This window comes from Silvania sp. (assembly GCF_051656365.1).
Taxonomy (GTDB): Bacteria; Pseudomonadota; Gammaproteobacteria; order Enterobacterales; family Enterobacteriaceae; genus Enterobacter; species Enterobacter hatchlandensis.
Genome location: NZ_JBOGBT010000108.1, coordinates 1 through 92,660 on the forward strand (window position 1 = coordinate 1; position 92,660 = coordinate 92,660).

At 56.8% G+C, this 92,660-nt stretch carries 83 protein-coding genes and 1 pseudogene; 54 read left to right on the plus strand and 30 right to left on the minus strand.

Features of this window, described 5'->3' with window-relative positions; all coding sequences use genetic code 11:
• From ACRDD5_RS21340 to ACRDD5_RS21350, 3 genes are all read left to right on the plus strand, one after another.
• A partial coding sequence (locus tag ACRDD5_RS21340; RefSeq protein WP_438677926.1) for a gluconate:H+ symporter occupies window positions 1–747 on the plus strand: 747 nt, incomplete at its 5' end.
• A gap of 140 nt (window positions 748–887) precedes the next feature.
• A complete protein-coding gene (locus ACRDD5_RS21345) occupies window positions 888–2,987 on the plus strand; it encodes a RecQ family ATP-dependent DNA helicase (RefSeq protein ID WP_438677927.1) in 2,100 nt (699 codons plus the stop codon).
• Entirely contained in the window at window positions 2,984–4,159 is a 1,176-nt protein-coding gene (locus ACRDD5_RS21350) for a DNA-processing protein DprA (protein WP_438677928.1), read from the plus strand. The genes ACRDD5_RS21345 and ACRDD5_RS21350 overlap by 4 nt, the downstream gene beginning before the upstream one ends.
• A 36-nt stretch (window positions 4,160–4,195) precedes the next feature.
• Here ACRDD5_RS21350 and yhgN read toward each other — a convergent pair whose 3' ends face one another.
• Window positions 4,196–4,789, minus strand: coding sequence for an NAAT family transporter YhgN (yhgN, locus tag ACRDD5_RS21355; RefSeq protein WP_271282596.1), 594 nt, complete (start codon window positions 4,787–4,789; stop codon window positions 4,196–4,198).
• Between the two features lie 175 nt (window positions 4,790–4,964).
• Between yhgN and asd the strand changes: the two genes are divergently transcribed.
• From asd to glgP, 6 genes are all read left to right on the plus strand, one after another.
• Entirely contained in the window at window positions 4,965–6,071 is a 1,107-nt protein-coding gene (gene asd / locus ACRDD5_RS21360; RefSeq protein ID WP_271282595.1) for an aspartate-semialdehyde dehydrogenase, read from the plus strand.
• 251 nt (window positions 6,072–6,322) lie between these two features.
• Complete coding sequence (gene glgB, locus ACRDD5_RS21365; RefSeq protein ID WP_438677929.1) at window positions 6,323–8,509, plus strand: 1,4-alpha-glucan branching enzyme; 2,187 nt, start codon at window positions 6,323–6,325, stop codon at window positions 8,507–8,509.
• Complete coding sequence (gene glgX / locus ACRDD5_RS21370; protein WP_438677930.1) at window positions 8,506–10,479, plus strand: glycogen debranching protein GlgX; 1,974 nt, start codon at window positions 8,506–8,508, stop codon at window positions 10,477–10,479. Before glgB ends, glgX begins: the two co-directional genes overlap by 4 nt.
• Before the next feature lie 18 nt (window positions 10,480–10,497).
• The gene (gene glgC / locus ACRDD5_RS21375) at window positions 10,498–11,793 is read left to right on the plus strand and encodes a glucose-1-phosphate adenylyltransferase (protein ID WP_438677931.1); all 1,296 of its coding nucleotides are present in this window, start codon (window positions 10,498–10,500) and stop codon (window positions 11,791–11,793) included.
• Complete coding sequence (gene glgA, locus ACRDD5_RS21380; RefSeq protein WP_271282591.1) at window positions 11,793–13,226, plus strand: glycogen synthase GlgA; 1,434 nt, start codon at window positions 11,793–11,795, stop codon at window positions 13,224–13,226. The genes glgC and glgA overlap by 1 nt, the downstream gene beginning before the upstream one ends.
• A 19-nt stretch (window positions 13,227–13,245) precedes the next feature.
• On the plus strand, window positions 13,246–15,693 hold the full coding sequence (gene glgP / locus ACRDD5_RS21385; protein WP_438677932.1) for a glycogen phosphorylase: 2,448 nt from the start codon (window positions 13,246–13,248) through the stop codon (window positions 15,691–15,693).
• A 144-nt stretch (window positions 15,694–15,837) separates the two neighbouring features.
• Here glgP and glpD read toward each other — a convergent pair whose 3' ends face one another.
• Window positions 15,838–17,346, minus strand: coding sequence for a glycerol-3-phosphate dehydrogenase (gene glpD, locus ACRDD5_RS21390; protein ID WP_438677933.1), 1,509 nt, complete (start codon window positions 17,344–17,346; stop codon window positions 15,838–15,840).
• Window positions 17,347–17,543: 197 nt separating this feature from the next.
• Here glpD and glpE point away from each other — a divergent pair, with 197 nt between their 5' ends.
• From glpE to ACRDD5_RS21405, 3 genes are read left to right on the plus strand one after another with little or no spacing between them, the layout of a single operon-like run.
• Entirely contained in the window at window positions 17,544–17,873 is a 330-nt protein-coding gene (glpE, locus tag ACRDD5_RS21395; protein ID WP_271282588.1) for a thiosulfate sulfurtransferase GlpE, read from the plus strand.
• A 45-nt stretch (window positions 17,874–17,918) separates the two neighbouring features.
• Window positions 17,919–18,749, plus strand: coding sequence for a rhomboid family intramembrane serine protease GlpG (gene glpG / locus ACRDD5_RS21400; protein ID WP_271282587.1), 831 nt, complete (start codon window positions 17,919–17,921; stop codon window positions 18,747–18,749).
• An 18-nt stretch (window positions 18,750–18,767) separates the two neighbouring features.
• Entirely contained in the window at window positions 18,768–19,526 is a 759-nt protein-coding gene (locus ACRDD5_RS21405) for a DeoR/GlpR family transcriptional regulator (RefSeq protein ID WP_271282586.1), read from the plus strand.
• Window positions 19,527–19,554: 28 nt separating this feature from the next.
• Here ACRDD5_RS21405 and malT read toward each other — a convergent pair whose 3' ends face one another.
• The gene (gene malT / locus ACRDD5_RS21410) at window positions 19,555–22,260 is read right to left on the minus strand and encodes an HTH-type transcriptional regulator MalT (RefSeq protein ID WP_438677934.1); all 2,706 of its coding nucleotides are present in this window, start codon (window positions 22,258–22,260) and stop codon (window positions 19,555–19,557) included.
• Window positions 22,261–22,842: 582 nt separating this feature from the next.
• Between malT and malP the strand changes: the two genes are divergently transcribed.
• On the plus strand, window positions 22,843–25,236 hold the full coding sequence (malP, locus tag ACRDD5_RS21415) for a maltodextrin phosphorylase (RefSeq protein WP_438677935.1): 2,394 nt from the start codon (window positions 22,843–22,845) through the stop codon (window positions 25,234–25,236).
• Window positions 25,237–25,245: 9 nt separating this feature from the next.
• Window positions 25,246–27,333 (plus strand): 4-alpha-glucanotransferase, encoded by a 2,088-nt coding sequence (gene malQ, locus ACRDD5_RS21420; RefSeq protein ID WP_438677936.1) that lies wholly within the window; start codon window positions 25,246–25,248, stop codon window positions 27,331–27,333.
• Window positions 27,334–27,387: 54 nt separating this feature from the next.
• Here malQ and gntT read toward each other — a convergent pair whose 3' ends face one another.
• The 3 genes from gntT to gntX all read right to left on the minus strand — a co-directional run bounded on the left by gntT (window position 27,388) and on the right by gntX (window position 30,328).
• Window positions 27,388–28,704, minus strand: coding sequence for a gluconate transporter (gntT, locus tag ACRDD5_RS21425; protein WP_438677937.1), 1,317 nt, complete (start codon window positions 28,702–28,704; stop codon window positions 27,388–27,390).
• Window positions 28,705–29,010: 306 nt separating this feature from the next.
• Window positions 29,011–29,586 (minus strand): Fe-S biogenesis protein NfuA, encoded by a 576-nt coding sequence (gene nfuA, locus ACRDD5_RS21430; RefSeq protein ID WP_271282581.1) that lies wholly within the window; start codon window positions 29,584–29,586, stop codon window positions 29,011–29,013.
• A 58-nt stretch (window positions 29,587–29,644) separates the two neighbouring features.
• Complete coding sequence (gene gntX, locus ACRDD5_RS21435; RefSeq protein ID WP_438677938.1) at window positions 29,645–30,328, minus strand: DNA utilization protein GntX; 684 nt, start codon at window positions 30,326–30,328, stop codon at window positions 29,645–29,647.
• Between the two features lie 37 nt (window positions 30,329–30,365).
• On the opposite strand from gntX, the gene bioH reads away from it, so the two are divergent.
• Both bioH and ACRDD5_RS21445 read left to right on the plus strand, forming a co-directional pair.
• On the plus strand, window positions 30,366–31,139 hold the full coding sequence (gene bioH, locus ACRDD5_RS21440; protein ID WP_438677939.1) for a pimeloyl-ACP methyl ester esterase BioH: 774 nt from the start codon (window positions 30,366–30,368) through the stop codon (window positions 31,137–31,139).
• A gap of 111 nt (window positions 31,140–31,250) precedes the next feature.
• On the plus strand, window positions 31,251–31,520 hold the full coding sequence (locus ACRDD5_RS21445) for a YdgH/BhsA/McbA-like domain containing protein (protein ID WP_271282687.1): 270 nt from the start codon (window positions 31,251–31,253) through the stop codon (window positions 31,518–31,520).
• A 31-nt stretch (window positions 31,521–31,551) separates the two neighbouring features.
• Here ACRDD5_RS21445 and feoC read toward each other — a convergent pair whose 3' ends face one another.
• From feoC to greB, 5 genes are all read right to left on the minus strand, one after another.
• Window positions 31,552–31,788 carry a [Fe-S]-dependent transcriptional repressor FeoC gene (feoC, locus tag ACRDD5_RS21450; RefSeq protein ID WP_438677940.1) on the minus strand — a complete coding sequence of 79 codons (237 nt, stop codon included), beginning with the start codon at window positions 31,786–31,788 and terminating at the stop codon, window positions 31,552–31,554.
• A gap of 8 nt (window positions 31,789–31,796) precedes the next feature.
• Window positions 31,797–34,115 carry a Fe(2+) transporter permease subunit FeoB gene (gene feoB / locus ACRDD5_RS21455; protein WP_438677941.1) on the minus strand — a complete coding sequence of 773 codons (2,319 nt, stop codon included), beginning with the start codon at window positions 34,113–34,115 and terminating at the stop codon, window positions 31,797–31,799.
• A 30-nt stretch (window positions 34,116–34,145) separates the two neighbouring features.
• Window positions 34,146–34,373, minus strand: a complete 228-nt coding sequence (gene feoA, locus ACRDD5_RS21460) for a ferrous iron transporter A (protein WP_271266557.1) — start codon at window positions 34,371–34,373, stop codon at window positions 34,146–34,148.
• A gap of 290 nt (window positions 34,374–34,663) precedes the next feature.
• Window positions 34,664–36,991, minus strand: a complete 2,328-nt coding sequence (locus ACRDD5_RS21465) for a Tex family protein (RefSeq protein ID WP_438677942.1) — start codon at window positions 36,989–36,991, stop codon at window positions 34,664–34,666.
• Window positions 36,992–37,092: 101 nt separating this feature from the next.
• On the minus strand, window positions 37,093–37,566 hold the full coding sequence (greB, locus tag ACRDD5_RS21470; RefSeq protein WP_271282575.1) for a transcription elongation factor GreB: 474 nt from the start codon (window positions 37,564–37,566) through the stop codon (window positions 37,093–37,095).
• Window positions 37,567–37,793: 227 nt separating this feature from the next.
• On the opposite strand from greB, the gene ompR reads away from it, so the two are divergent.
• On the plus strand, window positions 37,794–38,513 hold the full coding sequence (gene ompR / locus ACRDD5_RS21475; RefSeq protein ID WP_001157751.1) for an osmolarity response regulator transcription factor OmpR: 720 nt from the start codon (window positions 37,794–37,796) through the stop codon (window positions 38,511–38,513).
• Entirely contained in the window at window positions 38,510–39,859 is a 1,350-nt protein-coding gene (gene envZ / locus ACRDD5_RS21480) for a two-component system sensor histidine kinase EnvZ (RefSeq protein ID WP_438677943.1), read from the plus strand. The genes ompR and envZ overlap by 4 nt, the downstream gene beginning before the upstream one ends.
• Window positions 39,860–39,959: 100 nt before the next feature.
• On the opposite strand, the gene pckA is transcribed toward envZ, so the two are convergent.
• The 5 genes from pckA to ACRDD5_RS21505 all read right to left on the minus strand — a co-directional run bounded on the left by pckA (window position 39,960) and on the right by ACRDD5_RS21505 (window position 46,134).
• The gene (gene pckA, locus ACRDD5_RS21485) at window positions 39,960–41,576 is read right to left on the minus strand and encodes a phosphoenolpyruvate carboxykinase (ATP) (protein ID WP_271282573.1); all 1,617 of its coding nucleotides are present in this window, start codon (window positions 41,574–41,576) and stop codon (window positions 39,960–39,962) included.
• A 377-nt stretch (window positions 41,577–41,953) separates the two neighbouring features.
• Window positions 41,954–42,832, minus strand: coding sequence for an Hsp33 family molecular chaperone HslO (gene hslO, locus ACRDD5_RS21490; RefSeq protein WP_271282572.1), 879 nt, complete (start codon window positions 42,830–42,832; stop codon window positions 41,954–41,956).
• Window positions 42,833–42,855: 23 nt separating this feature from the next.
• The gene (gene hslR / locus ACRDD5_RS21495) at window positions 42,856–43,257 is read right to left on the minus strand and encodes a ribosome-associated heat shock protein Hsp15 (RefSeq protein WP_271282571.1); all 402 of its coding nucleotides are present in this window, start codon (window positions 43,255–43,257) and stop codon (window positions 42,856–42,858) included.
• Window positions 43,254–43,934: a GMP/IMP nucleotidase gene (gene yrfG, locus ACRDD5_RS21500; RefSeq protein WP_271282686.1), complete on the minus strand. Its 681-nt coding sequence runs from the start codon at window positions 43,932–43,934 to the stop codon at window positions 43,254–43,256. The genes hslR and yrfG overlap by 4 nt, the downstream gene beginning before the upstream one ends.
• Window positions 43,935–43,998: 64 nt before the next feature.
• Window positions 43,999–46,134 carry an intracellular growth attenuator family protein gene (locus ACRDD5_RS21505; protein WP_271282570.1) on the minus strand — a complete coding sequence of 712 codons (2,136 nt, stop codon included), beginning with the start codon at window positions 46,132–46,134 and terminating at the stop codon, window positions 43,999–44,001.
• 322 nt (window positions 46,135–46,456) lie between these two features.
• Between ACRDD5_RS21505 and nudE the strand changes: the two genes are divergently transcribed.
• Window positions 46,457–47,017, plus strand: a complete 561-nt coding sequence (nudE, locus tag ACRDD5_RS21510; RefSeq protein WP_271282569.1) for an ADP compounds hydrolase NudE — start codon at window positions 46,457–46,459, stop codon at window positions 47,015–47,017.
• A 41-nt stretch (window positions 47,018–47,058) separates the two neighbouring features.
• Here nudE and mrcA read toward each other — a convergent pair whose 3' ends face one another.
• On the minus strand, window positions 47,059–49,611 hold the full coding sequence (mrcA, locus tag ACRDD5_RS21515) for a peptidoglycan glycosyltransferase/peptidoglycan DD-transpeptidase MrcA (protein WP_271282568.1): 2,553 nt from the start codon (window positions 49,609–49,611) through the stop codon (window positions 47,059–47,061).
• 120 nt (window positions 49,612–49,731) lie between these two features.
• Here mrcA and ACRDD5_RS21520 point away from each other — a divergent pair, with 120 nt between their 5' ends.
• The 12 genes and pseudogenes from ACRDD5_RS21520 (at window position 49,732) to trpS (ending at window position 59,740) form a co-directional block, all read left to right on the plus strand.
• Window positions 49,732–50,514, plus strand: a complete 783-nt coding sequence (locus tag ACRDD5_RS21520) for a DNA utilization protein HofM (RefSeq protein ID WP_271282567.1) — start codon at window positions 49,732–49,734, stop codon at window positions 50,512–50,514.
• The gene (locus ACRDD5_RS21525; RefSeq protein ID WP_438677944.1) at window positions 50,511–51,050 is read left to right on the plus strand and encodes a PilN domain-containing protein; all 540 of its coding nucleotides are present in this window, start codon (window positions 50,511–50,513) and stop codon (window positions 51,048–51,050) included. The genes ACRDD5_RS21520 and ACRDD5_RS21525 overlap by 4 nt, the downstream gene beginning before the upstream one ends.
• A complete protein-coding gene (locus ACRDD5_RS21530; protein WP_438677945.1) occupies window positions 51,034–51,495 on the plus strand; it encodes a HofO family protein in 462 nt (153 codons plus the stop codon). Before ACRDD5_RS21525 ends, ACRDD5_RS21530 begins: the two co-directional genes overlap by 17 nt.
• On the plus strand, window positions 51,485–51,883 hold the full coding sequence (locus tag ACRDD5_RS21535; protein WP_438677946.1) for a HofP DNA utilization family protein: 399 nt from the start codon (window positions 51,485–51,487) through the stop codon (window positions 51,881–51,883). Before ACRDD5_RS21530 ends, ACRDD5_RS21535 begins: the two co-directional genes overlap by 11 nt.
• A pseudogene (gene hofQ, locus ACRDD5_RS21540) lies at window positions 51,798–53,033 on the plus strand (DNA uptake porin HofQ). Before ACRDD5_RS21535 ends, hofQ begins: the two are co-directional and overlap by 86 nt.
• Before the next feature lie 295 nt (window positions 53,034–53,328).
• A complete protein-coding gene (gene aroK, locus ACRDD5_RS21545) occupies window positions 53,329–53,850 on the plus strand; it encodes a shikimate kinase AroK (RefSeq protein ID WP_006177873.1) in 522 nt (173 codons plus the stop codon).
• A 57-nt stretch (window positions 53,851–53,907) separates the two neighbouring features.
• Window positions 53,908–54,996, plus strand: coding sequence for a 3-dehydroquinate synthase (aroB, locus tag ACRDD5_RS21550; protein WP_271282562.1), 1,089 nt, complete (start codon window positions 53,908–53,910; stop codon window positions 54,994–54,996).
• Between the two features lie 92 nt (window positions 54,997–55,088).
• Window positions 55,089–56,390, plus strand: a complete 1,302-nt coding sequence (gene damX, locus ACRDD5_RS21555; protein ID WP_438677947.1) for a cell division protein DamX — start codon at window positions 55,089–55,091, stop codon at window positions 56,388–56,390.
• A gap of 67 nt (window positions 56,391–56,457) precedes the next feature.
• Entirely contained in the window at window positions 56,458–57,270 is an 813-nt protein-coding gene (gene dam / locus ACRDD5_RS21560) for an adenine-specific DNA-methyltransferase (RefSeq protein ID WP_271282560.1), read from the plus strand.
• Between the two features lie 41 nt (window positions 57,271–57,311).
• Window positions 57,312–57,989, plus strand: a complete 678-nt coding sequence (gene rpe, locus ACRDD5_RS21565) for a ribulose-phosphate 3-epimerase (RefSeq protein WP_271266538.1) — start codon at window positions 57,312–57,314, stop codon at window positions 57,987–57,989.
• Window positions 57,982–58,743: a phosphoglycolate phosphatase gene (gph, locus tag ACRDD5_RS21570; RefSeq protein WP_271282559.1), complete on the plus strand. Its 762-nt coding sequence runs from the start codon at window positions 57,982–57,984 to the stop codon at window positions 58,741–58,743. The genes rpe and gph overlap by 8 nt, the downstream gene beginning before the upstream one ends.
• On the plus strand, window positions 58,736–59,740 hold the full coding sequence (gene trpS / locus ACRDD5_RS21575) for a tryptophan--tRNA ligase (protein WP_271282558.1): 1,005 nt from the start codon (window positions 58,736–58,738) through the stop codon (window positions 59,738–59,740). Before gph ends, trpS begins: the two co-directional genes overlap by 8 nt.
• Window positions 59,741–59,818: 78 nt before the next feature.
• On the opposite strand, the gene cysG is transcribed toward trpS, so the two are convergent.
• From cysG to tsgA, 5 genes are all read right to left on the minus strand, one after another.
• The gene (gene cysG, locus ACRDD5_RS21580) at window positions 59,819–61,192 is read right to left on the minus strand and encodes a siroheme synthase CysG (protein ID WP_271282557.1); all 1,374 of its coding nucleotides are present in this window, start codon (window positions 61,190–61,192) and stop codon (window positions 59,819–59,821) included.
• An 11-nt stretch (window positions 61,193–61,203) separates the two neighbouring features.
• Window positions 61,204–62,013, minus strand: coding sequence for a nitrite transporter NirC (nirC, locus tag ACRDD5_RS21585; RefSeq protein ID WP_271282556.1), 810 nt, complete (start codon window positions 62,011–62,013; stop codon window positions 61,204–61,206).
• Window positions 62,014–62,092: 79 nt separating this feature from the next.
• A complete protein-coding gene (gene nirD, locus ACRDD5_RS21590; RefSeq protein WP_271266532.1) occupies window positions 62,093–62,419 on the minus strand; it encodes a nitrite reductase small subunit NirD in 327 nt (108 codons plus the stop codon).
• A complete protein-coding gene (gene nirB / locus ACRDD5_RS21595) occupies window positions 62,416–64,959 on the minus strand; it encodes a nitrite reductase large subunit NirB (RefSeq protein ID WP_438677948.1) in 2,544 nt (847 codons plus the stop codon). The genes nirD and nirB overlap by 4 nt, the downstream gene beginning before the upstream one ends.
• A 278-nt stretch (window positions 64,960–65,237) precedes the next feature.
• Window positions 65,238–66,422 (minus strand): MFS transporter TsgA, encoded by a 1,185-nt coding sequence (gene tsgA / locus ACRDD5_RS21600; RefSeq protein WP_271282554.1) that lies wholly within the window; start codon window positions 66,420–66,422, stop codon window positions 65,238–65,240.
• Between the two features lie 278 nt (window positions 66,423–66,700).
• Here tsgA and ppiA point away from each other — a divergent pair, with 278 nt between their 5' ends.
• The 5 genes from ppiA (at window position 66,701) to argD (ending at window position 70,043) form a co-directional block, all read left to right on the plus strand.
• A complete protein-coding gene (gene ppiA / locus ACRDD5_RS21605; protein ID WP_271282553.1) occupies window positions 66,701–67,273 on the plus strand; it encodes a peptidylprolyl isomerase A in 573 nt (190 codons plus the stop codon).
• A gap of 108 nt (window positions 67,274–67,381) precedes the next feature.
• Window positions 67,382–67,549 (plus strand): YhfG family protein, encoded by a 168-nt coding sequence (locus ACRDD5_RS21610; RefSeq protein WP_271282552.1) that lies wholly within the window; start codon window positions 67,382–67,384, stop codon window positions 67,547–67,549.
• The gene (locus ACRDD5_RS21615) at window positions 67,539–68,141 is read left to right on the plus strand and encodes a putative adenosine monophosphate-protein transferase Fic (protein WP_438677949.1); all 603 of its coding nucleotides are present in this window, start codon (window positions 67,539–67,541) and stop codon (window positions 68,139–68,141) included. Before ACRDD5_RS21610 ends, ACRDD5_RS21615 begins: the two co-directional genes overlap by 11 nt.
• A 30-nt stretch (window positions 68,142–68,171) precedes the next feature.
• On the plus strand, window positions 68,172–68,735 hold the full coding sequence (gene pabA, locus ACRDD5_RS21620; protein WP_271282550.1) for an aminodeoxychorismate synthase component 2: 564 nt from the start codon (window positions 68,172–68,174) through the stop codon (window positions 68,733–68,735).
• An 87-nt stretch (window positions 68,736–68,822) separates the two neighbouring features.
• Window positions 68,823–70,043 (plus strand): bifunctional acetylornithine/succinyldiaminopimelate transaminase, encoded by a 1,221-nt coding sequence (gene argD / locus ACRDD5_RS21625; protein WP_438677950.1) that lies wholly within the window; start codon window positions 68,823–68,825, stop codon window positions 70,041–70,043.
• 19 nt (window positions 70,044–70,062) lie between these two features.
• Here argD and ACRDD5_RS21630 read toward each other — a convergent pair whose 3' ends face one another.
• Both ACRDD5_RS21630 and crp read right to left on the minus strand, forming a co-directional pair.
• A complete protein-coding gene (locus ACRDD5_RS21630; RefSeq protein ID WP_438677963.1) occupies window positions 70,063–72,150 on the minus strand; it encodes a YccS/YhfK family putative transporter in 2,088 nt (695 codons plus the stop codon).
• A gap of 57 nt (window positions 72,151–72,207) precedes the next feature.
• Window positions 72,208–72,840 (minus strand): cAMP-activated global transcriptional regulator CRP, encoded by a 633-nt coding sequence (gene crp / locus ACRDD5_RS21635; RefSeq protein WP_000242758.1) that lies wholly within the window; start codon window positions 72,838–72,840, stop codon window positions 72,208–72,210.
• 309 nt (window positions 72,841–73,149) lie between these two features.
• Here crp and ACRDD5_RS21640 point away from each other — a divergent pair, with 309 nt between their 5' ends.
• Window positions 73,150–73,554 (plus strand): OsmC family protein, encoded by a 405-nt coding sequence (locus tag ACRDD5_RS21640; protein WP_271266524.1) that lies wholly within the window; start codon window positions 73,150–73,152, stop codon window positions 73,552–73,554.
• 95 nt (window positions 73,555–73,649) lie between these two features.
• Here the strand turns inward: ACRDD5_RS21640 and ACRDD5_RS21645 are convergent, their stop codons facing one another.
• Genes ACRDD5_RS21645 through ACRDD5_RS21655 form a run of 3 tightly spaced genes read right to left on the minus strand, consistent with a single transcriptional unit; the run spans window position 73,650 to window position 75,787 of the window.
• Entirely contained in the window at window positions 73,650–74,519 is an 870-nt protein-coding gene (locus ACRDD5_RS21645; protein ID WP_271282548.1) for a phosphoribulokinase, read from the minus strand.
• Between the two features lie 30 nt (window positions 74,520–74,549).
• Window positions 74,550–74,768, minus strand: coding sequence for a YheU family protein (locus tag ACRDD5_RS21650; protein WP_271282547.1), 219 nt, complete (start codon window positions 74,766–74,768; stop codon window positions 74,550–74,552).
• On the minus strand, window positions 74,765–75,787 hold the full coding sequence (locus ACRDD5_RS21655) for a hydrolase (RefSeq protein ID WP_271282684.1): 1,023 nt from the start codon (window positions 75,785–75,787) through the stop codon (window positions 74,765–74,767). Before ACRDD5_RS21655 ends, ACRDD5_RS21650 begins: the two co-directional genes overlap by 4 nt.
• A gap of 279 nt (window positions 75,788–76,066) precedes the next feature.
• Between ACRDD5_RS21655 and mdcA the strand changes: the two genes are divergently transcribed.
• The 8 genes from mdcA (at window position 76,067) to mdcH (ending at window position 83,118) form a co-directional block, all read left to right on the plus strand.
• Window positions 76,067–77,722, plus strand: a complete 1,656-nt coding sequence (gene mdcA / locus ACRDD5_RS21660; protein WP_438677951.1) for a malonate decarboxylase subunit alpha — start codon at window positions 76,067–76,069, stop codon at window positions 77,720–77,722.
• Window positions 77,722–78,579, plus strand: a complete 858-nt coding sequence (locus ACRDD5_RS21665; RefSeq protein WP_438677952.1) for a triphosphoribosyl-dephospho-CoA synthase — start codon at window positions 77,722–77,724, stop codon at window positions 78,577–78,579. Before mdcA ends, ACRDD5_RS21665 begins: the two co-directional genes overlap by 1 nt.
• Before the next feature lie 9 nt (window positions 78,580–78,588).
• The gene (gene mdcC / locus ACRDD5_RS21670) at window positions 78,589–78,888 is read left to right on the plus strand and encodes a malonate decarboxylase acyl carrier protein (RefSeq protein ID WP_438677953.1); all 300 of its coding nucleotides are present in this window, start codon (window positions 78,589–78,591) and stop codon (window positions 78,886–78,888) included.
• Window positions 78,881–79,714, plus strand: coding sequence for a biotin-independent malonate decarboxylase subunit beta (locus ACRDD5_RS21675; protein WP_438677954.1), 834 nt, complete (start codon window positions 78,881–78,883; stop codon window positions 79,712–79,714). The genes mdcC and ACRDD5_RS21675 overlap by 8 nt, the downstream gene beginning before the upstream one ends.
• Window positions 79,714–80,514 (plus strand): biotin-independent malonate decarboxylase subunit gamma, encoded by an 801-nt coding sequence (gene mdcE, locus ACRDD5_RS21680; RefSeq protein WP_438677964.1) that lies wholly within the window; start codon window positions 79,714–79,716, stop codon window positions 80,512–80,514. Before ACRDD5_RS21675 ends, mdcE begins: the two co-directional genes overlap by 1 nt.
• Window positions 80,515–80,642: 128 nt before the next feature.
• Window positions 80,643–81,602, plus strand: coding sequence for an AEC family transporter (locus ACRDD5_RS21685; RefSeq protein ID WP_438677955.1), 960 nt, complete (start codon window positions 80,643–80,645; stop codon window positions 81,600–81,602).
• Between the two features lie 2 nt (window positions 81,603–81,604).
• Complete coding sequence (locus tag ACRDD5_RS21690; protein ID WP_438677956.1) at window positions 81,605–82,222, plus strand: malonate decarboxylase holo-ACP synthase; 618 nt, start codon at window positions 81,605–81,607, stop codon at window positions 82,220–82,222.
• The gene (gene mdcH / locus ACRDD5_RS21695) at window positions 82,222–83,118 is read left to right on the plus strand and encodes a malonate decarboxylase subunit epsilon (RefSeq protein WP_438677957.1); all 897 of its coding nucleotides are present in this window, start codon (window positions 82,222–82,224) and stop codon (window positions 83,116–83,118) included. Before ACRDD5_RS21690 ends, mdcH begins: the two co-directional genes overlap by 1 nt.
• Here the strand turns inward: mdcH and ACRDD5_RS21700 are convergent.
• Together ACRDD5_RS21700 and ACRDD5_RS21705 are read right to left on the minus strand one after the other, a co-directional pair.
• Window positions 83,108–84,046 carry a LysR family transcriptional regulator gene (locus ACRDD5_RS21700; RefSeq protein ID WP_438677958.1) on the minus strand — a complete coding sequence of 313 codons (939 nt, stop codon included), beginning with the start codon at window positions 84,044–84,046 and terminating at the stop codon, window positions 83,108–83,110. The two genes, mdcH and ACRDD5_RS21700, sit on opposite strands and share 11 nt — an antisense overlap.
• A 15-nt stretch (window positions 84,047–84,061) precedes the next feature.
• Window positions 84,062–85,966 (minus strand): ABC transporter ATP-binding protein, encoded by a 1,905-nt coding sequence (locus ACRDD5_RS21705; protein WP_438677959.1) that lies wholly within the window; start codon window positions 85,964–85,966, stop codon window positions 84,062–84,064.
• A gap of 124 nt (window positions 85,967–86,090) precedes the next feature.
• Between ACRDD5_RS21705 and kefG the strand changes: the two genes are divergently transcribed.
• From kefG to slyD, 4 genes are all read left to right on the plus strand, one after another.
• A complete protein-coding gene (gene kefG, locus ACRDD5_RS21710) occupies window positions 86,091–86,642 on the plus strand; it encodes a glutathione-regulated potassium-efflux system ancillary protein KefG (RefSeq protein ID WP_438677960.1) in 552 nt (183 codons plus the stop codon).
• Window positions 86,642–88,447, plus strand: a complete 1,806-nt coding sequence (gene kefB / locus ACRDD5_RS21715; RefSeq protein ID WP_438677961.1) for a glutathione-regulated potassium-efflux system protein KefB — start codon at window positions 86,642–86,644, stop codon at window positions 88,445–88,447. Before kefG ends, kefB begins: the two co-directional genes overlap by 1 nt.
• 12 nt (window positions 88,448–88,459) lie before the next feature.
• Window positions 88,460–88,660 (plus strand): YheV family putative zinc ribbon protein, encoded by a 201-nt coding sequence (locus ACRDD5_RS21720; RefSeq protein ID WP_271282683.1) that lies wholly within the window; start codon window positions 88,460–88,462, stop codon window positions 88,658–88,660.
• Window positions 88,661–88,754: 94 nt separating this feature from the next.
• Entirely contained in the window at window positions 88,755–89,348 is a 594-nt protein-coding gene (gene slyD, locus ACRDD5_RS21725) for a peptidylprolyl isomerase (RefSeq protein ID WP_271282541.1), read from the plus strand.
• Window positions 89,349–89,395: 47 nt separating this feature from the next.
• Here the strand turns inward: slyD and ACRDD5_RS21730 are convergent, their stop codons facing one another.
• Window positions 89,396–89,617, minus strand: coding sequence for a protein SlyX (locus ACRDD5_RS21730; RefSeq protein WP_271282540.1), 222 nt, complete (start codon window positions 89,615–89,617; stop codon window positions 89,396–89,398).
• A gap of 236 nt (window positions 89,618–89,853) precedes the next feature.
• Here ACRDD5_RS21730 and fkpA point away from each other — a divergent pair, with 236 nt between their 5' ends.
• The 5 genes from fkpA (at window position 89,854) to tusB (ending at window position 92,593) form a co-directional block, all read left to right on the plus strand.
• Window positions 89,854–90,666, plus strand: coding sequence for an FKBP-type peptidyl-prolyl cis-trans isomerase (fkpA, locus tag ACRDD5_RS21735; protein WP_271282539.1), 813 nt, complete (start codon window positions 89,854–89,856; stop codon window positions 90,664–90,666).
• Window positions 90,667–90,830: 164 nt separating this feature from the next.
• Complete coding sequence (locus tag ACRDD5_RS21740; protein ID WP_271282538.1) at window positions 90,831–91,553, plus strand: helix-turn-helix transcriptional regulator; 723 nt, start codon at window positions 90,831–90,833, stop codon at window positions 91,551–91,553.
• Window positions 91,553–91,939, plus strand: coding sequence for a sulfurtransferase complex subunit TusD (gene tusD / locus ACRDD5_RS21745; protein ID WP_271282537.1), 387 nt, complete (start codon window positions 91,553–91,555; stop codon window positions 91,937–91,939). The genes ACRDD5_RS21740 and tusD overlap by 1 nt, the downstream gene beginning before the upstream one ends.
• Window positions 91,939–92,298, plus strand: a complete 360-nt coding sequence (gene tusC, locus ACRDD5_RS21750) for a sulfurtransferase complex subunit TusC (protein ID WP_438677962.1) — start codon at window positions 91,939–91,941, stop codon at window positions 92,296–92,298. The genes tusD and tusC overlap by 1 nt, the downstream gene beginning before the upstream one ends.
• Before the next feature lie 7 nt (window positions 92,299–92,305).
• Window positions 92,306–92,593 carry a sulfurtransferase complex subunit TusB gene (gene tusB, locus ACRDD5_RS21755; protein WP_271282535.1) on the plus strand — a complete coding sequence of 96 codons (288 nt, stop codon included), beginning with the start codon at window positions 92,306–92,308 and terminating at the stop codon, window positions 92,591–92,593.
• Window positions 92,594–92,660: the final 67 nt, after the last annotated feature.

Below are 92,660 nucleotides of genomic sequence, written 5' to 3' on the forward strand. Positions count from 1 at the left end.
AATTTCATCAGCCGTTACGTTGAGCTGCACATTCCTGACGACATCACCGAGCCGCATCTGGGCGAGAGCAAAATGCCGTCGTTCGGCTTTAGCCTGGCGCTGATCCTGCTGCCGCTGGTGCTGGTAGGCCTGAAAACCATCGCTGCACGCTTCGTACCGGTGGGCTCTGAGGCGTATCAGTGGTTTGAGTTTATCGGCCATCCGTTCACCGCGATCCTGGTCGCCTGTCTGGTCGCCATTTATGGCCTGGCGATGCGTCAGGGCATGGCGAAAGACCGGGTGATGGAGATCTGCGGTCATGCGCTGCAGCCTGCAGGTATCATTCTGTTGGTGATCGGTGCGGGCGGGGTGTTCAAGCAGGTGCTGGTGGATTCCGGCGTCGGCCCGGCATTGGGCGAAGCGCTCACCGGGATGGGCCTGCCGATTGCCGTCACCTGCTTCGTGCTGGCGGCAGCGGTGCGCATTATCCAGGGTTCTGCCACCGTCGCCTGTTTAACGGCGGTAGGGCTGGTGATGCCGGTGATTGAACAGCTGAACTACTCCGGCGCTCAGATGGCGGCTCTGTCTATCTGTATCGCAGGCGGTTCGATTGTGGTGTCGCACGTTAACGACGCCGGCTTCTGGTTGTTTGGTAAATTTACCGGCGCCAGTGAAGCGCAAACCCTCAAGACCTGGACGCTGATGGAAACCATCCTCGGCACCACCGGGGCGATTGTTGGGATGATTGCGTTTTCGCTGCTGAGTTAAGTGCGTTGGTCATAAGCTGCGAGTTTACTCGCAGCTTATGACATCTGATCTTTATCGACTCCTCACTATCTGATTCCTGTCACAAACCTCTCTTGCTCTATCCGTCTAAATATCCGCACTGATAATAAAAGGAAAGTGTCATGGATAAGCACGGAGCAGAATCACTTTTACGCCAAATGTTAAATAACGACAGCGCCTGTTTTAGAGAGGGGCAATGGGAAGCAATCGACGCGTTGGTTAATCAGCGGCGCAAATTGCTGGTGGTGCAACGAACGGGGTGGGGTAAAAGCGCCGTCTATTTTATCGGTACCCGCATTTTCCGCGATCGGGGGTTTGGGCCGACGATTATCGTCTCTCCGCTTCTCGCTCTCATGCGTAACCAGGTCGCGGCAGCAGAACGTCTGGGTATACGGGCTGAAACGCTCAACTCTACCAATCGGGATGACTGGCAGAAGATTACCAAAAGGCTGCTGGCGAACCAGCTGGATTGCCTGTTGATTTCACCTGAGCGACTAGCAAATGAAGAATTTGTTCGCACAGTCTTGCAGCCTGTTTCGGATAGTCTGGGTTTGCTGGTGGTCGATGAGGCGCACTGCATTTCCGACTGGGGCCACGATTTTCGGCCTGACTATCGCCGCATTCTGGGGATCTTGCGCCAGCTGCCTGCAAATACACCCGTCCTGGGGACGACGGCGACAGCGAATAATCGGGTGGTGGAAGATATTCGACAACAATTAGGTGATATCACCATCCTGCGGGGTACCCTGGCAAGAGAGAGCCTTGCGCTTGATGCGTTTATGCTTGCCGATCAACCCTCTCGACTGGCCTGGATGGCGCAAACTATTCCTGCGCTTGTTGGCTCAGGCATTGTCTATACGCTCACAACCCGTGATGCCGAACTGGTTGCCGCCTGGCTAAAGCAAAATGGTATTAATGCCTGGCCCTACTACAGCGGGGTGACGTTATCCGGTAGTGCGGATACTCACGCGGTCAGAGAACGCCTTGAGCATGACTTGCTCACTAATCGAATTAAAGTCCTCGTGGCGACCACCGCGTTGGGAATGGGCTATGACAAAGCGGACCTGGGTTTTGTCATCCATTATCAGATGCCAGGTTCGATCGTGGGATACTACCAGCAGGTAGGGCGTGCAGGGCGTGCTATTGAACATGCCGTCGGCTTTTTGTTAGGTGGAACAGAAGATCGGGCGATCCATCAATTCTTTCATGAAAGTGCTTTTCCATCCGAAGAGCAGATTGCAGAGGTTCTGCAATGTCTCGAACGTCAGGACGGCATGACGGTAAGAGACATTGAAACCCAAACCAATCTTCGGCATGGACAAATAGAAAAAGTATTAAAGCTCCTGGTAACGGACATCCCTTCAACCGTCATTTTTGAAGACCGGCACTGGCGCAGAACGGCCATTCCGTTCGTGCTGGACAGGGCGCGAATCGAGCATCTGACTCAACAAAGAACGCAGGAACTTGCAGAAGTTGAGCACTATATTCACTCAAAAGAATGTCGGATGTCTTTTCTTCGGCGTGTGCTTGATGAACCGAATGATGAGCGTTGTGATAAATGCAGTAACTGCCTTAATCGCTCTTCACGTGATGATATCCTGGACGACAGACTCCTTAATGCGGCGGCACGGTTTGTGAAACGTGCTGATTTGCCATTGATACTAAACAAGCAGGTGGCAAAGGACGCATTTGTTCAATATGCGTTTCATGGCAATTTGCCCCGTGAAATACAGGGTCAGGAGGGGCGTATACTTTCCCGCTGGGGAGATACCGGATGGGGGGCGATGGTTGCCGCGGATAAGCGAGCCGGGAAATTCAGGGATGAACTGGTTGAGGCCTGTGCAGAGATGATTCGTGAACGCTGGCAACCTAATCCTGCTCCGGCATGGGTATGCTGTGTGCCTTCGCGACAGCATCCGAATCTTGTTCCCGATTTCGCTCGAAGACTGGCTGAGAAACTTGCGCTTCCTTTTGTTGATGCCATCAACAAGGTCGTGGACAATCAACCTCAGAAAATGCAGCAAAATCGTTTTCATCAATGTAAGAATCTCGATGGTGTCTTCAAGGTGTCACGTCTTCTGCCAAAAGGCCCGGTACTGCTCGTGGATGACGTAGTGGATTCCGGTTGGACGCTGACTGTCATTGCGGCTCTTATGCGCCAGTTAGATAGCGAAGAGGTTTACCCTGTCGCGCTGGCTTCAACTTCGGTAAAAAATGGATGAATTTGACAGCAAGCGCACAAGCCACGCTTTTACTTACCAGCTATTTTTCCAGTGTTAAAACGAATGAGCACAAGCCGCTCACGAATGCCGAATGGGGGAAGTTCGCGCTGTGGCTTAAGCATCAGCGGCTCTCTCCGGGAGGATTATTAGTTCCTGAGCCTCAGGCTCTACTGAGTGGCTGGAGCGATCCCTGTATTTCCACAGAACGCCTTTTAGCACTGCTTGGGCGTGGGCACAGTCTGGCGCTGGCGGTGGAAAAGTGGCAACGAGCGGGGCTGTGGGTCATCACCCGCGCTGATGCTGAATATCCTCAGCGTTTAAAAGATATCCTGCGCAATGATTCACCTGCTGTTCTGTTTGGCTGCGGCAATAAAGCGCTCTTGCAGTCGGGGGGGGCGGCGATTGTGGGGTCCCGCAACGCGGTAGAAGACGATTTACACTTTACTGCAGAGCTGGCGAAAAACCTGGCGGATTATGGCGTCAATGTCGTTTCCGGTGGGGCCCGAGGCATTGATGAATGTGCAATGCTCTCTTCACTTAATGCAGGTGGAACGGCGACAGGAGTGTTGACTGACAGTCTGTTAAAGGCAACGACATCCGTAAAATGGCGCAATGGGCTGGCATCAGGCAACCTTGTGCTGATCTCCCCTTTTTACCCGGAGGCCGGTTTTAGCGTAGCCAATGCGATGGCGCGCAATAAATATGTCTACTGTCTTGCCGAAAGCGCTGTCGTTATCCATGCCGGGAAAAAAGGAGGAACGATTACGGGCGCGCTGGAAGCCGTTAAGCATCAATGGGTGCCTGTATGGGTAAAACCCAACCAGGATGAAAATTCAGCGAATGAGATGCTGGTTCAAAAAGGCGCGGGCTTGCTGGCCGAATCCGTTGATCCTCACCAGCTGAAAAGATTTCGTAATATGGATGCACAGCTTCAGTCTGACCTGTTTTCCTTACAGGAAGCACCCTCTGTTTATCAGGCACCGGCTCGTGTGGACTTTTATCAATTGTTTCTGGAAGAGATCCAGCATCTTGCCATACAGCCTGTTTCGAAAGAGGTTCTGGCTGAGATTCTGTGTTTAGTCCCCGCACAGCTGGATCTGTGGTTGAGCAGGGCGATAAAAGACAATCGGCTACGGCAGCTTTCCGATGCTGGCCTTTACCAGATCCCCTGAATAATCGACGTTGCGCCCGAGTCGGGCGCAGTGCGTTTACCCCTTCATCCACGCCCTGATCCCATCCAGGAACATCTGCGTGGCCATCATCACCAGAATCAATCCCATCAGCCGTTCCAGCGCATTCACCCCTTTCTCGCCGAGCAGGCGTAAAAACAGCGACGATTGCAGCAAAATCACGAAGGTGCCGCCCCAGGCCAGCAGCAGGGCGATCACCAGATGACTCATCTGGTTCGGATACTGATGCGACAGCAGCATCAGGGTTGCCAGAATGGTCGGGCCGGCGACCAGCGGGATCGCCAGCGGCACGATAAACGGCTCTTCACCGGCGGGCAGGCCGCTGCTGCTCCCTTCGGCGCTGGGGAAAATCATCTTAATGGCGATCAAAAACAAAATAATACCGCCCGAGATTGAGACTGTTTCAGCGCGTAAATTCAGGAAGCCGAGGATCTTTTCTCCCGCGAACAGGAAGATAAACATCACCAGCAGCGCGATTAACAGCTCGCGGATCATGATCGCCCGACGCCGCTTCGGCTCAGTATGTTTCAGCACCGACATAAAGATCGGCAGGTTCCCGAGCGGGTCCATAATCAGGATAAGCAGCACCGCTGCAGAAATAATTTCAGTCATGTTATCTGTCCCTCAAACTCCCTGTATTCATTGTGGTAATAAGTGGTATTACTTATAGCGGCGTAATCATTGATTTATTTCACTTGCGACTTTGGCTGCATTTTGTAAGGTGAGAGCAGTGCCAGTAGGATTCTGGCTCGCATATTCAGCACACATCTCTGCAGGAAAACACGCTATGAAAAACGTTGGTTTTATCGGCTGGCGCGGTATGGTCGGCTCTGTACTCATGCAACGCATGGTTGAGGAGCGCGATTTTGACGCCATCCGTCCGGTCTTCTTCTCCACTTCCCAGCTTGGGCAGGCTGCGCCTGCATTTGGCACTGCGTCCACCGGTACGCTTCAGGACGCATTTGATCTGGAAGCGCTGAAGGCGCTGGATATTATCGTTACCTGCCAGGGCGGCGATTATACCAACGAAATTTATCCAAAGCTTCGTGAAAGCGGCTGGCAGGGATACTGGATTGATGCAGCCTCTTCGCTGCGCATGAAAGACGACGCCATCATTATTCTTGACCCGGTTAACCAGGATGTCATCACCGACGGCCTGAACAACGGGGTGAAAACCTTCGTCGGCGGCAACTGCACGGTCAGCCTGATGCTGATGTCGCTCGGCGGCCTGTTTGCTCAGGATCTGGTGGAGTGGGTCTCCGTAGCCACTTACCAGGCAGCCTCCGGCGGCGGCGCGCGCCATATGCGTGAGCTGCTGAGCCAGATGGGTCATCTGCACCAGCACGTTGCCACTGAGCTGGCAAACCCGGCATCGGCCATTCTGGATATCGAACGCAAAGTGACGGCGCTTAGCCGCAGCGGCGACCTGCCGGTGGATAACTTTGGCGTACCGCTGGCCGGTAGCCTGATCCCGTGGATCGACAAGCAGCTGGACAACGGCCAGAGCCGCGAAGAGTGGAAAGGCCAGGCAGAGACCAACAAAATTCTGCGCACCGCCTCGCCGATCCCTGTTGATGGTCTGTGCGTGCGCGTGGGTGCGCTGCGCTGCCACAGCCAGGCATTCACCATTAAAATGAAAAAAGATGTATCCATACAAACAGTGGAAGAATTGCTCGCTTCGCACAATCAGTGGGCAAAAGTCGTCCCGAACGACCGCGACATTACCGTGCGTGAACTGACCCCAGCGGCCGTTACCGGCACGCTGACCACTCCGGTAGGGCGCCTGCGCAAGCTGAACATGGGGCCGGAATACTTGTCCGCCTTTACCGTCGGCGACCAGCTTTTGTGGGGTGCCGCCGAGCCGCTACGCAGGATGCTGCGCCAGCTGGCGTAATAACGTATTAATACTAAGGGGTGATGTGTCACCCCTTTTTTTGCGTAATAAAGGACTAAAACGCATTTGGTTGGTTATTTATCAGGAGTCATACACAGCGTTGGCTATGCTTTATGCGAGATGTCGTGCATCTCGTCTGGAAGTTGGATGGAACAGAGAGGATGCACATAAGTGCTGTTCCGTACAGGTCACATTAAAGCTGTACCCTGCGCGCGAAGGGGGGCGGCGAATAAGATAACAGGATGAACACCATGTCCGTTCGTATTGATAGAGACGTGATTAATGCGCTTATCGCGGGTCATTTTGCCGATCCGTTTTCTGTACTTGGTATGCACCGCACAGAGGCAGGGCTGGAAGTCCGCGCATTGTTACCTGACGCGACGGAAGTCTGGGTGATTGAACCAAAAACCGGCCGCAAGGTGGGTAAGCTTGAATGTATCGACTCACGCGGTTTCTTTGCTGGCGTGATGGCCCGCCGCAAAAACATTTTCCGCTATCAGCTCGCCGTTCTCTGGCATGGGCAACAAAATCTGATCGACGATCCCTACAGCTTTGGTCCGCTGCTGCAGGAGATGGATGCATGGCTGCTGTCCGAAGGCACGCACCTGCGCCCGTATGAAACGCTGGGTGCCCATGCCGACACCATGGACGGCATCACCGGCACCCGCTTTACCGTCTGGGCACCGAACGCCCGACGCGTCTCGGTGGTGGGGCAGTTCAACTACTGGGACGGCCGCCGCCATCCAATGCGCCTGCGCCGTGAAACCGGCATCTGGGAGCTGTTCATCCCCGGTGCGCAAAACGGTCAACTTTATAAATACGAAATGATTGATGCAAACGGCAAGCTGCGTATCAAAGCCGACCCGTATGCTTTCGAAGCGCAAATGCGCCCGGAAACCGCCTCCCTGATCTGCGGCCTGCCCGAGAAAGTCGCCCAGAGCGAGGAGCGCATCCGCGCCAACCAGTTCGACATGCCGATTTCGATTTATGAAGTCCATCTCGGCTCCTGGCGTCGCCATACCGAGAACAATTTCTGGCTCAGCTACCGGGAGCTTGCCGACCAGCTGGTGCCGTACGCCAAGTGGATGGGCTTTACCCATCTTGAGCTGCTGCCGATTAACGAGCACCCTTTTGACGGCAGCTGGGGCTATCAGCCAACCGGCATGTACGCCCCGACCCGCCGCTTCGGCACCCGCGACGACTTCCGCTACTTTATCAACGCCGCGCATGCCGCCGGGCTGAACGTGATCCTCGACTGGGTGCCGGGCCACTTCCCGTCCGATGATTTTGGCTTGTCGGAATTCGACGGCACCAACCTGTATGAGCACAGCGATCCGCGCGAAGGCTTCCATCAGGACTGGAATACCCTGATCTACAACTACGGTCGCCGGGAAGTGACCAACTATCTGGTGGGCAACGCCCTGTACTGGATCGAGCGCTTTGGCATTGATGCCCTGCGCGTGGATGCGGTGGCGTCAATGATTTACCGCGACTACAGCCGCAAAGAGGGAGAGTGGATCCCCAACGAATTCGGCGGGCGTGAAAATCTCGAAGCGATTGAGTTTTTACGCAGCACCAACCGTATTCTTGGCGAGCAGGTGCCGGGCGCAGTGACGATGGCAGAAGAGTCGACCGATTTTCCGGGCGTTTCCCGCCCGCCGTCGATGGGCGGTCTTGGCTTCTGGTTTAAGTGGAACCTCGGGTGGATGCACGACACGCTGGATTACATGAAGCTGGATCCGGTCCACCGCCAATATCACCACAACAAGCTGACCTTCGGCATGCTCTACAACAGCACCGAAAACTTTGTCCTGCCGCTCTCTCACGATGAAGTGGTTCACGGCAAAAAATCGATTCTCGACCGCATGCCGGGCGACGCGTGGCAGCGATTTGCCAACCTGCGCGCCTACTACGGCTGGATGTTCGCCTTCCCGGGCAAAAAGTTGCTGTTCATGGGCAACGAGTTTGCGCAGGGCCGCGAGTGGAACCACGACGCCAGCCTTGACTGGCATCTGCTGGACGGCGGTGACAACTGGCACCATGGCGTCCAGCGCCTGGTCCGCGACCTCAACCGCACCTATCGTCACCACAAAGCGCTGCATGAACTCGATTTTGAAGACTACGGCTTCGAGTGGCTGGTGGTGGATGACAACGAGCGCTCGGTGCTGATCTTTGTCCGCCGCGACAAAGCGGGCAACGAAATCATCGTCGCCAGCAACTTCACCCCGGTGACTCGCCATCACTACCGCTTCGGCATCAATCAGCCGGGTAAATGGCGCGAGGCGCTGAATACCGACTCGATGCACTATCACGGCAGCAATGCGGGCAACGGCGGTCTGGTCCAGAGCGATGAGCAGGAGAGCCACGGACGTGCAAACTCACTGAGTATTACCCTGCCGCCGCTGTCCACCATCTGGCTGGTCCGGGAGGGGGAATGACCCAACTCACGGCCGGTCAACCTGCTCCGCTCGGCGCCAGCTATGACGGCAAAGGGGTGAATTTCACCCTCTTTTCCGCCCATGCGGAGCGGGTTGAACTCTGCGTGTTTGACGACAACGGCAATGAGCATCGGTACGATCTTCCGGGTCGCAGCGGGGATATCTGGCACGGCTACCTGGAGAGCGCCCGCCCCGGCACGCACTACGGCTTTCGGGTTCACGGCCCCTGGGAACCGGGCAACGGGCACCGTTTTAACCCAGCGAAGCTACTGCTCGATCCCTGCGCGCATAGCGTTGAGGGGATGCTGAACGACGACGTGGTCCTGCATGGTGGTAAAGACGCGCCGGATCACCGCGACAGCGCATTGGCGGCGGCCAAAAGCGTGGTGGTGTGTGACCACTATGACTGGGAAGACGACGCACCGCCCAATACCCCCTGGGGCAAGACGGTGATCTATGAAGCGCATGTGAAGGGGCTGACGTATCTGCATCCGGGCCTCCCGGAAGCGATCCGCGGCACCTACAAAGCGCTCTCTCATCCACTGATGATTGCCTATTTCAGGCAACTGGGCATTACCGCCCTGGAGCTGCTGCCGGTGGCCCATTTTTCCAGCGAGCCGCGCCTGCAGCGCCTGGGTCTCAGCAACTACTGGGGCTACAACCCGATGGCGATGTTTGCCCTCGATCCGCGCTATGCCGCCCATCCGGCGCGTGCCCGGGATGAGTTTCGCGATGCGGTTAAAGCCCTGCACGAAGCGGGTATTGAGGTGATCCTCGACGTGGTGCTGAACCACAGCGCCGAGCTTGATCTGGAGGGGCCCACCTTCTCCCTGCGCGGAATCGATAACCGTAGCTATTATTGGTTAAGAGAGGATGGCGATTACCACAACTGGACCGGCTGTGGTAACACGCTCAATCTCAGCCATCCGGCGGTGATGCATTACGCGTATGAATGTCTGAAATACTGGGTTGAAACCTTCCATGTCGACGGTTTTCGTTTCGACCTGGCGTCGGTTATTGGCCGTACGCCGGACTTCAATCCGCAGTCGCCGCTGTTTGAGGCCATTAAAAACTGCCCGCTGCTGTCACGCGTCAAGCTGATTGCTGAGCCGTGGGATGTGGGCCCCGGTGGTTATCAGGTGGGGAATTTCCCGCCGCTGTTTGCGGAGTGGAACGATCACTACCGTGATAGCGCGCGCCGCTTCTGGCTGGCGCACGATCTGTCGCTGGCGGATTTCGCCGGACGCTTTGCGGCATCCAGCGATCTGTTCAGACACAATGGACGGTTGCCCTCTGCGTCGATCAACCTGTTGACGGCGCACGACGGCTTCACCTTGCGTGACTGCGTTTGCTTCAATCAGAAACATAACGAAGCCAATGGTGAAGAAAATCGTGATGGCACCTTCAGTAACCACAGTTACAACCATGGTATTGAAGGATTAAGTGGCAAGCTGGATGTCATTGAGCGACGCCGTGCCAGCGTGCACGCCTTGCTTACCACGCTGCTTTTATCGCAGGGAACGCCGATGCTGCTGGCAGGGGATGAACATGGTCACAGCCAGCACGGCAACAATAACGCCTACTGTCAGGATAACCCCTTAACCTGGCTTGACTGGCAGCAGGCAAACAGTGGATTAGCCGAGTTTACCGCTGCGCTAATCCATCTGCGTCAGCAGATCCCTGCGCTCACCCGGAATCAGTGGTGGGAAGAGGGTGATGGCAACGTGCGCTGGCTGAATAAAGCCGCGCAGCCGTTAGCGACACATGAGTGGCACAACGACGTTCCCTGCCTGCAAATCCTGCTTTCGGATAGCTGGCTCATTACGTTTAACGCCACCCATGAGGTTGCCGACATTGTTTTACCTGAAGGAGAGTGGCGGGCGATCCCCCCATTTGCCGGAGAAGATAATCCGGTCGTGATGACAGTCTGGCATGGACCTGCAAACGGTGTGTGCGTATTCCAGAGATGATAATAAAAGGAGTTGATCATGGTTAGGTTAGAGAAGAACGACCCATTAATGTTAGCGCGTCAGCTTCCATTAAAATCTGTTGCCCTGATTCTTGCTGGCGGCCGCGGTACCCGATTAAAAGATTTAACGATTAAGCGCGCCAAACCCGCCGTCCACTTCGGTGGTAAATTCCGTATCATCGATTTTGCCCTTTCTAACTGTCTTAACTCTGGCATCCGCCGCATCGGCGTGATCACCCAGTACCAGTCCCATACCCTGGTGCAGCACATCCAGCGCGGCTGGTCCTTCTTCAGCGAAGAGATGAATGAGTTTGTCGACCTTCTGCCCGCTCAGCAGCGCATGCACGGTGAAAACTGGTATCGCGGCACGGCGGATGCGGTGACGCAGAACCTCGACATTATTCGTCGCTACGACGCTGAATACGTGGTGATCCTCGCCGGGGACCATATCTACAAGCAAGACTACTCGCGGATGCTGATCGACCACGTCGAAAAAGGTGCACGCTGCACCGTTGCCTGCATGCCGGTGCCCATTGCCGAAGCGACGGCGTTTGGCGTGATGGCGGTGGATGAAAACGACAAGGTGATCGAATTTGTCGAAAAACCGGCAAACCCGCCAGCGATGCCGGGCGACCCGACCCGCTCTCTTGCCAGCATGGGCATCTATATCTTTGATGCTGAATACCTTTATCAGCTGCTGGAAGAGGACGACAAGGAAGAGAATTCCAGTCACGACTTCGGTAAAGATATCATCCCGAAAATCACCAAGGCTGGCATGGCTTATGCACATCCCTTCCCATTGTCCTGCGTGCAGTCCGATCCGAATTCAGAACCGTACTGGCGCGATGTCGGGACGCTGGAAGCGTACTGGAAGGCCAACCTGGATCTCGCCTCAGTAACACCGGAACTGGACATGTACGACCACAACTGGCCGATCCGCACGCACATGGAGTCGCTGCCGCCGGCGAAGTTTGTGCAGGACCGCACCGGTAGCCACGGCATGACGCTGAACTCGCTGGTCTCCGGCGGCTGTATCATTTCGGGCTCGGTGGTGGTGCAGTCGGTGCTGTTCCCGCGCGTGCGGGTGAATTCTTTCTGCAACATTGATTCGACAGTATTGTTGCCAGACGTATGGGTAGGACGCTCATGCCGTTTGCGTCGTTGCGTGATCGACCGGGCCTGTATCATTCCTGAGGGCATGGTGATTGGCGAGAACGCCGAAGAGGATGCGCGTCGCTTCTATCGCTCCGAAGAGGGCATCGTACTGGTTACGCGTGAAATGCTGCGCAAACTGCAGATCAAACAGGAGCGATGATGCAGGTTTTACACGTATGTTCTGAGATGTTCCCGTTGCTGAAAACGGGCGGGCTGGCGGATGTGATTGGGGCGTTACCGGCGGCGCAAATCGCCGGTGGTGTCGATACCCGCGTGCTGTTGCCCGCTTTTCCAGACATTCGTCGCGGCATTCCTGATGCACAGATTGTCAGCCGTCGCGATACCTTTGCCGGGCGCATCACATTACTGTTTGGTCATTACAACGGCGTGGGCATCTACCTGATTGACGCGCCGCATCTGTATGACCGCCCAGGGAGCCCGTACCACGACACTAACTTATTCGCCTATCCCGACAACGTGCTGCGTTTTGCACTGCTCGGCTGGGTGGGGGCGGAAATGGCCACCGGGCTGGATCCGTTCTGGCGTCCGGACGTGGTGCACGCCCACGACTGGCATGCCGGGCTGGCCCCGGCGTATCTGGCGGCGCGTGGTCATCCGGCAAAATCGGTGTTTACGGTGCATAACCTGGCCTACCAGGGCCTGTATTTAGCCAAACACATGAATGACATCGAGTTGCCATCGTCATTCTTTAACATGCACGGGCTGGAGTTTAACGGGCAGATCTCGTTCCTGAAGGCCGGGCTTTACTATGCCGATCATATTACGGCGGTGAGCCCGACCTACGCGCGGGAGATCACCGAGCCGGAGTTTGGCTACGGGATGGAGGGCCTGCTGACGCAGCGTCATCGCGAAGGCCGCCTGTCGGGCATTCTGAACGGCGTGGATGAAAAAATCTGGAGCCCGGAATCCGATCTGCTGCTGACCGCACGCTATAGCCGCGACTCGGTGGAAGATAAGGCCGAGAACAAACGTCAGCTGCAAATCGCCATGGGGCTCAAGGTCAACGAGAAGGTGCCGCTGTTTGCGGTGGTGAGCCGTCTGACCAGCCAGAAAGGCCTCGACCTGGTGCTTGAAGCGCTGCCGGGTCTGCTGGAGCAGGGTGGACAGCTTGCGCTGCTGGGTGCGGGCGATCCGGTTCTGCAGGAAGGCTTCCTGGCGGCGGCGGCCGAACATCCGGGGCAGGTAGGGGTACAGATTGGCTATCACGAGGCGTTCTCACACCGCATCATGGCGGGGGCCGACGTTATCCTGGTGCCGAGTCGTTTTGAGCCGTGCGGCTTAACCCAGCTGTACGGTCTGAAGTACGGCACCCTGCCGCTGGTGCGCCGTACCGGCGGGCTGGCGGATACCGTATCCGACACCTCGCTGGAAAACCTGGCAGACGGTATCGCCAGTGGTTTTGTGTTTGAAGACAGTAATGCGTGGTCGCTGCTGCGCGCGATCCGGCGTGCGTTCGTGTTGTGGTCGCGGCCGTCTTTATGGCGTTTTGTTCAGCGGCAGGCGATGGCCATGGATTTTAGCTGGCAAGTGGCGGCCCAGTCCTACCGCGATCTTTATCAACGCTTGATGTAACAATGTTGGAATCATTGATATGAATGCACCTTTTTCTTATGCGTCTCCCACATTGAGCATTGAGGCGTTAAAGCACTCAATTGCTTATAAGCTGATGTTCACCATCGGCAAAGATCCGGTGATCGCCAACAAGCACGAGTGGCTGAACGCCACGCTGTTTGCCGTGCGCGATCGGCTGGTAGAACGCTGGCTGCGCTCGAACCGCGCCCAGCTCTCACAGGAGACCCGACAGGTTTACTATCTGTCGATGGAGTTTTTGATTGGCCGCACCCTTTCCAATGCGCTGTTGTCGCTGGGGATCTATGACGATGTAAAAAACGCGCTGGAAGAGATGGGGTTAGATTTAGAAGAGCTGATTGATGAAGAGAACGACCCGGGCTTAGGCAACGGCGGCCTCGGGCGTCTGGCGGCCTGCTTCCTCGACTCGCTGGCAACCCTCGCCCTGCCGGGACGCGGCTACGGCATCCGCTACGATTACGGCATGTTCAAACAGAACATTGTTGACGGTCGACAGAAAGAGTCTCCGGACTACTGGCTGGAATATGGCAATCCGTGGGAGTTCAAGCGCCACAATACGCGCTATAAAGTGCGTTTCGGCGGACGTGTGCAGCAGGAAGGCAAGAAAACCCGCTGGGTCGAAACCGAAGAGATCCTGGCCGTGGCATACGACCAGATCATTCCGGGCTACGACACCGATGCCACCAACACGCTGCGCCTGTGGAATGCCCAGGCCAGTAGCGAGATTAACCTTGGTAAATTTAACCAGGGTGATTACTTCGCGGCAGTGGAAGATAAAAACCACTCCGAGAACGTCTCCCGCGTGCTGTACCCGGATGACTCGACCTATTCCGGGCGTGAGCTGCGTCTGCGTCAGGAATACTTCCTGGTCTCCTCGACCATCCAGGATATTCTCAGCCGCCACTTCCAGCTGCACAAAACCTACAAGAACCTGGCGGAGAAAACCGCCATCCACCTGAACGACACCCACCCGGTGCTGTCGATCCCGGAACTGATGCGCCTGCTGATCGACGAGCATAAGTTCAGCTGGGATGAAGCCTTTAATGTGACGTGCCAGGTGTTCTCCTACACCAACCACACGTTGATGAGCGAAGCGCTGGAAACCTGGCCGGTGGACATGCTCGGCAAAATCCTGCCGCGCCATCTGCAGATCATCTTTGAGATCAACGATTACTTCCTGAAAACCGTTCAGGAGCAGTATCCGCACGACACCGGTCTGCTGAGCCGCACGTCGATTATCGACGAGTCTAACGGCCGTCGGGTGCGCATGGCGTGGCTGGCAGTGGTGATCAGCCACAAGGTCAACGGCGTCTCCGAGCTGCACTCCAACCTGATGGTGCAGTCGCTGTTTGCCGATTTTGCCAAAATCTTCCCGATGCGTTTCTGCAACGTGACCAACGGGGTCACGCCGCGTCGCTGGCTGGCGCTGGCGAACAAGCCGCTCTCCGAGGTGCTGGATGAGAACATCGGCCGCACCTGGCGTACCGATTTAAGCCAGCTGAGCGAGCTGGAACAGCACGCGGATTTCCCGACAGTGAATAAAGCGGTGCGTGACGCCAAGCTGCTGAACAAAAAGCGGCTGTCGGTGTGGATGGCGCTGCACTTAAACGTGGTCGCCAATCCGAAAGCACTGTTCGACGTGCAGATCAAACGTATCCACGAGTACAAACGTCAGTTGATGAACGTGCTGCACGTCATCGTCCGCTACAACCGCATCAAGGAAGACCCAACGGCTGATTGGGTACCGCGCGTGAACATCTTTGCCGGTAAGGCCGCCTCGGCCTACTACATGGCGAAGCATATTATCCACCTGATCAACGACGTGGCGAAGGTTATCAACAACGATCCGCTGATTGGCGACAAGCTGAAGATTGTCTTTATCCCGAACTACAGCGTAAGCCTGGCGCAGATGATCATTCCGGCGGCGGATCTGTCTGAGCAGATCTCGCTGGCAGGTACCGAAGCCTCAGGCACCAGTAACATGAAGTTTGCCCTGAACGGCGCGCTGACCATCGGCACGCTGGACGGTGCCAACGTCGAAATGCTGGAGCACGTGGGTGAAGAGAACATCTTCATCTTCGGCAATACGGCGGAAGAGGTGGAATCGCTGCGTAAGCAGGGCTACAAGCCGCGGGAATTCTACGAGCAGGATGAAGAGCTGCGTCAGGTGCTGACCCAGATCGCTACCGGCTTGTTTAATCCGGAGGAGCCTGGCCGTTACCGCGATCTGGTGGATTCGCTGATTAACTTTGGCGATCACTATCAGGTGCTGGCGGACTTCCGCAGCTATGTGGATTGTCAGGACAAGGTCGACGAGCTGTATCGTCAGCCGGAAGAGTGGACCACCAAAGCGATGCACAACATCGCCAACATGGGCTACTTCTCGTCTGACCGCACCATCAAAGAGTATGCCGAGACTATCTGGCATATTGATCCGGTACGGTTATAAACGCAAAAAGGCAACGAAAGTTGCCTTTTTTAATGTTTGCTCCCTCTCCCTGTGGGAGAGGGGCGGGGTGAGGGCATCAGGCCGCACCCCGCCATTTTCGCCGGGTGGCGGCTTCGCCTTACCCGGCCTACGTATCTGCATCCTTCACGACGCTAACGATAACTCTCGCTTTTGCGCGTTCTGCTCAAGCCACTGCGCCACGCGGGACTGCTGCTCCGCATTCAGCCACATGCCCTCTTTGGTGCGACGCCACAGCGCATCGTCTGCGCGGCGTACCCACTCGTGCTCAACCAGATAGCGCAGCTCGGCTTCATAAAACTCATGGCCAAAATGTTCGCCCAAATCGCTGAGGTTTGTCACCGCGTTCAGCAGCAGTTCACTGTTGCTGCCGTAAGTGCGGGCGTAATGGCGGGCCATGGATTCGCTGATAAACGGATGGCGACGGCGCAGTTTTGCCGCGTAGTCATCGCGGTTGCCGTCGATATCACCGCCAGGCAGCACCGCGCCTTTGGTCCAGGCAGAGCCAATACCCTGATAGTACGGGGACAGTTTCTCCAGCGCGTGTTCCGCCAGCTTACGATAGGTGGTGAGCTTGCCGCCAAACACCGAAAGCAGCGGCGCTTTGCCTTGGTCATCGTGGATATCCAGCGTGTAGTCGCGGGTGATCGCCTGCGGAGAATCGGATTCATCATCGCACAATGGACGCACCCCGGAGTAGGTCCAGACCACGTCGTCGCGCGCCAGCGACTTTTTAAAGTGCGCGTTATAGACCTGCAGCAGGTAGTTGATTTCGCTTTCGTCGATGCCGACGTTTTTCGGATCGCCTTTGTACTCTACGTCGGTGGTGCCGACGATGGAGAACTCATCCATCCACGGGATCACAAACACGATGCGCTTGTCTTCGTTCTGCAGAATGTAGGCCTGCTTCTGGGTGTGTACGCGCGGAACCACAATATGGCTGCCTTTGATCAGGCGGATGCCATACGGCGACGGCAGTTTCATCCCGTCGTCAAAGAACTGTTTCACCCACGGGCCGGTGGCATTCACCAGACCGCGTGCCTGCCAGCTGAAGCGCTCGCCGGTATCGATATCTTCGGCTTCGACGATCCACAGGCCCTTTTCACGGCGAGCGGAGAGGGCGCGGGTGCGGGTTTTCACTTCTCCGCCTTTGCGTTCAACCATTTGCGCGTTGGCGAGCACCAGTCGGGCGTCGTCCACCCAGCAGTCAGAATATTCGAATCCGCGCACGATTTCTGGCTTCAGGACCGAGTCTGCGCCAAAACGCACACCGGCGGAGGCGGGCAGGCTGGTGCGTTTACCCAGATGATCGTACATAAACAGACCGATGCGGATCATCCACGCCGGACGCAGATGCGGGCGGTGCGGCAGGCGAAAGCGCATCGGTGTGGCAATATGCGGGGCCATTTTCAGCAGCACTTCGCGCTCGGCCAGCGCCTCGCTGACCAGACGGAATTCGTAGTGTTCCAGGTAGCGCAGGCCGCCGTGGATAAGCTTGGAGCTCGCGGAGGAGGTGGCACAGGCGAGATCCTGTGCTTCCAGCATCAGGACGGATAAACCGCGTCCGGCGGCATCTGCCGCAATACCTGCCCCGTTGATACCGCCACCTATTACAATCAGATCTTTGGTTTCCATTGTATCCTCACGCACTTTCGTAAAAGCTCAAAAATGTTCGATATCGCTCATATTAGCAAAGGAATGCGCTTTTAGTAACATCAAAAAAACAATTTTGAGTGATACAGCTAACATAATGGCGTTTACCCGCCGCCAGGACGTACACTAGACGGTAAAATGCCCCACTGAACGAATAACAGAGAGCAGCAGAGAGCACCATGGAACAGTTTGAATGTATTAACGTCGAAGAAGCGCACCAGAAAATGCACCAGGGAACGGCCGTGCTGGTGGACATCCGCGATCCGCAAAGTTTTGCCATAGGCCATACGCCGGGTGCCTTTCACCTGACGAATGCCTCACTGAGCACCTTTATGCAGGATAACGATTTTGATACCCCGGTGATGGTGATGTGCTATCACGGTAACAGCAGCAAGGGTGCGGCGCAGTATCTGCTGCAACAGGGCTACGATGCGGTCTACAGCGTGGACGGCGGTTTCGACGCCTGGCATCGCCATTTCCCGGCAGAAGTCGAGCACGTCGACGTTTAGGGTATATACTGTCCCCTTTTGTGTGGAAATAAGCGACTGCCGCCGATGCTGATGATTACCTCTTTTACTAACCCGCGCGTGGCCCAGGCGTTTGTCGACTACATGGCGACGCAGGGCATTATCCTCACTCTTCAACAACATACCCAGATTGACGTCTGGCTGGCGGATGAAAGCCAGGCCGACCGGGTGCACGCTGAACTGGCGCGTTTTCTGGAAAACCCCGCCGACCCGCGCTATCTGGCGGCGAGCTGGCAGTCGGGCCAGACCGATAGCGGCCTGCGCTATCAGCGCTTTCCTTTCCTGGCGACGTTGCGCGAGCGCGCGGGGCCATTCACCCTGGTCTTAATCGCGGCCTGCATTCTGGTGTTCATCATCATGAACGTGGTGGGCGATCAGACCGTGATGATCCTGCTGGCCTGGCCGTTTGACCCGTCCCTGAAATTCGAATTCTGGCGCTACTTCACCCACGCGCTGATGCACTTCTCCGTGCTGCATATCCTCTTTAACCTGCTGTGGTGGTGGTATCTCGGCGGCGCGGTGGAGAAACGGCTCGGCAGCGGCAAGCTGGTGGTGATTACGCTGATCAGCGCCCTGCTCAGCGGCTTTATCCAGCATCAGTTTAACGGGCCGTGGTTTGGCGGGCTTTCCGGCGTAGTGTATGCGCTGATGGGCTACGTCTGGCTGCGCGGCGAGCGCGATCCGGACAGCGGGATCTATCTTGAGCGCGGGTTAATGGCCTTCGCATTAGTCTGGATTATTGCCGGCTGGTTTGATCTGTTTGGCATGGCGATTGCCAATGGCGCACACGTGGCCGGGCTGGCGGTTGGGCTGGCGATGGCGCTTGCCGATACGCTACATGCGCGAAAACGAACATAATTCTGCCAGGGAACTCTGATGAAACAAACACAACGTCATGACGCCATTATCGAGCTGGTGAAGAAGCAGGGATACGTCAGCACCGAGGAGCTGGTGGAGCAGTTTGCCGTCAGCCCGCAGACCATTCGCCGTGACCTGAACGATCTGGCCGATCAGAACCGCATTCTCCGCCACCACGGCGGGGCGGCGCTGCCGTCCAGCTCGGTGAACACCTCCTGGCACGACCGCAAGGCGACCCAGACCTCAGAGAAAGAGCGGATTGCCCGCAAAGTCGCCAGCCAGATCCCCAACGGTGCGACGCTGTTTATCGACATCGGCACCACCCCGGAAGCGGTCGCCCACGCCCTGCTGAACCATGAAAATCTCCGCGTGGTGACCAACAATCTGAACGTCGCGACCACGCTGATGCAGAAAGAGGACTTTCGCATCATCCTCGCCGGGGGGGAGTTGCGCAGTCGCGACGGCGGGATTATTGGCGAAGCGACCCTCGATTTTATCTCCCAGTTCCGCCTCGACTTCGGCATCCTCGGCATCAGCGGCATCGATACCGACGGCTCACTGCTGGAGTTTGACTATCACGAAGTGCGTACCAAGCGGGCAATCATCGACAACTCACGTCACGTGATGCTGGTGGTGGATCACTCGAAGTTTGGCCGTAACGCGATGGTGAACATGGGCAGCATCAGCATGGTGGATGCGGTCTATACCGACGTGATGCCGCCTGAAGGGGTGTTGCAGGTGATTCGCGAGCATAAGTTGCAGTTAGAACTGTGCTGATATTAGCTCCTCTCCCGGTGGGAGAGGGCTAGACCCCATACCCCATCATTTTCAACAGCTGCTGGGCATGCTGCACCGCATCCTGGCGGTGAGCAACGCCGAGCTTCTGATACAGATTGCGGATATGGGTTTTGATGGTGGTCGCGGCCACCGCCAGCTCTCCGGCAATCTGGTCGTTACTGTATCCGGAATAGATCAGCCCCAGAACCTGCCACTCACGCTGAGTCAGCGGGCTGGTGCGGATCAGTTCCGGCACTTCCGGATGGGTCAGCAGGCGCTCGACAAAGGTTTCGTCGAAGTGGGCGAACTTGTGGCGGTGATGCTGATTAATCTCCCGCAGAATGCGCTGGGCGCGGTGCTGATCCAGCTCCGGCAGGGTATTCAGCTGAATAAGCTGGCGCAGCTGCTGCGCCATCGTCTCGCCTTCAATCACAAAGTGACTGATAAACCCGGTGCGGTTCGCCAGCTGCAGCGCTTCCAGCAGCACGCGCTGGGCGTCATTTTTGCGACCCGCCTGCCAGTAAAGCTGGTTCTGCAGCAGCAGGTTGCGGTTCAGATCGCTCATCAGACGCAGACTGCGGGCATTTTCATTCAGCTCTTCCAGCACGATTTCTGCCGGTTCAAACTCCCCTAACAGGATCTGCGCCCGGGCAATGTTGCGCCACTGGCTTTGCAGGAAGTGGTTGTTGGCGAACTCCGGCTTCGGCGTCTGGCGCAGCCAGTTGGCCGCCGATTTTTTATCTCCGGTCATCTGCCAGTAAATCACCCGTACTTTATCGGCGTTCGATACCCAGTCGCTGTGATACTGACCGTTGCCGAGCAGGTTCTCCAGACGGTTGAGGTGGTTACGGGCGTTATCCAGATCGCCGCGTGCCAGCGAGCACTGAACCAGCAGGCCCAGACACTGCAACTGCTGCTGAGGCTGGAAGGCGGAGAGCACGTCGACCCCATGACGGGCAGTGCTTTCGGCTTCGTCCAGTCGGGCCCAGGCCCACAGCAGCTGGGCACGGATGCGCAGCAGGAACTCGTGCATCGGGAGCTGTTCCAGATGCTGATCGCGGATCAGGTTGAAGGCTTTTTCCTGAGTTTCCCAGGCGGCCTGCAGGAAGCCCTGGGCAAACAGAATTTCGCTTTGTTGGATCATGCTCCACAGGGCGTAATGCCAGACGTCATGGCGGCGTGCCATCTGTTCTGTCTGCTGCATCAGCGACAGGGAGCGGGTGAGATCGCCTTTACAGTGCAGAACCTCGCCATGCACGGAGGTTGCCACGATGCGGCTGTAGAAGTGCGCCAGCGGCAGCTCTTCCAGCGCACCCATCGCCAGGCGCTCGGCCTCGTCCGGGTTACCGTCGTTGATGGCGACCTGCGCCCGCAGGGCATTGAATTCGCCATGCAGCGCCGCATCCATCTCGCTTTTCATCTCCTGCTCGGCGCGGGCCAGCAGGGTATTCACTTCGCTGTAGCGGTGCTGGCTCTGCATCAGCCAGGCCTGCAGCAGCACCAGACGCGGGTTCTCCAGCAGGCTTTCCCACGGCAGGGCGCGCAGCGACTCTTCAAGCAGCGCCAGCTCGCTGTGGTTAAACAGGCTCCAGGCGTGGTTGAGCAAAATATCGCGCAGCATATGGGCATCCCCCGCCGCCAGCGCGTGGTGAATGGCCTCGCTCGGGAAGCCTTGCGCCATCCAGCTTTCTGCTGCGGCGCGGTGAATGTCAGGCAGTTCGGTGGCCAGTTCCCATTGACAGCGCTGGCGCAGGAAGCTGCCAAACAGCGGGTGGTAACTGAACCATTCTCCGGAGTCGTCCATACGCTGCAGGAACAATCCCTGACGTTCGATCTCTTCCAGCCGCATCTGGCCGTTATCTTCCCCGGTCACGCGCACAATCAGCGCGTCGTTCATCGAGCGCAGCAGCGAGCTTTTCAGCAGGAACTGGCGGGTCGACTGATCGACGCTGTCGAGGACTTCATCGACCAGATAATCGGAAAGGTGGCTGGCATTGATCCCGGCCAGGCGGCGCGCGGACTGCTGCGCCGGGCTGTTGTTGTGTCGGGCTGAAAGCGCAATCAGCTGCAGGGCGGTGGCCCAGCCAGCGACGTCATCACACAGACGGCTGCTTTCGGCGACTTCAATCGGGGAGGTGAGACGGCAATCAAAGAACTGCTTCGCTTCCTGATGGGTAAAGGAGAGCTGTTGGCTGCCCACTTCCAGCAGCTGATCGCGCACGCGCAGGTTGGCAATGCCCAGCTGCGGCAGGTTGCGCGACAGGATCACTAAGGTCAGGTTTTCCGGCTGATGGCGCAGGAAAAAGCGCATCGACTCGTGGATCACCGGATTGGTGATCAGATGATAATCATCAATCACCAGATAGAGCGGGCGATGCCATTCGGCCAGCTCGATAAACAGTTGGGAAAACAGGGAAGAGAGGCTGGCGTACTGGCGCTTTTGTACCATCACTTCGCTGGTGACGCAGTGCCCGTTGGTGGCCTGCTGAATGGCGGCGATCAAATAGCTGGCAAAACGCTCCTGCTGATTATCGCCCTCATCGAGAGAGTACCAGCCGAGATCGCTTTTGCCCGATGCCCATTGAGAGATGAGCGTCGTTTTGCCGTAGCCTGCAGGGCTCGTTACCAGCGCCAGTCGAAAATTGTTCGCGCCGGAAAGTTTCGCCAGCAGGCGTTCGCGAACCACAGTATGGTCAAGACGAACCGGGCGACTTAATTTGGACGGAATCAACATATTTTTCACTTCACTGTGTGGAAATCGAGATTTGATTTTTTTTGCGCTTCGTAATTAATCTCTATAAGGTCGGTCAGAAACCTTTTTATTGCAAGTTATGTCCGGGTTTTCTGTCCCTTAATTTGCACTCTGTCACAAAAATATATCGCAGACTGAGGGAACTTTTCGGATGGGCTTCTAAAGCGCATGGATACTGGAAAGAGGGGGTAAAAGCACGTATTGCACAAAAAGGTTCGGAGAAGCGTAAAGGCTGTTAAAAGTTAATAAAATCTCTGCTGGGTTAACGATGTAAAATAACGCACTGAGATAGAGCTTATTATGAGAAATATTATTTCAGGTAAGTAATTATTACCTTGTTTATATATTTCTTATGAAATGACACAGCTTTTTTGTCCCTTCTGGCGCTTGTTTAATCGCCGTTTCTCGCGCAACCTGACGGCATAAAGTGGCCACGATCACAGTTTACTGCTCATCCCCGCTACTCCTCCCCGCCTAATCCCCCGCAGGAGGAGGAAGTGCCCCGAGGAGCCAGGCACACTAGCACCAACGTGTTAATTTCTTTCTACAGGATGCCGATCCCTTATGTCACAGCCTACCTTCAACAAAGCTCAATTTCAGGCTGCCCTGACGCGTCAGTGGCAACGATTTGGATTACATGCCGCTGAGGAGATGACCTCCCGCCAGTGGTGGCAGGCCGTCAGCGGTGCGCTCGCAGAGCTGCTGAGCGCCCAACCCGCGGTGAAGCCAGCGAAAGGCCAGCGCCACGTCAACTACATCTCGATGGAGTTCCTGATTGGCCGCCTGACCGGCAACAACCTGCTGAATCTCGGCTGGTATCAGGAGGTCAGCGATGTGCTGAGCACCCACAATATCCACCTGACCGACCTGCTGGAAGAAGAGACCGATCCGGCGCTGGGCAACGGTGGCCTGGGGCGTCTGGCAGCCTGCTTCCTTGATTCGATGGCGACGGTGGGGCAATCGGCGACCGGCTACGGCCTGAACTATCAGTACGGCCTGTTCCGTCAGTCCTTTGCCGACGGCCATCAGATGGAAGCCCCGGATGACTGGCATCGCGGCAGCTACCCGTGGTTCCGCCACAATGAGGCGCTGGACGTGCAGGTCGGGATTGGCGGCAAAGTGACGAAAGCGGGGCAATGGGAACCTGGCTTTACGATCACCGGCCAGGCGTGGGATCTGCCGGTACTGGGTTACCGTAACGGCGTGGCGCAGCCGCTGCGCCTGTGGCAGGCGACACACGCGCATCCGTTTGACCTGACCAAATTTAACGACGGCGATTTCCTGCGTGCTGAGCAGCAGGGCATCGACGCGGAAAAACTGACCAAAGTTCTCTACCCGAACGACAACCATCTGGCGGGCAAAAAGCTGCGTCTGATGCAGCAGTACTTCCAGTGCGCCTGTTCGGTGGCCGATATTCTGCGTCGCCATCACCTGGCGGGCCGCAAGCTGAACGAGCTGGCAGATTACGAAGTGATCCAGCTCAATGACACCCACCCGACGATCGCCATTCCTGAACTGCTGCGCGTATTGATCGACGAGCATCAGATGAGCTGGGACGACGCCTGGGCCATCACCAGCAAAACCTTCGCTTACACCAACCACACTCTGATGCCAGAAGCGCTGGAGTGCTGGGACGAGAAGCTGATTAAAACCCTGCTGCCGCGCCATATGCAGCTGATCAACGAAATTAATACCCGCTTTAAAACGCTGGTGAAGAAAACCTGGCCGGGCAACGAAGCCGTCTGGGCAAAGCTGGCGGTGGTCTATGATAAGCAGGTCCGCATGGCCAACATGTGCGTGGTGAGCGGCTTTGCGGTTAACGGCGTCGCTGCGCTGCACTCCGACCTGGTGGTGAAAGATCTGTTCCCGGAATATCACCAGCTGTGGCCGAACAAGTTCCACAATGTCACCAACGGCATCACGCCGCGCCGCTGGATCAAACAGTGCAACCCGGCCCTGGCCGCGCTGCTGGATAACACCCTTGAGCACGAGTGGGCCAACGATCTCGACCAGCTGATCAATCTGGAAAAACAGGCTGATGATGCGGCCTTCCGTGAGACTTACCGCACCATCAAACTGGACAACAAGGTGCGCCTGGCGGCCTTCGTTAAAACCCGCACCGGGATTGAAATTAACCCGAACGCGATTTTTGATATCCAGATCAAACGTCTGCACGAGTACAAACGTCAGCACCTGAACCTGCTGCACATTCTGGCGCTGTACAAAGAGATCCGCGAGAACCCGCAGGCTGACCGCGTGCCGCGCGTGTTCCTGTTCGGTGCGAAAGCGGCACCGGGCTACTACCTGGCAAAAAACATCATCCTCGCGATCAACAAAGTGGCTGCGGCGGTGAACAACGATCCGAAAGTTGGCGACAAGCTGAAAGTGGTGTTCCTGCCGGATTACTGCGTCTCGGCAGCCGAGCTGCTGATCCCGGCGGCGGACGTCTCCGAGCAGATCTCCACTGCCGGTAAAGAGGCCTCCGGCACCGGCAACATGAAGCTGGCCCTCAACGGCGCGCTGACGGTCGGTACGCTGGACGGCGCCAACGTCGAGATCGCCGAGCAGGTGGGCGACGAGAACATCTTTATCTTCGGCCATACCGTCGAAGAGGTGAAAGCGCTGAAGGCCAAAGGCTATAACCCGGTGAAATGGCGTAAGAAAGACAAGGTGCTCGATGCAGTGCTGAAAGAGCTGGAAAGCGGCAAATACAGCGACGGCGACAAGCACGCGTTTGACCAGATGCTGCACAGCATCGGCAAAGAGGGTGGCGATCCGTATCTGCTGATGGCGGACTTTGCCTCTTATGTCGAGGCCCAGAAGCAGATCGACGTTCTGTATCGTGACCAGGAAGCCTGGACCCGGGCGTGCATTCTGAACACTGCGCGCTGCGGTATGTTCAGCTCTGACCGCTCAATCCGTGACTATCAGGCTCGTATCTGGCAGGCAAAACGCTAAGGAAGCGCGATGGAAAGTAAACGTCTCGATAATGCCGCGCTGGCGGCGGGGATCAGCCCCAGCTACATCAATGCTCATGGTAAACCGCAGTCGATTGGTGCTGAAACCAAGAGGCGTTTGCTGGATGCCATGCATAAAGCCAAACCCGTCGCGAAAGCGGCGGTGACCGCCGTACCGAACGTGATGGTCTACACCGCTGGTAAAAAAATGCCGCTGATGATTGAAGGCAGCGGCGAATTTAGCTGGTTACTGACTACCGAAGAGGGGCATCAGCATAAAGGCCACGCCACGGGCGGCAAAAATCTGAACCTTCCGGCCAAACTGCCGGAGGGTTATCACACCCTTACGTTGACCCAGGACGACAGTCGCTGGCACTGCCGGGTGATTGTGGCACCAAAACGCTGCTACGAGCCGCAGGCGCTGAAAGAGGGCAAAAAGCTGTGGGGCGCCTGTGTGCAGCTCTACACCCTGCGCTCTGAGGCGAACTGGGGTATCGGCGATTTCGGCGATCTGAAAAAGATGCTGGCGGGCGTGGGCGATCGCGGCGGCGCGTTTATCGGCCTCAACCCGATCCATGCCCTCTATCCGGCCAACCCGGAGAGCGCCAGCCCGTATAGCCCGTCATCCCGTCGCTGGCTGAACGTGATTTACATCGACGTGAACGCGCTGGACGATTTCCGTAACAGCAAAGAGGCGCAGGCCTGGTGGGCGATGAGCACCACTCAGCAGACGCTGAAGCGCGCGCGCGACGCCGAGTGGGTGGATTATGCCACCGTCACCGCGTTGAAGATGGCGGCCCTGCGCATGGCGTGGAAAGGTTTTGCCCAGCGTGACGACGAGCAGATGACTGCGTTTCGCCAGTTTGTAACCCAGGAGGGCGAAAGCCTGTACTGGCAGGCGGCGTACGACGCACTGCATGCATATCAGGTGAAAGAGGATGAAATGCGCTGGGGCTGGCCGGTGTGGCCACAAGCCTATCAGTCCGTTAACTCGCCTGAGGTAAAAGCGTTTTGCGACCAGCATGCCGACGAAGTTGATTTTTACCTTTGGCTGCAGTGGCTGGCGTACAGCCAGTTTGCCGCCTGCTGGCAGGTCAGCCAGGGTTATAACATGCCAATTGGCCTCTATCGCGACCTGGCGGTTGGCGTGGCAGAAGGGGGGGCAGAGACGTGGTGCGATCGCGAGCTGTACTGCCTGAAAGCCTCGGTTGGTGCGCCACCGGATATTCTGGGCCCGCTCGGCCAGAACTGGGGCCTGCCGCCAATGGATCCGCACGTGATTACGGCCCGTGCCTACGAGCCGTTTATCGAGCTGTTGCGCGCTAACATGCAAAACTGCGGGGCGCTGCGTATTGACCACGTGATGTCGGTGCTGCGCCTGTGGTGGATCCCGTACGGCGAAACTGCCGATCACGGGGCCTATGTTCACTATCCGGTTGACGATCTGCTCTCAATCCTTGCGCTGGAGAGTAAGCGGCATAACTGTATGGTGATTGGCGAAGATCTCGGCACCGTCCCGGTCGAAATCGTCAGCAAGCTGCGTGACAGCGGCGTTTACTCGTATAAGGTGCTCTACTTTGAAAACGACCTTGAGAAGAACTTCCGCGCGCCGCAAGCGTATCCTGAGCAATCAATGGCAGTCGCGACGACGCATGACCTTCCTACGCTTCGTGGCTGGTGGGACAGCGGCGACCTGACGCTCGGCAAAACCCTGGGGCTCTACCCTGACGAGGTGATGTTGCGCGGTCTGTATCAGGATCGCGAGCTGTCGAAGCAAGGGCTGCTGGATGCGCTGCACGCCCACGGCTGTCTGCCGAAACGCGCCGGGCATAAGGCCTCCCTGATGTCGATGACCCCAACGCTCAACCGCGCGATGCAGCGTTACATCGCCGACAGCCACAGCGCCCTGTTAGGGCTGCAGCCGGAAGACTGGCTGGATATGCCGGAGCCGGTCAATATTCCCGGTACCAGCTACCAGTACAAGAACTGGCGCCGCAAGTTGTCCACCTCCCTTGAGGCGATGTTCGCCGATGACAGAGTGAACAGGCTGATTAAAGATCTGGATAAGCGGCGAAAAGCCGCAGCGAAGAAGAGATAAAAACAAAGAACCCGCCAGATGGCGGGTTCTTTTTTGCCTTACGGCAAGGTCACATCAGACAACCATTCCCAGCAGCAGACACCCAATCAGGCCGCAGACAGAGATAATGGTTTCCAGCATCGACCAGGACTTGATGGTCTCACCGATGGTCAGGTTGAAGTACTCCTTGAACAGCCAGAAGCCCGGATCGTTGACGTGAGAGAAAATCACGCTACCGGAACCCACCGCAATAACCATCAGCTCAGGGCTGACGCCGGAAGTCGCAATCAGCGGGGCAACAATACCGCCCGCGGTAATGGCTGCAACCGTTGCTGAACCCAGCGCGATACGCAGAACGGCAGCAATAGACCACGCCATCAGGATAGGGGAGATGTTGGTGTCATGCATCATAGAGGCGATGTATTTGTCGACGCCGCTATCCACCAGAACCTGCTTGAACGCACCGCCGCCGCCGATGATCAGCAGCATCATGGCGATGATTTTGATCGAAGAGCTCAGGGTATCGTTAATCTGGTCCATCGAGCGACCACGGTTCAGACCGAAGGTAAAGAGCGCAATCAGCACCGCAATCAGCGTTGCCATGACCGGGTCACCCAGGAATTCTGCTACGCCAAGGAACGGGTGGCCTTTCGGCAGGACCATTTCAGCGACCGCACGCAGCGCCATCAGTACAACCGGTACCAGAGAGGTCCAGACGCTGACTGCAAAGCTTGGCATTTCGGCTTCGGTGAAGGTTTTGGCGCTGTACAGACCTTCCGGGATCGGTTTGTCGATCCCTTTCAGGGTACGGGCAAATACCGGACCGGCCAGGATAACGGTCGGGATCGCCAGAATCGTACCGAACAGCAGGGTTTTACCCATATCGGCGTGGAAGATGGTGGCGATAGCGGTCGGACCCGGGTGCGGTGGCAGGAAGCCGTGGGTTACAGACAGCGCAGCGGCCATCGGGACACCCACATACAGCAGCGGAATGCTGGCAGAGGCGGCAATGGTGAAGACCAGCGGCAGCATCAGCACGAAGCCCACTTCGTAGAACAGAGCAAAACCCACGGTAAAGCCGGTTAATACCACCGCCCACTGGATATGCTGTTTACCGAATTTTGCAATCAGCGTGGTTGCGATGCGCTGTGCGCCACCACAGTCCGCGAGCATTTTGCCGAGCATGGCGCCGAAGCCCATAATCAGCGCCAGGCTACCGAGGGTACCGCCCACGCCGGCTTTGATGGAGCTGATAACTTTTACCAGCGGCATACCTTGCATCAGGCCGACGGCAAGTGCCACCAGAACCAATGCGATGAAGCCGTTCATTTTGAAACGGATCATCAGGAGCAGTAATAAGATGACACCGATAGCGACGATGACTAATGGCATGATTGACCTGGCCTTAAATTTGTTATGGGTAACGTCATTGTTTCAACGACAAATTTATGTTGCCCCAACTGGGAACAGAGTATTCACGGCACTATAGCTGACGACCTTCTGAATCTTTTAGTTTAGTCGGCTGAAGTCAGGTTGTTGAGTGCCCACGAGAATGATACGGGTAACATAGGCAGCTTGAGAATCACCCTGGCGGTCAAAATGTGAATAATGAGACGCAGGTCATGTTATGAGAGGGGGTGACGCAGGGGAATGTCGGCCCGGCAGATGCAGCATCGCCGGGCCAATACAGGTGGGAACTTAGTAGTAAGAGTGCTCGCCGCGCTGGTGCTCGGTAAGATCGCGCACGCCTTTCAGCTCCGGGAATTCGGTCAGCAGCTGCTTCTCGATCCCTTCTTTCAGGGTCACGTCGACCATGGAGCAGCCGTTACAGCCGCCGCCAAACTGCAGAATGGCAAGACCGTCTTCGGTGATCTCCATCAGCGAAACGCGACCACCGTGGCCAGCCAGCTGCGGGTTAATCTGCGACTGCAGCAGGTACTCAACGCGCTCCATCAGTGGGGCATCGTCGGTCACTTTGCGCATTTTGGCATTCGGCGCTTTCAGGGTTAACTGCGAACCCAACTGGTCGGTAACAAAATCGATATCCGCATCCTCAAGATACGGCGCGCTCAGCTCATCGACATAGGCCGTGAGGAGCTCAAATTTCAGGGCGGTGTCAGTTGCTTCCACAGCATCCGGTGGGCAATAAGAGACGCCGCATTCTGCGTTCGGGGTACCTGGATTTATCACGAATACGCGGATCTGGGTCCCTTCTTCCTGATTTGCCAGCAGTTTGGCAAAGTGCGCTTGTGCAGCATCGGAAATACGGATCATAGCATTGGCCTAATAGTTGACTAAAATACCTGGGTATAATACGCCCAACCTGAGGGCGCTACAAGGTTCGACACAGACACCATACCTGAACCGACGCCGCACCGCTTCGCAAAAGCAGGCGGGAGAGTTCCGCGACGGTACTGCCTGTAGTGACGACATCATCCACCAGAGCGATATGGCGTCCGGCGACCGGTAATTCAAGCGTAAAAGCGTGCTGCAGATTGCGTTTTCGCAATCTGGCGCTGAGGTGATGCTGGGTGGGTGTGGCGCGCGTTCGCCTGAGAGCGGTGGGAACATAGGGGCAGTTCAGCCAGTGAGCTAGCGGGCGACAGAGCAGGTCGCTCTGGTTAAAACCGCGCCGCCAGTGACGCCGCGACCACAGCGGCACCGACATCAGCAGATCCACACCCGGCAGCGCGCGGCTGCGCCGGGCCCGCAGCACGGCCAACAGCAGAAGCCTCGCCAGCGGCAGGGCCAGCTGGCTCTGACGAGAAAATTTCAGCTGATGCACCAACGGACTCACCGGTGGCCTATAGTCATCCACGGCCACCAGCGCCTGCCACGGCGGCGATTTGCGCAGGCAGCGTCCGCAGGGCTGGCGCGGATGGATCGCCGGCAAGCCGCACTGCGGGCAGACGCTTACCGGCGCGACTATCGCCCTTTCACATACCGAACAGACTCCCCAGTGGCTGAGCGCGAGCGGCATCTGGCATAGCCAGCACAAGCCGGGCACTGTTAGCATAGACCCCCTCCCTGTAGAAAAAAGAGAACAGTAATCGATGAACACGCTTTGGTGGCAGACCGTCGGGACAGGAAATTGTCATCTTGTGCTGCTGCACGGATGGGGGCTGAATGCCGAAGTCTGGAGTTGCATTCGCGAGGAACTCGCCTCGCAGTTTACCCTGCACCTGGTCGATCTGCCGGGGTTTGGCCGCAGCCGCGACGGTGGCGCGATGCCGCTGGCGCAAATGGCTGAACAGGTGCTGGCGCAGGCGCCGGATCGGGCGATCTGGCTGGGCTGGAGCCTGGGCGGGCTGGTGGCGAGCCAGATTGCGCTCACCCACCCGGAACGGGTGCAGGCGTTGGTGACGGTGGCATCATCTCCGTGTTTCAGCGCGCAAGGCGAGTGGCCAGGCATCAAGCCCGAGGTGCTGGGCAATTTCCAGCAGCAGTTGAGCGACGATTTTCAACGCACGGTTGAGCGCTTTCTCGCGCTTCAGACTATGGGCACCGCGTCCGCGCGTGCGGATGCTCGCACCCTGAAACAGACCGTGCTGTCGCTGCCGATGCCAGATGTCGAGGTACTGAATGGTGGGCTGGAGATCCTGAAAACGGTCGATTTACGTGCGCCGCTGGCGTCGCTGACGCTGCCACATCTGCGGCTGTACGGCGCGCTGGACGGACTGGTGCCGCGCAAGATAGTGCCACTGCTCGATGCGCTGTGGCCTCAGAGCGAGTCGCAGGTTATCGACAAGGCTGCCCACGCGCCCTTTATTTCGCATCCGGAGGCATTTTGCGCGGCGTTAACGGCGCTACGTCAACGCTTGATCTGATTGTTTTCTGTTCATCATGGAAAAAGCCGCTCTCCGCTACGATACTCTTTATGTCGTGATGGCGGTGACGCCTGCGATAAACACAATTACCAATCGATGGAGAAGATGGATATGAAACTTGTCACAGGAATTGTCGCTTCACTGGTTATTGGGTCGCTCTCTTTTGGGGCTTTTGCGGCGAAAGAGCTGCAGCGCGATGAAGCTAAAAAGATGAATCTGACGAAAGTCGGGGATGTTTCTACCTCTGACAAAACTGCGCCTATGGACGCCAAAAAAGAGCTTTCTCAGAAAGCAGACGAAATGGGCGGCACGTATTATGTGATTACCAGCGGCACCCAGAACGAAAAAGATATTCGTGCAACGGCAGAAGTGTTCAAGTAATTCATCATTGAATGCCGGGTGGCGCTTCGTCTTAGCGAAGCGCCCACCACTCTTTCAGGCAGGCTTTCCCTTCGGGGCAGCTTTTACAGCTGCCAGACAAGCAGCCGTCCGCATCCTGTTGGATCCGCTGCGCTTTACCCATCGCCTCCAGGCGTTCAAGCATGGCATCGACCAGCGCCCGCGGCGTATGCAGCACCTGGCTGAGTTGGGCGGCTTCCATCCGTCCCTGCAGTGCCAGTAAATCGCGAACCTGAATTAACGATGCCATAGTGCCTCCTAATGACAGTCGCTGGCCGGACGGTTACAACAGGCGGTTGCGTTTTTGCCGTTGGCGAGCAGATTGACATCCACCCGGCTGCGCGCCCGGCGAAGCAGGCCAATCACCACCACGTTAAACAGCACCACCGCCAGAATGCACACCAGGCTATAGCGCGGATGCTGGCTGAAATTGACCGTCTGGTAATACAGCGTCGCCAGCGAATAGGCGATATTCAGCCCCCACAGCACCGAGAAGCCCATCCAGCCGCGGCTCGATTCACGGGCAATCGCCCCCATCACCGAGATGCACGGAATGTACAGCAGAACGAAGATCAGGTAGCTGTAGGCCGCCGATGCGCTGCCAAATTTCTCGCTCATCACCCCCATCGCCCCGGTTGCCATCTCACCGTCGCCTTTGCTGGCTTCAATCGGATTGGCCAGTACGCTCAGGCTGAAGGTATCTTTCAGGCTCTGCGCGGTCTCTTCGACAGCGCTCAGGAGTTCATCGCCGAGGCTAAATTCTGCCGGGTTGAACGCTTCTTCCTGAATGTTCTCTGCGGTGTAGAGGGTGTTCAGCGTACCCACCACCACCTCTTTCGCCATCGCACCGGTAAACAGCCCGACGGCGGCCTGCCAGTTGTCTTCATGCACGCCGATCGGTTTCAGCAGCGGGGTCAGCTCGCGGCTGACCGAGGCCAGCGCCGAATCGTTGATATTGTCGACTGCCTGACCGCTCAGCGAGAAGCTGTTCAGCGCGCTGAGGAAAATACTGACAATGACGATCACTTTACCGGCGCGCAGGACAAAGCCCTTCAGGCGTTGCCAGGTCTGAATAAACAGACTTTTCAGGTGCGGGACGTGGTAAACCGGCAGCTCCATGACGAACGGAGTCGCTTCCCCGCGCATGATGGTGTGCTTGAGCATCAGTCCGGTGAGGATCGCCATCACGATGCCGAGCACATACAGCGAGAACACCGCCAGCGCGCCCTGCTGGCCAAAGAAGGCCGCCGCAAAGACGGCGAAGATGGCCAGACGCGCGCCGCAGGACATAAACGGCGCCATCATGATAGTCATCAGGCGTTCACGCGGGGCATCGAGCGTGCGGGCCCCCATTACCGATGGCACGTTACAACCGAAGCCGACAATCAGCGGGACAAAGGATTTGCCCGGCAGGCCGAGCGCCTGCATCAGGCGATCCATCACGAAGGCCGCGCGGGCCATGTAACCGGAGTCTTCGAGGAACGAGAGGAACAGGTACATCATGCCGATCTGCGGCACCAGCGGCAGCACGGTGTTGATCCCTCCGCCCAGCCCCTGAGCCAGGAAAATGGTCAGCCATTCCGGCAGATGCAGGGTGTAGCCCAACCACTGGAGCCCGTGAATAAAGATGGCCACCGAGCCGACATCAAACAGCGGCTGCAGCGCGCCGCCGATGTTGATCGCCAGCAGGAACATCAGATACATCACCAGCAGAAACACCGGCAGGCCGAGAAAACGGTTGAGGATCACGCTGTCCAGCGCCCGGGTAAAGCGGCTCGGTTCAGCGGTGAGAGCATTACTGACCACATCGCAGATCGCGGCAATGCTTTGATAGCGGGCATCGGCAATATGCAGGGCAGGATCGTCCATTTCGGCATTCAGGCGCGTCAGGGCACCCTCAAGATTTTGCGCGGCATCACCCGCGTAGGCGCGGCTGTAGATATCTCCTTCCAGCATCTGCAGGCCGAGCCAGTGGCGCTGCCTGAGCGGCATATTCTGCGCCATCTCCTGCGCCAGCCGTCCTGCTTCACGCTGCAGCGGCTGGGCATAATGCACAAGCTCCACATCGGCATTGCGGCTGTGGCGGTCAATGGCGAGCTTGAGGGCGTCGATGCCGCGCGCGCGGGTGGAGACCAGCGGCACCACCGGGCAGCCCAGGCGAGCGGAGAGGGCGTCGATGTCGATGCGGATCTGCTGTTTTTCGGCGATATCGAGCATGTTCAGCGCCACCACGCAGGGTATGCCCAGCTCCAGCAATTGCAATGTCAGATAGAGGTTGCGCTCCAGATTGGAGGCATCCACCACATTGATCAGCAGGTCGGCGTCGCCGCTCAGAATGTAGTGGCAGGCGATCTGCTCATCGAGCGAGGTCTGGGAAGAGATGGTGGTTAACGAGTAAGTGCCGGGCAGATCGACCAGCGTGACCTGATGATCGGTGGTGGCGAACTGGCCCTCTTTGCGCTCGACCGTAACGCCTGCCCAGTTTCCCACTCGCTGACGCGCGCCAGTAAGCTGATTAAATAAGGTGGTCTTGCCGGAATTTGGATTGCCAATTAAACCAATAGTTAATTTTTTCATTGTAATAGACTCGCTGCAGGAGCTGGCGTGTTATTGGGACAGGGCTTCAACTTCTATTAATGCGAGATCTTTTTTACGCAGAACCAGATTCACACGGCGGGTTTCAATATGTACCGGATCCCCCATCGGGGCGACGCGCACGACCTGAAAAGAGGAGCCGGGCAGCATCCCTAACGAGAGCAGCTTCTGGCGATAGGCCGGGCTAATTTCGTGCGTAAAGCCGGTAATTTTCCACGCACTGTCTGGAGTGAATTGCATAGCGCCTACTTAACGGAAGGTTAAATAATCAACAAGCACAATGGTAATGAGAATGGTTTGTATCATCAATATGTAATATGTAGCGGAAGGTTAACAACGCTATTAATTTGCCGGCTGATTGACTTTGCGCAATATTTTCGCGAGTTGGTCAGGTGGCATAAAAGACACATTTGTTAATGAAATGGTGTTATTCAGTTTTATATTTACTGCTAATGATTAAATAAAGAAATAATACGTGAGGAAAGGTTACGCAGAGAATGTTCCCCCTCGTGCGAGGGGGAACGACAGGATTAACGCTTCTTACCCATTGCCGCTGCCAGCGCATCCATCATGGCGCTGTTACCGGCGGATTGCGTCTCGCGTCCGCGAGGTTTGGCCGCCGGACGAGATTGCTGCTCGCGCGGGCTGCTGTTACCGCCGCCGCGACGGGCGTTGGTCTCGCCAGGCTGCTCGTCCAGACGCATGGTCAGGGCGATACGCTTGCGCTGCAGATCCACTTCCAGCACTTTGACCTTCACGATATCGCCCGCTTTCACCACGGTGTGCGGATCCTGCACGAACTTATCGGCCAGAGAAGAGATATGCACCAGACCATCCTGATGCACGCCGATATCAACGAACGCACCAAAGTTGGTGACGTTGGTGACGGCCCCCTCCAGCACCATGCCCGGCAGCAGGTCATTCATCGTCTCTACGCCTTCGGCAAACTGCGCGGTTTTGAATTCAGGACGCGGGTCGCGCCCGGGTTTCTCCAGCTCTTTGATGATGTCGGAGACCGTCGGCACACCAAATTTGTCGTCGGTGAAATCAACCGCTTTCAAGGATTTGAGCTCGCTGCTGTTGCCCATCAGCACCTTCAGCGCCTGCTGGGTAGCGGCCAGAATGCGCTCGACCACCGGATAGGCCTCCGGGTGAACGGTAGAGGCATCCAGCGGGTTGTCGCCGTGGTTGATACGCAGGAAGCCCGCGCACTGTTCGAAGGCTTTCGGCCCCAGACGGCTTACTTTCAGCAGCTGTTGGCGGTTCTGGAACTGACCGTTTTCATCACGCCAGGCCACAATGTTTTGCGCCATCATGCGGGTTAATCCGGCTACGCGGGTCAGCAGCGCCACCGAAGCGGTATTCAAATCCACCCCCACGGCGTTTACGCAGTCTTCCACCACCGCATCCAGCTTGCGCGCCAGCTGAGACTGGCTGACGTCGTGCTGATACTGGCCCACACCGATAGATTTCGGGTCGATTTTCACCAGTTCGGCCAGCGGATCCTGCAGACGACGGGCGATAGACACGGCACCACGAAGGGAGACATCCAGGTCCGGGAATTCAAGTGCGGCCAGCTCAGACGCGGAGTAAACCGACGCGCCCGCTTCGCTGACGATCACCTTCTGGGCGGTCACTTTCGGGAACTGTTTTTGCAGATCGAGGAAGAAGCGCTCGGTTTCACGTGAGGCGGTACCATTACCGATCGCCACTAGCTCAACGTTGTGCTTCTCACACAGGGCTGCAACCGCCACTGCGGCTTTGGCCGCCTGCCCGGTGTGGGGATAAATCGTATCGGTGGCGACCAGCTTGCCAGTACCATCGACTACCGCGACCTTAACGCCGGTACGCAGGCCAGGATCGAGACCCATGGTCGCGCGCAGGCCTGCCGGGGCTGCCATCAGCAGGTCGTGCAGGTTACGGGCGAAGACGTTGATCGCTTCGTCTTCGGCGCGTTCGCGCACGGTGCCCATCAGCTCGGTTTCGAGGTGCATCAGCACCTTGATGCGCCAGGTCCAGCTCACCACGCCTTTGCGCCAGCTGTCCGCCGGGGCATTGTTCAGGCGCAGGTCGAGATGTTGAGTAATGATCTGCTCGCCGTGGCTCTCTTTCGGCGGTTCGTCGAACTGCGGATCGGCATTCAGGGACAGCTGCAGCACGCCTTCGTTGCGGCCACGGAACATCGCCAGCGCGCGGTGGGACGGCGTCGTGGCGATCGGTTCGTGATGGTCGAAGTAGTCGCGGAATTTCGCCCCTTCATCCTCTTTGCCGCTGACGACGCTGGCAACAATGTGCGCATTCTTCCACAGATAATCACGCACTTTTGCCAGCAGGGCGGCGTCTTCGGCGAAGCGCTCCATCAGAATGTAGCGTGCGCCATCCAGCGCGGCTTTGGTGTCGGCCACGCCTTTATCGGCATCGATAAACTTCGCCGCTTCAGTTTCCGGGTCGTGAGAGGGTGTGTTCCACAGCCGCTCGGCCAGCGGCTCAAGGCCGGCTTCGATGGCGATTTGCCCGCGCGTGCGGCGTTTTTGCTTGTACGGCAGGTAGAGATCTTCGAGTTCGGTTTTGCTCAGCGTACCGTTGATGGCTTTTTCCAGTGCATCCGTCAGTTTGCCCTGTTCGCCGATGGATTTCAGGATCGTCTGGCGTCTGTCTTCCAGTTCACGCAGATAACCGAGGCGCGTTTCCAGATTACGCAGCTGCGTGTCATCCAGACCGCCCGTGACTTCCTTACGATAACGTGCAATAAACGGCACGGTGTTCCCTTCATCAAGCAGGCGAACGGCAGCTTCTACCTGTTCCGCCCGTGCCTGAAGTTCACCCGCAATAATGCGGCAGAGCGAATCTTTCATCATGGCTATTTCATCTTGTGGATCGAAAAATCAGGGGATAGTTATACGGACTGGCACGGCAAAATGCCAGTCGACGCGCGAGGCTCTCGGATTGTTCCGGCGGGTTATTTCACATACTCGATGGCGTTCACATACCAGGTGGCTTCGCCCGAGGGGGTATGCACCAAAGCGAGATCGCCCACTTCCTTTTTCAGCAGCGCCCGGGCCATCGGGGAGTCGATCGAGATGTAATCCTTACGACCAAAAATTTCATCGTAGCCGACAATGCGAAAGCGCTTCAGGTCGCCGTCGTCATTTTCGATCTCCACCCACGCGCCGAAGAAGACTTTGCCCTCCTGCTGCGGGGAGTAATCGACAATTTTCAGATTCTCAAGGCACTTGGTCAGATAGCGCACCCGGCGGTCAATTTCGCGCAGCCGCTTTTTGTTGTACTGGTAGTCCGCATTTTCACTGCGGTCGCCCAGACTGGCGGCCCAGGTCACTTTTTTTGTCACTTCGGGGCGCTCTTCCCGCCACAGCGTGTCCATCTCTTTCTTGAGGTTCTCGTACCCTTCGCGGGTGATCAGCGGCGTTTTCATTCTCAGGCCTTACGACTTAGGTTGCATACCTTGCGCACATTACGTATCACTTAGCTTAACAGACAGGATTAATAATGAGTTATGTGATGAATTGTACATATAAGCTCCTGTTAAATATGCTTTGTAACAATTTCGACTAGAATTTATACCAGAATTAACTGGTCGTGGACGCGCACCTTTTTACAATACGCTGTTCAAGATTATCCGAACCTTTGGGAGTACTGACAATGCAAGAGAATTATAAGATTCTGGTGGTAGATGACGACATGCGTCTGCGTGCGCTGCTCGAGCGTTATCTGACCGAGCAGGGCTTCCAGGTTCGTAGCGTGGCCAACGCCGAACAGATGGACAGGCTGCTGACCCGTGAGTCCTTCCATCTGATGGTGCTGGACCTGATGCTGCCGGGCGAAGATGGTCTCTCTATCTGCCGCCGTCTGCGCAGCCAGAGTAACCCGATGCCGATCATTATGGTGACGGCGAAAGGGGAAGAAGTTGACCGTATTGTGGGCCTCGAAATTGGCGCCGACGACTACATTCCAAAACCGTTCAACCCGCGTGAGCTGCTGGCACGTATTCGCGCTGTGCTGCGCCGTCAGGCCAATGAACTGCCTGGCGCGCCGTCCCAGGAAGAGGCCGTGATCGCCTTTGGTAAATTCAAGCTGAACCTCGGCACCCGTGAGATGTTCCGCGAAGATGAGCCTATGCCGCTGACGAGCGGTGAGTTCGCGGTGCTGAAAGCGTTAGTCAGCCACCCGCGTGAACCGCTTTCCCGCGATAAGCTGATGAACCTGGCCCGCGGTCGCGAATACTCCGCGATGGAGCGTTCGATCGACGTACAGATCTCCCGCCTGCGCCGCATGGTGGAAGAAGATCCGGCGCATCCGCGCTATATCCAGACCGTTTGGGGTCTGGGCTACGTGTTTGTCCCGGACGGCTCTAAAGCATGAGGCGAATGCGTTTCTCGCCGCGTAGCTCGTTTGCCCGCACCCTGTTACTGATCGTCACCCTGCTGTTTGTCAGCCTGGTGACGACGTACCTGGTGGTGCTGAACTTTGCGATCCTGCCGAGTCTCCAGCAGTTTAATAAGGTCCTGGCCTACGAAGTGCGTATGCTAATGACCGATAAACTGCAGCTGGAGGACGGTACGCAGCTGGTGGTGCCACCGGCGTTTCGCCGGGAGATTTATCGCGAGCTGGGCATATCGCTCTATTCCAACGAAGCGGCGGAAGACGCAGGACTGCGCTGGGCGCAACATTATGAATTCCTCAGCCAGCAGATGGCGCAGCAATTGGGTGGCCCGACGGAAGTGCGCGTCGAGGTCAACAAAAGCTCCCCGGTGGTCTGGCTGAAAACCTGGCTGTCACCCAATATCTGGGTGCGCGTGCCGCTGACCGAAATTCATCAGGGCGACTTCTCGCCGCTGTTCCGTTACACCCTCGCGATTATGCTGTTGGCGATAGGCGGCGCATGGCTGTTTATCCGCATCCAGAACCGACCGCTGGTCGACCTGGAGCACGCGGCGCTCCAGGTCGGTAAAGGCATTATCCCGCCGCCGCTGCGCGAGTATGGCGCATCGGAGGTACGTTCCGTGACCCGCGCCTTTAACCATATGGCCGCCGGGGTGAAGCAGCTGGCCGACGATCGCACCCTGCTGATGGCCGGGGTCAGTCACGACCTGCGCACGCCCCTGACCCGTATTCGCCTAGCGACGGAGATGATGGGCGAAGAGGACGGGTATCTGGCGGAGTCCATCAACAAGGACATCGAAGAGTGCAATGCGATTATCGAGCAGTTCATCGACTACCTGCGCACCGGTCAGGAGATGCCGATGGAGATGGCGGATCTGAACGGCGTGCTGGGTGAAGTGGTGGCGGCCGAGAGTGGTTACGAACGCGAAATCGAAACTGACCTGCTGCCGGGCGAAATCCAGGTGCGGATGCACCCGCTGTCGATCAAGCGTGCGGTGGCGAATATGGTGGTGAACGCCGCCCGCTACGGCAATGGTTGGATCAAGGTTAGCAGCGGCTCGGAACTGAATCGTGCCTGGTTCCAGGTTGAAGACGACGGTCCGGGGATCAAACCGGAGCAGCGTAAACATCTGTTCCAGCCGTTTGTTCGTGGAGACAGCGCGCGCAGCACCAGCGGCACAGGCTTAGGTCTGGCGATTGTTCAGCGTATTGTGGATAACCATAATGGGCTGTTGGAGATTGGCACCAGCGAGCGGGGAGGATTGAGCATCCGCGCATGGCTCCCGGTGCCGTTTACGCGTGGACAGCAGGTGAAAGAGAGTTAACAAGCAGGCAATACGTGTGGCCTGATGCCCTCATCCCAACCCTCTCCCACCGGGAGAGGGCACAAAAATCAAAAACGGCAACCTGGTTGCCGTTTTGCTTTTACCTTGGTCCTGCACTCACCAACGCCGCACCTGCTGGCGTATCGGTGTACTTCTCAAAGTTTTCCACAAACAGCTTCGCAAGCTGCGCGGCTTTTTCCTGCCACTGTTCCGGGGAGCCGTAGGTATTGCGTGGATCGAGGATATGCGTATCCACCCCAGGCAATGTCGTTGGGATCGCCAGGTCGAACATCGGCAGGGTGAAGGTTTCCGCCTCATCCAGCGAACCATCCAGAATGGCATCAATAATGGCGCGCGTATTTTTAATCGAGATACGTTTGCCGGTGCCGTTCCAGCCGGTGTTGACCAGATACGCCTGCGCGCCCGCGGCCTGCATGCGTTTCACCAGCACTTCTGCGTACTGCGTTGGATGCAGCGACAGGAAGGCTGCGCCGAAGCAGGCGGAGAAGGTCGGGGTAGGCTCCGTCACGCCGCGCTCGGTACCGGCCAGTTTGGCGGTAAAACCAGACAGGAAGTGATACTGGGTCTGGCTGGCGGTCAGTCGGGAGACCGGTGGCAACACGCCAAACGCATCGGCAGTGAGGAAAATCACTTTAGTGGCGTGGCCTGCTTTCGATACCGGCTTCACGATATTATCGATGTGATAGATCGGGTAACTGACGCGGGTATTTTCGGTTTTTGACGCATCGTCAAAATCAACGCTGCCGTCTGCACGCACCGTGACGTTTTCCAGCAGCGCATCGCGACGAATCGCCTGATAGATATCCGGCTCGGCCTGCGCCGACAGACGAATAGTCTTGGCGTAGCAGCCGCCTTCGAAGTTAAACACGCCGTCGTCGTCCCAGCCGTGCTCATCGTCGCCAATCAGGCGGCGTTTCGGGTCGGTGGAGAGGGTGGTTTTGCCAGTGCCGGACAGGCCGAAGAACACCGCCACGTCCTCTTTCTCGCCGACGTTCGCCGAGCAGTGCATGGAGGCAATGCCCTGCAGCGGCAGCAGGTAGTTCATGACCGAGAACATCCCTTTCTTCATTTCGCCGCCGTACCAGGTTCCGCCGATCAGCTGGATACGTTCCGTCAGGTTAAAGGCGACAAAGTTTTCGGAGTTCAGGCCCTGCTCTTTCCAGTTCGGGTTGGTGCACTTCGCGCCGTTCATCACGATAAAGTCAGGCTCGAAGCTTTGCAGCTCTTCATCGGTTGGGCGAATAAACATGTTCTTCACAAAATGCGCCTGCCAGGCGACTTCGGTGATGAAGCGAACGGAAAGGCGGGTATCGGCGTTGGCGCCGCAGAAAGCATCAATGATGAACAGACGCTTACCGGAAAGTTGTTGGGTGACGAGGGTTTTCAGATGTTGCCAGGTTTGTGGGGAGATCGCTTTGTTGTCGTTCTTCCCTTTGCCGTTGTCCGCCCACCACAGGGTGTCGCGGGTGGTGTCGTCACGGACGATGTATTTATCCTTCGGCGAACGGCCGGTAAAGATACCGGTGTCTACAGCGATTGCGCCCGTGTTCGTCAATATACCGCGCTCGTATCCTTCCAGTGCTGGATTGAGCTCCTCCTGATACAGCGTAGCGTAATCGGGGTTATAGACGATGTCATGAGCGTCGTTGATACCATAAGCCTTGAGATCTTGCGGGGTTAAACCATTAACACGCATATCACTGCTCCTTAGCCAATATATACTGCCTAAAATTGTAGGGTTTTTCTTCGAATGTTAACCGCGACGGGGCTCATAGATTTGCGTATCTGGACAAAAACCCTTGTATAACGGAAAACTCTGTGACTCCTGTCACTCGCGGAACAGATTATGGCAGGATTCAATTTTGGGTTGGGGAAAATGTTCTTAAAAGGTTAATGGCTGGTAAATTAAACCGTGGGAATGTGAGTGTAAGCGCATACATGTAAGAAAATTACGAAACCCTTACAACACTGATAACGATTCAGCAGCTACGGGAAAATCATTAATAAAATGAAAGAGTAGGCGGGCGGGGGAAAGGTCAACTGCCCTGGCATGAGGGCAGTTAACGGTGCAGCTTAGTGAACCTGCGGATCGGCCGGAGAGGCGTTATTGCGGATCTCGGCGATATCCATCGCGTTGAACACGTAATGGGAGTTGCAGTAGTCGCAGTGCATGTCGATCTCGCCTTCTTCGGCCATGATGCTGTCGATCTCTTCATCTGGCAGGGTTTTCAGCGCGCCTGCGCAGCGCTCGCGGGAACAGGTGCACTTGAACTCCACGTCCTGCGGATCGTAAAGCGTCACTTCTTCTTCGTGATACAGACGCCACAGCACGTCGTTCGCCGGTAAGGTGAACAGCTCTTCCGCTTTGATGGTCTCGGTCAGCGTTGCCAGGTGGTCGAAGTCATCGCCTTGGGCGTTCTGTGCTGGCAGCACCTGCAGCAGCATTCCGCCTGCGGCCAGCTGACCGTCCACTTCGCCGGTGCGGATAAACAGGCGGGTCGGCAGCTGTTCAGAACGCAGGAAGTAATCCTCCAGGCAGGACGCCAGGTTGTCGCCTTCCAGACCCACCACGCCTTGATAACGCTCGCCTTCTTCCGGGGTGATGGTGATCACCAGGAAGCCGTTACCGACCAGCGTTTTCAGGTCTGCACCTTCCGGGATCTCGCCCTGCACGCGCGCCACGCCGCGCATCTGCTGCTGGTTATTGCCGTTAATCACTGCCAGAGTCATCGGGCCATCACCCTGCAATTGCACGGTGATATCGCCTGCGAATTTCAGCGTTGCAGTCAGCAGGCTGGTGGCAACCAGCAACTCACCCAACACGGTTTTGACCGGCTGCGGGTAGTTGTGGTTTTCCAGGATCTGTTTCCAGGTTTCGGATACCGTCACCAGCTCGCCGCGCACGGCAAATTGTTCAAACAGATAGCGGTGTAATTGGTCGTGTTGGGCCATAGTCATCTCTCGTTCAGCAAGAATCATTCATTCTCGCCATATTTAAATTTAATCAGGTTGCGACGCTCTTTCTTATCCGGTCGCCTGTCGGGATGCGGCATGGTCAGGGCATTCAGCTTGCGCGCCTGCGCCACTTTCTCGCGCTTCTCAACGCTTTCTGCCGTCTCTTCATACAGCGTGCTGGCTTCCGTGGCCGGGCGACGTTGTTCCGTGACGTTTTTGACGATCACCGTCCGTTCGTCGTTTCCCTGACGCAGGGTCAGGGTGGCATTCAGCTCCACGAGTTTGCTCGGTTTGCTGCGCTGCCCGTTGTAATGCACTTTGCCGCCTTCAACCATTTCCCGGGCGAGGGCGCGCGTTTTGTAAAAGCGTGCAGCCCACAGCCATTTATCCAGTCTTACCCCTTCGGAGGGCTTCTCTTTCATGGCTTCTCCTTGGTCAGGGAGGGGATCATCCGGCGGTAGTCGTTCATTCCCGGATGGCGCAGATAGCTTTTGTCAGCCAGGCCAGAATCAGGATTGGTCACGCCCAGGCAGTAACGAATGCCGAATGTTGCCGCCGCATCCAGAATGGGTTCGCTGTCATCAATGAACAGCGTCCGTTCCGGCTGCAGGCCGGTCTCTTCTGCCACCGCTTGCCACAGTCGCTGATCCTCTTTCGGATAACCAAATGTGTGGGTGGAAAGTAATAAATCAAGGTGTGAGGCCAGACCGGTATGTTCCAGCTTCACCGCCAGGTTATGCGGATGCGCGTTGGTCAGCAGAATGCGGCGCTTGCCGCTCGCCTGCAGCGCGTCCAGGAATGGCACCGTATCTTCACGCAGCACCGCGCGCGGCCCCTGCGCGGTGGTCATGGCGCAAATATCCAGACCGAGGCGCTCGCTCCAGTAATCCAGGCAGTACCAGTTTAGCGTATGTTGTACGGCGCTATATTGCTGGCGGATGAATTCCTGCGCTTGTGCCGGGGAGATCCCCTGCTGCTCGCCATAGGTTTCAGGCACCAGTTTTTGCCAGAAGTAGTTATCAAACGCGAGATCGAGCAGCGTGCCGTCCATATCCAGCAGGACGGTATCGACGTCCTGCCAGGCGATATCAAGATGCATGGGGGAAAACTCCAGCCAGAAGAAACGTGCGCGACAGGGTAGCATACCTTGCCGCGCGGGGGCGTTATCCGATCAGGCTTTCAGGCGTGGGGATAAGCTTCGGGTTGAGGCAACTTTCGTAATATTGCTGGATATCGGCCAGCCGGGTGCGCGAGCGCTGGTAGCGGCGCAGCGCCATAAAACCGTTCCAGATAATGCTGATTAGCATCGCCAGTATCAGCAGCGAGGTGCCAATGTAGCGCCAGAGCCCGGCGCTGTCCGGCATGCTGTGCAGATCGATATGGCGGGTGCCGTTAGCGTCGGTAAAGATGCCGGTGACGATCCCTTCGGCGCTGAACGGCGTGCGCATCAGCATCTGTGCCAGGCGCTGAAACTCGCCCCACTGTTCCTGGGCCGGATAGTCATACAGCGCCACCGGTGGGTAGGGCTGATCGACCAGATCGCTGCCTTCATCGCTGACGATAATAAAGCCGCCAGGAGCCGGGCTGTTAATCGCCTGCGCCGCGCGGGAGGTTTCGCGGATGACGAATGGCGCGGTGGAGGTGGCGACCAGGTTTTCCAGCGACTCGGCGCTGACCGGACGCAGCAGCACGTTCACGCCGTCGAGGCGACCGGCATCGGCGCGTTTAACCAGCGCCTCCCAGTCTTTGCTGTTACCGAGGTTAACCAGCGCGTTTTTCAGCCTGACGCACTCATCTTTATCCGCACACAGGTCCTGGGTTTTCATCACGATGTCGCCAAAATCATCCAGCAGCACCATCCCCGATTTCTGAATGGCAGAGCGTAATGCCGGGCTGACGCGTGAATTATCTTCCGGCTTAGGGTGCAGCTGGCTCGACAGAGCCTGCTTCAGGGCTGTGGCTTTAGTGACAATATCGGATTCCGGCAACGGCAGCGGGGGCGCGTCATTCCAGATCACCTGCGAACAGTCGAACGGCGTAAAGGGCGAATTCTGGCGGGTGTTCCAGGTGCTCTGCGCCAGAATACTACACATCCCGGTACCGTTCAGATGCAGCGTATCGCCAATGCGCACCCCGGCGGTTTCCAGCTCGCTGACGCTGGTGGCCTCGATGGTTTGCGCGCCTTTTATCCACGACAGGGTAAATTTGATAGGCATATCCAGCGGGACGAGGAAAACCAACATCGCCAGCACCACCGCGCTGCCCGCAGCAATGACCGTACTGCGCAGCCAGTGCTGAAGCGGGAAGTTTTTTACCTCATCGTGCAGGGATAAGAAACGCCCCTGGCGCACGACATGGCGGTCCAGGTAGATATCAATATCGGTTTTTTGCCCTAAATCCTGAGCCAGCCATGGCTGCCAGTGGCGCGGGTAGATCAGGTCAATAATGCCCAGCGAGATATTGTTGACGTGGTCCTGATCGTTTTCACCAAACAGACCCCAGCGTTTTGGCGTGCCGCGCAGGCAATGGATCTCGCGCAGTGAATTTTTAGCCGGTGCGGCGAACAATCCCCACAGCCCCGCCGCCAGCAGCAGCACTGCACCGCCGCCCAGCCACCAGGCAAACACGTCCGGGCTTATCAGGCAGAAGAAGAACAGCAGGAACGAGACCACAATCAGCAGCGCTTCACGAATGCCGTCCGGGCGGCTGAGGGCGTACTCTTCGTGCGTCTCCTGACGAATATTCAGTAGCTCAATCTGCTCGGTCTCTTCACCGCGAATCGACGCCTGAGTGGAGCTGACGTGTTCCAGCGCAAAGTGCGGCGCTTCCAGCATATACTCCGCGATGGAGTGACCATTCAGGGCAATTACCAGCGGGATGGAGTCGGTGTGGATCAGCTCAACGCTGTTTTCATCATTGATGTACTGTTCCCAGAACGGCGGCAGGTGTACCTCGACGGAATCGAGGTAATAACGCCACTTATTGGGATCGTCGGTGGTAATGCCGTAGCGGGTAATCGAGCGCGTCAGGCACATCACATTATTGCTCTGGGCATTCAACTTTAACGAGATCGGCGCTGCGCTGGCACCTGTTGCAGGCGTCAGCTGGATGCGATTGAATGACTCAAGATATTGCTCAATAGCGCTGCGTTCTTCCGCGCTGAGTTTGCGCGTGCTCGCACCGGCAAAGGCATTAAGAAAGGGCAACCGATAACGATGTTGTGCCCGACGCCGGAAAAACCACCCTGCAATCAGCGCGCAGGCCAGCATAGCAGCGATAAAAATCAAAATGGTGCTCATGCTTTCCCCATCTTACGTGTCTTACAGGTGTAGTCAGTAGCACCTTTTACAATGAATGCGTGTCTATGGTTGGCTATCGGCATGTAAGGCGTTGAACTTGAGCAATTTGAAGCGCATCCCAGTGAGTGCTGATAGTAGCAAAGGCAACCGTAACGAGATATCAGCAAATTCCTGGAATTATTTCAACCTATTGACTTTTTACTTGAAATGAGGAATGAATCTGCGTAGGTTGCATAAATGTAAATAAACAACGATTGACATTGCCGAAACCGTGCGGCCTGTCGCACAATGAACCCAGTTCACCCAGCAAAGACCCGTCAATATGAGCAAACCCTTACAAAAACCCACCATTCTGAATGTTGAAACTGTCGCCAAATCGCGCCTGTTTAATGTTGAAAGCGTGGACCTGGAGTTCAGTAACGGCGTGCGTCGTGTATATGAACGTATGCGCCCGTCCACGCGCGAAGCGGTGATGATCGTGCCTATCGTCGACGAACATCTGATTCTGATCCGCGAATATGCCGTCGGAACCGAATCCTATGAGCTGGGGTTTTCCAAAGGGCTCATCGATCCGGGGGAGTCAGTGTTTGAAGCGGCGAACCGTGAACTGAAAGAAGAAGTCGGGTTTGGCGCGAAAGAACTCACCTTCCTGAAAAAGCTCAGCATAGCGCCGTCCTATTTTTCCAGCAAAATGAATATCGTGCTGGCGGAAGATCTCTATCCAGAATCGCTGGAAGGGGATGAGCCGGAGCCGCTGCCGCAGGTACGCTGGCCGTTGGCGCATTTGATGGATCTGCTCGAAGAGCCTGACTTTAATGAAGCCCGTAACGTGAGCGCGCTGTTTCTGGTGCGAGAGTGGCTGAAAGGGCAGGGACGTCTGTAGCACAATGCCGCCCTCTCCATCGGGAGAGGGCGAGAGCACCGTTAAAATAGCTCGTGTGTTTCACCATTATCAATCAGCGTTGTTCCCACCTCATGCACCGCCTGCTGCGTTGGCTGCGTGCCTTCGATGAAAAACTCTGCCCGACTGTTGCCACCGCTGGCTAACTGACCGGTGCTGCGATCGATATTGATTGTCACCACGCCCGGCGGTGGGGTCAGCGGTTGTTCCGGCACGCCGTCGAGGATCACTTTCATAAAGGCATCCCATGCCGGCTGGGCGCTCTTGGCACCGCCTTCGTAACCGGAGATCTGATCTTTGATGGCCCCGGAGGCGGAGGTGCGGCCTAAATCACGGCGGTGATCGTCAAAGCCGATCCACACCGAGGTGACTGCACCCGGGCCGTAGCCAGAGAACCACGCATCTTTCGAGCTGTTGGTGGTACCTGTTTTACCGCCGATATCCTGGCGCTGCAAATCGCGACCCGCACGCCAGCCGGTGCCCTGCCAGCCCGGCTCACCGAAGATATTGGTGTTCAGGGCGCTCTTAATCAGGAAGGCAAGCGGGGTGTTAATCACATGCGGGGCATATTCCTGCGCACCGGTCTGGGAGACCAGCGCCTGGTTCGCCTGCTCAAGCTGCGGCATCGGCACGGCTGAATTTTGCTGTTCCTGCGAAATAGCCACATCTTCCATATCCTGGTTATTCAGCGCTTGTGATTTTGGCGTATCACCATAAATCACCGGAATATCACACTCTGCGCAGGCCACTTTCGGCCTCGCGTCAAATATTACGCCGCCCTGATCGGTCTCGATTTTGCTGATGAAGAACGGATCGACCAGGAAACCGCCGTTCGCCATCACCGCATAGCCGCGCGCGACCTGCAGCGGCGTGAAGGAGGCAGAGCCCAGCGCCAGCGATTCAGTATGCACAATGTTTTGTGCCGGGAAGCCAAAGCGCTGCAAATACTCGGCCGCGTAATCGACGCCCATGGCGCGCATGGCGCGAACCATCACTACGTTCTTCGACTGACCCAGACCCTGACGCAGACGAATCGGCCCGGCATACTCCGGCGGTGAGTTTTTTGGACGCCAGTCGGAACCCGCACCGGCATCCCAGCGGGAGATTGGCACGTCATTGAGGATACTGGCGAGCGTCAGCCCTTTATCCATCGCCGCGGTGTAGAGGAACGGTTTGATATTGGAACCGACCTGGCGCAGCGCCTGGGTGGCGCGGTTAAATTTGCTCTGGTTAAAGTCGAAACCGCCCACCAGCGCCAGCACCGCGCCGTTGTGCGGATCGATGGATACCAGCGCCGAGTTAACGTCCGGGATCTGTCCCAGCCACCAGGCGTCGTTGACCTGACGAACCCAGATTTGTTGGCCGGCCTGGACCGCATCGGTCACTTTGCGTGGTGTCGCGCCCTGCTGCGTATCGGAACGATATGGACGGGCCCAGCGGATCCCTTCCATGCGCAGCGACACCGAGGTGCCGTCGGCGAGCATCGCCGTAGCTTCCTGCGGATCGGTGCGGGTGACCACGGCTGCCACAAAGGGTCCGTACCCCGGCAGCGGTTTCAGGGTGTCGGTAATTTTTTTGCTGTCCCAGGCGGATTCACCCACTTTCCACAGCACATTGGACGGGCCGCGGTAACCGTGGCGCATATCGTAATCAATGACGTTATTACGCACCGCCTGCTGGGCGCCCTGCTGTACATTGCGGCTGATGGTGGTGTAGATGCGATAACCATCTTCGTAGGCCAGCTCGCCGTAGCGGGAAAACATCTCCTGGCGCACCATCTCGCTCAGATAGGGTGCGGAGAAGGCAATTTCCGGTGCATGGTAATTGGCGTCAATCACATCACTGCGCGCCTGATCGTACTGGGACTGGCTGATATAGCCTTCGCTTAACATACGCGACAGCACCACGTTACGGCGTGAGGTGGCGCGATCCAGCGAGTAGAGCGGGTTGAAGGTGGAAGGTGCCTTCGGCAGACCGGCGATGGTGGCGATTTCGCTCAGGGTCAGCTGATCCACCGATTTACCAAAATAGACCTGTGCCGCAGCCCCCACGCCATACGCACGGTAGCCCAGATAGATCTTGTTGAGGTAAAGCTCGAGGATCTCGTCTTTGTTCAGCAGTTGCTCAATACGGATTGCGAGGAACACTTCCTTGACCTTACGCATCAGCGTTTTTTCCGGGCTCAGGAAGAAGTTACGTGCCAGCTGCTGGGTGATTGTACTTGCCCCTTGAGAGGCGTGACCAGAGAACATCGCCACGCTGGCGGCACGGAAAATCCCCACCGGGTCGACGCCGTGGTGCTCGTAAAAGCGGCTGTCTTCCGTGGCGATAAATGCTTTCACCATTTCAGGTGGGATTTGGTTAAGGGTCAGCGGGATACGACGCTTTTCACCGTACTGGGCGATGAGCTCGCCATCAGCGCTGTAAACCTGCATTGGGATCTGGAGTCGAACATCACGAAGTGTGGCGACATCAGGTAGCTGCGGCTCAATATATTTGTACAAACCAAAAATCGAGCCTGCTCCAAGCAGAATGCAACAGACTGCAAGGATCAATAAATACTTTACGAACTTCACTGAGGATTTCCCATTTAGTTTGAACTGGGCAGTTTATAAACAATTGCGCGGTAGTATAAAGGCAAGCCTGAATCATTGATAGAGCCGTCATCCCCAGCGACGATAAGGAGATCGTGAAACATGGCGTTTAAAACATGGCATACAGGCGTTCATATTCAACAGGATAAGATTCTGGCCGTCGCGCTGGTACGTGAAAAAGCGGGGTGGAGTCTGCGCCGCTGGTGGCAGCTTCCGCTGGCGGTGGGTACCGTTTGCGAGGGGCAAATTCTTAAGCCTGAACAACTGACTGCGACACTGAGTGAATGGCGGCAGATGTTGCCCCACTACCACCGAATATACCTCGCCTTTCCGGCGTCCCGCACTATTCAACGGACACTCCCCCGTCCGGCAATGACCCTGCGCGACAGCGAACAGGTTGCCTGGATCACCTCGGCGATGAGCCGTGAACTCGACATGGCTCCCGATGCGCTGCGTTTCGACTACGCAGAAGATACCTTCAGCCAGACGTTTCGCGTGACCGCTGCGCAGAATAAAGAGATTTCAACTCTGCTGGAGCTGGCCCGTGAGCTGCGTTTGCAGCTGGCAGCAATTGCCCCCGATGCCGGGGCGCTGGCGCATTTTCTCCCCTTTCTGACGGCGCCGGCCCAGTGTATCGCCTGGCGCGATAAGGACCAGTGGCTGTGGGCGATGCGCCATCAGTGGGGCAGACGCGAGCTGGCCGATGCGCCCGACGTAGAGCATCTGGCCGCACTGCTGGCGCTGCAGGTCGAAGAGATTGTCTGTTGTGAGGCGGGCCGCTTCGATCCCTGGAGCATCCTCAACCGCAGCCAGCCGCCTTTGCCTGAGCATGGAGCTGACTTCAGCGTCGCGCTGGCGCTGGCGATGGGAGACACATTCGCATGAGAACCGCCAATTTTCTGCCGTGGCGTCAGCGGCAAAAACGCGGCTGCCTGCGCTTCTGGGGGCTGCTGTTTGCGGGCTCGCTGCTGCTGGCTTTGCTGCTCTTCGTCGGCGGTCGGGTCAGTTCGCACCTGACGTTGCGCACAGCAGGGCTATGGCAGGCCAGCGATCGGGTGCTGCATCAGGCGCTTGAACAACGTCATAAGCAGGCGACGGCGTTACTTGCCCAGCGTCAGCAACAACAGCGCTGGGCACAGCAAAAAGCCACTACCCAGGCCTGGGAGCCCACGCTAATCGCCTTAAGCGGCGCGATACCGGATCGGGCATGGCTGGCAACGCTGCGCTTTCAACAGTCCACCCTCCATCTGCAGGGGTATGCTGCCACGCTCCCTGCGGTTGAGGCATTCGAGACGGCGCTGCGCCAGTTCCCGGGCTTTACGCTCGGTGCGCCGGGCGAGATGCGCCAGGATGCGCAGGGGCGCTGGCAGTTTGCTTATTCGCTTACCCGCAAGGAGCTGACCGATGCGGATCCATCCTGACAGCTGGTGGGCAATGACCCCACGCTGGCGCTGCCTGGGCTGGATCCTGAGCTCGGCTCTGCTGCTGCTCGGCGTGCCAGGTACGCAGATGCGTGAGCGGGATCGGCAGACTGCGGTATTTCAGGCGCAGCGTGTGCAGGATGCGGACGCCAACGCTCGGCTATGGGCGTCGGTGCGTAAGCTCACCCCAGCCGCTGAACCCGTCTCCGCTGACATGGTTCGGCCTTTTTCACCGCTGGAATTTGATGCGCCTGAGCTGCGTCTGGTTCGCTGGCAGCCCGGTAACGCAGGCGGGGAGCTGGTGGTTGAAGCCACCTGGGCGCAGATTCCTGCGCTCTTTGTCACCCTCGCACAGCGCGATGTGGCAGTGGGGCGTTTTAGCATCCAGCCAGAGCGAGAAACCCTCCAGATAGTAATGCAGCTGGAGCGACAGGATGCAGGGTAAACAGGGCTGGCTGTTACTACTGCTGCCGCTGCTTCTCGGGATGCGCGATCCGTTTAAGGTGCCGGAATCGCGCTGTCCCGATGCCGCGCTGAGCCAGTGGCAGTATGTCGGGATAGTTATGGGGCCGGTCCCGGTTGGCATTGTCAGGGACGAACAGGCGCGCTGGCTGCGTGTACGCCACGGTGAAACGCTGCCGACGGGCGGGCGCGTGACGGCGCTGAATGAACAGGAGCTGGTCATCGACACGCTCGGGAAATGTGAACCGCCGTTATGGCGATGGCAACGACAAGGAACGAAACAACATGAAGACAGGGATCGTCACACTGCTGCTCCTCGCCAGCCAAACGCTGGCGGCATCTCCCGCAGCCGTGACGCTGGTGGTCGATGATGTGCCGGTTGCCCAGCTTCTGCAGGCGCTGGCGGAGCAGGAGAACCGCAACATGATTATTGCCCCGGACGTCAGCGGCAGTGTCTCCCTGCGCCTGACGCGCGTCCCCTGGCAACAGGCGCTACGGACGGTCGTAACCAGTGCGGGGCTAACCATGCGCCAGCAGGAGGGGATTTTTTATATCCACACTGCCGCCTGGCAACAGCAGCAGCAGGTTCAGAAGGAAGCCGAGAAGGCTAAAAGGCAGCTCAACGCCCCGCTGGAGGCACGCAGCTTTCCTTTTTCTTATGCCGATGCCGGGGATTTGCTGCCCGCCGCAGAAAAGCTTCTGAGTCCGAAGGGCAGCCTGGCGGTGGACAAACGCACCAACTGACTGTTGGTGCGCGACAGCCGGGCGGCGCTGGATGCACTGGAGCATTGGGTGGCGCAGATGGATTTACCTGTCGCTCAAGTGGAGCTGGCCGCGCATATCGTCACCATGAGTGAGAAAAGCCTGCGCGAGCTGGGGGTGAAGTGGAATCTGGCGCAGGCGGACAACCCCGGCAGCCCGGGGCAGGTGACCACACTGAGCAGCAATCTTGCGGTGAGCAATGCCACCACGCAGATCGGGTTTAATATTGGCCGCATCAATGGCCGCTTGCTGGATCTCGAGCTTTCGGCGCTGGAGCAAAAGCAGCAGGTCGATATCATCGCCAGCCCGCGGCTGTTGGCATCACATATGCAGCCTGCCAGCATTAAGCAGGGCACGGAAATCCCTTACCAGGTCTCCAGCGGTGAAAGCGGCGCCACATCGGTGGAGTTTAAAGAGGCGGTGCTAGGGATGGAAGTGACGCCGGTGGTGCTGGACAAGGGGCGCGTACGCCTGAAGCTGCGGATCAGCGAGAACACTCCGGGTGAAGTCCTGAAACAGGCCGATGGTGAAACCATGGCGATTGATAAGCAGGAAATCGAGACCCAGGTCGAGGTCAAAAGTGGTGAAACGCTGGCTTTAGGCGGTATTTTTTCTCAGAAGCACAAAACTAAAAATGAAAGTGTACCAGGATTAAGTCGCCTCCCCCTGCTGGGGCAGCTGTTCCGCCATCAGGGTAAAGATAACGAGCGCCGCGAGCTGGTGGTTTTTATCACCCCTCGTCTGGTTGCTACGCCATAAGGTGCACAATCCCTTACGTGATTTTGCATTCAGTTTGTTGCAGATGTTTGACGTGAGGCATGAATTAGCATACAAGGAGTACCGATTTGAGAATCAGCTTACGCAATCTTGCACCCTGAATGTCTTAAGCGGCAGGTCTGGTGATTTAATCTATTGCCAAACAAGCCGGAGTGCTGAGATAATTTTTAGTCTGACTCTCGCTCTATCGCATATGAGGTTTCAGTTCATGTCCTGTTCGCCAGGTATCGGCGAAGCGGGTTTACCATTAACGAATAGTCTTAGTAGTACCGAAAAAATGGCAGAGAAACGCAATATCTTTCTGGTTGGGCCTATGGGTGCCGGCAAAAGCACTATTGGGCGTCAGTTAGCTCAACAACTCAATATGGAATTTTACGATTCTGATCAAGAGATTGAGAAACGAACCGGAGCTGATGTGGGCTGGGTCTTCGATGTAGAAGGCGAAGAGGGTTTCCGTGACCGAGAAGAAAAAGTCATTAATGAACTTACGGAAAAACAGGGCATTGTGCTGGCGACTGGCGGCGGCTCTGTAAAATCTCGCGAAACTCGCAACCGTCTCTCCGCCCGCGGTGTGGTGGTCTATCTCGAAACGACCATCGAAAAACAGCTGGCGCGTACGCAGCGTGATAAGAAACGCCCGTTGCTGCAGGTTGAGACGCCTCCACGTGAAGTTCTGGAAGCCCTGGCTGGGGAACGCAATCCGCTGTACGAAGAGATTGCTGACGTCACCATTCGCACCGATGACCAGAGCGCTAAAGTGGTCGCAAACCAGATTATTAATATGCTGGAAAGCAACTGATTCTGGCTTTATATACACTCGCCTGCGGGTAAAAGCATTTAAGGTGGATGTCGCGTTATGGAGAGGATTACAGTTACTCTCGGGGAACGGAGTTACCCTATCACTATCGCGGCTGGTTTGTTTAACGACCCAGCTTCCTTCTTACCACTGAAAGCGGGTGATCAGGCAATGCTGGTCACCAATGAGACGTTGGCTCCGCTTTATCTCGACAAAGTGCGTCAGCAGCTTGAACAGGCTGGCGTGAAGGTCGACAGTGTGATTCTGCCTGATGGCGAGCAGTATAAAAGCCTGACGGTACTGGATACCGTCTTTACCGCATTACTGCAAAAACCGCACGGTCGCGACACTACACTGCTTGCCTTAGGCGGCGGTGTTGTCGGCGATCTTACGGGTTTTGCGGCAGCAAGCTATCAACGTGGCGTGCGCTTTATTCAGATCCCAACCACGCTGTTGTCGCAGGTCGACTCTTCTGTTGGCGGCAAAACCGCCGTCAATCATCCGCTGGGTAAAAACATGATAGGCGCCTTCTACCAGCCCGCTTCGGTGGTGGTGGATCTCGACTGTCTGAAAACGTTGCCTCAGCGCGAGCTGGCCTCTGGCCTGGCGGAAGTGATCAAATACGGCATTATTCTGGATGGCGAGTTCTTTAGCTGGCTTGAAGAGAATATGGATGCCCTGTTGCGTCTTGATGGTCAGGCGATGGCGTACTGTATTCGCCGTTGCTGTGAGCTGAAAGCCGAAGTCGTTGCTGCAGACGAGCGCGAAACCGGCTTACGTGCTTTACTGAATCTTGGGCATACCTACGGCCACGCCATTGAAGCCGAAATGGGCTACGGCAACTGGCTGCACGGTGAAGCTGTCGCGGCGGGCATGGTGATGGCCGCGCGCACCGCGGAGCGCCTGGGTCAGTTCACACCGGCTGAGACGCAGCGCATTATCACGCTGCTTGAACGCGCCGGGTTACCGGTGACCGGGCCGCGCGAAATGTCAGCGCAAGCCTATTTGCCGCATATGTTGCGCGATAAAAAAGTATTGGCAGGCGAGATGCGACTGGTGCTCCCGCTTGCAGTAGGTAAGAGTGAAGTCCGTAGCGGTGTCCCGCACGACGTCGTTCTTGGCGCTATTGCTGATTGCCAGCAAGCGTAAAAATTAGAAAGGTCTGGCTGCGATAAAACGTAGCCATTTTGCTTCAGGTGAAATGCAAAGTCGTAGGCATAAGCCTTTGAGTGGGGTGTTAAATGGATGAATTCAAACCAGAAGACGAGCTGAAACCCGATCCCAGCGATCGTCGTACTGGTGGTCGTACTCGTCAGTCTTCTGAACGTGATAACGAACCGCAAATCAACTTTGATGAAGTTGATCTGGATACCGATGACCAGCGTCCATCGCGTAGCCGCCCTGTTCGTGAAGAGCGTGTTGAACGTGAAGAAGATGATTATGCGTCCGATGAGGAGTTAGTGGACGAAGAGGCCGTTGAGCGTCGCCCACGTAAGCGTAAAGCCGTTGCGGCGAAGCCCGCCTCGCGTCAGTACATCATGATGGGTCTCGGCATACTGGTGCTGCTGTTGCTGATTATCGGCATCGGCTCCGCCCTTAAAGCGCCGTCAGCCCCAACCGAGCAAACGGCGTCCGCTGAGAAGAGCATCAATCTTTCCGGTGATACTGCCGATCAGGCCAATGGCAGCACTCAGCCTGCGCCAGGCACCACGTCTGCAGAAAATACCGCCGGAAATACCCAGCAGGAGATTTCTCTGCCGCCTGTGGCGTCGACGCCGACTCAGGGCCAGGCACCCGCGACTCCGCAGGGCCAGCAGCGCGTTGAAGTTCAGGGCGACCTGAACAATGCCCTGACCCAGCCGCAGAATCAGGAACAGGTGAATAACGTGGTGGTGAACTCCACGCTGCCAACCGAGCCTGCGACCGTTGCGCCAATTCGTGGTGCTGCCAGCCAGCAGCATGCAGCGACCGCAACAGAGTCTACGCCGCGTCAGACCAAACCGGCCGCCACTCAGGAACGCAAGCAGGCGGTTATTGAGCCGAAGCGTGAAGTGAAACCGCAGCCGGTCGCGAAAGCGGAAGAGCCAAAAGCGGTTGCTCAGCCGAAACACACAGAAACCGTGACTCGCGTACCGGCCACGGCGCCTGCTACAACGGCAACGGCACCTAAAGCGACAGCGACGACAGCGCCAGCTGCGACGGCAACCGCTCCGGCTGCATCCGCGCCGACGGCAGCTGCCAGCACCGGTAAAACTGCGGGTAACGTGGGTTCGTTGAAATCAGCGCCTTCCAGCAACTACACGCTGCAGCTGAGCAGTTCTTCCAGCTATGACAACCTGAACAGCTGGGCGAAGAAGTCGAACCTGAAAAACTTCGTGGTTTACGAGACTACCCGTAACGGTCAGCCGTGGTACGTGCTGGTCAGCGGTGTGTATGGCTCGAAAGACGAAGCGAAACGTGCTGTTGCAACACTGCCAACCGATGTTCAGGCGAAAAACCCGTGGGCGAAACCGATCCGTCAGGTTCAGTCCGATTTGAAGTAATCTGTGAAGCGCAGGATGCTGTCGGAGCTTTCTCCACAGCCGGAGAAGGTGTAATTAGTTAGTCAGCATGAAAAAAAATCGCGCTTTTCTGAAATGGGCAGGGGGGAAATACCCCCTGCTCGATGATATTCAAAAACACCTGCCGCCAGGCGAGTGCCTTGTAGAGCCGTTTGTTGGCGCGGGATCGGTATTTCTCAATACCGATTATTCCCGTTATATCCTTGCGGATATCAACAGCGACCTTATCGATCTCTATAACATCGTTAAGCAGCGTACCGATGAGTACGTCGATGAAGCGCGGAAGTTGTTTACCCCAGAGAACAACAACCAGGACGTTTACTACCAGTATCGCGCTGAGTTTAATCAGAGCCAGGATAAGTTCCGGCGTGCGTTGCTGTTCCTCTACCTCAACCGCCATGGCTACAATGGCCTGTGCCGGTATAATCTGCGTGGTCAATTCAACGTGCCGTTTGGTCGCTACAAGCGTCCTTATTTTCCTCAGGCTGAGTTGTATCACTTTGCTGAAAAAGCGCAGAATGCGGAGTTCCATTGTCTTTCGTATGAAGAGTGTATGGCCCACGCTGACGTTAACTCGGTAGTTTACTGTGACCCACCGTATGCCCCTCTGTCTGCAACGGCGAACTTCACCGCTTATCATACCAACAGCTTCAGCCCTGCCGAGCAGGAGCGTCTGGCAGAAATGGCAGAAAAGCTGGTCAGCAAAAGAATTCCGGTGTTAATTTCGAATCACGACACGCCTGATACGCGCGAATGGTACAAAGCTGCAGCGCAATTCCAGGTTAAAGTCCGGCGCAGCATCAGCAGCAACGGCGGTACACGTAAAAAGGTGGACGAACTGCTGGCTCTCTATCTGCCCTGAGCCGTTTCGCCCGCCGTTAAACACAGTTCAAGGAGATGCGGATGAAACAGTATTTGATTGCCCCCTCAATTCTGTCGGCTGATTTTGCCCGTCTGGGCGAAGACACCGCGAAAGCGCTGGCGGCCGGTGCGGATGTCGTTCATTTCGACGTTATGGATAACCACTATGTCCCTAACCTGACTATCGGCCCGATGGTGCTGAAGGCACTGCGCAAGTATGGCGTGACCGCGCCGATCGATGTGCACCTGATGGTCAAACCGGTTGATCGCATCGTGCCGGATTTTGCCGCCGCGGGCGCCAGCATCATTACCTTCCATCCTGAAGCCTCTGAACACGTTGACCGCACCCTGCAGCTGATTAAAGAGCACGGCTGTAAAGCCGGACTGGTGTTTAATCCTGCTACGCCGCTGAGCTATCTCGATTACGTGATGGACAAGCTGGACGTGATCCTGCTGATGTCCGTGAACCCGGGCTTTGGCGGTCAGTCATTCATCCCACAGACGCTGGATAAGCTGCGCGAAGTGCGCCGCCGTATCGACGAGTCCGGCTACGACATTCGTCTGGAAGTGGATGGTGGCGTGAAGGTGAACAATATTGGCGAAATCGCAGCAGCCGGCGCGGATATGTTCGTGGCGGGCTCGGCTATTTTCGATCAGCCGGACTACAAAAAAGTCATTGATGAAATGCGCAGTGAACTGGCGAAGGTAAGTCATGGATAATTTGCAGGCAATTCGGGGCGTTGCGTTTGACCTCGACGGGACGCTGGTTGACAGCGCACCGGGCTTAACCAGCGCGGTTGATCAGGCGCTGTATGCGCTGGAGCTGCCGGTTGCGGGTGAAGATCGCGTGGTGACGTGGATTGGCAACGGTGCAGACGTGCTGATGGAGCGCGCGTTAAGCTGGTCGCGTCAGGAACGTGCTATCCAGCGTTCGGCGCAGGGCAAAGCGGGCGTCGATCATGCCGATATTCCGCAGGAAGAGCAGGTTCGCCTGCTGCGTAAGCTGTTTAACCGTTTCTATGAGCAGACGGTAGAAGAGGGCAGTTTCCTGTTCCCTGACGTGGCCGGCACGCTGAGCGCGCTGCACAGCAGCGGCATGCCGCTGGCGCTGGTCACTAACAAACCGACTGCGTTTGTCGCCCCGCTGCTGGAAGCGCTGGATATCGCGAAGTATTTCTCCGTGATTGTTGGCGGCGATGACGTGCAGAACAAGAAGCCGCATCCGGAACCGCTGCTGCTGGTGGCAGGAAAATTATCCTTAACGCCTGACGCGCTGCTCTTTGTTGGCGATTCGCGCAATGATATTCTGGCGGCCAGGGCTGCAGGTTGCCCGTCCGTAGGCCTGACCTATGGCTACAACTACGGTGAGTCCATAACGCTGAGTGAGCCGGATTTTATCTTCGACCACTTCAAAGATTTACTGCCCGTGCTCGGGCTTTCGCACAGTGAAAATCAGGAATTGAAAAATGACTAAGCCCATCGTATTTAGTGGCGCACAGCCCTCAGGTGAACTGACTATTGGCAACTACATGGGTGCGCTGCGTCAGTGGGTGAACATGCAGGATGACTATCACTGTATCTACTGCATCGTTGACCAGCACGCCATTACCGTGCGCCAGGATCCGCAGCAGTTGCGTAAAGCAACGCTCGACACCCTTGCGCTGTATCTGGCCTGCGGTATCGATCCTGAGAAAAGCACCATTTTCGTTCAGTCCCACGTTCCCGAGCATGCACAGCTGGGCTGGGCGCTGAACTGCTACACCTATTTCGGCGAACTGAGCCGTATGACCCAGTTCAAGGACAAATCGTCCCGTTATGCCGAGAACATCAACGCCGGTCTGTTTGACTACCCGGTGCTGATGGCTGCTGACATTCTGCTGTATCAGACCACTCAGGTGCCAGTTGGTGAAGACCAGAAGCAGCATCTGGAGCTGAGCCGCGATGTTGCCCAGCGCTTCAACGCCATTTACGGCGACATCTTCAAGGTGCCAGAGCCGTTTATTCCGAAGTCCGGCGCCCGCGTGATGTCCCTGCTGGAGCCGACCAAGAAGATGTCCAAGTCGGACGATAACCGCAACAACGTGATCGGCCTGCTGGAAGATCCAAAAGCGGTCGTGAAGAAGCTCAAGCGTGCGGTGACTGATTCTGACGAGCCAGCGGTGGTGCGTTACGACGTGCAGAACAAAGCGGGTGTTTCTAACCTGCTGGATATCCTCTCCGGCGTCACCGGACAGAGCATTCCAGAGCTGGAGCAGCACTTCGAAGGCAAAATGTATGGGCATCTGAAAGGCGAAGTGGCTGAGGCGGTTTCCGGCATGCTGACCGAGCTGCAGGCGCGCTATAACCAGTACCGTAATGACGAAGCCTTCCTGCAGAAAGTGATGAAAGATGGCGCTGAGAAAGCCAGTGCGCGCGCCTCTGAAACCCTGAAAGCGGTGTACGAAGCAATCGGGTTTGTCGCGAAGCCTTAAGCGAAAGCCAGACGTAAAAAAACCGGGAAATTCCCGGTTTTTTTATGCCTGAACAAAATGCGTCAGGTTCAGGTTGGCTTAGTGATGAGAGAACCAGTTGAGCTTGTCGCGCAGGGCCACCACGCGGCCGACCACGATCAGCGCCGGGCTTTCAACCTGCTGGGCCAGCTCACCGAGCTGGGTCAGGACGCCACTCACCACGCGCTGCTTGATGGAGGTACCGTTTTCGACCAGCGCAACCGGCATCTCTGCATCCATGCCATGTTCGAGCAGCTTAGCCTGAATGGTGGCAGCCTGGTTCAGGCCCATGTAGAACACCAGGGTCTGTTTTTCAGCGGCCAGGTTATGCCAGTCCAGCTCGCTACCGGTTTTCAGGTGGCCGGTAACCAGACGCACGCTCTGGGCGTAGTCACGGTGGGTCAGCGGAATACCGGAATAGGCGGAACAGCCCGATGCAGCCGTAATGCCAGGCACCACCGAGAACGGAATGCCCGCATGACAAAGGGTTTCCAGCTCCTCGCCGCCGCGTCCGAAGATAAACGGATCGCCGCCTTTCAGACGCACCACCCGTTTTCCTTTTTGCGCTTCACGCAGCAGGATCTGATTAATCTCTTCCTGAGGCACGCAGTGATAGCCTGCACGCTTGCCGACAAACACCCGATCCGCATCGCGGCGCACCAGGTTCATGATGTCGTCGGAGACCAGGCGGTCATACACCACCACATCCGCCTGCTGGATCTGCTGCAGACCCTTCAGGGTTAAAAGACCCGCATCGCCCGGACCTGCGCCTACCAGCACCACTTCGCCGCGGTGATCGAGCGGGGCAGCCAGCAGCTGCTCGGTGGTGTCGTCCACCGCCTTCTGATCCTCATTCGCCAGCGACTGGGCCAGCCGATCGTTCACAAAGAACTTTTCCCAGAAGCGGCGGCGTTCGCCAACGGTCGCAAACTGCTGCTTCACACGAGGGCGTAACTTCCCGGCAAAGTGGGCCACTTTTCCCAGGTGCTGCGGCAGGATGGCTTCCAGCTTTTCACGCAGCAGACGCGCCAGCACCGGCGACGTTCCGCCGGAGGAGACGGCCACCATCAGCGGCGAGCGGTCGATAATCGACGGCATGATAAAGCTCGCCTCTTTCGGGGCATCCACCACGTTGCAGAAGATGCGCCGCGCTTCGCAGGCATCGCTGACGCGCTGGTTGACCGCATCGTCGTCGGTGGCGGCAATGGTCAGCCAGCAGGTATCGAGCAGGGATTCGTTGAACTCACCCTCAACGAGGGTGAGCATTCCTTCCTGCGCCCATGCCGTAAACTGCGGGGCAAAGGCGAGGGCATTCACGGTGAGTCGGGCACCTGCCTCTAACAACAGGCGGGCTTTGCGTTCAGCCACATCGCCACCCCCTACGAGCAGGCAGTCGCGATGACGTAATTGACAGAATATTGGCAGGTGATCCACGACATTACCTCTTACTGGTTGGCTTTCGCCTGAATGGTTGCGATGGTTGCAGGAGTCGGACGCTCCGCTTTCGGGGTAGCATACCAGTAACCCCAGCCCATAAATACAACCCCAGAAAGGGTATTGCCAAGCGTTACCCACAGCAAGTTATGGCCAATACCTGACAGTGTGTACGCTTCGCTATGATGACCGAACCAGGAGAGTGCAAACAGGGTCATGTTGGCGATGGAGTGCTCGTAGCCGGAGGCGATAAAGGCCAGCAGACACCACCAGATTGCGATGAATTTCGCGGCACCTTCAGTACGGATTGCCATCCAGATTGCCAGGCACACCAGCCAGTTACACAGTGCGCCTTTAAAGAACAGGACCATCGCCGGTGCGGAGGTTTTTGCCAGTGCGACGGTGTGAACGAGGCTGGTATCCACCGGCAGCAGGCTACCGCCGCCCCAGCTGTACAGCAGGGCAACAAACACGGAGCCGACCAGATTACCCAGCCAGGTTTGCGGCAGAATGGCCCACATCTGACCCTGCGTGATGGTGCCCGCTTTGACACCAAAGGTCAGGAACATGGTGTGGCCGGTGAACAGTTCAGATCCGGCGATAATGACCAGGGTTAACGCGATGCCAAACGTGGCACCCATCACCAGCGGACGAATCGCCGGGTCAAGCAGGTTGCCGAGGGTGAAAATTAAAATAATCCCAAGGCCGACATAGGCCCCCGCCATTGCAGAGCTGACCCAAAAGCCGAGAGGACTATTTTTACTGAGGCGTGCAATACGCGCAGCATTAGCCGCACACTTATTAATAGTGTCTGTAAACATATGATTATCCTGAATAATTAAAAAAATAAAATAAACGCTAAATAAAGAAAATAGCGGGGGCATTGCACCCCCGTTTCAATCAGCCCCGGAGCTGCACTTTGCCGTCTTTAACGCGGACGTCATAGTGCTTAACAGAGTGGCTCTCATCTTCCATGCAGTGGCCGTCGCTCAGGCGGAAACGCTGCTTTTTCAGCGGGCTGGCAACCCACAGCTCACCCTGATGTTCGGCGATAAGGCCGCGTGACAGGACGCTTGCTTCAAAGAACGGGTCGATATTGCTGATCGCAAAAACCTGTTCGTCCTGACGCGGGCGGAAAATGGCGACCTGCTCATGACCCAGCAGCGCACAGACGCCGGTTGCGGGCAGGATATCGTCGATTTTGCAGATGTTTACCCACTGGCTCATACGTTTTCCTCCACCAGAGTGACCGGAATACGCTCGTATGGCGTTGCCGGGCGATGCTGTTCCCGCTCAGGCACAATCTGGACACTCGGATCGCGCTGGCTACTGTTGATAAAGTGTTTGAAGCGAACCTGCGCCGCCGGGGTGTTGACGGTTTCAGTCCATTCGCAGATAACGGCATCACGCAGACGCGCCATCTCTTCTTCCAGCGTCGCGTTCAGGCCGAGTTTGTCGTCGATGATGACCGACTTCAGATAATCGATGCCGCCTTCCAGGTTATCGAGCCACGGTGCAGTACGGGTCAGTTTGTCGGCGGTACGGATGTAGAACATCATGAAACGGTCGAGATAGTTGAGCAGCGTTTCACGGTCAAGATCCGCAGCCAGCAGATCCGCATGGCGTGGTTTCATCCCACCGTTACCGCAGACATAGAGGTTCCAGCCTTTTTCGGTGGCGATAATACCCACGTCTTTACCCTGTGCTTCGGCACATTCACGGGTACAGCCAGAGACACCGAACTTCATTTTGTGCGGGGTACGGATGCCTTTGTAGCGGTTTTCCAGCTCAACGCCGAAGCCGACGCTATCACCGACGCCGTAACGGCACCAGGTGCTGCCGACGCAGGTTTTCGCCATACGCAGCGCTTTAGCATACGCGTGACCGGTTTCGAAGCCCGCTTCAATCAGCTGACGCCAGATTTCCGGCAGGTCGTCTTTTTGTGCGCCGAACAGGCCAATACGCTGAGAGCCGGTAATTTTGGTGTACAGGTTGAATTCGCGCGCCACGCGCCCGACGGCCACCAGCCCTTCCGGAGTGATTTCGCCGCCTGCAGAGCGCGGGATCACTGAGTAGGTGCCATCTTTCTGGATGTTAGCCAGGAAGTTGTCGTTAGTGTCCTGCAGCGGGGTGTGCTGCGGTTTGAGGACGTACTCATTCCAGCAGGAAGCCAGCAGCGAGCCGACGGTCGGTTTACACACTTCACAGCCGTAGCCCTGACCGTGTTTTTCCAGCAGCTCGTCGAAGGATTTGATGCCTTCAACGCGGATCAGGTGGTACAGCTCCTGGCGAGAGTAAGCGAAGTGCTCACACAGGTTGTGGCTAACTTCGATGCCCTGTTTCGCCAGCTCAGCGTTGAGTACCTGAGTCACCAGCGGGATACAGCCCCCGCAGCCGGTACCGGCTTTGGTTGCGGCCTTCAGAGCGGCAACGGTATGGCAGCCTTTATTGATGGCGGAAACCAGCATGCCTTTGGTGACATCGAAGCAGGAACAAATCTGCGCGCTGTCCGGCAGTTTATCGACGCCGATAGACGGCTTACCGCCAGCAGCATGGGCGGGCAGGATCAGCGCATCCGGGTTTTCTGGCAGTTCGATGGCGTTCAGCACCAGCTGCAGCAGGTTGCCGAAATCGCTGGTATCGCCGACCAGCACCGCGCCGAGCAGGGTTTTGTTGTCTTCGCTGACGATCAGGCGTTTATAAACTTCTTTGTTCTCGTCGAGGTAGACGTAGCTGCGTGATTTCGGCGTGCGGCCGTGCGCATCGCCAATACCGCCAACGTCGACGCCCAGCAGTTTCAGCTTGGCACTCATGTCCGCGCCTTCAAAGGCGTTTTCATTCCCGAGGATATGGTCAACGGCCACCTGCGCCATTTTGTAGCCAGGAGCCACCAGACCGTAAACATGGTTTTCCCAGCTGGCGCATTCGCCGATCGCGTAGATATCCGGGTCGGAGGTCTGGCAGGTGGAATTAATGGTGATGCCGCCGCGTTGGGCAACGGTCAGGCCGCACTGGGTGGCCAGCTTATCGCGCGGGCGAATACCGGTTGAGAAGACGATAAAGTCGACTTCCAGCTCGCTGCCGTCGGCAAAGCGCATGGTTTTGCGGCCTTCGGTGCCTTCCTGGACGATCTCTTTGGTGTTTTTGCTGGTGTGAACTTTCACACCCATGCTTTCAATTTTGCGTTTGAGCTGATCGCCACCCATGTGGTCAAGCTGCTCGGCCATCAGCATCGGGGCAAATTCGATGACGTGGGTTTCAACGCCTAAGTTTTTCAGCGCGCCGGCCGCTTCCAGACCGAGCAGACCGCCACCGACCACCGCGCCGCGTTTGCTGCGACGGGCGCAGGATTCGATGGCGTTGAGATCTTCAATGGTGCGATAAACGAAGCAATCCTGAGTATCTGAACCCTTGATCGGTGGGATCCACGGATAAGAGCCCGTCGCCATAATCAGCTTGTCGTAAAAAACCGTGCGTCCCGCACTGGAATGGATCACTTTTTCCTGACGGTTAATGGTGATAGCGCGTTCGCCCACCAGCACCTTCACGCCATGCTTCTCGTAAAAACCTTCGCGCACCAGAGAGAGCTCTTCGGCGGTATGGTGTGAGAAGTAGGAGGAGAGGTGCACGCGGTCGTACGCCTTGCGGGGTTCTTCACAGAACACGGTAATATCGAACTGGGTAGCATCGGCTTTATCGAGAAGGTCCTCAATAAAGCGGTGACCGACCATGCCGTTACCGATGATAGCGAGTCTGACTTTGCTCATTTTTGCCTCGATTTCTTTTCTATTACTGCCTACCTTAACGATTCAGCAACGGCACTTATTGATGTAAATCAATTCAGCCTGTAACTACTCCCTAAGGAGTATATTGCTGATTTGTCAGGGTTTTTATAAGTACCGGAAATGGCAGGCTTTTCAGCAACGCTATTTTGTATACAACTTAGGCGGCTTATTAATCGAAATGCATACTCCTCTTTATTTGAGGAGCAATTTGGAGGAGGCCGCAGAAGCGGCCTCTTTTCAGACGGGGAACAACACGCGGATCAGTGAGACGCGGCGGCGACCGTATGCTGGCGATGGCGGGTGACGAAACCCAGCACCAGGCACATGACGAACACCACGGCATACAAACCGTTTGCGGTGTGCAGCGCTGCCAGCGGACCGCTGTGCGCCACAATCGGACCCGTGACCACGAAGGTCAGCATGGTGCCGATGGTGCCGCAGGTCAGGACAAAGTTAACCAGCTTCGGCGAGGCCACTTTAGTCTGCAGAGAGCCCAGGGTAATGAGTGAGGTATAAATGGCGCTGGAGAAAAAGCCGAGCGTCATAATGAACCACGGCATCTGCTCTGCGGTGCCGTTGATAAACAGGTACATCAGCACGGTTGCCGCACCCGCCAGGACGGTGAGGATCCGCTGCAGGTCGAAGTAGCGCAGGATAAAGCTGAACGCCCACATACCGAACATGTATGACATCCAGAAATCGCTCACCAGCTGTCCGGCATCGTTCAGGCTCATGCCCAGCCCTTTCGCATACTCCGGAACCCAGGAGATAAAGCCCAGCTGGCCGAGGATGTAGCACAGGGCGGCTACCGACAGGAACAGCACGCCGATCCCCCATTTCTCTTTCACCACCGGGTTGTCGTTCTGAACAGCTTTTTTGCCGAGTACCGGGAATTCACAGCCGAAGGTCAGCACAAAAATGGCCACGTAGACCAGGCCGATGCAGGCATACACCCAGTACCACTCGATGCTGCGCGCCAGCAGAACGGCGGCAACCATCGGGAAGATCATCCCCGCCATGCTGAAGAAGGAGTCGGTGAACAGCAGGCGTGCGCCGCGCTGACGGCCTTCATACATATGGGTAATGAGGAAGGTCCCGATCGACATGGTGATCCCGCTGACCAGTCCGAGCACGAACATGGCGGCGGAGAACAGGGCGATGCTGTGGCTGAGCATCAGTCCTGCGACGGCGGCGACCATCAGGACAAAGCCAAAACGCAGCTGTGTTTTCAGGGGAACGATCTCCATCAACCAGGCGTTGAGGAAAATAGAGATCAGGATCCCGGCATTAAGGAAGGTAAAGGTGTTACTCATACTGGAAACGGGCAGATTGAAATAGTCTGCGATATTCCCCATCACCATCCCGGTGACGATCACTAACGCACCGGTAAGGGCGTAGGAGAAGAAGCTGATCCATGTGAGCTTGATACGATTGCTGTTAGTCATGACTGGCCTGTGAATAGAAATGTAAAGCGCATTGACGGCGCTGCGAACGGGCAGATTTTAGTCGTGAATGTGATCTAATTAAATCTTTTGTGAGAAATTAAATATTAATTGCAGCAATGAGTGTGATTAATGTCGCATCGTAATTGCCTGCAACCATTGGCCCGATGGTTACATCTGTTTCAAATTCGTAAAATTAGGTAAATGGCTGGCCTATGCCCATACTGCTCTTTAGAATCAAGCCACTCGCTTTCTTTACTGCGCTTTGTTAAGGAATTCTCATGCTCAAATCAACCCTGGCGGCTGTCGCGGCTGTACTTGCCTTATCTGCTCTTTCTCCTGCTGCGCTGGCAGCCAAAGGAGACCCGCACGTTCTGCTGACCACCTCTGCTGGTAATATTGAGCTGGAACTGAATAGCCAGAAAGCTCCCGTTTCTGTGAAAAACTTCCTCGACTACGTTAACAGCGGTTTTTACAACAACACCACATTCCATCGCGTGATCCCGGGCTTTATGTTGCAGGGCGGTGGTTTCAATGAGCAGATGCAGCAGAAGCAGCCGAACCCGCCAATCAAAAACGAAGCGGATAACGGTCTGCGCAACACCCGTGGCACCATCTCCATGGCGCGCACTGCCGACAAGGACAGCGCGACCAGCCAGTTCTTCCTCAACGTGGCGGATAACGCCTTCCTCGACCACGGCCAGCGTGATTTTGGCTATGCGGTATTTGGTAAAGTTGTGAAAGGTATGGACGTGGCCGATAAAATCTCTCAGGTGCAGACCCATAACGTCGGCCCTTACCAGAATGTACCGACAAAACCGGTTGTTATCCTCTCCGCTAAAGTTCTGCCTTAATCGTTGATTGCGCGGGCATCTGTTGTCCGCGTTGCCTTTCCCTTCCTGCGAAACCGCAGTTTGCTGCTTATACTTGTGGCAACACGGGCCCATTCAGGGAGGTAACAGGTGAAAAAACTCACTGACAAGCAAAAATCCCGTCTCTGGGAACAGCAGCGAAACGCAAATTTTCAGGCCAGTCGACGTCTTGAAGGGGTCGACAGCCCGCTAGTCACACTCAGCGCAGCCGATGCGCAGGTGCGCCTTGAGGAACTCAGGAGGCACTATGAGCGATAAATTTGGCAATGGCCGCGATCCCTACCTCTATTCCGGGCTGAACGTGATGCGTAACCGGCTGGGCATTCGTCAGGCCGAGCGCCTGGCGCAGGCGGCATATGAATTAACCGCCCTGCGCGCCGCGACGTTAACCCTGGGGCCGCCCTCGCGCGGTTTGCCGCACCTGTGTGCCCTTCACCAGCATCTTTACCAGGATATTTTTGACTGGGCGGGTGATATCCGGGAGATCGATATTTATCAGGGTGATACCCGATTCTGCCACTTTGCCTATATCGAAAAAGAGGGCAATGCCCTGATGCAGGATCTGGAGGATGAGGGCTACCTCGTCGGGCTGGCGAAAGAGGCCTTTATTAACCGCCTCAGTCATTACTATTGCGAAATCAACGTCCTGCATCCGTTTCGCATTGGTAACGGCATTGTGCAGCGGATCTTCTTTGAACAGCTGGCGATCCATGCGGGCTACCAGCTCGACTGGCGCGATATCGATCCGGATGACTGGGCGCAGGCCAACCAGAGCGGGGCGATGGGGGATCTGAGCGCGCTCAATACAATCTTCAGCAAAGTGGTGAGCGAAGCACGGGAAACTGAGTAGAATAGGGCGGCCATTTTTTCGGGAGCCACCATGATTCTGCTGATTGATAACTATGATTCCTTCACCTGGAACCTATACCAGTATTTCTGTGAACTGGGTGCCGAGGTTATCGTCCGGCGTAATGACGCCCTGTCGCTGGCGGATATCGCGGCGCTCAACCCGCAAAAAATTGTGATCTCCCCCGGCCCCTGTACCCCGGACGAATCCGGCATCTCGCTGGCGGCTATCCGCCACTATGCCGGCACGCTGCCAATCCTGGGCGTATGCTTAGGCCATCAGGCTATCGCTCAGGCGTTTGGGGCGACGATCGTTCGTGCGGCCAGGGTGATGCACGGCAAAACCTCCCCGGTGACGCACACCGGTACAGGTGTATTCTGCGGCCTGAATAATCCCCTGACCGTGACCCGCTATCACTCGCTGGTGATTGACCCACCGACCTTGCCGGACTGCTTCGAGATTACCGCCTGGAGCGAGACCCAGGAGATTATGGGGATCCGTCACCGGGAATGGGATCTGGAAGGTGTGCAGTTCCACCCCGAGAGTATTCTCAGCGAGCAGGGCCATCAGCTGCTGGCTAATTTCCTCAATCGTTGATTTTTAGTTGCCATAAAGTGATTTTTTAAGCATATTTCGTGATTATATTTTCACTTCTGCTTCTTGCTTAAAAAAGGGTGGGGTTACATGGCAACTGAACAATCTGCAATTACGCGCGCGACATTCGATGAAGTTATTCTGCCAATTTATGCACCGGCTGAGTTTATCCCGGTAAAGGGAAAGGGCAGCAAGGTCTGGGATCAGCAGGGTAAAGAGTATGTTGATTTCGCGGGCGGCATTGCGGTGACGGCGTTAGGCCACTGTCACCCGGCGTTGGTTGAGGCGCTCAAAACCCAGGGCGAAACCCTGTGGCACACCAGTAACGTGTTCACCAATGAACCCGCACTGCGTCTGGGGCGTAAAATTATCGACGCCACCTTTGCCGAGCGCGTGCTGTTTATGAACTCCGGCACCGAAGCTAACGAAACGGCATTCAAGCTGGCGCGCTACTATGCGTCCACGCGCCATAGCCCGTACAAAAGTAAAATCATCGCTTTCCACAACGCCTTCCACGGCCGCTCGTTGTTTACCGTCTCCGTGGGCGGTCAGCCAAAATATTCCGATGGCTTTGGCCCTAAACCGGCAGATATTGTCCACGTCCCGTTTAACGATCTGCATGCGGTTAAAGCGGTGATGGACGATCACACCTGCGCGGTGGTGGTTGAACCGATTCAGGGCGAAGGCGGTGTGATGGCGGCGACCCCTGAATTCCTGCAGGGGCTGCGCGATTTGTGCGACCAGCACCAGGCGCTACTGGTCTTCGACGAAGTCCAGAGCGGGATGGGACGCACCGGTGACCTGTTTGCCTACATGCACTACGGTGTGACCCCGGACATCCTGACCAGCGCCAAAGCGCTCGGGGGTGGTTTCCCGGTGAGCGCGGTGCTCACCACCCAGGACATTGCCTCGGCATTCCACGTGGGCTCCCACGGTTCTACCTACGGCGGCAACCCGCTGGCCTGCGCGATTGCTGGCGCGGCGTTCGACATCATCAATACCCCGGCAGTGCTGAACGGCGTGAACCACAAGCGCGAGCAGTTTGTGCAGCATCTTCAGCAGATCGATGCGCAATACGATGTCTTTAGCGACATTCGCGGCATGGGGCTGTTGATTGGCGCCGAGTTGAAACCGCAATACAAAGGTCGGGCGCGCGATTTCCTCCACGCGGCGGCGAATGCCGGTGTGATGGTGCTTAATGCAGGACCGGACGTGATGCGCTTTGCGCCGTCGCTGGTGGTTGAGGAGCAGGACATCGACGAAGGGCTGACGCGCTTTGCCAACGCGGTGAAGAGCGTTGTTCAGGCGTAAGCCTGTGCAAAGCCGGTATTTAATACGGCGTGCGTTTCAGAAGTCGGGTTAACCAGATGCCGTGATGCGGGCGCTGCCGCCATGCCACTGACGAAATGGTGTGCATGGTGTTCAGATGCCCCAGCACGCGCTGGAGATGTTGTTCCAGCGTGCTCATCGGGCCGTACGTCAGGGTTTCGGGTGCTTCCAGGATATTCTCATCGCCGCTTTCACCGGCTGAATCATATTCCAGACGCTGCTGACAGCGCTGAAGGGCAATTTCACACGACTGCAGATAACGCTGGGCCAGGTCTGGCGTCAGCATCGTATGCTCGCGCGCCAGGGTGGTCATCGCGTTGATATGCTCGACGATGAACTGGCTGTGCGTGACCCACAGTTTCATATCCGCCAGATAAGCCGAGTTAAAGCCGGGCTCCTGCATCGCCTGATTCAGCGAGTTGAACAGGGCGTTGTGCGCCTGGTTAACCTTCATGCGCTGCCAGGCCAGCGGCGTCGGCTGCGGATCGTCACTGAGGATCAGCCGGATAGCCTCCTGATCCGCTTCCAGCGCATCGTGGGCGTTCTGACGCAATAGCCCGCTTTGCCACTGCGGCCACAGCCACACCATCCCGCCAAAGGCAATCAGGCAGCCAATCAGGGTATCGACCAGCCTGGCGAAAATATACTGATCGCCATTCAGGGTGAGCAGCTGCAGGGTATACACCGCCGTGACCGTGAAGCCCACCATCGCCCAGCCATAGTTCTTGCGAATAAACAGGTAACTCACCAGCGTAATCACCAACATCCCCGTCAGCGTAAAACCTTCCGCCACGTGGAAGTGCAGGGCGATACCCGCAATAATCAGCCCTGCCAGTGTGCCGCCCGCCCGATGGAGGATGCGTACCCGTGTGGCGCCATAGCCGTTCTGGGTTACGAACAGCACTGTCATCAGGATCCAGTAGGGTTTTGGCAGATGCAGGGCAACGCCCATCAGGCTGGCGATACTCAGCATCACGCTGATGCGTGCGGCGTTGCGCAGGGCGGCGGATTTCAGCGAAAGATAGCTTCTCAGGGCCGGGATCAGCGGCAGGCGTTTCTGCTTATCTGCCATCAGGTCGCGTGGATAGAGTGGGCGCTGGGTTCGCAGCACGCGGGCAATGCGGCTGAAGTGCCATGCACAGAACTGGCCTACCGGGTTATCCGGATGCTGACGGGCGATTTTCTCCAGCGCACCAAGCTGCTTATCCATGGTGAAACGGGTAGGGTAGCGGTGATACAAAATATCGTCCGCCAGCACGCGCAGTCGTGCGGCAACCGTCCGGGCATTCCAGCGCAGTACCGATTCCGCATGGCTGCGCTCGACCAGCTTTTGCACCTCGTGCGGGTGATGCAGACTGACGGAGATATGCTCCTGCAGATCGAGTCCCACCTGGAAGGTGCGCAGCAGGCGTTTATATTCATGATTTTTATTGGCTGCCAGCATGTGCAGCTGCTGATAGCACTGGCTAATCAGATCCACGACCTTCTGCTGGCGGGCCAGCAGGGGAGGTAACGATTTTTCGGGATCGGTGTGTTGCGTCAGCAGGGTATATTTTGCTTCGCAATAATCGGCAAGCTGTTGATAGAGCAAACTCAGCGATTCACGCAGCGGTTGTTCGCGCCACAACCAGAACCAGAACCAGTTAAACAGCCCGTACCACAGGGTGCCCAGGGCATAGATCAGAAGCGGCGCCCAGATCGGCATGTTCCCCGCCAGGCTCAGGGTAAAGATGGCGGCAATCAGCGAGGCGGGCAGCAGACGTGCGTGCAACGAGCTTAATTCCGCTGTTACGCCCAGGGTCATCGCCAGTACGGTCAGAATTAGCGGTAGCGGGATATCCTGCGCCAGTAACAGCTGTACGGCCAGGCTACAGCCAGCAAACAGCGACCCGCCGACAATCAGGCGCTTGAAAAAGCGTTTATGCGGGGTATCGAGACCGGCGATATTGCAGCAGGCCGGAACGAGCGAAAAGAGCAGACCTTGTTGCAGATAGCCCAGGATCAAACCCACAGCCACAGGGAGACATAGCACCAGGGTTTGCCGCAGTGCGTAGTTAACTTCCGGGTGATAGATGAGTCTGCGCCACATGGGTGAGAGAGACAAAAACGGCGTGCCACCTTGCGATGTCACGCCGTTTGCACGGAATTAACGCGTTCCGTAGACCACGATAGTTTTACCGTGGGCGGAGATCAGGTTTTGATCTTCCAGCATTTTCAGGATACGACCCACTGTCTCACGAGAACATCCGACGATCTGACCGATTTCCTGACGGGTGATTTTAATTTGCATTCCGTCCGGGTGGGTCATGGCATCGGGCTGTTTCGCCAGGTTCAGCAGGGTCTGAGCGATGCGGCCGGTAACGTCCAGGAAGGCGAGGTTACCCACTTTCTCCGACGTGACCTGCAGACGGCGAGCCATCTGCGAAGAGAGACGCATCAGGATATCCGGGTTAACCTGGATCAGCTGGCGGAACTTCTTATAGGAGATCTCTGCCACTTCACACGCGGTTTTTGCACGAACCCAGGCGCTACGCTCCTGACCTTCTTCAAACAAGCCCAGCTCGCCGATGAAATCTCCCTGATTCAGGTAAGAGAGGATCATCTCTTTGCCTTCTTCATCTTTGATCAGCACTGCTACTGAGCCTTTGACGATGTAGTACAACGTTTCCGCTTTTTCACCCTGGTGAATCAGCGTGCTCTTCGATGGGTACTTATGAATATGGCAATGAGACAAGAACCATTCGAGAGTCGGGTCTGTTTGCGGTTTGCCAAGCACCATGCGCTGTTATCCTCTGTTATAAGCTATCTCCAGAGCCAGGATGTGCACCTTTTACTCTGGGGTTGCAATCGAATTCTTCCCCGTACCTGGGAAACGGGCTGTCACAAAATTAGCAGCCTGTAATGTGTGATGTCCTCTGCATACATGTGTAACGTCAATGTATTACTGTAGCATCCCGACTGTTTTAGCATAGGTTTTGCTGCGTGTCTCCTGGTGTCTCGCTTCAGCTTGATGCAGGTCGCCTTCCGTTGCCAGAATTGTTACTGGCGCGTAATCTGTCATGAAAAATGCAAACCTGGAGTGAATAAAATGCAAGCGCGTGTTAAATGGGTTGAAGGGTTAACGTTCCTCGGCGAGTCAGCTTCCGGGCACCAGATTTTGATGGATGGCAACTCCGGTGACAAAGCGCCAAGTCCAATGGAAGTGGTGCTGATGGCTGCGGGGGGATGCAGTGCGATCGACGTGGTATCGATCCTGCAAAAAGGGCGCCACGATGTGACCGACTGCGAAGTGAAGCTAACGTCTGAACGTCGTGAAGAAGCGCCGCGTTTGTTCACCCATATCAATCTGCACTTCCTGGTAACCGGCAAAGAGCTCAAAGATGCGGCGGTGTCCCGTGCGGTCGACCTGTCGGCTGAGAAGTACTGCTCGGTGGCGCTGATGCTGGAAAAAGCAGTCAAGATTACGCACTCGTATGAAGTGATCGAGGCGTAGGGCTTACGTAAAAAGCCGGGCGGCGCGTTGTACCCGGCCTACGGGCCCGGAATACACCCTCAGGCCCGGTAAACATCGCGCCACCGGGCACGAAATCAGGCGATCTTCTTCCCTTCCATTAGCCGCTGAACCAGTGGCGTCATGATCAGCTCCATTGCCAGCACCATCTTCCCGCCCGGCACCACCAGTGTATTCATATGCGAGATAAACGAACCCTGCAGCATGGCCAGCAGCCAGGGGTAATCGATCTCCTCCAGATTGCGGAAATGAATCACCACAAAGCTCTCATCCAGCGAAGGAATAGCTTTGGCGGCAAACGGGTTGGAGGTATCCACCGTCGGCACGCGCTGGAAGTTAATGTGGGTGCGTGAAAACTGTGGGGTGAGGAAGTTGATGTAATCTTCCATGGAGCGCACCACTGAATCCATTACCGCTTCTCGCGAGTGTCCGCGCTCGCTGGTATCGCGCGTCAGCTTCTGGATCCACTCCAGGTTGACAATCGGCACGACGCCCACCAGCAGATCAACATGGCGCGCCACGTCGTGCTGCGGCGTGACGACCCCGCCGTGTAACCCCTCATAAAACAGTACGTCGGTGGGTTCCGGCAGCGGCTGCCACGGTGTGAAGGTGCCCGGTACCTGGTTCCACGGCACCGCTTCATCGTAGGTGTGCAGGTACTTGCGCGCATGGCCCGTACCGCTGCGCCCATACTCGGCAAAGGTTTGCTCCAGCAGGCCAAAGTCGTTGGCATCCGGGCCAAAGTAGCTGATGTGTTTGCCTAAATCACGGGCCTTGCGAATGGCCATGTCCATTTCAGGGCGGGTATAGCGGTGAAAGCTATCGCCTTCCACTTCCGCTGCCCGGAGATGAAGCTGGGAGAAGATCTTGCGAAAGGCGAGGCTGGTGGTAGTGGTACCCGCACCACTGGATCCTGTAACGGCAATAACCGGATGTCTGGCGGACATAGCAACTCCCTGAATGGAAAGAGGGGGCGATCAGTCGCGAAACTGACCGCGAGGCATAATATTCACCGTTTCGTGTAGTTCTGACCACACCAGCACGGCTTCACCGCTTTTAAGCTGCTGTTTAACATCGGCGACTTTCATCTCCAGCGAGCGTTCATGTTCACCATAATCGGTGCCTTCGCGTAATACAAAGCTTTCAATCAGGCTATCCAGCGTTTCGGGAGCCAGATCCTGCCACGGAATCATCATTTTATTCTCTCCAGAAAAGAGGTTAGCCAGTCAGGGATGCGCGTTTCCAGCCACATCTTCGGTCGACGCAACGTCCCGCCGATAAAGCCGACGTGGCCTCCGTGTTCCGTCAACTGATACTGCACGTTTGCGGGCAGATGCTCCGGTGCCGGAATGGAGTGATGATCCATAAAAGGGTCATCCTTCGCATGGATGATCAGCGTCGGTTTGGTTATCTGATTCAGCAGCGGCATGGCGCTACACTGACGATAATAGTCGATGGCGTCAGCAAAGCCGTGAATCTTAGACGTTATCATATCGTCGAATTCACGCAGGCGGCGCATACGCTTAAGTTGTTGCAGGCTGACCGGCAAGGTATCCGGATAGGCTTTCAGCTTACGCGCGGCGTTGGCCTTGAGTAAGTTCAGTAAATAGCGCTGATAAACCCGCGAAAAGCCCTTTTCCATATGATAGCTGCACTGCTCAAGCATAAACGGCGCGGAGACAATCACCGCCGCATCCAGCGGAGCATTATCGCTCTCTTTAGCCAGCAGGCAGGCGAGCATGTTGCCGCCCAGCGAATAGCCGACGGCGGCGGTTGGGACGCTGCCAAAGTTGTCTCTTAGCCAGTGTAAAAACCAGGTGCCGTCTTCCGTTTCGCCGGAGTGATAAATACGCTCGCGACGATTTGGCTCACCGCTGCAGCCGCGAAAATGCATTACCACGCCGAGCCAGCCGCGCGCTTTCGCCGCGTGGATCAGGCCGTGGGCATACGGGCTGTGCAGGCTACCTTCCAGACCGTGAAACACCACCAGGCGCGGCTTGTGTCTGGCCTGCTCGGGATCTTCGCTCCAGGCTAAATCCACGAAATCACCGTCCGGTAGCTCAAGGCGCTGCCAGTGCGGCGCAAATTGCAGTTTTCGGCGCAAAATCCGGGGCAGCATGGTTTGCAGGTGCGGGTTCGCGACGCCCCGCATTGGCACGAATGCTGCGCTCTCTTCGGTCGAGATATCGAAATCTGATGGAATAACTTGGGTCATAACGATGCGATATTGATTCTTGTCAGTCATTTACTATACCTGCCGAATTGTACCCTGTTTATAAAAACGAGGGGCGTTTACCTCAGATTTAGCCCTTTCTGCCACCTCAGACATTTTTTCGCGCGGCGTGAACTGATCTCGATCACAAATCTTTGCCTCGATTATTACTCTCAGGCTAACGATTACGCTTTACGCTTAATTGATGCCTTTCTCACCAGAGCGCACACTTTGCACAGCGTTAAGCAAATCAGAATGATGTGCTGAATCAGGAGGTTAATAATGTTATCTGGGCAAACACCCGCCCGGGTCTGGAACACGCGACGCACTGAAAAAGCGCGACGCCTGGATTCCGTCCCGGTGCAAGGCAAGGTTCTGCCAACCGACGATCTTGTCGCCATGCTGGAAAAACTGATTGCCCCGGGCGACAAAGTCGTTCTGGAAGGCAACAACCAAAAGCAGGCCGATTTTTTGTCCCGCACGCTTGCCGAAGTGAATCCGCAAATTGTGCACGACCTGCATATGATCATGCCAAGCGTCGGTCGCAGCGAACATCTCGACATCTTTGAAAAGGGCATCGCCCGCAAGCTCGACTTCTCTTTCTCCGGCACCCAAAGCCTGCGTATTTCACAGCTGCTGGAAGACGGTCAGCTCGAAATCGGCGCGATCCACACTTACATCGAGCTTTATTCCCGCCTGTATGTCGATCTCTCGCCGAACGTGGCGCTGATCGCCGGGTTTAAAGCCGATCGCAAAGGCAATCTTTACACCGGTGCGAGCACCGAAGACACCCCGGCGCTGGTTGAAGCCGCCGCGTTCCACGACGGTATCGTCATCGCGCAGGTGAACGAGCTGGTGGACGACGAATGTGATTTGCCGCGCGTGGATATTCCAGGGTCGTGGATTGATTACGTGGTGGTGGCTGACAAGCCGTTCTTCATCGAACCGCTCTTTACCCGCGACCCGCGTCTCATCAAACAAGAACACATCCTGATGGCGATGATGGCGATTAAAGGCATCTACGCAGAACATCAGGTGCAGTCCCTGAACCACGGGATTGGTTTTAATACCGCCGCTATTGAGCTGCTATTACCAACCTACGGCGAACAGCTTGGCCTGAAAGGCAAAATCTGTAAGCACTGGACCCTGAACCCGCATCCGACGCTGATCCCGGCGATTGAAAGCGGCTGGGTGGAGAGCGTGCACTGCTTCGGCGGCGAACTGGGGATGGAAGAGTACATCCGCGCCCGCCCGGACGTGTTCTTTACCGGTGCCGACGGCTCGATGCGTTCTAACCGCGCGTTCTGCCAGCTGGCAGGCCAGTACGCGGTCGATATGTTTATCGGCTCGACCTTACAGGTGGATGGCTACGCTAACTCGTCTACCGTGACACGCGGACGTCTGTCGGGCTTCGGCGGTGCGCCAAATATGGGCCACGATCCGCACGGTCGCCGACACGCTACGCCGGCATGGCTGAATATGATCACCGAACCTGACCCCATGCAGCGCGGTAAAAAGCTGGTGGTACAGATGGTGGAAACCTTCCAGGCGGGCGTTAAACCGACCTTCGTGGAAAAACTCGACGCCGTCGAGGTGGCGAAATCCTCCGGAATGCCGCTGGCACCGGTGATGATCTACGGGGATGACGTCACCCACGTGCTGACCGAAGAGGGGATTGCCTACCTCTATCGCGCGGAAAATCTTGAAGAGCGCCGCGCAATGGTCGCCGCAGTGGCCGGGATCACCGATATCGGCCTGGGCGTTGATGCCAAACGCGTCGCCGCGCTGCGCCAGAGCGGCAAAGTGGTGTACCCGGAAGACATGGGCATTCGTCGCACCGACGCCACCCGTTCTCTGCTGGCAGCGGGCAGCGTGTCTGACCTCGTTGAATGGTCAGGCGGTCTTTACAACCCACCTGCGAAATTCCGGAGCTGGTAATGAAACTTCTGCCCCAGATCCAGGTTGAAGGCGGTGCCGAATGGCTGGCGCGCGCCGCCACGCAGTGTCTGATTGACGAAGCACGATTAAGCCCGAAACCCGGTCTGGTGGACAGTCGGGGGAACGGTGCGCACCAGGATCTCTCCCTCGCGTTAATGGAGCGTTCCGCGCACAGCCTGACGCCGACGTTTCAGGCGCTGGCGCAACAAAGCTGGCAGCGTCCGGCGGACATTGCGCTCAGACAAACCATCGGGCGACTGGGCCGTGAAGGTGAGCAAAACATGATGGCGGCCACGCAGGGTGTGAACACCCATCGTGGCGCGATCTGGGCGCTCGGACTGCTGGTCAGCGCGGTAGCGATGCTCGGCGGGGATGCGAAACCGCAGACCATCGCCATGACGGCTGCAGAACTGGCAAAACTGCCGGATGATGCGGCGCCGAAAGTGTTCAGCAAAGGGCTTCGCGCCACGCACCGTTATCGCGTACCGGGTGCGCGTGAAGAAGCGCAGCAGGCGTTCCCGCATATTTTACAGCGGGGGCTGCCCCAGCTTCGTCTCAGCCGCCTGAACGGCAGCAGCGAAGCGCACGCAAGGCTTGATGCGCTGATGGCGATCATGACCTCGCTCACTGACACCTGCGTGCTGTCCCGCGCCGGAATGGAAGGGCTGGAGACCATGCAGGACGGGGCGCGAGCCGTGTTGAATGCGGGCGGAACCGCCGTGCCAGAAGGCCAGCGCGCCCTGGCTGTGCTCGATCGCCAGATGCTCACACTCAATGCCTCACCGGGTGGTGCCGCCGATCTGCTCGCCGCCACGCTGTTCCTCGACCGCGTCGAGACGCCTTATTCAAAGCATTAAGAGGATGTTATGGAAAAAATCACATTAACCGTGCCCGCCAGCCGCGCATTAAGCGGCAGGGCGCTGGCAGGGGTTGTCGGCTCCGGGGATATGGAGGTGCTATTCGCCGCCGACCCGAGCCAGACCTTAACCATCAATATCACCACCTCCGTCGACAACAGCCGCGGTCGCTGGGAAGCGCTGTTCAATCGTCTGCAAACCGTGAGCCGCCTGCCCGGCGGTGTGCTGACCATTCATGACTTTGGCGCAACGCCCGGCGTGGCGCGCATTCGAATCGAACAGGTCTTTGAAGAGGTGAGCCATGCGTGACGACAGCAGTTTTATCGAATTGAAAGCGCGCCAGCGTGCGCACGCACTGCTGGACGATGGCAGCTACCGTGAACTGCTGGATCCGTTTGAAGGGATCACCTCACCATGGCTCGGCGCACAGGGCATCGTGCCGCAGGCGGATGACGGCATGGTGGTCGCGAAAGGGACTATCAACGGTCAACCGGCTGTCATTGTCGCCATTGAAGGCGCGTTCCAGGGCGGCAGCATGGGCGAAGTGTCCGGGGCCAAAATGGCGGCGGCGCTGGAGCTGGCGGCAGAAGATAACCGCAACGGTATCCCAACGCAGGCGGTGCTGTGCCTCGAAACGGGCGGCGTACGCTTGCAGGAAGCCAATCTCGGGCTGGCGGCGATTGCTGACATACATGCCGCGATTGTCGATTTACGACGCTACACCCCGGTGGTCGGGATAGTGGCCGGTACCGTCGGCTGCTTTGGCGGGATGTCTATCGCCGCGGCGCTGTGCAGCTACCTGATTGTCACCCGCGAGGCGCGCCTCGGTCTGAACGGCCCGCAGGTTATCGAGCAGGAAGCCGGAATCGAAGAGTACGACTCCCGCGACCGTCCGTTTATCTGGAGCATGACCGGTGGCGAAATCCGCTATCAAAGTGGTCTGGTGGATGCGCTGGTGGGCGACGGTGTGAACGCGGTGAAACAGGCGATGAACGACGCCATTGCCAAAGGCGTTCCGGCACACCATCGCACCGATAACTATGACGATTATCTGTATCGTCTGAGCCACTTCGACACCCGCAAACAGGCGGATACCGAACAGATCCATGCCCTTTTTGCCCGGGAGGTGAAATGATGACTCACTCAATCAGTCGCGGCGAATTATGGCTGCAAACTCTCGCCCCGAATGCCCAGCGCCTGCCAGGCCTATGCCCGTCCGTGCAGGCGGCAGACGGGGAACTCAACGGTGAGACCGTGCGTTTTGTCGCCGTGGTCCCGGATGCAAACAACCATTTCCCGCGCGCTGCCCAGGGCGAAGTCGGTCTGCTGGAAGGCTGGACGCTGGCCAAAGTGGTGAGTGAAACCATCGCTGCTGATGCCGATAAAGCCGTGAAGCGCCCGATTGTGGCGGTGATTGACGTGCCAAGCCAGGCGTATGGCCGTCGCGAAGAGGCGTTCGGTATTCACCAGGCGCTGGCCGGTGCGGCTGCGGCGTATGCCAATGCGCGTCTGGCCGGTCATCCGGTGATTGGCCTGATTGTTGGCAAAGCGATGTCCGGCGCATTTTTGGCGCACGGCTACCAGGCGAACCGTCTGATTGCCTTTAACGATAAGGGCGTGCTGATTCATGCGATGGGCAAAGAGTCCGCCGCGCGTATCACCCTGCGTACCGTCGAGGCGCTGGAAAAACTGGCGGCCACTATTCCGCCAATGGCGTACGACATCAGCAACTACGCCACCCTCGGACTGCTCGCCGATCTGCTGGATATCAGCAACCCGGACGCCCCTTCCGACACCGATCTGGCGCAGGTGAAAACCACTCTGCAACAGGCCGTCCACGACGCACGTCAGGACACGACGTTGAAAAATCGTTTGGGTGCTGACAACCGCCGCAGCTCTGCTCTGGTACGCGAACGTATGCGAGCAAGCTGGTAAGTAAAAAAAAGACCTGCCAGATGTCTGGCTCCCGTGGGCGCACCCGCTGCGCCTGCGTGGGAGCCTGCATCCTGAAAAATAATAATCATCGCGTCAGTGCTTATTTTTTTACTCATTACAGGTGATCTATGACTTACGTAATTGTTCATGCTCTTGCACCGATTTTCATCATCATGCTGCTGGGATTCTGGGCCGGCAAGGCCAGGATGGTGGATAATAAAAATGTTTCCCTGCTCAATATTTTTGTGATGGATTTTGCGCTACCCGCCGCGCTGTTTAGCGCAACGGTACAAACGCCGTGGAGCGGTATCCTCGCTCAGTCGCCGCTGATTCTGGTGCTAACGCTGGCGATGTGGATCACCTACGCGGCGATCTATTTCCTTGCTACCAACGTCTTTAAAAAATCACCGCAGGATGCAGCTGTGCTGACCCTGACCGTGGCGCTGCCCAACTATGCGGCGCTCGGACTGCCGATTCTCGGTAGCGTGCTGGGAGAAGGCTCTGCCACGTCGCTCTCCGTGGCGGTCTCCATCGCCTGCGGTTCCGTGCTGATGACCCCGTTCTGCCTGCTGATTCTGGAACGTGAAAAAGCACGCGCCGAAGGGAATAGCAGTGGTTCGACGCTGGCGATGCTGCCGGTGCTGATGTGGCGCTCTATTAAGAAACCGATCGTGATGGGCCCACTGCTGGGTGTGATTCTCTCGGCTATCGGCATCAAAATGCCGGAACTGGTGCTGGCAGCAATCAAGCCGCTGGGCCTCGCCGCAACCGCTGCGGCGCTGTTCCTGACCGGGGTGATCCTCTCTGCGCGTAAGCTGCAAATCAACACTATGGTCATCACCTCAACGATTGCCAAGCTTCTGATTCAACCTGCCATTGCCTGGGGTCTGGTACTCGTGTTCGGCCTGCACGGTTCTGTGGCTATCACCGCAATCCTGATGATTGCCCTCTCCGCTGGTTTCTTCGGCGTGGTGTTCGGCAACCGTTTCGGCGTGCAGTCACCTGATGCAGAAGCGGTGCTGCTGTTGAGCTCGGTCCTGTGTATCCTGTCGCTGCCGCTGTTTATCTCGCTGACTTCAGGAATGTAATCATGACCACAACATTACGCCCGCACGATCTTATCTGGCTTACCGCGCGCGACGCGCTTGAAGATGTCACCGAATCCTGGGTGGACGGCGTGTGGCATACCGGGTTGCCTGTGGTGGTGCGGCGTGATGTTGATGAAAACGGGCGGATCCCCGTCGGTGTGCGGGGTCTGAAACGCGACCAGCGCGCCGCCGGATGGGTGAAGCCCGCATGTGTGACGCGCGTGGTATTGCCAGAAGATCTTGTCTCTTTAACCGATCTGCTGCGCTCGCCGTTTATTACTCAGCCTCCGGTACAGGTCGCGTTTCAGCTCGCTCAGCAGCCTTGGCCGTGGACATGGGGTGTAACCGGCAGTACCGGTTATGCGCTGGCAACAGGCGTGCCGGTGATTCATGCCGACAGCGATCTCGATCTGCTGATCCGCGCGCCACTGCGGGTACCGGCGGCAGAACTGGAACGCTGGGCGAAACAACTTCGCAATGCGCTGTGCCGCGTGGACACGCAGGTAGAAACGCCAGCAGGCGGTTTTGCCCTGAACGAGTGGCTGCGCGACGGTAAAGCGTTGCTGAAAACGCACACGGGGCCGCGCCTGGTGGCCGACCCGTGGAACCGGGAGGCGTGATGAAAATACTGTTTACTTTTCCGGGGCAGGGGGCGCAGCGTGCGGGCATGCTGCAGAACCTTCCGGGAACGGAACGGGCGGTTGCCCGGGAGGTTTTGGGCGCAGAAGCCGATTTACTCGATGCTGCTGACGCTCTGCAACACACCCGCGCGGTGCAGCTCTCGCTGCTGATTGCAGGCGTTTCCTGGGCGCGTGAACTGGAACGACGCGGCGTAGCACCGGATATCGTCAGTGGCCTGTCGATTGGCGCGTATCCCGCTGCGGTGATCGCTGGTGCGCTGGAATTTACGGATGCATTAAGGCTGGTGGCACTGCGTGGTGATTTGATGGAGCAGGCGTATCCACACGGCTATGGTCTGACGGCGATTATGGGGCTGACGATGGCGCAGGTTGAGAGTCTGATTGCGGGAACGGGCACCTATATCGCTAACCTGAATGCCGAAACGCAGATTGTGATTGCGGGCTCCGACGAGGCGATGGCGAGCGTTGCAACGCGCGCGCTGGAGAAGGGCGCGAATAAAGCCCAGCGGCTGGCGGTGAGCGTGCCATCGCATTGTGAACTCCTCGCGGAACCGGCGCAGAAACTGGTGCAGGCGTTCAGCGAAGTGACGCTTTCTCGCCCACGCTGTGCATACCTCAGCGGCAGTACCGGGCGCGTATTGTGGCAGCCGGAAAAGATCGCGGATGATTTAGCCATGAACATGGCACGCACGGTGCGCTGGCAGGAGGCGGTGATTTCCGCCAACGAGCGTGAAGCGCGGCTGGCAATCGAGATGCCGCCCGGCGGTGTGCTGACGTGTCTGACACGAAAGGCTACGTGGGACGGTGAAACGATTTCGCTCGAGCGCAGCGGCGTTGACGTGGCGGTACATCTGGCGACGCGTCTCAGAGCGTAGCGTTTTGCTCCAGGCTGCGGGCATACATTCGGCCCTCTGCGGCTAACGCACGCAGGCTTGGGTCCTGCTCGCGGTTGCGGGCAAAGACAATCGCGATCAGCTGCTGCATCTGGTAAGGCTGTGCCAGTTTCAGCAGTTGCACGGAATTCTCGTACACTTTCTTCATCCTGCCCGGCATTAGCGTAAAGCCAACGCCCGCCTGCACCAGGCTTAACATCGAGAAGATATCATTCACGCGGGTGACGATTTCCGGCTCAAAACCGGCGATCTGGAACGCGTCCTGAAAACCGGCGTAGGTCGCAAAGCCTTCCGCCAGCGAGACGAATTTCTGATCTTTGTAATCGCGCAGATCCGCCAGCCCGCTGCCGTTGAGTCTGGCGGAGGCGGGTGCAGCGAGAAAAATATCGTCGTGGAACAGGGGCAGCACTTCGAGGGTGTTGCGGTCGATATCGCTTTCGGAGATGGAGATCAGGATCGCGTCCAGCGAGCCTTCGTCAAGCAGATGGAGCAGGGTGTCGTTCGAGCCCATCGTCAGATCCATTTCCAGATCCGGACGGCGCAGTTTCATCCCCATAATCAGACGCGGCACGGTTTCCATCGTCAGAGAATAAAGCGTGCCGACGCGCAGGCGTCCCTGACCAATCCCGGCGATTTTGCGCGACTCTTCCAGCCCGCGCGCCATCACCTGCATCACTTCCTGACAATACTCCAGCAGCGTCCAGGCAGAGGGCAGGGCAATCAGATTGCGTCCCTTATGGGTGAACAGCGGACAGCGAACATTCTCTTCCAGGGTGTGCAAGGCGCGGTGCACGCTTACACCGCTCAGGCCGAGCGTCTCGGCGGTGCGGGCGATATTGCCCTTTTCCATGAAGGTCATGAAAATACTCAGTTTGCGAAACGTGATATCGCTCGTGATGTCGATAGTCATAACCTTCCCGATCCTCTACTCGCTTTGCAGCATCTCTTCCAGCTGTTCCTGCGCATCCAGCCATGCCATTTCGCACTCTTCCAGACCGGATTTGGATTTGGCCTGAACCTGCAGGCACTCGGTCAGTTCGGCTTTGCGTGCCTGATCGTACAGCCCGCTGTCCCCGAGCTTCTCTTCCACCGTCGCAAGTGCGGCGTGGAGTTTCTCCATCTCTTTTTCCAGACGGGTAATCTCTTTACGCAGAGGCTGGGTTTGGGTACGCAGTTCCGCTTCACGGCGTTTCTGATCTTTACGCGCCTGGGCGCTGTTGGCGTTGTCTTTTGCATCGTCGGCAGGCTGATTTTCCTGCTTCTGCACGTCGGTCAGCCACTGCTGGTAATCTTCCAGATCGCCGTCGAAGGGTTCGACTTTGCCATCGTGGACCAGATACAGATCGTCAGTTGTGGAGCGGATCAGGTGTCTGTCGTGCGAGACCACAACCAGCGCGCCTTCGAACTCGATCAGCGCTTCGGTCAACGCCTGACGCATGTCGAGATCCAGGTGGTTGGTCGGTTCATCGAGCAGCAGCAGGTTCGGACGCTGCCAGACGATCAGCGCCAGCACCAGACGGGCTTTTTCGCCGCCGGAGAAGCGCGCGGTCTGTTCCGTCACTTTATCGCCCTGGAAGCCAAAACCGCCGAGGTAATCGCGCAGCTTCTGCTCCATCTCCTGCGGCGCCAGGCGCGCCAGGTGCTGAAGCGGGGACTCATCCGCGCGTAAAAACTCCAGCTGGTGCTGGGCGAAGTAACCAAGCTTGATGCCCTTCGCCAGGCCGATATCGCCGCTGACCGGGTTAAGCTCGCCCGCCAGCAGTTTGATAAGCGTTGACTTACCGGCGCCGTTACGGCCGAGCAGGCCGATACGCGAACCCGGTACCAGGTTGAGCTTGATGGAGTCGAGAATGATGCGCTCGCCGTAGCCCGCACTGACCTTTTCCATTTTCAGCAGCGGATTCGGCAGGCTTTCAGGCTCGCGGAAACTGAAGTGGAACGGGTTATCAACGTGCGCCGGGGCGATCATCTCCATACGTTCCAGCATCTTAATGCGGCTTTGGGCCTGTTTCGCTTTCGACGCTTTGGCCTTAAAGCGATCGACGAAGCTCTGCAGGTGGGCCACGCGCTGCTGCTGGCTTTCGTACATCGCCTGCTGCTGGGAGAGACGCACCGCGCGCTGGCGTTCGAACGAGCTGTAGTTGCCGGTATATTCGAACATCGATTCCTGTTCGATATGAATGATTTTGTCTACCACCGGATCGAGGAAGTCACGGTCGTGAGAGATCAGAATCAGCGTACCCTGATAGCTTTTCAGCCACTTCTCCAGCCAGATCACCGCATCAAGATCGAGGTGGTTGGTTGGTTCATCGAGCAGCAGGAGGTCGGAGCGGCAGATCAGCGCCTGGGCAAGATTAAGACGCATCCGCCAGCCGCCTGAGAAATCGCTGACCGGGCGTTCAAGCTGTTCGTTGCTGAAGCCCAGACCGTGCAGCAGCGTGGAGGCGCGGGAGCGAATGGTCCATGCATCGATAGCGTCCAGCTTGCCGTGGACATTGGCAATGGCGTGCCCGTCGTTGCGCTCGTTGGCGGCATTCAGCTCGGCTTCGAGCTTGCGGTATTCCCGATCACCGTCAATAACATAGTCCATTGCCGGTACGCTCAGGGCCGGGGTCTCCTGATTTACCCAGGCCAACTGCCAGTTACCAGGGTAAGTGAAGTTACCGCCATCCGCGCTGATCTCGTTTTTCAGCAACGACAGTAACGTGGATTTGCCGCAGCCGTTTTTACCCACGAGGCCCACTTTCTGGCCCGGATTAATGGTGGCTGTCGCGTTGTCCAGCAGGACGCGGACACCGCGCCGAATTTTTAATGAGGAGAAAACAATCATAGAGCGCCGTATGTTCAGACTATGTTAGGTTGTCATTATAATAAGGTTAAATATGCCGCCACGCGCCGCGTGGGTGTGCCATGGTAGCCCAAAACAACAGTGATGACGACCCGGGAGAGGAATGATGTCCCAGACAGCAAAAGTGCTGCTGCTGTATGCCCATCCGGAGTCTCAGGACTCGGTCGCCAACCGGGTTTTGCTTCAACCGGCATTACAGCTCAGTCATGTGACGGTGCACGACTTGTACGCGTGCTACCCCGATTTTTTTATCGATATTCCGCGCGAACAGGAACTGCTGCGCCAGCACGACATTATCGTGTTCCAGCATCCCCTTTACACCTATAGCTGCCCGGCGTTACTGAAAGAGTGGCTGGACCGCGTGCTCAGCCGCGGTTTCGCCAGTGGAGTAGGGGGAAATCAGCTGGCGGGAAAGTACTGGCGTAACGTCGTGACCACCGGCGAGCCGGAGAGCGCCTACCGCCACGACGGTCTTAACCGCTATTCGATGAACGACATTTTACGCCCGTTTGAACTGACAGCGGCCATGTGCCGCATGCACTGGATGAGTCCGATGATTATCTACTGGGCGCGTCGGCAGCAGCAGCAGGAGCTGGCCAGCCATGCCAAAGCCTACGGCGATTGGCTGGCATCGCCGACCCTGACGGGAGGTGGCTGATGGAAGGTTCCGATCTGTTACTGGCAGGGGTGCTGTTTCTGTTCGCTGCGGTGGTGGCGGTGCCGGTCGCCGCGCGTCTGGGGATTGGTGCGGTACTCGGTTATCTGCTGGCCGGCATTGCCATCGGTCCGTGGGGGCTGGGGTTTATCAGCGATGTCGACGAAATTCTCCACTTCTCTGAGCTCGGCGTCGTCTTCCTGATGTTTATTATTGGCCTTGAATTGAACCCGGCGAAGCTCTGGCAGCTGCGCCGTTCAATCTTCGGCGTGGGTGCCGCGCAGGTACTGTTTAGCGGGGTGATCCTCGGCGGACTGTTGATGCTGACCGATTTCTCATGGCAGGCGGCGGTGATCGGTGGGATAGGGCTGGCGATGTCCTCCACCGCAATGGCGCTCCAGCTGATGCGCGATAAAGGCATGAACCGTAGCGAGGCGGGACAGCTGGGCTTTTCGGTATTGCTGTTCCAGGATCTGGCGGTGATCCCGGCGCTGGCACTGGTCCCGCTGCTGGCGGGGTCGGGCGACGAGCACTTCGACTGGATGAAAATCGGCATCAAGGTGCTGGCGTTTGCGGGCATGCTGGTGGGCGGGCGTTATCTGCTGCGTCCGGTATTTCGCTTTATTGCGGCCTCGGGCGTGCGCGAAGTGTTTACCGCCGCCACGCTACTGCTGGTCCTTGGCTCGGCGCTGTTTATGGATGCGCTCGGGCTGTCGATGGCGCTCGGAACCTTTATTGCGGGGGTGCTGCTGGCGGAAAGTGAATACCGGCACGAGCTGGAGATCGCTATTGATCCGTTTAAAGGGCTGCTGTTAGGGCTATTCTTTATTTCGGTCGGTATGGCGCTGAACCTTGGGGTACTTTATACCCACATCCTGTGGGTATTGATGAGCGTGGCGGTGCTGGTCGCGGTGAAAATGCTGGTGCTTTACGGTCTGGCGCGGGTGTATGGCTTGCGTCATGCGGAACGGGCGCAATTTGCCGGGGTATTAAGTCAGGGGGGTGAGTTCGCTTTTGTGCTCTTCTCCACAGCATCCTCCCAACGTTTGTTCCAGCATGATCAGATGGCGCTGCTGCTGGTGACCGTCACGCTGTCGATGATGACTACGCCGCTGGTGATGAAGCTTATTGACAAGCGGCTTGCTCGCCGTTTTAACGCCGCTGAAGATGAACATGAAGCGCCGTGGGTAGAAGACGATAAACCGCAGGTAATTGTGGTGGGCTTTGGCCGTTTTGGGCAGGTAATTGGCCGTCTGCTGATGGCCAATAAAAAGCGTGTTACCGTGCTGGAGCGCGATATCAGCGCGGTAAATCTGATGCGTAAGTACGGCTATAAGGTTTATTACGGCGATGCCACGCAGGTGGAACTGCTGCGATCCGCGGGTGCTGAGGCGGCGGAGTCTATCGTCATCACCTGTAACGAGCCGGAGGACACCATGAAGCTGGTGGAGATCTGCCAGCAGCATTTTCCGCACCTGCATATTCTGGCCCGTGCGCGGGGACGTGTTGAGGCGCATGAGCTGCTGCAGGCCGGTGTTAAGCAGTTTACGCGTGAGACCTTCTCCAGTGCGCTGGAGCTGGGACGCAAAACGCTGGTGACGCTGGGCATGCATCCGCATCAGGCCCAGCGCGCGCAGCTGCACTTCCGTCGTCTGGATATGCGCATGCTGCGCGAGCTGATGCCGGTGCATACCGATACGGTGCAAATATCCCGTGTGCGGGAGGCGCGCCGTGAGCTTGAAGAGATCTTTCAGCGTGAGATGCAGCAGGAACGTCGGCAGCTGGATGGCTGGGATGAATTTGAATAACGGGGTTAAATGATGGCAATTCGTAAACGCTTTATCGCCGGCGCAAAATGCCCGGCCTGTCAGGTGCAAGATTCACTGGCCATGTGGCGGGAAAACAATATCGATATTGTTGAGTGTGTTAAGTGCGGTCATCAGATGCGGGAAGCGGATAAAGCGGCGCGCGAGCATGTCCGCAAAGAAGAGCAAGTGATCGGCATTTTTCATCCAGACTAGCGATATGCCCTGAGTTTTTTTAAGCTAAAGGGTACACGGGTGCAGATTTCCGTTACAATCTGCGCCAGCAATTTTCCCACGCTCAGGAGATATCATGAAAGTAACAAAAGACCTGGTGGTCAGCCTGGCCTATCAGGTACGTACAGAAGACGGTGTGTTGGTTGATGAGTCTCCGGTGAGTGCGCCGCTGGACTATCTGCACGGTCACGGTTCCCTGATTTCCGGCCTGGAAAACGCGCTGGACGGTCATGAAGTTGGCGACAAATTTGACGTAGAAGTTGCGTCTAATGACGCTTACGGTCAGTACGACGAAAATCTGGTTCAACGTGTTCCTAAAGACGTCTTTATGGGCGTTGACGAACTGCAGGTTGGCATGCGTTTCCTGGCTGAAACTGACCAGGGTCCGGTTCCAGTTGAAATCACCGAAGTTGAAGATGACCACGTTGTGGTTGATGGCAACCACATGCTGGCTGGCCAGAACCTCAAGTTCAACGTAGAAGTGATTGCCATCCGCGAAGCCACTGAAGAAGAGCTGGCTCACGGTCACGTTCACGGTGCGAACGGTCACGACCACGATCACGACCACGATGGCTGCTGCGGTGGTCACGGCCATAGCCACGATCATGACCATGGACATGAGCACGGCAAAGGCGGTTGTGGCGGTAATGGCGGCTGCGGCTGTCACTAATACCGACCGGTATAAAAAAAGCGGGAATATCCCGCTTTTTTTACGTCTTAATAATGGGGCGGCGGCGTCTCTTCTGACTGCGACGCAATGTGCGATGGCTGTGTCGCTTTCACTTTTTCCGTCAACAGACGCATTAAATCCCTCAGCTTCGCCATCTCCAGCTCGTGAGCGGTGACGGTTTGGTTCAGCTCATCGATGGTGATCTCCTGAAAAGCCAGGCGGCTTTCAAGCTCAGCCAGTCGTGCTTCCAATACTGTAGTATCTTGCATGATTCACCTCGTTTATCTGTTGCCCCACTTCTGGGGTTCGCGGCGGCGAATATTACCCGAGATTACTCTCACGTGCAGTAATCATCCTGTTGCTGCGAAACTAATTAAAACAAAAATAGTCTGAAATGTGTTGAGAATCGGGAGAGTCTGTCTGTAGATTTGTTCCACAACGTTTTATAGTACGCAACTCATTTACGCTTAACACGGGGTGAGAGTCCCCGGTCCTGGAGATATGGATGAAATCACTGTTTAAAGTAACGCTGCTGGCGACCACGATGGCCGTCGCACTGAATGCGCCGCTGACTTTCGCTGCTGATACTGCTGCGAAGCCTGCTGCAAGCGCAGACAGCAAAGCAGCGTTCAAAAATGACGACCAGAAATCAGCCTACGCACTGGGCGCATCTCTGGGCCGTTACATGGAAAACTCTCTGAAAGAGCAGGAAAAACTGGGCATCAAACTGGATCAGACTCAGCTGATCGCCGGTGTTCAGGATGCGTTTGCCGATAAGAGCAAACTCTCCGACCAGGAAATCGAACAAACTCTGCAAGCTTTTGAAGCCCGCGTGAAAGGCGCCGCTCAGGAGAAAATGGAGAAAGACGCAGCCGAAAGCGAAACGAAGGGTAAAACCTACCGTGACACGTTCGCGAAAGAGAAAGGCGTTAAAACCTCTTCTACTGGCCTGCTCTACAAAGTAGAGAAAGAAGGCACGGGTGATGCGCCAAAAGACAGCGATACCGTTGTCGTTAACTACAAAGGCACCCTGACCGACGGTAAAGAGTTCGATAACTCTTATACCCGTGGCGAACCGCTCTCCTTCCGTCTGGACGGTGTTATCCCAGGCTGGACCGAAGGCCTGAAAAACATCAAGAAAGGCGGCAAAATCAAGCTGGTTATTCCACCGGCCCTGGCATACGGTAAAACAGGCGTTCCGGGTATCCCGGCTAACTCCACGCTGGTGTTTGATGTAGAGCTGCTGGACATTAAGCCAGCGCCGAAAGCAGACGCTAAGCCGGACGCTGCTCCGGCAGCAGAAGCAGCCAAGAAGTAAATCGCTAAAAACCGCCGCCTTTAAGGCGGCGGTTTTTTTATTGTGGTGCAGATATAATTAACACTGGAAGCGCTACCTACGCTGTATTAATTTAGTTGCCCGTGTAAATAATGAGCCTGCCCTGAAAGCATACCGACAGGCTCCTGAAAAGGAGTGTTTTTTTCATGACCAGGTCGCTTTTAACCAATGAAACCAGTGAACTTGATTTACTGGATCAACGTCCTTTCGATCAGACCGATTTCGATATTCTGAAATCCTACGAAGCGGTGGTGGACGGGTTAGCGATGCTCATCGGGTCCCACTGTGAAATCGTTCTGCACTCCCTGCAAGATCTGAAATGTTCTGCCATCCGCATTGCCAATGGTGAGCATACCGGCCGTAAAATTGGTTCGCCAATCACCGACCTTGCACTGCGTATGCTCCACGACATGACCGGCGCCGACAGCAGCGTCTCCAAATGTTATTTCACGCGCGCGAAAAGCGGCGTCCTCATGAAATCTGAGACAATTGCGATCCGTAACCGCGATCATCGGGTGATTGGTTTGCTGTGCATCAACATAAACCTTGATGTGCCGTTCTCGCAGATTATGAACACCTTTATTCCGCCAGAAACCCCGGACGTGGGCTCTTCGGTCAACTTCGCCTCCTCTGTTGAAGACCTGGTCACCCAGACGCTGGAATTCACCATTGAAGAGGTTAATGCCGATCGCAATGTGTCAAACAACGCTAAGAATCGTCAGATCGTGCTTAACCTTTACGAGAAAGGCATTTTCGACATCAAGGATGCGATTAACCAGGTCGCTGACCGTCTGAATATCTCCAAACATACGGTCTATCTTTATATCCGCCAGTTCAAAAGCGGTGATTTCCTGGGGCAAGAAAAGTAATGCGTTTTGCGTTGATGGTTACCGGCCCGGCTTACGGTACGCAGCAGGCCAGTAGTGCGCTGCAGTTTGCGCGTGCGCTGCTGGCCGCGGGCCATGAGCTGGTCAGCGTCTTTTTTTATCGGGAAGGGGTGTATAACGCCAACCAACTGACGTCTCCGGCCTCGGATGAGTTCGACCTGGTACGGGCATGGCAAGCGCTGCACCAGGAACACGACGTGGCGCTGCACATCTGCGTGGCGGCGGCGTTGCGACGCGGCGTGAACGATGAGAGCGAAGCGAAACGTCTGGGTTTACCTGCAGCCAACCTCAATGATGGATTTTCACTTAGCGGACTGGGCGCGCTGGCGCAAGCGGCATTGACCTGCGATCGGATGGTGCAATTCTGATGAACCGCGTTGCTTTTGTCTTTACCTCTGCCCCGCACGGCACATCCGCCGGAAGGGAAGGGCTGGATGCGCTGCTGGCGACCTCTGCACTGACGGAGGAGATCGGCGTCTTCTTTACCGGGGACGGTGTATTTCAGCTGCTGGCCGGTCAACAGCCGCAGGCGGTGCTGGCGCGAGACTACATCGCGACCTTTAAAGTCCTGCCGCTGTATGACATCGAGACGTTTTACGTGTGTGCGGCCTCACTGCAGGCGCGGGGTTTGAATGAGAACACGCCCTTTGTTCTGGACGCTACGGTGGTTGCCCCCGACGTGCTACGTGAACATCTTTCCCATTTCGACACCATTCTGACATTCTGAGGCGGCCATGCTCCACACTCTGAGCCATTCACCCTGGCATTGTGACATCGACAGTATGATGAGAATGCTGCACGAGGGCGACGCGTTACTGCTCATTCAGGATGGCGTCCTCGCTGCGGTAGAAGGTAGCCGCTTTGTTGATATTCTCAGTAATGCCCCCATAACAGTCTCTGCGCTAAAAGACGATATTGATGCCCGCGGCCTTGCTGGTCAAATTTCAGCCAAAGTTGACGTGGTTAGCTATACTGACTTCGTCAATCTTGCGGTGCAACACACCGGTCAAATGAACTGGTGATCGCAGATCGCTGTATATTTCTTGACACCTTTTCAGCGTAGCCCTAAAATTTCGCGTCCTCATATTG

Bases quoted from the DNA above. Each gene is read 5' to 3' on its own strand.
- ACRDD5_RS21520 (WP_271282567.1), top strand. From the start codon at position 49,732: ATGGCGTTTAAAACATGGCATACAGGCGTTCATATTCAACAGGATAAG.
- dam (WP_271282560.1), top strand. From the start codon at position 56,458: ATGAAAAAAAATCGCGCTTTTCTGAAATGGGCAGGGGGGAAATACCCC.
- mdcA (WP_438677951.1), top strand. From the start codon at position 76,067: ATGTTATCTGGGCAAACACCCGCCCGGGTCTGGAACACGCGACGCACT.
- pabA (WP_271282550.1), top strand. From the start codon at position 68,172: ATGATTCTGCTGATTGATAACTATGATTCCTTCACCTGGAACCTATAC.
- feoB (WP_438677941.1), bottom strand. From the start codon at position 34,115: ATGAAAAAATTAACTATTGGTTTAATTGGCAATCCAAATTCCGGCAAG.
- ACRDD5_RS21445 (WP_271282687.1), top strand. From the start codon at position 31,251: ATGAAACTTGTCACAGGAATTGTCGCTTCACTGGTTATTGGGTCGCTC.
- envZ (WP_438677943.1), top strand. From the start codon at position 38,510: ATGAGGCGAATGCGTTTCTCGCCGCGTAGCTCGTTTGCCCGCACCCTG.
- yhgN (WP_271282596.1), bottom strand. From the start codon at position 4,789: ATGACTGAAATTATTTCTGCAGCGGTGCTGCTTATCCTGATTATGGAC.
- nirC (WP_271282556.1), bottom strand. From the start codon at position 62,013: ATGTTTACAGACACTATTAATAAGTGTGCGGCTAATGCTGCGCGTATT.
- aroK (WP_006177873.1), top strand. From the start codon at position 53,329: ATGGCAGAGAAACGCAATATCTTTCTGGTTGGGCCTATGGGTGCCGGC.
- hslR (WP_271282571.1), bottom strand. From the start codon at position 43,257: ATGAAAGAGAAGCCCTCCGAAGGGGTAAGACTGGATAAATGGCTGTGG.
- trpS (WP_271282558.1), top strand. From the start codon at position 58,736: ATGACTAAGCCCATCGTATTTAGTGGCGCACAGCCCTCAGGTGAACTG.
- gph (WP_271282559.1), top strand. From the start codon at position 57,982: ATGGATAATTTGCAGGCAATTCGGGGCGTTGCGTTTGACCTCGACGGG.
- ACRDD5_RS21535 (WP_438677946.1), top strand. From the start codon at position 51,485: ATGCAGGGTAAACAGGGCTGGCTGTTACTACTGCTGCCGCTGCTTCTC.
- ppiA (WP_271282553.1), top strand. From the start codon at position 66,701: ATGCTCAAATCAACCCTGGCGGCTGTCGCGGCTGTACTTGCCTTATCT.
- glgB (WP_438677929.1), top strand. From the start codon at position 6,323: ATGTCCGTTCGTATTGATAGAGACGTGATTAATGCGCTTATCGCGGGT.
- yrfG (WP_271282686.1), bottom strand. From the start codon at position 43,934: ATGCATCTTGATATCGCCTGGCAGGACGTCGATACCGTCCTGCTGGAT.
- nirD (WP_271266532.1), bottom strand. From the start codon at position 62,419: ATGAGCCAGTGGGTAAACATCTGCAAAATCGACGATATCCTGCCCGCA.
- nudE (WP_271282569.1), top strand. From the start codon at position 46,457: ATGAGCAAACCCTTACAAAAACCCACCATTCTGAATGTTGAAACTGTC.
- tsgA (WP_271282554.1), bottom strand. From the start codon at position 66,422: ATGACTAACAGCAATCGTATCAAGCTCACATGGATCAGCTTCTTCTCC.
- mdcC (WP_438677953.1), top strand. From the start codon at position 78,589: ATGGAAAAAATCACATTAACCGTGCCCGCCAGCCGCGCATTAAGCGGC.
- malT (WP_438677934.1), bottom strand. From the start codon at position 22,260: ATGTTGATTCCGTCCAAATTAAGTCGCCCGGTTCGTCTTGACCATACT.
- tusC (WP_438677962.1), top strand. From the start codon at position 91,939: ATGAACCGCGTTGCTTTTGTCTTTACCTCTGCCCCGCACGGCACATCC.
- glgX (WP_438677930.1), top strand. From the start codon at position 8,506: ATGACCCAACTCACGGCCGGTCAACCTGCTCCGCTCGGCGCCAGCTAT.
- malQ (WP_438677936.1), top strand. From the start codon at position 25,246: ATGGAAAGTAAACGTCTCGATAATGCCGCGCTGGCGGCGGGGATCAGC.
- crp (WP_000242758.1), bottom strand. From the start codon at position 72,840: ATGGTGCTTGGCAAACCGCAAACAGACCCGACTCTCGAATGGTTCTTG.
- ACRDD5_RS21630 (WP_438677963.1), bottom strand. From the start codon at position 72,150: ATGTGGCGCAGACTCATCTATCACCCGGAAGTTAACTACGCACTGCGG.
- gntX (WP_438677938.1), bottom strand. From the start codon at position 30,328: ATGCTAACAGTGCCCGGCTTGTGCTGGCTATGCCAGATGCCGCTCGCG.
- pckA (WP_271282573.1), bottom strand. From the start codon at position 41,576: ATGCGTGTTAATGGTTTAACCCCGCAAGATCTCAAGGCTTATGGTATC.
- gntT (WP_438677937.1), bottom strand. From the start codon at position 28,704: ATGCCATTAGTCATCGTCGCTATCGGTGTCATCTTATTACTGCTCCTG.
- bioH (WP_438677939.1), top strand. From the start codon at position 30,366: ATGAACACGCTTTGGTGGCAGACCGTCGGGACAGGAAATTGTCATCTT.
- malP (WP_438677935.1), top strand. From the start codon at position 22,843: ATGTCACAGCCTACCTTCAACAAAGCTCAATTTCAGGCTGCCCTGACG.
- ACRDD5_RS21650 (WP_271282547.1), bottom strand. From the start codon at position 74,768: ATGATGATTCCGTGGCAGGATCTGGCTCCCGAAACGCTGGATAGCCTG.
- ompR (WP_001157751.1), top strand. From the start codon at position 37,794: ATGCAAGAGAATTATAAGATTCTGGTGGTAGATGACGACATGCGTCTG.
- ACRDD5_RS21690 (WP_438677956.1), top strand. From the start codon at position 81,605: ATGACCACAACATTACGCCCGCACGATCTTATCTGGCTTACCGCGCGC.
- ACRDD5_RS21720 (WP_271282683.1), top strand. From the start codon at position 88,460: ATGGCAATTCGTAAACGCTTTATCGCCGGCGCAAAATGCCCGGCCTGT.
- ACRDD5_RS21675 (WP_438677954.1), top strand. From the start codon at position 78,881: ATGCGTGACGACAGCAGTTTTATCGAATTGAAAGCGCGCCAGCGTGCG.
- ACRDD5_RS21530 (WP_438677945.1), top strand. From the start codon at position 51,034: ATGCGGATCCATCCTGACAGCTGGTGGGCAATGACCCCACGCTGGCGC.
- feoA (WP_271266557.1), bottom strand. From the start codon at position 34,373: ATGCAATTCACTCCAGACAGTGCGTGGAAAATTACCGGCTTTACGCAC.
- rpe (WP_271266538.1), top strand. From the start codon at position 57,312: ATGAAACAGTATTTGATTGCCCCCTCAATTCTGTCGGCTGATTTTGCC.
- ACRDD5_RS21350 (WP_438677928.1), top strand. From the start codon at position 2,984: ATGAATTTGACAGCAAGCGCACAAGCCACGCTTTTACTTACCAGCTAT.
- glpG (WP_271282587.1), top strand. From the start codon at position 17,919: ATGCTGATGATTACCTCTTTTACTAACCCGCGCGTGGCCCAGGCGTTT.
- nfuA (WP_271282581.1), bottom strand. From the start codon at position 29,586: ATGATCCGTATTTCCGATGCTGCACAAGCGCACTTTGCCAAACTGCTG.
- ACRDD5_RS21740 (WP_271282538.1), top strand. From the start codon at position 90,831: ATGACCAGGTCGCTTTTAACCAATGAAACCAGTGAACTTGATTTACTG.
- mdcH (WP_438677957.1), top strand. From the start codon at position 82,222: ATGAAAATACTGTTTACTTTTCCGGGGCAGGGGGCGCAGCGTGCGGGC.
- hslO (WP_271282572.1), bottom strand. From the start codon at position 42,832: ATGGCCCAACACGACCAATTACACCGCTATCTGTTTGAACAATTTGCC.
- kefG (WP_438677960.1), top strand. From the start codon at position 86,091: ATGTCCCAGACAGCAAAAGTGCTGCTGCTGTATGCCCATCCGGAGTCT.
- ACRDD5_RS21700 (WP_438677958.1), bottom strand. From the start codon at position 84,046: ATGACTATCGACATCACGAGCGATATCACGTTTCGCAAACTGAGTATT.
- mdcE (WP_438677964.1), top strand. From the start codon at position 79,714: ATGACTCACTCAATCAGTCGCGGCGAATTATGGCTGCAAACTCTCGCC.
- ACRDD5_RS21525 (WP_438677944.1), top strand. From the start codon at position 50,511: ATGAGAACCGCCAATTTTCTGCCGTGGCGTCAGCGGCAAAAACGCGGC.
- argD (WP_438677950.1), top strand. From the start codon at position 68,823: ATGGCAACTGAACAATCTGCAATTACGCGCGCGACATTCGATGAAGTT.
- ACRDD5_RS21685 (WP_438677955.1), top strand. From the start codon at position 80,643: ATGACTTACGTAATTGTTCATGCTCTTGCACCGATTTTCATCATCATG.
- ACRDD5_RS21655 (WP_271282684.1), bottom strand. From the start codon at position 75,787: ATGACCCAAGTTATTCCATCAGATTTCGATATCTCGACCGAAGAGAGC.
- ACRDD5_RS21405 (WP_271282586.1), top strand. From the start codon at position 18,768: ATGAAACAAACACAACGTCATGACGCCATTATCGAGCTGGTGAAGAAG.
- ACRDD5_RS21730 (WP_271282540.1), bottom strand. From the start codon at position 89,617: ATGCAAGATACTACAGTATTGGAAGCACGACTGGCTGAGCTTGAAAGC.
- ACRDD5_RS21640 (WP_271266524.1), top strand. From the start codon at position 73,150: ATGCAAGCGCGTGTTAAATGGGTTGAAGGGTTAACGTTCCTCGGCGAG.
- tusD (WP_271282537.1), top strand. From the start codon at position 91,553: ATGCGTTTTGCGTTGATGGTTACCGGCCCGGCTTACGGTACGCAGCAG.
- nirB (WP_438677948.1), bottom strand. From the start codon at position 64,959: ATGAGCAAAGTCAGACTCGCTATCATCGGTAACGGCATGGTCGGTCAC.
- glgC (WP_438677931.1), top strand. From the start codon at position 10,498: ATGGTTAGGTTAGAGAAGAACGACCCATTAATGTTAGCGCGTCAGCTT.
- aroB (WP_271282562.1), top strand. From the start codon at position 53,908: ATGGAGAGGATTACAGTTACTCTCGGGGAACGGAGTTACCCTATCACT.
- slyD (WP_271282541.1), top strand. From the start codon at position 88,755: ATGAAAGTAACAAAAGACCTGGTGGTCAGCCTGGCCTATCAGGTACGT.
- greB (WP_271282575.1), bottom strand. From the start codon at position 37,566: ATGAAAACGCCGCTGATCACCCGCGAAGGGTACGAGAACCTCAAGAAA.
- tusB (WP_271282535.1), top strand. From the start codon at position 92,306: ATGCTCCACACTCTGAGCCATTCACCCTGGCATTGTGACATCGACAGT.
- ACRDD5_RS21645 (WP_271282548.1), bottom strand. From the start codon at position 74,519: ATGTCCGCCAGACATCCGGTTATTGCCGTTACAGGATCCAGTGGTGCG.
- feoC (WP_438677940.1), bottom strand. From the start codon at position 31,788: ATGGCATCGTTAATTCAGGTTCGCGATTTACTGGCACTGCAGGGACGG.
- ACRDD5_RS21505 (WP_271282570.1), bottom strand. From the start codon at position 46,134: ATGAGCACCATTTTGATTTTTATCGCTGCTATGCTGGCCTGCGCGCTG.
- ACRDD5_RS21615 (WP_438677949.1), top strand. From the start codon at position 67,539: ATGAGCGATAAATTTGGCAATGGCCGCGATCCCTACCTCTATTCCGGG.
- ACRDD5_RS21665 (WP_438677952.1), top strand. From the start codon at position 77,722: ATGAAACTTCTGCCCCAGATCCAGGTTGAAGGCGGTGCCGAATGGCTG.
- fkpA (WP_271282539.1), top strand. From the start codon at position 89,854: ATGAAATCACTGTTTAAAGTAACGCTGCTGGCGACCACGATGGCCGTC.
- kefB (WP_438677961.1), top strand. From the start codon at position 86,642: ATGGAAGGTTCCGATCTGTTACTGGCAGGGGTGCTGTTTCTGTTCGCT.
- glpE (WP_271282588.1), top strand. From the start codon at position 17,544: ATGGAACAGTTTGAATGTATTAACGTCGAAGAAGCGCACCAGAAAATG.
- ACRDD5_RS21465 (WP_438677942.1), bottom strand. From the start codon at position 36,991: ATGATGAAAGATTCGCTCTGCCGCATTATTGCGGGTGAACTTCAGGCA.
- asd (WP_271282595.1), top strand. From the start codon at position 4,965: ATGAAAAACGTTGGTTTTATCGGCTGGCGCGGTATGGTCGGCTCTGTA.
- glpD (WP_438677933.1), bottom strand. From the start codon at position 17,346: ATGGAAACCAAAGATCTGATTGTAATAGGTGGCGGTATCAACGGGGCA.
- glgA (WP_271282591.1), top strand. From the start codon at position 11,793: ATGCAGGTTTTACACGTATGTTCTGAGATGTTCCCGTTGCTGAAAACG.
- glgP (WP_438677932.1), top strand. From the start codon at position 13,246: ATGAATGCACCTTTTTCTTATGCGTCTCCCACATTGAGCATTGAGGCG.
- ACRDD5_RS21705 (WP_438677959.1), bottom strand. From the start codon at position 85,966: ATGATTGTTTTCTCCTCATTAAAAATTCGGCGCGGTGTCCGCGTCCTG.
- damX (WP_438677947.1), top strand. From the start codon at position 55,089: ATGGATGAATTCAAACCAGAAGACGAGCTGAAACCCGATCCCAGCGAT.
- ACRDD5_RS21345 (WP_438677927.1), top strand. From the start codon at position 888: ATGGATAAGCACGGAGCAGAATCACTTTTACGCCAAATGTTAAATAAC.